Annotated in this window: 113 protein-coding genes, 1 tRNA gene and 1 other annotated feature (2 of these 115 cut by a window edge); of the genes, 34 read left to right on the top strand and 80 right to left on the bottom strand. The window is 40.3% G+C overall.

Annotated features, from left to right (window positions below):
* Both AUO94_RS13810 and AUO94_RS13805 read left to right on the top strand, forming a co-directional pair.
* Positions 1-610, top strand: partial view of a thermonuclease family protein gene (locus AUO94_RS13810; RefSeq protein WP_058384766.1) — the 3' portion only. It extends 119 nt beyond the left edge of the window; only the last 610 of its 729 coding nucleotides appear in the window; its start codon lies off the left edge, out of view; its stop codon occupies positions 608-610.
* 132 nt (positions 611-742) lie between these two features.
* Positions 743-815: transfer RNA gene (locus AUO94_RS13805), tRNA-Val, on the top strand.
* 460 nt (positions 816-1,275) lie between these two features.
* Here AUO94_RS13805 and AUO94_RS17115 read toward each other — a convergent pair.
* The 7 genes from AUO94_RS17115 to AUO94_RS13770 form a co-directional block, all read right to left on the bottom strand.
* On the bottom strand, positions 1,276-2,331 hold the full coding sequence (locus tag AUO94_RS17115) for an S-layer homology domain-containing protein (RefSeq protein ID WP_082707551.1): 1,056 nt from the start codon (positions 2,329-2,331) through the stop codon (positions 1,276-1,278).
* A 150-nt stretch (positions 2,332-2,481) separates the two neighbouring features.
* Positions 2,482-2,844: a YolD-like family protein gene (locus tag AUO94_RS13795; protein ID WP_058384765.1), complete on the bottom strand. Its 363-nt coding sequence runs from the start codon at positions 2,842-2,844 to the stop codon at positions 2,482-2,484.
* 13 nt (positions 2,845-2,857) lie between these two features.
* Complete coding sequence (locus AUO94_RS13790; protein ID WP_082707550.1) at positions 2,858-4,117, bottom strand: Y-family DNA polymerase; 1,260 nt, start codon at positions 4,115-4,117, stop codon at positions 2,858-2,860.
* Between the two features lie 456 nt (positions 4,118-4,573).
* On the bottom strand, positions 4,574-6,607 hold the full coding sequence (locus tag AUO94_RS13785) for a TRAP transporter permease (RefSeq protein ID WP_058384764.1): 2,034 nt from the start codon (positions 6,605-6,607) through the stop codon (positions 4,574-4,576).
* Positions 6,597-7,121 (bottom strand): DUF1850 domain-containing protein, encoded by a 525-nt coding sequence (locus AUO94_RS13780; protein WP_058384763.1) that lies wholly within the window; start codon positions 7,119-7,121, stop codon positions 6,597-6,599. The genes AUO94_RS13785 and AUO94_RS13780 overlap by 11 nt, the downstream gene beginning before the upstream one ends.
* Before the next feature lie 74 nt (positions 7,122-7,195).
* Positions 7,196-8,176: a TAXI family TRAP transporter solute-binding subunit gene (locus AUO94_RS13775; RefSeq protein ID WP_058384762.1), complete on the bottom strand. Its 981-nt coding sequence runs from the start codon at positions 8,174-8,176 to the stop codon at positions 7,196-7,198.
* Positions 8,177-8,301: 125 nt separating this feature from the next.
* The gene (locus AUO94_RS13770; protein WP_058384761.1) at positions 8,302-8,886 is read right to left on the bottom strand and encodes a phosphatidylglycerophosphatase A family protein; all 585 of its coding nucleotides are present in this window, start codon (positions 8,884-8,886) and stop codon (positions 8,302-8,304) included.
* A 104-nt stretch (positions 8,887-8,990) separates the two neighbouring features.
* Here AUO94_RS13770 and AUO94_RS13765 point away from each other — a divergent pair, with 104 nt between their 5' ends.
* From AUO94_RS13765 to AUO94_RS13755, 3 genes are all read left to right on the top strand, one after another.
* Entirely contained in the window at positions 8,991-9,713 is a 723-nt protein-coding gene (locus AUO94_RS13765; RefSeq protein WP_058384760.1) for an alpha/beta hydrolase, read from the top strand.
* A gap of 74 nt (positions 9,714-9,787) precedes the next feature.
* A complete protein-coding gene (locus tag AUO94_RS13760) occupies positions 9,788-10,306 on the top strand; it encodes a YjcG family protein (RefSeq protein ID WP_058384759.1) in 519 nt (172 codons plus the stop codon).
* Positions 10,307-10,738 (top strand): GNAT family N-acetyltransferase, encoded by a 432-nt coding sequence (locus AUO94_RS13755; RefSeq protein ID WP_058384758.1) that lies wholly within the window; start codon positions 10,307-10,309, stop codon positions 10,736-10,738.
* Positions 10,739-10,790: 52 nt separating this feature from the next.
* Here the strand turns inward: AUO94_RS13755 and fabI are convergent, their stop codons facing one another.
* A complete protein-coding gene (gene fabI / locus AUO94_RS13750; protein WP_058384757.1) occupies positions 10,791-11,561 on the bottom strand; it encodes an enoyl-ACP reductase FabI in 771 nt (256 codons plus the stop codon).
* A 79-nt stretch (positions 11,562-11,640) separates the two neighbouring features.
* Positions 11,641-13,011: a magnesium transporter gene (mgtE, locus tag AUO94_RS13745; RefSeq protein WP_058384756.1), complete on the bottom strand. Its 1,371-nt coding sequence runs from the start codon at positions 13,009-13,011 to the stop codon at positions 11,641-11,643.
* Between the two features lie 99 nt (positions 13,012-13,110).
* Here mgtE and prpE point away from each other — a divergent pair, with 99 nt between their 5' ends.
* Complete coding sequence (gene prpE / locus AUO94_RS13740) at positions 13,111-13,848, top strand: bis(5'-nucleosyl)-tetraphosphatase PrpE (protein ID WP_058384755.1); 738 nt, start codon at positions 13,111-13,113, stop codon at positions 13,846-13,848.
* On the opposite strand, the gene AUO94_RS13735 is transcribed toward prpE, so the two are convergent.
* The 4 genes from AUO94_RS13735 to AUO94_RS13720 are packed head-to-tail and all read right to left on the bottom strand — an operon-like array spanning position 13,845 to position 16,617.
* On the bottom strand, positions 13,845-14,720 hold the full coding sequence (locus AUO94_RS13735) for an RluA family pseudouridine synthase (protein ID WP_058386866.1): 876 nt from the start codon (positions 14,718-14,720) through the stop codon (positions 13,845-13,847). The two genes, prpE and AUO94_RS13735, sit on opposite strands and share 4 nt — an antisense overlap.
* A gap of 5 nt (positions 14,721-14,725) precedes the next feature.
* Positions 14,726-15,532: an NAD kinase gene (locus AUO94_RS13730; RefSeq protein ID WP_058384754.1), complete on the bottom strand. Its 807-nt coding sequence runs from the start codon at positions 15,530-15,532 to the stop codon at positions 14,726-14,728.
* On the bottom strand, positions 15,529-16,206 hold the full coding sequence (gene yjbM / locus AUO94_RS13725) for a GTP diphosphokinase (RefSeq protein WP_058384753.1): 678 nt from the start codon (positions 16,204-16,206) through the stop codon (positions 15,529-15,531). Before yjbM ends, AUO94_RS13730 begins: the two co-directional genes overlap by 4 nt.
* Positions 16,207-16,227: 21 nt before the next feature.
* Positions 16,228-16,617, bottom strand: a complete 390-nt coding sequence (locus AUO94_RS13720; protein ID WP_058384752.1) for a UPF0738 family protein — start codon at positions 16,615-16,617, stop codon at positions 16,228-16,230.
* A gap of 111 nt (positions 16,618-16,728) precedes the next feature.
* On the opposite strand from AUO94_RS13720, the gene AUO94_RS13715 reads away from it, so the two are divergent.
* The 4 genes from AUO94_RS13715 (at position 16,729) to AUO94_RS13700 (ending at position 20,053) form a co-directional block, all read left to right on the top strand.
* Positions 16,729-17,319 (top strand): CYTH domain-containing protein, encoded by a 591-nt coding sequence (locus AUO94_RS13715; protein WP_058384751.1) that lies wholly within the window; start codon positions 16,729-16,731, stop codon positions 17,317-17,319.
* A 101-nt stretch (positions 17,320-17,420) separates the two neighbouring features.
* The gene (locus AUO94_RS13710) at positions 17,421-17,819 is read left to right on the top strand and encodes a globin domain-containing protein (protein ID WP_058384750.1); all 399 of its coding nucleotides are present in this window, start codon (positions 17,421-17,423) and stop codon (positions 17,817-17,819) included.
* Positions 17,816-18,613 carry a ClpXP adapter SpxH family protein gene (locus tag AUO94_RS13705; protein WP_058384749.1) on the top strand — a complete coding sequence of 266 codons (798 nt, stop codon included), beginning with the start codon at positions 17,816-17,818 and terminating at the stop codon, positions 18,611-18,613. Before AUO94_RS13710 ends, AUO94_RS13705 begins: the two co-directional genes overlap by 4 nt.
* Positions 18,614-18,886: 273 nt before the next feature.
* Entirely contained in the window at positions 18,887-20,053 is a 1,167-nt protein-coding gene (locus AUO94_RS13700; protein WP_058384748.1) for an IS256 family transposase, read from the top strand.
* Between the two features lie 341 nt (positions 20,054-20,394).
* On the opposite strand, the gene pepF is transcribed toward AUO94_RS13700, so the two are convergent.
* The 10 genes from pepF to AUO94_RS13650 form a co-directional block, all read right to left on the bottom strand.
* The gene (pepF, locus tag AUO94_RS13695) at positions 20,395-22,203 is read right to left on the bottom strand and encodes an oligoendopeptidase F (RefSeq protein WP_058384747.1); all 1,809 of its coding nucleotides are present in this window, start codon (positions 22,201-22,203) and stop codon (positions 20,395-20,397) included.
* Positions 22,204-22,248: 45 nt separating this feature from the next.
* Positions 22,249-23,265 carry a competence protein CoiA gene (locus tag AUO94_RS13690; protein WP_470382006.1) on the bottom strand — a complete coding sequence of 339 codons (1,017 nt, stop codon included), beginning with the start codon at positions 23,263-23,265 and terminating at the stop codon, positions 22,249-22,251.
* A 161-nt stretch (positions 23,266-23,426) separates the two neighbouring features.
* A complete protein-coding gene (gene mecA / locus AUO94_RS13685; protein WP_058384745.1) occupies positions 23,427-24,083 on the bottom strand; it encodes an adaptor protein MecA in 657 nt (218 codons plus the stop codon).
* Positions 24,084-24,327: 244 nt separating this feature from the next.
* Positions 24,328-24,723, bottom strand: a complete 396-nt coding sequence (gene spxA / locus AUO94_RS13680; protein WP_008429739.1) for a transcriptional regulator SpxA — start codon at positions 24,721-24,723, stop codon at positions 24,328-24,330.
* Positions 24,724-25,092: 369 nt separating this feature from the next.
* A complete protein-coding gene (locus AUO94_RS13675) occupies positions 25,093-26,301 on the bottom strand; it encodes a putative glycoside hydrolase (RefSeq protein ID WP_082707549.1) in 1,209 nt (402 codons plus the stop codon).
* Positions 26,302-26,520: 219 nt separating this feature from the next.
* Positions 26,521-27,456 carry an ABC transporter ATP-binding protein gene (locus tag AUO94_RS13670; protein WP_058384744.1) on the bottom strand — a complete coding sequence of 312 codons (936 nt, stop codon included), beginning with the start codon at positions 27,454-27,456 and terminating at the stop codon, positions 26,521-26,523.
* Complete coding sequence (locus AUO94_RS13665; protein WP_058384743.1) at positions 27,456-28,511, bottom strand: ABC transporter ATP-binding protein; 1,056 nt, start codon at positions 28,509-28,511, stop codon at positions 27,456-27,458. Before AUO94_RS13665 ends, AUO94_RS13670 begins: the two co-directional genes overlap by 1 nt.
* Before the next feature lie 15 nt (positions 28,512-28,526).
* Positions 28,527-29,555, bottom strand: coding sequence for an oligopeptide ABC transporter permease (opp3C, locus tag AUO94_RS13660; protein WP_058384742.1), 1,029 nt, complete (start codon positions 29,553-29,555; stop codon positions 28,527-28,529).
* Positions 29,555-30,490, bottom strand: a complete 936-nt coding sequence (gene opp3b, locus AUO94_RS13655; protein WP_058384741.1) for an oligopeptide ABC transporter permease — start codon at positions 30,488-30,490, stop codon at positions 29,555-29,557. Before opp3b ends, opp3C begins: the two co-directional genes overlap by 1 nt.
* Before the next feature lie 186 nt (positions 30,491-30,676).
* Positions 30,677-32,368, bottom strand: coding sequence for a peptide ABC transporter substrate-binding protein (locus AUO94_RS13650; RefSeq protein ID WP_058384740.1), 1,692 nt, complete (start codon positions 32,366-32,368; stop codon positions 30,677-30,679).
* Positions 32,369-32,610: 242 nt separating this feature from the next.
* Here AUO94_RS13650 and AUO94_RS13645 point away from each other — a divergent pair, with 242 nt between their 5' ends.
* A complete protein-coding gene (locus AUO94_RS13645) occupies positions 32,611-32,952 on the top strand; it encodes a DUF3899 domain-containing protein (protein WP_058384739.1) in 342 nt (113 codons plus the stop codon).
* Positions 32,953-32,995: 43 nt separating this feature from the next.
* Positions 32,996-33,206: a binding site (T-box leader), on the top strand.
* 44 nt (positions 33,207-33,250) lie between these two features.
* On the top strand, positions 33,251-34,246 hold the full coding sequence (gene trpS / locus AUO94_RS13640) for a tryptophan--tRNA ligase (protein WP_058384738.1): 996 nt from the start codon (positions 33,251-33,253) through the stop codon (positions 34,244-34,246).
* Between the two features lie 40 nt (positions 34,247-34,286).
* Here trpS and opp4A read toward each other — a convergent pair whose 3' ends face one another.
* From opp4A to AUO94_RS13605, 7 genes are all read right to left on the bottom strand, one after another.
* Complete coding sequence (gene opp4A / locus AUO94_RS13635; protein ID WP_058384737.1) at positions 34,287-36,101, bottom strand: oligopeptide ABC transporter substrate-binding protein; 1,815 nt, start codon at positions 36,099-36,101, stop codon at positions 34,287-34,289.
* Between the two features lie 95 nt (positions 36,102-36,196).
* Complete coding sequence (locus AUO94_RS13630; RefSeq protein WP_058384736.1) at positions 36,197-37,108, bottom strand: ABC transporter permease; 912 nt, start codon at positions 37,106-37,108, stop codon at positions 36,197-36,199.
* A gap of 25 nt (positions 37,109-37,133) precedes the next feature.
* Positions 37,134-38,096 carry an oligopeptide ABC transporter permease gene (gene opp4B, locus AUO94_RS13625; protein WP_058384735.1) on the bottom strand — a complete coding sequence of 321 codons (963 nt, stop codon included), beginning with the start codon at positions 38,094-38,096 and terminating at the stop codon, positions 37,134-37,136.
* A gap of 5 nt (positions 38,097-38,101) precedes the next feature.
* The gene (locus AUO94_RS13620) at positions 38,102-39,037 is read right to left on the bottom strand and encodes an ABC transporter ATP-binding protein (protein WP_058384734.1); all 936 of its coding nucleotides are present in this window, start codon (positions 39,035-39,037) and stop codon (positions 38,102-38,104) included.
* Entirely contained in the window at positions 39,024-40,040 is a 1,017-nt protein-coding gene (locus AUO94_RS13615) for an ABC transporter ATP-binding protein (protein ID WP_058384733.1), read from the bottom strand. The genes AUO94_RS13620 and AUO94_RS13615 overlap by 14 nt, the downstream gene beginning before the upstream one ends.
* 304 nt (positions 40,041-40,344) lie before the next feature.
* Entirely contained in the window at positions 40,345-41,580 is a 1,236-nt protein-coding gene (gene fabF, locus AUO94_RS13610) for a beta-ketoacyl-ACP synthase II (RefSeq protein ID WP_058384732.1), read from the bottom strand.
* Between the two features lie 27 nt (positions 41,581-41,607).
* Positions 41,608-42,540 carry a beta-ketoacyl-ACP synthase III gene (locus AUO94_RS13605; protein ID WP_058384731.1) on the bottom strand — a complete coding sequence of 311 codons (933 nt, stop codon included), beginning with the start codon at positions 42,538-42,540 and terminating at the stop codon, positions 41,608-41,610.
* A gap of 187 nt (positions 42,541-42,727) precedes the next feature.
* Between AUO94_RS13605 and AUO94_RS13600 the strand changes: the two genes are divergently transcribed.
* Complete coding sequence (locus tag AUO94_RS13600) at positions 42,728-42,913, top strand: YjzD family protein (RefSeq protein WP_058384730.1); 186 nt, start codon at positions 42,728-42,730, stop codon at positions 42,911-42,913.
* Positions 42,914-42,944: 31 nt separating this feature from the next.
* Here the strand turns inward: AUO94_RS13600 and AUO94_RS13595 are convergent, their stop codons facing one another.
* From AUO94_RS13595 to AUO94_RS13585, 3 genes are all read right to left on the bottom strand, one after another.
* The gene (locus AUO94_RS13595) at positions 42,945-45,086 is read right to left on the bottom strand and encodes an ATP-dependent Clp protease ATP-binding subunit (RefSeq protein WP_078080599.1); all 2,142 of its coding nucleotides are present in this window, start codon (positions 45,084-45,086) and stop codon (positions 42,945-42,947) included.
* Between the two features lie 154 nt (positions 45,087-45,240).
* Complete coding sequence (locus AUO94_RS13590) at positions 45,241-45,549, bottom strand: metal-sulfur cluster assembly factor (RefSeq protein ID WP_058384729.1); 309 nt, start codon at positions 45,547-45,549, stop codon at positions 45,241-45,243.
* Positions 45,550-45,614: 65 nt separating this feature from the next.
* Positions 45,615-46,382 (bottom strand): prolyl oligopeptidase family serine peptidase, encoded by a 768-nt coding sequence (locus AUO94_RS13585; RefSeq protein ID WP_058384728.1) that lies wholly within the window; start codon positions 46,380-46,382, stop codon positions 45,615-45,617.
* Positions 46,383-46,541: 159 nt separating this feature from the next.
* On the opposite strand from AUO94_RS13585, the gene AUO94_RS13580 reads away from it, so the two are divergent.
* From AUO94_RS13580 to AUO94_RS13570, 3 genes are read left to right on the top strand one after another with little or no spacing between them, the layout of a single operon-like run.
* Positions 46,542-47,348: a Cof-type HAD-IIB family hydrolase gene (locus tag AUO94_RS13580; RefSeq protein ID WP_058384727.1), complete on the top strand. Its 807-nt coding sequence runs from the start codon at positions 46,542-46,544 to the stop codon at positions 47,346-47,348.
* Positions 47,349-47,368: 20 nt separating this feature from the next.
* Positions 47,369-48,220 (top strand): DegV family protein, encoded by an 852-nt coding sequence (locus AUO94_RS13575; protein ID WP_058384726.1) that lies wholly within the window; start codon positions 47,369-47,371, stop codon positions 48,218-48,220.
* A 13-nt stretch (positions 48,221-48,233) separates the two neighbouring features.
* Positions 48,234-49,568 carry a CoA-disulfide reductase gene (locus AUO94_RS13570; protein ID WP_058384725.1) on the top strand — a complete coding sequence of 445 codons (1,335 nt, stop codon included), beginning with the start codon at positions 48,234-48,236 and terminating at the stop codon, positions 49,566-49,568.
* Positions 49,569-49,631: 63 nt separating this feature from the next.
* Here AUO94_RS13570 and AUO94_RS13565 read toward each other — a convergent pair whose 3' ends face one another.
* From AUO94_RS13565 to AUO94_RS13535, 7 genes are all read right to left on the bottom strand, one after another.
* A complete protein-coding gene (locus tag AUO94_RS13565) occupies positions 49,632-51,098 on the bottom strand; it encodes an alpha-amylase family glycosyl hydrolase (RefSeq protein WP_058384724.1) in 1,467 nt (488 codons plus the stop codon).
* Positions 51,099-51,274: 176 nt separating this feature from the next.
* Complete coding sequence (locus AUO94_RS13560) at positions 51,275-51,646, bottom strand: YisL family protein (RefSeq protein WP_058384723.1); 372 nt, start codon at positions 51,644-51,646, stop codon at positions 51,275-51,277.
* Between the two features lie 68 nt (positions 51,647-51,714).
* Entirely contained in the window at positions 51,715-52,614 is a 900-nt protein-coding gene (locus AUO94_RS13555; protein WP_058384722.1) for a fumarylacetoacetate hydrolase family protein, read from the bottom strand.
* Positions 52,615-52,693: 79 nt separating this feature from the next.
* The gene (locus AUO94_RS13550) at positions 52,694-53,836 is read right to left on the bottom strand and encodes a DUF418 domain-containing protein (protein WP_058384721.1); all 1,143 of its coding nucleotides are present in this window, start codon (positions 53,834-53,836) and stop codon (positions 52,694-52,696) included.
* A gap of 10 nt (positions 53,837-53,846) precedes the next feature.
* Positions 53,847-57,455 carry a helicase-exonuclease AddAB subunit AddA gene (addA, locus tag AUO94_RS13545; RefSeq protein WP_058384720.1) on the bottom strand — a complete coding sequence of 1,203 codons (3,609 nt, stop codon included), beginning with the start codon at positions 57,453-57,455 and terminating at the stop codon, positions 53,847-53,849.
* Positions 57,433-60,909 (bottom strand): helicase-exonuclease AddAB subunit AddB, encoded by a 3,477-nt coding sequence (gene addB, locus AUO94_RS13540; RefSeq protein ID WP_058384719.1) that lies wholly within the window; start codon positions 60,907-60,909, stop codon positions 57,433-57,435. The genes addA and addB overlap by 23 nt, the downstream gene beginning before the upstream one ends.
* A 73-nt stretch (positions 60,910-60,982) precedes the next feature.
* Positions 60,983-61,594 (bottom strand): TVP38/TMEM64 family protein, encoded by a 612-nt coding sequence (locus tag AUO94_RS13535; RefSeq protein WP_078080841.1) that lies wholly within the window; start codon positions 61,592-61,594, stop codon positions 60,983-60,985.
* 157 nt (positions 61,595-61,751) lie between these two features.
* On the opposite strand from AUO94_RS13535, the gene AUO94_RS13530 reads away from it, so the two are divergent.
* Together AUO94_RS13530 and AUO94_RS13525 are read left to right on the top strand one after the other, a co-directional pair.
* Entirely contained in the window at positions 61,752-62,447 is a 696-nt protein-coding gene (locus AUO94_RS13530) for an AzlC family ABC transporter permease (RefSeq protein ID WP_058384717.1), read from the top strand.
* Positions 62,444-62,749 (top strand): AzlD domain-containing protein, encoded by a 306-nt coding sequence (locus tag AUO94_RS13525; RefSeq protein WP_058384716.1) that lies wholly within the window; start codon positions 62,444-62,446, stop codon positions 62,747-62,749. Before AUO94_RS13530 ends, AUO94_RS13525 begins: the two co-directional genes overlap by 4 nt.
* Before the next feature lie 59 nt (positions 62,750-62,808).
* Here the strand turns inward: AUO94_RS13525 and AUO94_RS13520 are convergent, their stop codons facing one another.
* The 11 genes from AUO94_RS13520 to hpf form a co-directional block, all read right to left on the bottom strand.
* Positions 62,809-63,066, bottom strand: coding sequence for a CsbA family protein (locus AUO94_RS13520; protein WP_058384715.1), 258 nt, complete (start codon positions 63,064-63,066; stop codon positions 62,809-62,811).
* Between the two features lie 12 nt (positions 63,067-63,078).
* Positions 63,079-64,230, bottom strand: a complete 1,152-nt coding sequence (locus AUO94_RS13515) for a PDZ domain-containing protein (protein ID WP_058384714.1) — start codon at positions 64,228-64,230, stop codon at positions 63,079-63,081.
* A 91-nt stretch (positions 64,231-64,321) separates the two neighbouring features.
* Positions 64,322-65,428 (bottom strand): trans-sulfuration enzyme family protein, encoded by a 1,107-nt coding sequence (locus AUO94_RS13510; RefSeq protein WP_058384713.1) that lies wholly within the window; start codon positions 65,426-65,428, stop codon positions 64,322-64,324.
* A gap of 11 nt (positions 65,429-65,439) precedes the next feature.
* A complete protein-coding gene (locus AUO94_RS13505; RefSeq protein WP_058384712.1) occupies positions 65,440-66,018 on the bottom strand; it encodes a TlpA family protein disulfide reductase in 579 nt (192 codons plus the stop codon).
* Positions 66,019-66,162: 144 nt separating this feature from the next.
* A complete protein-coding gene (ftsX, locus tag AUO94_RS13500; protein WP_058384711.1) occupies positions 66,163-67,047 on the bottom strand; it encodes a permease-like cell division protein FtsX in 885 nt (294 codons plus the stop codon).
* Positions 67,037-67,723, bottom strand: coding sequence for a cell division ATP-binding protein FtsE (gene ftsE, locus AUO94_RS13495; protein ID WP_058384710.1), 687 nt, complete (start codon positions 67,721-67,723; stop codon positions 67,037-67,039). Before ftsE ends, ftsX begins: the two co-directional genes overlap by 11 nt.
* Before the next feature lie 267 nt (positions 67,724-67,990).
* Complete coding sequence (gene cccB, locus AUO94_RS13490) at positions 67,991-68,329, bottom strand: cytochrome c551 (RefSeq protein ID WP_058384709.1); 339 nt, start codon at positions 68,327-68,329, stop codon at positions 67,991-67,993.
* A gap of 51 nt (positions 68,330-68,380) precedes the next feature.
* Positions 68,381-69,211, bottom strand: coding sequence for a YitT family protein (locus tag AUO94_RS13485; RefSeq protein WP_410477393.1), 831 nt, complete (start codon positions 69,209-69,211; stop codon positions 68,381-68,383).
* A gap of 220 nt (positions 69,212-69,431) precedes the next feature.
* A protein-coding gene (gene prfB / locus AUO94_RS13480; RefSeq protein ID WP_143039566.1) for a peptide chain release factor 2 occupies positions 69,432-70,533 on the bottom strand; the annotation gives its coding sequence in 2 pieces (ribosomal slippage) (positions 69,432-70,460 and positions 70,462-70,533; 1,101 coding nt in all).
* Between the two features lie 62 nt (positions 70,534-70,595).
* Positions 70,596-73,112 carry a preprotein translocase subunit SecA gene (gene secA, locus AUO94_RS13475; RefSeq protein WP_058384707.1) on the bottom strand — a complete coding sequence of 839 codons (2,517 nt, stop codon included), beginning with the start codon at positions 73,110-73,112 and terminating at the stop codon, positions 70,596-70,598.
* A 305-nt stretch (positions 73,113-73,417) separates the two neighbouring features.
* Positions 73,418-73,987: a ribosome hibernation-promoting factor, HPF/YfiA family gene (gene hpf, locus AUO94_RS13470; protein WP_058384706.1), complete on the bottom strand. Its 570-nt coding sequence runs from the start codon at positions 73,985-73,987 to the stop codon at positions 73,418-73,420.
* 125 nt (positions 73,988-74,112) lie between these two features.
* Here hpf and AUO94_RS13465 point away from each other — a divergent pair, with 125 nt between their 5' ends.
* Positions 74,113-74,820, top strand: coding sequence for an SDR family NAD(P)-dependent oxidoreductase (locus AUO94_RS13465; RefSeq protein WP_058384705.1), 708 nt, complete (start codon positions 74,113-74,115; stop codon positions 74,818-74,820).
* 136 nt (positions 74,821-74,956) lie between these two features.
* Here AUO94_RS13465 and AUO94_RS13460 read toward each other — a convergent pair whose 3' ends face one another.
* The 5 genes from AUO94_RS13460 to AUO94_RS13440 form a co-directional block, all read right to left on the bottom strand.
* Positions 74,957-75,316, bottom strand: a complete 360-nt coding sequence (locus AUO94_RS13460) for a PilZ domain-containing protein (RefSeq protein WP_058384704.1) — start codon at positions 75,314-75,316, stop codon at positions 74,957-74,959.
* Positions 75,317-75,352: 36 nt separating this feature from the next.
* Complete coding sequence (locus AUO94_RS17645; protein WP_237150127.1) at positions 75,353-76,009, bottom strand: ComF family protein; 657 nt, start codon at positions 76,007-76,009, stop codon at positions 75,353-75,355.
* Positions 76,009-77,331, bottom strand: coding sequence for an ATP-dependent helicase ComFA (locus tag AUO94_RS13450; RefSeq protein ID WP_058384703.1), 1,323 nt, complete (start codon positions 77,329-77,331; stop codon positions 76,009-76,011). The genes AUO94_RS17645 and AUO94_RS13450 overlap by 1 nt, the downstream gene beginning before the upstream one ends.
* A gap of 39 nt (positions 77,332-77,370) precedes the next feature.
* Positions 77,371-78,204 (bottom strand): DegV family protein, encoded by an 834-nt coding sequence (locus AUO94_RS13445; protein WP_058384702.1) that lies wholly within the window; start codon positions 78,202-78,204, stop codon positions 77,371-77,373.
* A 90-nt stretch (positions 78,205-78,294) separates the two neighbouring features.
* Positions 78,295-78,864: a DUF4440 domain-containing protein gene (locus tag AUO94_RS13440; protein WP_058384701.1), complete on the bottom strand. Its 570-nt coding sequence runs from the start codon at positions 78,862-78,864 to the stop codon at positions 78,295-78,297.
* A gap of 133 nt (positions 78,865-78,997) precedes the next feature.
* Between AUO94_RS13440 and AUO94_RS13435 the strand changes: the two genes are divergently transcribed.
* Complete coding sequence (locus tag AUO94_RS13435) at positions 78,998-79,606, top strand: 3'-5' exonuclease (RefSeq protein WP_058384700.1); 609 nt, start codon at positions 78,998-79,000, stop codon at positions 79,604-79,606.
* 94 nt (positions 79,607-79,700) lie between these two features.
* Here the strand turns inward: AUO94_RS13435 and AUO94_RS13430 are convergent, their stop codons facing one another.
* Together AUO94_RS13430 and AUO94_RS13425 are read right to left on the bottom strand one after the other, a co-directional pair.
* Complete coding sequence (locus tag AUO94_RS13430; RefSeq protein ID WP_058384699.1) at positions 79,701-80,375, bottom strand: response regulator transcription factor; 675 nt, start codon at positions 80,373-80,375, stop codon at positions 79,701-79,703.
* 27 nt (positions 80,376-80,402) lie between these two features.
* The gene (locus AUO94_RS13425) at positions 80,403-81,548 is read right to left on the bottom strand and encodes a sensor histidine kinase (protein WP_058384698.1); all 1,146 of its coding nucleotides are present in this window, start codon (positions 81,546-81,548) and stop codon (positions 80,403-80,405) included.
* Between the two features lie 155 nt (positions 81,549-81,703).
* Here AUO94_RS13425 and AUO94_RS13420 point away from each other — a divergent pair, with 155 nt between their 5' ends.
* Both AUO94_RS13420 and AUO94_RS13415 read left to right on the top strand, forming a co-directional pair.
* Positions 81,704-82,339, top strand: a complete 636-nt coding sequence (locus tag AUO94_RS13420) for a YigZ family protein (protein WP_058384697.1) — start codon at positions 81,704-81,706, stop codon at positions 82,337-82,339.
* 158 nt (positions 82,340-82,497) lie between these two features.
* Positions 82,498-83,535, top strand: a complete 1,038-nt coding sequence (locus AUO94_RS13415; protein ID WP_058384696.1) for an LCP family protein — start codon at positions 82,498-82,500, stop codon at positions 83,533-83,535.
* A 103-nt stretch (positions 83,536-83,638) separates the two neighbouring features.
* On the opposite strand, the gene AUO94_RS13410 is transcribed toward AUO94_RS13415, so the two are convergent.
* Both AUO94_RS13410 and AUO94_RS17715 read right to left on the bottom strand, forming a co-directional pair.
* Positions 83,639-84,715, bottom strand: a complete 1,077-nt coding sequence (locus tag AUO94_RS13410) for a glycosyltransferase family 4 protein (RefSeq protein WP_058384695.1) — start codon at positions 84,713-84,715, stop codon at positions 83,639-83,641.
* 373 nt (positions 84,716-85,088) lie between these two features.
* Positions 85,089-85,217: an NAD-dependent epimerase/dehydratase family protein gene (locus tag AUO94_RS17715; RefSeq protein ID WP_257721243.1), complete on the bottom strand. Its 129-nt coding sequence runs from the start codon at positions 85,215-85,217 to the stop codon at positions 85,089-85,091.
* 106 nt (positions 85,218-85,323) lie between these two features.
* On the opposite strand from AUO94_RS17715, the gene AUO94_RS13405 reads away from it, so the two are divergent.
* The 3 genes from AUO94_RS13405 (at position 85,324) to brnQ (ending at position 87,320) form a co-directional block, all read left to right on the top strand.
* On the top strand, positions 85,324-85,626 hold the full coding sequence (locus tag AUO94_RS13405; RefSeq protein ID WP_058384694.1) for a hypothetical protein: 303 nt from the start codon (positions 85,324-85,326) through the stop codon (positions 85,624-85,626).
* Between the two features lie 65 nt (positions 85,627-85,691).
* Positions 85,692-85,877 carry a CsbD family protein gene (locus AUO94_RS13400; RefSeq protein ID WP_058384693.1) on the top strand — a complete coding sequence of 62 codons (186 nt, stop codon included), beginning with the start codon at positions 85,692-85,694 and terminating at the stop codon, positions 85,875-85,877.
* A gap of 117 nt (positions 85,878-85,994) precedes the next feature.
* Positions 85,995-87,320, top strand: coding sequence for a branched-chain amino acid transport system II carrier protein (gene brnQ / locus AUO94_RS13395; RefSeq protein ID WP_058384692.1), 1,326 nt, complete (start codon positions 85,995-85,997; stop codon positions 87,318-87,320).
* 40 nt (positions 87,321-87,360) lie between these two features.
* Here brnQ and AUO94_RS13390 read toward each other — a convergent pair whose 3' ends face one another.
* A complete protein-coding gene (locus tag AUO94_RS13390) occupies positions 87,361-88,230 on the bottom strand; it encodes a general stress protein (protein ID WP_058384691.1) in 870 nt (289 codons plus the stop codon).
* Positions 88,231-88,342: 112 nt separating this feature from the next.
* Positions 88,343-88,936, bottom strand: a complete 594-nt coding sequence (locus tag AUO94_RS13385) for a general stress protein (protein ID WP_058384690.1) — start codon at positions 88,934-88,936, stop codon at positions 88,343-88,345.
* A gap of 506 nt (positions 88,937-89,442) precedes the next feature.
* Between AUO94_RS13385 and AUO94_RS13380 the strand changes: the two genes are divergently transcribed.
* Both AUO94_RS13380 and AUO94_RS13375 read left to right on the top strand, forming a co-directional pair.
* Positions 89,443-90,738, top strand: a complete 1,296-nt coding sequence (locus AUO94_RS13380) for a helix-turn-helix domain-containing protein (protein ID WP_058384689.1) — start codon at positions 89,443-89,445, stop codon at positions 90,736-90,738.
* A 5-nt stretch (positions 90,739-90,743) separates the two neighbouring features.
* Complete coding sequence (locus AUO94_RS13375) at positions 90,744-91,511, top strand: hypothetical protein (RefSeq protein ID WP_058384688.1); 768 nt, start codon at positions 90,744-90,746, stop codon at positions 91,509-91,511.
* 173 nt (positions 91,512-91,684) lie between these two features.
* On the opposite strand, the gene AUO94_RS13370 is transcribed toward AUO94_RS13375, so the two are convergent.
* The 10 genes from AUO94_RS13370 to AUO94_RS13325 all read right to left on the bottom strand — a co-directional run bounded on the left by AUO94_RS13370 (position 91,685) and on the right by AUO94_RS13325 (position 100,341).
* Positions 91,685-92,422 (bottom strand): gamma-glutamyl-gamma-aminobutyrate hydrolase family protein, encoded by a 738-nt coding sequence (locus AUO94_RS13370; RefSeq protein WP_237150126.1) that lies wholly within the window; start codon positions 92,420-92,422, stop codon positions 91,685-91,687.
* Between the two features lie 149 nt (positions 92,423-92,571).
* Complete coding sequence (locus AUO94_RS13365; RefSeq protein WP_058386862.1) at positions 92,572-92,919, bottom strand: MGMT family protein; 348 nt, start codon at positions 92,917-92,919, stop codon at positions 92,572-92,574.
* Between the two features lie 26 nt (positions 92,920-92,945).
* Positions 92,946-93,494, bottom strand: a complete 549-nt coding sequence (locus tag AUO94_RS13360; protein WP_237150125.1) for a hypothetical protein — start codon at positions 93,492-93,494, stop codon at positions 92,946-92,948.
* On the bottom strand, positions 93,481-94,494 hold the full coding sequence (locus tag AUO94_RS13355; protein ID WP_058384686.1) for a GNAT family N-acetyltransferase: 1,014 nt from the start codon (positions 94,492-94,494) through the stop codon (positions 93,481-93,483). The genes AUO94_RS13360 and AUO94_RS13355 overlap by 14 nt, the downstream gene beginning before the upstream one ends.
* Before the next feature lie 28 nt (positions 94,495-94,522).
* Complete coding sequence (locus AUO94_RS13350; protein WP_058384685.1) at positions 94,523-95,191, bottom strand: YveK family protein; 669 nt, start codon at positions 95,189-95,191, stop codon at positions 94,523-94,525.
* Positions 95,192-95,688: 497 nt separating this feature from the next.
* Positions 95,689-95,868 (bottom strand): hypothetical protein, encoded by a 180-nt coding sequence (locus AUO94_RS17465; RefSeq protein WP_169793182.1) that lies wholly within the window; start codon positions 95,866-95,868, stop codon positions 95,689-95,691.
* Positions 95,869-96,034: 166 nt separating this feature from the next.
* Positions 96,035-96,334, bottom strand: a complete 300-nt coding sequence (locus AUO94_RS13340) for a replication/maintenance protein RepL (RefSeq protein WP_058384683.1) — start codon at positions 96,332-96,334, stop codon at positions 96,035-96,037.
* A gap of 229 nt (positions 96,335-96,563) precedes the next feature.
* The gene (locus AUO94_RS13335) at positions 96,564-97,865 is read right to left on the bottom strand and encodes a Zn-dependent hydrolase (RefSeq protein WP_058384682.1); all 1,302 of its coding nucleotides are present in this window, start codon (positions 97,863-97,865) and stop codon (positions 96,564-96,566) included.
* 36 nt (positions 97,866-97,901) lie between these two features.
* Entirely contained in the window at positions 97,902-99,077 is a 1,176-nt protein-coding gene (locus AUO94_RS13330; RefSeq protein WP_058384681.1) for an amidohydrolase, read from the bottom strand.
* Between the two features lie 67 nt (positions 99,078-99,144).
* Positions 99,145-100,341 carry a hypothetical protein gene (locus tag AUO94_RS13325; RefSeq protein WP_058384680.1) on the bottom strand — a complete coding sequence of 399 codons (1,197 nt, stop codon included), beginning with the start codon at positions 100,339-100,341 and terminating at the stop codon, positions 99,145-99,147.
* A gap of 327 nt (positions 100,342-100,668) precedes the next feature.
* Here AUO94_RS13325 and AUO94_RS13320 point away from each other — a divergent pair, with 327 nt between their 5' ends.
* The gene (locus tag AUO94_RS13320; protein WP_058384679.1) at positions 100,669-102,093 is read left to right on the top strand and encodes an NAD-dependent succinate-semialdehyde dehydrogenase; all 1,425 of its coding nucleotides are present in this window, start codon (positions 100,669-100,671) and stop codon (positions 102,091-102,093) included.
* 56 nt (positions 102,094-102,149) lie between these two features.
* On the opposite strand, the gene thrB is transcribed toward AUO94_RS13320, so the two are convergent.
* From thrB to AUO94_RS13305, 3 genes are read right to left on the bottom strand one after another with little or no spacing between them, the layout of a single operon-like run.
* Entirely contained in the window at positions 102,150-103,055 is a 906-nt protein-coding gene (thrB, locus tag AUO94_RS13315; protein ID WP_058384678.1) for a homoserine kinase, read from the bottom strand.
* Positions 103,052-104,113: a threonine synthase gene (thrC, locus tag AUO94_RS13310; RefSeq protein ID WP_058384677.1), complete on the bottom strand. Its 1,062-nt coding sequence runs from the start codon at positions 104,111-104,113 to the stop codon at positions 103,052-103,054. The genes thrB and thrC overlap by 4 nt, the downstream gene beginning before the upstream one ends.
* The gene (locus AUO94_RS13305) at positions 104,110-105,402 is read right to left on the bottom strand and encodes a homoserine dehydrogenase (protein ID WP_058384676.1); all 1,293 of its coding nucleotides are present in this window, start codon (positions 105,400-105,402) and stop codon (positions 104,110-104,112) included. Before AUO94_RS13305 ends, thrC begins: the two co-directional genes overlap by 4 nt.
* A 127-nt stretch (positions 105,403-105,529) precedes the next feature.
* Here AUO94_RS13305 and AUO94_RS13300 point away from each other — a divergent pair, with 127 nt between their 5' ends.
* Positions 105,530-106,894 (top strand): aspartate kinase, encoded by a 1,365-nt coding sequence (locus tag AUO94_RS13300; protein WP_058384675.1) that lies wholly within the window; start codon positions 105,530-105,532, stop codon positions 106,892-106,894.
* A 116-nt stretch (positions 106,895-107,010) separates the two neighbouring features.
* Positions 107,011-107,859, top strand: coding sequence for an AhlS family quorum-quenching N-acyl homoserine lactonase (gene ahlS / locus AUO94_RS13295; protein WP_058384674.1), 849 nt, complete (start codon positions 107,011-107,013; stop codon positions 107,857-107,859).
* Between the two features lie 154 nt (positions 107,860-108,013).
* Here the strand turns inward: ahlS and AUO94_RS13290 are convergent, their stop codons facing one another.
* Positions 108,014-109,171 (bottom strand): aminotransferase class I/II-fold pyridoxal phosphate-dependent enzyme, encoded by a 1,158-nt coding sequence (locus AUO94_RS13290; RefSeq protein ID WP_058384673.1) that lies wholly within the window; start codon positions 109,169-109,171, stop codon positions 108,014-108,016.
* Between the two features lie 96 nt (positions 109,172-109,267).
* Positions 109,268-109,918, bottom strand: coding sequence for a LytTR family DNA-binding domain-containing protein (locus tag AUO94_RS13285; RefSeq protein WP_058384672.1), 651 nt, complete (start codon positions 109,916-109,918; stop codon positions 109,268-109,270).
* Positions 109,919-110,091: 173 nt separating this feature from the next.
* On the opposite strand from AUO94_RS13285, the gene aceB reads away from it, so the two are divergent.
* Both aceB and AUO94_RS17550 read left to right on the top strand, forming a co-directional pair.
* Positions 110,092-111,684 carry a malate synthase A gene (gene aceB, locus AUO94_RS13280; protein ID WP_058384671.1) on the top strand — a complete coding sequence of 531 codons (1,593 nt, stop codon included), beginning with the start codon at positions 110,092-110,094 and terminating at the stop codon, positions 111,682-111,684.
* A 19-nt stretch (positions 111,685-111,703) separates the two neighbouring features.
* A complete protein-coding gene (locus AUO94_RS17550; RefSeq protein ID WP_211272186.1) occupies positions 111,704-111,832 on the top strand; it encodes a YhfH family protein in 129 nt (42 codons plus the stop codon).
* Between the two features lie 46 nt (positions 111,833-111,878).
* Here the strand turns inward: AUO94_RS17550 and AUO94_RS13275 are convergent, their stop codons facing one another.
* On the bottom strand, positions 111,879-112,484 hold the full coding sequence (locus tag AUO94_RS13275; protein ID WP_058384670.1) for a hypothetical protein: 606 nt from the start codon (positions 112,482-112,484) through the stop codon (positions 111,879-111,881).
* A 225-nt stretch (positions 112,485-112,709) separates the two neighbouring features.
* On the bottom strand, positions 112,710-113,003 hold the full coding sequence (locus AUO94_RS13270; protein WP_058384669.1) for a hypothetical protein: 294 nt from the start codon (positions 113,001-113,003) through the stop codon (positions 112,710-112,712).
* A 108-nt stretch (positions 113,004-113,111) separates the two neighbouring features.
* Here AUO94_RS13270 and AUO94_RS13265 point away from each other — a divergent pair, with 108 nt between their 5' ends.
* On the top strand, positions 113,112-113,816 hold the full coding sequence (locus tag AUO94_RS13265) for an HAD-IB family hydrolase (protein ID WP_082707548.1): 705 nt from the start codon (positions 113,112-113,114) through the stop codon (positions 113,814-113,816).
* A 36-nt stretch (positions 113,817-113,852) separates the two neighbouring features.
* Here the strand turns inward: AUO94_RS13265 and pcp are convergent, their stop codons facing one another.
* A complete protein-coding gene (gene pcp / locus AUO94_RS13260; protein ID WP_058384668.1) occupies positions 113,853-114,461 on the bottom strand; it encodes a pyroglutamyl-peptidase I in 609 nt (202 codons plus the stop codon).
* Positions 114,462-114,781: 320 nt separating this feature from the next.
* On the opposite strand from pcp, the gene AUO94_RS13255 reads away from it, so the two are divergent.
* A protein-coding gene (locus AUO94_RS13255; RefSeq protein WP_058384667.1) for an ABC transporter substrate-binding protein crosses the window boundary here: on the top strand, positions 114,782-115,343 show its 5' portion. Its footprint extends 224 nt past the window's final position; the window shows 562 of its 786 coding nt (coding positions 1-562); its start codon is at positions 114,782-114,784; the stop codon falls past the right edge of the window.

The following is a 115,343-nucleotide window of genomic DNA, read 5'->3' as shown; positions in this document are numbered from 1 at the left end:
TGGCGATACTATAAAAATTATATACGAAGGCGAAGAAGTGACGGTTCGCTACCTATTAATAGACACACCCGAAACCAATCATCCACGCCTCGGCAAACAACCGCTTGGTAGTGAGGCCACTGAAGAAAACAAACGTTTGATCGAATCTGGTGATGTATCGATTGAATTTGATGTCGGTGACCGCTTTGATGATTATGACCGTTTACTTGCTTACATTTATGTCGATGGTGAGAGCGTTCAAGAACAAATGCTAGCATCTGGACTGGCCAGAGTTGCTTACGTCTTTCCCCCAAACACACGTTACCTCGACGATTTTGAACAAGTAGAGCAAGTCGCCAAAGACAGCCAAATAGGCATTTGGCAATATGAAAATTATTCAACAGACCGCGGCTTTGACTCGGAAGCTTACGGACAAGAACCAACTAGCACTCCGAGCACGCCCCCTAAAGAAGCAACTACCGACTGCGATATTAAAGGCAACATAAACCGCAGTGGCAATAAAATCTACCACCTGCCAAGCGACTCTTCTTACGAGCAAACCAATCCAGAAGAATGGTTCTGTTCCGAACAAGAAGCAAAAAATGCCGGCTTTAAAGGTGTTGGACAGTAGGTTAATCGACTTGTAGCAATACAAATCGCCACATGCTACTAACCGAATGACCTAAACAGGCTTCTTTTCTTCTTTGTAAACTATTGACTTTTTCTGCTGACGAGCTATACTTATATTTGTCCTGGAAATTGAGATTCCTTAGCTCAGCTGGGAGAGCGCTACCTTGACAGGGTAGAGGTCGCTGGTTCGAGCCCAGTAGGAATCATACATGTTAATCTATCAATGGTTTGAGGCACTTTTCAAACTTCAATGGTGTAGTGGTTGGATACCGAATAAGAATCCACTACCAAAGACCGCTTCCTTATCTGATTGAAATCAGAGAGGAAGTGGTTTTTTTTATTCAAGTTTACTATGCAAGACTATAGAGATGACAAGAAGCTTCTAAACCTTTCTCTTAAATTCCTAGAAATCTATATACTAACGTTAAAAGAGCTTCATATGTTCTGTGTAGTTTAGTATTTTCTAAAATCCTATCGGATATATTAAGCATTACTTATTGTCAATCTTCCAACAAATAAATTTGATGAAATCAAAAACGACTTCTACTTAGAAGTCGTAAAATGAATATATTATAGCTTACATTTTCATCATTAATTAAAAATATGTGTAACCAAAATCTTTACTCATATTCACCGTTGATTCTTTCGATTATCTACATACTTCTACTAGAGTCCTACGGCATTCACAGCATACGTCGCATCTGCATTACTGAACCCTTCAAACTCTAATTGAGCGATCAAACCGCTCCTTGAAAAGGATGTGTATTCGAGATAATTTTTAGCCATTTTTACGGCTTGCTCTCTCCAATTCACATTAATTTTGTCCACAGCATACGTCGCATCTGCATTACTGAACCCTTCATATTCTAATTGAGCGATCAAACCGCTTCTTGAAAAGGATGTGTATTCGAGGTAATTTTCGGCCATTTTTACGGCTTGCCCTCTCCAATTCACATTAATTTTGTCCACAGCATACTTCGCATCTGCATTACTGAACCCTTCATATTCTAATTGAGCGATCAAACCGCTTCTTGAAAATGATGTGTATTCTAGATAACTTTTAGCCTTTTTTATCGCTTGTTGTTGTGACACCGTTTCGGTCTTGTCAGGTGACTTGATAAAATCAGCATTAAATGCTCTTGCCAGAAAAGCAGAAAACTGTTCTCTGTTCAAACTATTATTGGGCTTGAACGTTCCATCTTCATAGCCGCTTACGATTCCCATCGCAGCTAAATTCATAATAGAATAATATGAGCTCATCTTCTTGCCCACATCGCTAAAAGAGACGGTAGGCGTAATCGTCTTATTGAAAAAAGCTCGATTTAATATTATTGCCATTTCTGCTCTTGTTACTACTTTGTCGGGCTTGAACGTTCCATCAGGATACCCCGATATTAAAGAGTTTTCAGTAGCTTCAGCAATATAGCCACTTGCAACTTTTGAAGAGCTTACATCTGAAAAGCTTGTATTTCTTTGTTTTCCATCATAACCCATAGCTCTCCCTATCATGATTGCCGCTTGTGCTCTTGTGACATTACTTTTCGGACGAAAAGTACCGTCTGGAAAACCTGAAATTACCTCTTCGTTTATAAGGTATTGAATCTCATTATAAAAGCGATTACTTTTCTCTACATCCTTTAAATTAGTAGCTGCTAAGGATTGATTAGTAAAAATACCACTAAGCATAAGTAATAGTACAACGAACACTATAATTTTCTTCACTCATATTACCTCCTTTTTTCTTTTACTTTATCATATCCAATAGCCTATAAATATGTAAATTGTCAATTCAAGTCGAACGCGGCAAAAAATTCATGAATGCCTCAAAGGGTTTGTTGTAATTCAGTACCTTTCGTGGCACTCGATTGAACGTCAATCCACCATGACAATCGCAACCACTTCATCGATCGGTAACCTATACTTTTTCTCTGACTCCACACAAATTAGCACTCTACTTCTTACATCAATGCCTTCAATTGTTCCACGGTACTCATGGATGACACCTTCTTTCCAACTTTGAATTACCACTTCACATTGTCGCTTTAACGCAATGTCCATTTCTTCTTGAAGCAGCTGCAAATCGTCTTCCGTTAACTGTGGCTTCGGTACTTGTTCATCTTTGGCATACCATTCCCGAATCATTTCAATATGCTCGGGTAACATTAACGCAGTCCACTTGATGCGTCCGCGGTCTTTGATGTCTCCGACAACTTTTAAATACTTATTGCGTTTCATTCGGTTCGCCCCCTTATTCTTTATTGTGCCCACCGATTAATTTCGTTCGTGCGATCGCAGTACCCGCTTGTGTAGCTGATACACCGCGGTATATAGCTGAATAACCATATCTTTTACGAATCCGATCCATCGCTTCTCCAAGCTGTCTGTTTTCAAACTTTTTTTCGTCAAAGAGACTTAACTGCATCGATGACTCTTCTTCTAAATTGCTGATAGCTAATGATATTTGCCGAACTGGCTTGTGTTGAAAATACTCTCTGAAAATGCCTTGGCAAACCTTATAAATTTTTAATGTATCATTTGTCGCTTCGTCAATGGACCGTGAGCGGGAAAATCCACCACCGAAAGCTGTCTTGCTGTAAACGATGCTTAAGTGAATGGTCCGTCCTGCACGTCTCGCTTGGCGTGTTCTCATCGCGACGTCTTCGCACATTTCCAGGATGATGGTCATGATGTCTTGTTCTTCTATGTAATCCCGGTATAAAATTTGTCCTTTGCCGTAACTAATTTGTCCTTCGACTAAAGGTGTCCCCATATCTGACAGATCGATGCCGTTGGCGTGCTGATGCAACTGATTTCCTAAAATACCAAACTGTTTTTCTAAAACTGAAACATCAGCACAAGCCAAATCACCAACAGAGAAAATCCCCATATTGTTTAAGGTCTTCTCGGTTCGAGACCCAATGCCCCACATGCGGCTCAACGGTTTAACGGGCCACAACTTCATGGCCACATCGGCGTAAGTCCAAAAGGCAAATCCAGTCTCTTTCGCTTCTAAATCCAGTGCTAGTTTTGCTAGTAGCATGTTCGGTCCTCCGCCGACTGAAGAAGGCAGTTTAAAGTGCTCTAGTATTTCTTGTTGAATGCGGCGCATCGTCATTGTGGGTGCTCCCCATAACTTTTCAGTTCCTGTAAGTTCAACAAAACTTTCGTCCACGCTGTAGATGTGAATCGATTCTTTCGGCACGTAGCTTGCTAATAACTCTGAAATGGCCATGGATTTCTGTAAATACAATTTCATTTTTGGCTCGATCAACAAAATATCTCGGTGATTTGGAATTTCAAACAGCCTTGTACCTGTTCTCACACCAAAACGTTTTTTCATCATGGGTGATGCAGCCAATACAACACTGCCTTTTCGCTGTTGATTCCCGACAACTGCAAGACAAACTTCTAAAGGGTCAAATCCAAGCTCGACCGCTGAAACACTGGCGTAAAAGCCGCACATGTCGATACAAAAAATATAAGGTTCCGGTAATTCAGGCATCTTCATAATTACCACCTCCGAATAGAACGTTTGTTCTTATTCTATACCACAGCCATACTAACGGCAATCCTTTTAAGGAAAATAAAAACAGCCGTTTGGTAATTTAGCAAATGAACATCAGACTAGTACCTGTTTTTTAGTAACTGTTCATAGTTTTGTACGTAGGCAATCAATTTGTACTCTATATGAGTTAGTGATTTTTTGAAACACCAAACTTTCTAACAACTTTACATTTCTCTTTTAACCGTATATGATGAATAAAGTAAGCAGTTCGACATCCAACATTTTTATTGTTTTTGAAATCAGTAAAAATCATTGGGTGCCAAACCCACTGCAAGCTTTAGGAACAAAGTTTGCTTTGAAAAAGTCATCACCTTCGGGTGGTGGCTTTTTTCGTATTTTCATAAACCAAAACAATGAAAAAAAACCGTTCGGGCATTGGCCCAAACGGTTTTGTCTTTTTTACGCTGCTACTGTTTTAGCAGGTTTCTTTTCACGTGCCATCCATTGAATTCCGAACAAAATTACGAATAGTATTGCGCCAATTGTATCAGACAAGCCTTCTGGATAAATCAACGCCAGTCCAGTCGCAAATGTAATAATGCGCTCGAACCAGTTTAGTTTTCGGTACCAGAAACCAATGAGTCCTGCTCCGATGGCAACCATACCTGAAAGAGCTGTAATTAATACCCAAATCAATTCTGGCCAGCTTGTATCAATCATTAACAGCGCTGGAGATAACACGAACATATATGGAATGATGAACGCTGCTGCTGCTAATTTAGCAGCAATAAAGCCGGTTTTAATCGGCTCTCCACCTGAGATACCTGACGCTGCAAATGCAGCAAGTGCAACCGGTGGTGTAATATCAGCAATGATACCAAAGTAGAAAACGAATAAATGAGCAGATAAAGCGACCACTAGTGGAACTGCTGCTCCAACTGGCTCATCTAACATTAATAGCGTAATAATAGCAGGTGCTGCAATTGTAGACGTAATAACATAGTTGGCAGTTGTTGGAGAGCCCATGCCCAAAACAATTGCTGCTAGCATTGTGAAGAACAGCGTTAACAGGATGTTTCCTCCTGAAGCTGAAACCAGTCCATTTGCCAAGCTCAATCCGAGCCCCGTCTTTACAACTACTCCAACGATAATACCTGCTGCTGCTGTAGCTGCTGCAACTGCTAACGCTGTTCTTGCACCATCGACTAAAGCTAAAATCATATCTTTAAAGCTAAGTCGTGTTTCTTTGTTGAAAGCACTAACAAAAATCGTTAACAAGATTCCGTAAAGTGCTGCTTGCATTGTTGGCACACCAATCAATAAAAATACGATAATGGCAACAATTGGCGTAAGTAAGTAAATCTTTTTTAATACTTCTTTACGATTTGGCATTTCTTCTGGAGAAAGACCTTTCAGGCCAATTCGTTTGGCTTCGAAATGAGTCATGATCCAAACACCTGTGAAATACAAAAGAGCCGGTATAGCAGCGGCTTTCGCTATTTCCCAGTAGGTTACTCCTCCGATAAATTCAACCATTAGAAAAGCTGCAGCACCCATAATTGGCGGCATTAATTGACCGCCTGTTGAAGCCGCTGCTTCTACTCCACCAGCAAACTCTTTCTTGTAACCCAATTTTTTCATCATCGGAATCGTATAAGAACCTGATGTGACAACGTTGGCCACTGAACTTCCAGAAATGGTTCCTTGCAAAGCACTTGAGAAGATTGCTACCTTCGCGGGGCCACCAACTAAATTACCTGCGAGTGATACAGCCAAGTCATTAAAATACTGCCCGACCCCCGTTTTCACTAGGAACGAACCAAATAACAAGAAGGTAAAAATGAAGGTAGCTGAGACACTGATGGGTGTTCCTAAGATTCCATCGGTAGTATAGAACATCAGTTGGATAACCGAATCTAAATCCTGTCCCCTGTGGCGTAAAAATCCTGGGAAATAAGGTCCGAAAAAGGAATATGCCAAGAACAAACTGGCAATGACCGTAATTGGCATACCGACTGCTCGCCGTGTTGCTTCAAGTGTCAGCAAGATTGCTAATATCCCGACAATTAAATCCAATTCGGTAACCCGTCCAAGACGGAAGACTAAATCATCATACATAATTGGCCAATAGGCAGCTACGCCTACTGATAATAGCGCCAGTATGTAATCATACCAGGCAACTTTGTGACGAGCCCCTTTGCGTTTTCTAGCAGGAAATAATAGAAAGATTAAGGACAGTGCAAACCCTAAGTGAACCGATCGCTGAATGTAAGCAGTATACTGCCCAAAGATAGCGGTATACAATTGGAATAAGGAAAAGGCTAGTAAACCGAAAAAGACCACATGTTTAATTATTCCACTTAAATCTCTCGTATTGGATTCAGGATCGTATTTTTGTAGAATTTCCTTTTGTTTTTCCTCCGAGACGTATGATTCATCTTCTGGTGGAAGCTTTTTCTGTTGAAGTTCTTCTGGAGATAACTTATCGCTCATCAATTCTCACTCCTTTTCTTAGTTGAAACAGGGATAAGTGCTCTACACGAAACGTATAGGACTGTCCTCTTTCAAGTGTTCTTTTTAAATCCATCTGATGTCCTTTGGTTTTGAATGACAAGTTGGCATCCACATCTCCCACAAATAACCGAAACTCCGGAATTTCCTTTGTCATATTCTTGATAAAGTATTTACCGTCTTTTTCGACAAAGGTCTCTCCTTCTCCTGCATTTGAAGGCATGCCAATGTTAAAGTCTTCGTATTCAAGTTCTGTCATCATTATTCTATTATCGCTTACTACTTTGTAGCTTTCAATAACTTCTGATAAGTGAATTGAATGCGTGTAGATTAGTTGGAAGTACGGGCTGACAACTGGTACATAAGCCGCTACTTCTTCAGTCTCATTGTCGATAAACACATAATACTTCTGGGAAGGGATAAATGCGATTAAGGAGCTGATGATGAGGAGGATGGTTACGAAAAGAAGGATTTTTTGTATCCGGTTACACCGCATAATCTGTTCTCCCCTATGTAAACAAATAACTGACGGCAAGCTTGCGCTTTACCGTCAGTTAATCGCTCATTCAATTAATTTACTTCGTCGAAATATTTTTGTGCACCTGGATGGATATCGATTCCAATTCCGTCAAGGCCTGTTTCAGCTTTGATCAATTCAGCTTTTGCATGCTGGATTTTATCTGTGTTTTCGTAAATTGCTTTTGTGATATTGTAAACAAGATCTTCTGAAAGGTCATTCTGCACGACTAACATCGCTAAAACAGAAACCGTTGGAACCTCTTCAGTCAATCCGTAAATACCAGATGGTACAACGTCGTGCGCATAGTAAGGATATTTCTCGATCAATTCATCGGCTTTATCCTTTTCTACAGGAATGATTACTACGTCAGAAGTTGCGCCTAAGCTTTCAACTGCGCCTGTTGGTGTCCCAGCAGTGATGAATGCTGCGTCAATTTGACCTGACTGCAAGCTTTCTTGTGATTCGCCAAAGTCAAGATTCTGTGCATCAATATCGTCCATTGTCATGCCATGGATTTCTAATAATTGTTCAGCGTTAATATAAGTCCCAGAGCCAGGTGCACCAACTGAAATTTTCTTCCCAGCTAAATCGTCAAATGAAGCGATACCTGAACTTGAAGTTGTAACTAATTGAATTGTTTCTGGGTAAAGTGCCCCAATAGCAGAAACCGTATCAATCACTTCGCCTTCGAACATATTCGATCCTTCAGCAGCGTAAAATGCCGTATCTGTTTGAACAAATGCGATTTGTGCATCTCCATCAGCCAATGCCGTCATGTTTGCAGCAGATGCCTGTGAAACTTCGGCAGTTGTATCTAAACCTGTCTCTGTTTCAATAATGGATGCCATTGCGCCACCAAGTGGATAATACGTACCTGTTGTTCCACCTGTCAGAATACTAAGGAATTCTGGATCTTTAGAAGCTTCTTCTCCGCCTCCACCTTCAGTAGCCTTGTCATCTCCACAACCTGCTAAAAACACAGATCCTGCAAGAGTAACTACAGCGAATAAACCAAATTTCTTTTTCAACATAAAGTGACCTCCCTTTTCTAAACTAATTTTTGACGTTCTTATTCATAATAGCATGTCTTTCTTACTAGATTCAATGCATTTCGAAAAATACAACCGCTTACATAAAGAACATTTAGAATACTCGTTTACGTCTCTGCACCTTCTACATACGTTTCAGGGGCTGTGTCTTCCGGAGCCAAATCTTCAAAAGTCTTACCTTGTTCTTCCAAATCACGCGTGCGGTGAGCGATACGCGCTGATGCGCATGCAGCAACACTAGCGACTAAATCATCCAAAAAAGTATGAACCTGTCCACCGTATTTAGTATCCAACTCATGGATAATGCCTGTTTTATTTTTGTCCAAATGACCGAATGTCGTTACTGCGATACTGCCATACGTTAACACTGCACCGAGTCCAATCATTTCATCAACGCCAAAAAGACCTTCATCCGAACCTACAATTTGTTGAAGTGGGCGGGATAGTTTACCTTGTTCAGCAAGTTCATCTAACTCAATTCCCACAAGTAAGGCATGCTGCATTTCACGTTTACGTAAAACACTTTCAACGGACTCCATACAATGTTCGATTTTAAGTCCTTCGTTAAAAGGCAATTGCATATCCAGAACTATTTTGGCTATATCTTCATTTGTAACGCCTCTACGTTCTAATGCTTCATGAGTAGCTTTTGTCACATCATCTGAGTGAACCCGGAATCTTCTGCCATCCATATCCAAAACCCCTCTCATCTTAACTTATTCATGTTCCTTTCCATTATACCTTGTCTATGCAATGTGGTACAATTTTCTTACAAAACCCTAAAGGAGGCATAGACATGACTACTGGAAAGGTAGAAGATTTATCGATCTACAGCAAAGAGCTTCAAGAAGATATGCAACTGCTTGTCTATCTCCCTTCCAATTTTTCACCTTTGTATAAATACACACTCGTTATTGCTTCTGACGGCAAAGATTATTTTCAGCTGGGGAGAATTCCGCGAGTTGTGGATGAATTATTGGAAAATCGAGAAATAGAAAATATTATTGTGGTCGGTGTTCCGTATAAAAGCGTAGCTGATCGCAATAAAAAATACGAGCCGACTGGCGAGCAACATGGCGCTTACCTGCGCTTTTTAGCACACGAACTGGTACCGTTTTTAGATGCTAAGTACCCAACTTACCAAGTGGGTATGGGACGCGCTTTGATTGGTGACTCGTTAGCCGCGACTGTGTCCCTAATGGCAGCTTTAAAATACCCAAATATTTTTGGGCGCGTAATTCTTCAGTCACCGAAAGTTGGCGAAAACCTCTTAACGGCCGTGGAAGCTTTTAAATCAGCAAACTCGTTTACCGTTTATCATGTAATTGGAAAAGAAGAAACAGCCGTAAAATTAGGATCAGGAGAAACTGCTGATTTTCTCGAACCAAATCGAAAATTAAATAATTTAATGAAAAATAAAGGGTTTTCGGTCTTTTATGAAGAATTTGAAGGAGACCACACTTGGAAGCATTGGCAGCCCGATTTAAGACGTGCACTTATTCAGAACTTCGGCATGTAGAGGCTGATGATGCTCCAAAGTAGCATGAGCAACATACTTATAAGATGGTTATTACAGACAAGGAGGTCATTAGGATGAAATATGGAGTCGCAGCTTTTCCTTCAAAAAAATTACAGGATATTGCCAATTCGTACCGGAAAAGATATGATCCGCATTATGAGTTAATCACTCCTCACATGACATTAAAAGATCCATTTGAGGTGGATGCATCACAGATTAAGGAAATGGCAGCAGAAATGCGGAATATTGCAAGTCGCCATAAACCATTTAAATTGCATGCTACGCGTGTTAGCACATTTTCTCCGGTTAACACTACTTTGTATTTCAAAGTAGAACCGACTGCTGAAATCAAAGGGCTACATGAGGATTTAAATTCTGATTTCTTTGGTGGCACGTCCAAACACTCTTTCATACCGCATATCACAATCGGGCAAAAATTGTCTGATACAGAACATGCCGATGTCTACGGTCAGTTAAAAATGGCCGGCATTGATCACGAAGAAATCATTGACCGGGTGCATCTGCTTTATCAATTAGAAGATGGATCGTGGACGGTTTATGAGACATTCCGTTTAACTGGAGATGATCAATAAGTGTTGAAAGTTAAAATGGCTGAAAACCAAATGGAAAAAGAACAAGCTTTTGATATTCGCAGAAAAGTTTTTGTAGAAGAACAAAAGGTGCCCCTTCATATCGAAATGGATGAACATGACGATGGCGCCATTCACTTTATCGCGTATCAACTTGAACAGCCAATTGCTGCTGGGCGTATCCGTGAAGTTGAAACCGGTCTTGGCAAAGTTGAACGCGTATGCGTACTTTCCGAGTATCGCGGTCAGCACATTGGCGTCATGATGATGAACGAAATGGAAGATTATGCTCAGACAAATGGCATTTTCAGACTTAAATTGAATGCACAAACTCATGCGCTTGCCTTTTATGAAAAGCTTGGCTATGAAATTACATCAGACGAATTTATGGACGCAGATATTCCCCATAAAACGATGGAAAAATCATTAAACTAAGAATAATAAAAACAGATCCACCGGTAAATCGGCTGATCTGTTTTTTTGCTGCTTATAAAATATGGAACCCGCTGTCTACATGAATAGTTTCTCCTGTAATTCCGCGTGACATATCACTGAAAAGGAATGCCGCTGTATCGCCCACTTCTTCAGGTGTCGTATTACGACGTAATGGCGCTTTTTCTTCAATTTCGTGCAAAATCGAGTTGAAATCACTGACTCCTTTTGAAGAAAGCGTACGAATTGGACCTGAAGAAATCGCATTCACACGAATATTGTGTTTGCCAAGGTCTGCTGCTAAATAACGCACGGACATTTCAAGAGAAGCTTTCGCGACACCCATGACGTTATAGTTAGGCATTACACGTTCGCCACCGATATAAGTTAGTGCAACGATACTACCGCCTTCAGCCATCAATGGTTTTGCATTTTTCGCGATATTTGTTAACGAGTACGCGCTAATATTATGTGCTAACAAGAAGCCATCTCGCGACGTATCTGAAAAATCGCCTGCTAATTCTTCGCCTTTTGCAAAAGCGATACAATGCGCTAATCCGTGAATTGTGCCAACTTGTTCTTTAATTGTCGTGAAACAAGTCGCAACAGCTTCATCATTGGTCACATCGCATGGCAAAATCAATTCATGGTTCCCATCCAACGTTGCGACTAAATCCCGTACTGATTTTTCAAAACGTTCACCTGCATAAGTAAAAATTAGATTGGCTCCAGATTGATCTAACGAACGTGCAATCCCCCAAGCAATGCTCCGCTTGTTGGCTACTCCCATAATGACAAAAGTCTTTCCTTGTAATGATATTGACATGTCCATTCCTCCTGCGTCGATTATTATTACCTGGTACTAATAATACATCACAAAAAAGAAAAGTGCAATTTGCACTTTTCTAGAGGCGGCTCAAAAAAGTTGTAGCTAAGCCTAAATAAATTAAAATCGAAATAATATCGTTTAACGTTGTGATAAAAGGACCTGATGCTACAGCTGGATCAATCTTCATCCGATGAATTAATAACGGGATAAAGGAACCGGCTAACGTGGCGACAAAAATAGAACTCATAACAGCAGTTCCGACGAGCATGCCGATTAACAATTCACCTTTCCAGAAGTAAACCAAGCCAACAACGACGACTCCGCACACAATGCCCGTAATGAGTCCCGTACCTGCTTCGCGAAATAACAGTTTCATTTTACTTTCTTCTTCAATGTCTCCTGTCGCAATTCCTCGAACTGCTACAGCTAGTGCTTGTGTGCCACTGTTACCAGCCATACCCGCAATAAGTGGGATAAAAACAGCTAATAACGCCACTTGGTCCAGCGTTGCTTCAAACATACCCATCAAATTGGCCGTCAGCATACCTAAAAATGTTAACAAAATCAGCCAAGGCAACCGTTTTTTAGCGGCAGTCAACGAACTTTTGTCAAACGTGTCCATATCTGATACAGCTGCGAGTTTCGAATAATCGTCTGAAGCTTCCTCTTCTAATACATCAATAATATCGTCGACGGTAATAATGCCTAGCAAATGCTGTTGAAAATCGACTACCGGCAATGCCAGGAAGTCATAATCCTTAATCATTCGCGCTACTTCTTCTTGGTCTTCGCTAACCGAAACACTGACCACTCGTTCGTTCATAATAGCACTAATCAGGGTATCTTCTTCTGCAAGAATCAAATCCCTTAACGTGACAATGCCTGACAGCTTCTTGTCATCATCAACGACAAATACATAATAGATGGTTTCAGCATTAGGTGCTGCATTACGAAGAATATTCATCGCAGAACGTACTGTCGAATTTTTCGGTACAGCCACAAATTCTGTCGTCATAATGGAACCTGCCGTATACTCTTCGTAATGCAGTAGATCTTTAATTTGCTGCGCCGATTCTTTATCCATGATTGTTAAATAAGTGGCGACCTGCTCTTTATTTAATTCATTTAAGATATCTACCGCGTCATCTGTGTACATATAGGACAACAAATCAGAAGCATAACGAGCATCCATCTCGAGAAATAGATCTTCGTAATCATCATCATCTAATTCAATCGCTTCAAACAAATCCGCCATCTCTTTAGGAGAGAGATACTGATACAGCAATTGCCTTGTCCCCGAATCCGCCTTCTCGTAAAAACTTGCTTGGTCGTATGGATGGTGGGATAAAAACTCATCACGGAATTCTTTAACATCTCCGCGTATAAGTAATTCAGTGAACAATGCTTCGTTTAATTCTTCATCGCGTACTACTTTTTCTTCCATCATGTATACTCCCTCCTTTCGAAGATCTTCTATGCTTGCTATAGTAGTCTATACGCTGTACCACTCATATGTATAGTAAATTTTTAAAAAGAGGTGTGTTCGATGAAATTTGATGTAATTGGTGACATTCATGGCTGCTACCAGGAGCTACTAAAGCTCATTGATCGATTAGGGTACGAAAAACAGCGAGATGTCTTTATTCATCCTGAAAACAGGCAACTCGCTTTTGTTGGAGATGCCACGGACCGCGGTCCTGAATCACTTGAAGTTCTACGTTTATTATTCGCCTTACAGGACGAGGGTATTCTTTACTATTCCCCTGGCAATCATTGCAATAAACTTTTCCGCTTTTTCAAAGGACATGATGTCCAGCTTGCTCACGGCTTAGAAATGACCGTGGCCGAATGGAAAATGCTGCCTCCACAAGAACAACAGCAATTTCGCAAACGCTATCTTGAGTTTTATGAACAGTTGCCTCATTACCAACAACTTGATCATGATTTAATCGTTGCTCACGCCGGACTAAAGGCTGAAATGGTTGGAAAGCCGCTGAGTAGAGGCATCGCGGTCTTTGTACTATACGGCGATATTACGGGAAAGTTTCACGCTGATGGTCGCCCTGTTCGCCGCGACTGGGCCAAATCCTATAAAGGTCCTAAATGGGTCGTTTATGGTCATACGCCGACGAGAGAACCTTATTTTATCAACAACACCGTCAATATTGATACCGGCTGTGTTTTTGGGGGTTCGTTAACAGCCTTCCGTTTTCCTGAAAAAGAAATCGTATCCGTCTCTTCCGAACAGCCTTATCAACCAGACCGCTTTTATCGTTACACTTAAATCAACGACTGCATGTCCCCATTTAATGACGAATGGAAGAACAGCCTTTCGTCTGTAACTGGATGGATCAATTCCAACTCTGTACAATGCAGTGCTTGGCGCTTTATGAGATTTCTCTTGCCACCATACAAATCATCTCCAACTAAGGGATGACCAATATGCGCTAAATGAACGCGTATTTGATGGGTTCTTCCCGTATTTAATTGCAAAGAAACATGCGAATAGCCTGCTAACTTTTGAAGCAAACAAACTTCAGTTTCCGCAAATTGACCGTCTTCCCGAACTTCTCGCTCGATAATGCTGGCGTTTTTTCGACCAATCGGAGCTGTTATCGTAAATTTTTCTTTTTCTAAAAGTCCATGAACTAGCGCCTCATATCGCCGCTTCATCTTTTTTTCCTGTTGTTGCAATGAAATCATATGATGAATATGGCGATTTTTTGCGATGCAAACAAGTCCGGAAGTGTCACGGTCGAGTCGAGTTGCGATATGCAAAGTAGACGGAATCCCATGGTCATTAAAATGCTTTGCAACAATATTGGCTAAACTGCCAAAAGGATGCTCACGGGACGGGATCGTATTTTGCATAGGCGGCTTTTCCACAATTAGCAGCGCTTCATCTTCGTAGACAATTTCCAGTGGTCCGTCTTCTGCGCTTAAGCCTTTGCCATGTTCTTCATTCGGAAAAATAACGGTCACAGCATCCCCTTTTTCTAAGGCATGCCTGACCGTTACTTCTGCACCATTCACCAGAATTTGACCACCTCCGTATTTAACAGAAGCTAGTGTCCGTTTGGAGATGCCCCATCCTCCTAGCGCGTCTCGGAGCAATCCTGGATTTTCAGCGGTATACGTCAATTGAAAAGGTTTCATGGCATTCAATCTGAAAGCTCACTGTCGATAAACGAGTCGTGGACACGTTGCCAAAATGGAAATGCACGGAATCTCGCAAAGCGTACTTTTTCCTTGGCCACTTTATACTCGATTGATTTAACGTCTTTGTGGAGCAGTTGTAAGTGATCGACGGTAACCATAAAATCAGGGGCCTTAACAGGGCGCAATGCACATTTATGATGCCCAGGCAGCACCAGTGGGGAACCGACTGTTCGGAAGACACGGTTATTGATCGATGCCATCTCCGTCAATTGCATTGCTTGCAGCGATGGATGGATGATGGCACCGCCTAATGCTTTGTTGTAAGCTGTACTGCCTGAAGGGGTCGACATGCACAACCCATCTCCTCTAAAACGTTCGAAATGACTTTCATTCAAAAAGACATCCATTACCAATGTCACATCAGGAGATTTTACCGTCGACTCGTTCAAAGCCAAATAAACAGCGGGGTCGTCTAAGTTCTGATAATGAATGCTGACTTCAAGTAAAGGATATTCGATTACTTCATATTCTTTTTTCGCGATAGACAAAACAAGCTTTTCAATTTCAATCGGTTTCCAATCGGCATAAAAGCCAAGATGACCGGTGTGTATTCCGACAAAAGCGACTTCTGACAACTTTTCGCTGTATTTGTGAAAAGCGTGAAGCAACGTCCCATCTCCGCCGATAGACAAAACAACGTCTGGCGATTCCTCGTTCCATTCCATGCCAAAATCCTCTAAATAGTCTTTTGCGGTCCTCATCAAGTCATTGGATAATTTGTCTGTTCTCGATATGATATGAAATTTCATCGTTCTGCTCGACCTCCTTCTCTATCACTCAAAAAATGTGTACCGGGAGATTCCTTAAACTCGGTGAAATAAGCTTGGGCTTCTTGAATTTCATCCCGAATCTGGGACATCTCCTCGTCTAGTTGGAACGCGGCTTCTGCTGCTCGTTGAAGCCGATTTTTTATTTCTTCTGGAAAAACGCCTTTGTACTTATAATTCAAGGAATGCTCGATTGAAGCCCAAAAATTCATAGCCAGCGTACGGATTTGGATCTCTGCTAAAATCAGTTCCTCGCCGTTAATCGTTTGAACAGGATATTCTACAATTACGTGGTACGATCGATAGCCGCTCTGCTTTTCGTTTGAGATATAGTCTTTTTCCTCTACAATTCGCAAGTCTTTACGTTGTTTTAGTAAAGCTACTACGGTTTCAATATCCCCTACAAACTGACACATCATTCGAATACCCGCGATATCCTGCAATTGATGCGCAAGCTTTTCAGAGGGTTCAAACGCAATCCCTTTTTCTAAAGTCTTATCGTAAATACTTGCTAACGGTTTGACACGTCCCGTTACAAATTCGATTGGCGAATTGGTGTTGTCATTTTCAAATTGGCTCCGCATTCCTTTAAATTTAATTTTTAATTCGTCTACTGCTTGTTTATATGGTGCTAAAAATCGATTCCATTGCCCCATCACCGGACCCCCTTACTTCTTTTAAGCTCGTGAAGCAAGTGCCTCATGAAATGCTTGCTCGACAGCGGTACGGAAATCTTCCCCGTAATTGTCGTTGCCTTCTATGTTTTCCACCAGCATCCACAGTTCTTCGTGAAAATTTGCTAATGGCATAATTTGCTTACCCCACGTCAGAAGCGGAACTTTTTTCAGTTGTAACGCTTGCGTTAACGCTGGCCATGTATGTAGTTTAAATTGGACATATATATAATCAGTACCTGTGTCCAACAAATAGACAAACGCTTGATGATCAGAATCTGTCAACATTTGACCGGATGCTTCAAGCGCTTCGGCCGGTTCCATTTCTTCGATAATAAACTCAATGTTTTTTTCAGTTATTTCGGTCCTGTTTACTGCCACTAATTTATGCAAATCGAACCTTCCTTTCTAGCTTGTTGATAATGATATTTTAACACAGCTCTGCCATTCGTTGCAGTTTGCATCCAACTATCCGATAATGAAGTTACTAGAGAGGTGTTTTTCATGACAAAAGAACTTGAAATCGAATTTAAAAACATGCTAACAAAAGAAGAATATACCCGTTTACTGAAAGATTATTCCGATTTTCATAGTGGCCCCATCACCCAACACAATCATTATTTTGATACCGCTGATTTCCAATTAAAACAGCAACTTAGCGCATTGCGCATACGCGATAAAAACAAGCACTTTGAATGTACCTTAAAAATTCCAGCCCCAGTTGGACATTACGAAATTACCGATCAATTGACTAATGAACAAGCACGTCGCATGCTTGAATTACAGTCTTTCGAAGCTACAGAAGTAGCCGAAGCACTGTTAAAACTTGAGGTGCTAACAGAAAAGTTAACATCAATCGGCACCTTAACGACCCATCGTGTGGAATTTGAATACTTGCAAGGCTTATTGGTACTTGACCATTCCGAATACAATGGACAAGAAGATTTCGAATTGGAATACGAAGTTTCCGATGCTGCAACTGGTCAGGAAAACTTTTTGAATTTCTTGCAGCAACAAGGCATTCAACAACGTCCAGCAGATAAGAAAATTGCGCGTTTCATGAAATCTGCTGCAGCACGTTCTACTGATTACTAGTTTCAATCCCCAAATCCTGGCAGCTCTGCAGTCGATTTGTTTGAGATATTCGGGATCCGTTGTTAGAATGAAATGACAGCTAAAGCAAAGGAGACACGATGATGACTGGAAAACCGATTATTCCGTATGAAGAGATTGGTGCGGAAACATTATCACAGCTAGTCGACGCATTTTATGCTCACGTAGCGGCACATCCAAAGCTGCAGCCTATTTTCCCAAATGACCTTTCAGAAACCGCCCGTAAACAAAAACAATTTTTAACCCAATATTTAGGTGGACCGAATCTTTATTCAGAAGAACATGGACATCCGAGACTAAGAGCAAGACATAACCCATTTGCCATCACCCCTACTCGAGCTCAAGCTTGGTTAGAGTGCATGAGCGAAGCGATGGATGAAGTGGGGCTAAATGGAATGTTCCGTGAAACCTTATACAACAGACTTGTTTTAACGGCACATCATATGGTCAATGAGTCTGATAGTGAGGAGGAGTTGGAGTGAGTAACTTAGATTTGGTCGAAGAAATTCATGAACCTGTGAGTTCTTTTAAACCAATGGAGCTGTATGTTTTTGTGGATCCGCTCAACCCAGAATGCTGGGAGATGCAAGGAGTCATTCGAAAATTACAAATTGAATATGGCCATTATTTTTCCATGCGTATTGTGCTAAGTACACAATTACTCAACTTAAATAAAACAATACTTTCAGCAAATATCGAGACCGACAACTTGACTCATCCCGTGTTACCTTCCGTTGCGATCAAAGCGGCAGAGCTTCAAGGAAAACGTTCAGGAAATAGATTTCTCCACAAATTGCAAGAACACCTCTTTCTTCAGTCAAAAGACGTTTCTTCTTACAGCGTTTTGTTAGAGATTGCAGAAGAAGCCGAGCTAGACCAAGAAGAATTTAAATTGGATTTTCATTCGGTGCATACCGCAAAAGCGTTTCAATGCGATTTAAAGATTACTCGAGAAATGGAAATTAACGAAGTGCCAAGCATCGTGTTTTTCAATGAATGCATTGAAGATGAAGGTGTAAAAGTATCTGGACTTTATTCATATGACGTTTATCAAACCATTTTACAAGAGATGATGGGAGAAGAAAGTTTAAATCGACAAACTCCACCTTCTTTAGATGATCTTTTCACTAAATATTCGACAATGGCAACTAGAGAAATTGCTTCTATATACAACATTTCTGAACAAACAGCAGAATGTGAGTTAAAAAAACAAGTACTTCAACAAAAACTAGAACGCATTTGCATGCCGAAAGAAACGTTATGGAAAGTTAAATAACCTGCCTCCCAACTTTGGGAGACAGGTTATTTTTTTAAGCGTTTATTATGCGTTTCGACAGTATTTATGTAAGTTGGACAGTATTCGAGCTGAATTGGACAGTATTTGGCCAATTTGGACAGTATTTCATTCAAATCGGACAGTATCACCAAATTTTAGGATAAAATAAAAAAATTCATGATTAAGTCCATATAATTGTGTAAAAGGAAAAAGGGCCCCATCAATCCCTGTGCTACAATGTTCACAACCACGATCACATTGGAGGAATTGATGATGACCCACCTTAATTTTAGCGTAGATATGGATTTATTGAAAGACTCTGTCTTGAACTCGAACATGGAAGCCGTCGTGAAATCGTCGGTAGTTCTGGTGTTGAATGCGTACATGGAAAATGAACGGGACGAATACCTGCAAGCTGAGCGCTATGAACGCTCATCTGAGCGTCTTGACCAACGTAATGGTTATTACGAAAGGGATTACACGATCGGAATCGGAAAAATCCGACTGAAAGTGCCGCGCACGCGCAGCGGTGAGTTCTCCACTTCTGCCTTTGAAAAATTCGCTCGCTGTGACCAAGCGCTCATGCTGTCGATGCTGGAAATGGTCGTTAACGGTGTCTCCACGCGCAAAGTCACACATGTTGTCGAGCAGCTGTGCGGGGAAAGCGTCTCCAAGTCGTTCGTCTCTTCGTTAACGACCAAACTGGATCCGGTCGTCAAGGAGTGGGCCGCACGGCCACTGAACGTCACCTATTATCCGTATGTCTTTGTGGATGCCATGTACATCAAAGTGCGTGAACACAACCGTGTCGTTTCCAAAGCGGTTTATATCGCCACGGCTATAACCGAAGATAACCGCCGGGAAATCCTGGGGCTGAAAGTGGATCACGCGGAGAGCTTCGAAAGCTGGCAAAGCTTCTTCCAGGAACTCAAATCCCGAGGGCTCCAGTCGCCCAAGCTCGTCATTTCAGACGCCCATAAGGGGTTGAAAAAAGCGATCCAGCGGGAATTCATCGGCACGAGTTGGCAACGCTGTAACGTCCACTTCAAACGCAACATCGTCGATAAATTACCGAAAAAAGATTCAGAAGAATTTCGTCTTCAGCTGAAACGCCTCTTTCAGGCAGTGACCATCGAGGATATGCGTAATTTCAAAGAGGACCTGTTCACCGCTTTCGCCGACCAGCCTAAGTATGCAAAAGCACTCGCTATCTTGGATGAAGGCTTTGATGACACGATCCAATACATGAACGAGCCCGTGAACCGCCACGTCCACATCCGCAGCACCAACTCCTTGGAACGCCTGAACCAGGAGGTTCGCCGCAGAGAACGTGTCATCCGAATCTTTCCGAATACGCAATCCGCTTTCCGCCTGATTGGGGCTGTCCTCATGCACCAGGAGAAGACGCTTTATAGCCAGAAAAAGAGCTTAACAAAATAAGGTTAGAAACAGTGTAGCTAATTTTACACAATCGTTCGGACTTGACTAAATTCATCCTTCTATTAAACGTAAAAGACGCCTTCCACGTCCGGAAGGCGTCTTTCTATATTACACAAAGGGGATGGGAGAAATGTTCACGCTCAAACAAAGGGGTGTATGTTTGTATGTGATTTATTTCACAAGATTATCTTATCATGGAATAATAGTTAAATCAATATTTCACAAGCGATTTCACAAACTTGTCATATTTGTAGTCACAATGAAATCTTCAAACCACTCGCTTGTTATTCTTAAATAATATTAAAAAGAAGCAACCTCATGAGGGCTGCTTCTTTTTAATATTATTTATTCAGCAATAATTTTTCGAGTTCGTTTAATTTTTCTTCAAATACCATGCAAGCTTCTTTAACAGCTTTTGATTGGGTCATGTCAACACCGGCTTTTTTTAGTACTTCTATTGGGTAATCTGAGCTTCCCGCCTTGAGAAATTCATTGATATAGCGGTCCACTGCAGGTTGCCCTTCTTCTAGAATGCCTTTGCTCAATGCTGTAGCTGCACTAAATCCAGTGGCGTATTGGAAGACATAATAATTATAGTAAAAGTGTGGAATGCGTGCCCACTCCAACCCAATTTCTTCATCAGCTGCGACGTCAGGTCCATAATATTTTTGATTTAGCTCGTAATAAACTTCTGTTAAGCGATCTGCAGTCAATGCTTCACCGTCTTGGTCCATTTTGTGGATCATATGTTCAAACTCGGCAAACATCGTTTGACGGAATACAGTGCCACGGAAGCCATCAAGCCAATTGTTCAATAAGTAAATACGTTCCTGGTCATCATCCGTTGCCTCGACCATGTATTCATTCAATAAAGCCTCGTTTGTTGTAGAAGCCACTTCTGCGACAAAAATCGAATAATCCCCGTAAACATAAGGCTGATTTTTGCGTGAATAATAACTATGGACACTGTGGCCAAATTCATGCGCCAGCGTAAACAAATTATTCACATTATCTTGCCAGTTCATCAAAATATACGGATTGGTTCCATATGCTCCTGATGAATAAGCTCCGCTGCGCTTGCCTTTGTTTTCTTTCACGTCTACCCAGCGGTTATCGATGCCTTCTTTGACAATTCCTACATACTCATCTCCTAGAGCTTCCAGCCCTTTTAGCATAACGCCTGTTGCTTTATCGTAAGGCATTTCCATCTTCACTTCTGGAACGAGTGGTGTATGCAGATCCCACATATGAACTTTGTCGAGTCCTAGTACTTCTTTACGCAAAGCAGAATAGCGATGCAATAAGTGAAGATTGTCATTGACCGTTTCAACCAAGTTATCGTAAACCGCTTCTGGAATATGGTCGTCAGCTAAAGCCGCTTGGCGAGCTGAATCGAATTTACGGATTCGCGCATTTACATTATCGCGTTTGATGTTACCTGATAAGGTAGATGCAAAGGTGTTCCGGAACTTGCCGTACGTCGCGTAAACCGCTTTAAAAGCATCTTCACGTACGCGGCGGTCGCTACTTTCTAAGAACCGAATATAATTGCCGTGTGTAATTTGAACTTGTTGGCCAGATTCATCTTCTATAACTGGGAATTCAAGGTCTGCATTGTTTAAGCTGCCAAATGTTTCGGAAGACGCTTGGGCGACTTCTGACATTTGAGCCATTAAAGATTCTTGTTCAGCCGGTAACACATGAGGACGCATCGAATTTAATTCTTTAAGTGCTTGCTTGTATAAACTCAATCCTTTATGGTTTGCGACATATTCATTTAAAGTCGATTCGTCTAGAGCTAAAATTTCAGGTGTTAAAAATGACAAACCTGCTGATACTTTTGCAAATAACGATTTGATTCGACTGTCTAGTGCTTGGTATTTTGAATTGGTCGTATCTTGATCGTAACGCATGTGCGAGTAAGTATAAAGACGTCTCAAGCGCTCCGTCAACTCATCTTTATAAACCAACACCTCATAAAGAGATTCTGCACTTTGTTGTAGCTTTCCTTGATACGATTCTGCTTTATCGCTAAGAGCAGTAACCTCTTCAAACTCTTTTTCCCAAAGCTCATCACTCGCAAATATATCTTCCAATCGCCATGTCAATTCTGTTGGAACTTCTTCTCTTGTCAGTACTTTTTCAACCATTCTATTTCCTCCTCTATTCCATTCTTTCGGGAATCGAACTACACCTTATTTTCTCAATTTTCTCAAGTTTTTGCAATAGATATCATAGACGATATCCAAAAGATTGGCATTCTCCAGTTTTTTGTCTTTAAAAGCTACATATAGAGACAAATAATCTTCCATGATTTGCACGGCTTGTTGTGTTAGTGCAGGATTGGTTAAAGTCAATTTCCCTGAAGCTACCAACGCCGCTATTGAAATGCCTTTATCGTAAGCCACTACAACTTGTAATTGCCACAGTATAGCAGGCTGCTTTATGCAGTCTGCACCCAGTAAAGGAATTCCAACTAATTTCGGAACATTCATCACATCTACTCGCAATTCATAGCACAGCCGACAAAATACATTTTTGATCCGATTTTCGGCATATAACTGATTGCGGATATATTTCTTTTTCACCTGGTAAAAAACTTCCATGACCACTTTGAATTCCTCTTTTGATAACGGCTTCGGCAATGCAAAAGGAAAAATCTGTTTAGTCGCTTGAAGTGACTTAGTTTTCCCTACCCACCGGTTTGGACTCACATAAAACAAATTAGACTGATAATAAAATTGGTTATTCGGCGGATAAAACAAAAGAATAAAAGAAACCTGACCTGCACTTTGTCGCATTGCAAGTTCATCTGATTTTATCCGAAGCAGTCCAATTTCTTCTTGGCAAGGCTCTTTTAAGCCTTTAATCCAGATAGGCTGAATACCGATTGTTAGGTAACCTTTAGAGCGTTGCACAAGCTGCGAGACAGGTATTGAACTACATTGGAATTCAATAGCATAATGGCTATCGACTAAAAGATCCGCACGCTGGCGAATCGGGGGTAAGTATTGTTCTAGTTCAACGTTGAATTTTAACTGTTGGAAGAAGTGATAAAGCAGAAGTTTACCATGAAGATGTAAAGAGGATTCAGGTTCGCTGGAATGGTCGCAGTCTGAAAGAGTTTTGTGTGCAAAATGAGGAATATTAATTTGTCCAATTTTCAACAGCAGCGAGGCTTGACAGGAGGGGCAATAAAACTGTTCTTGCAAACGAATTTCCTGCAATTCTTGTCGTGTATGCTTGCCGGTTAAATAAAATAATTCCTGGCGCTTGGTTTTGGCCACTAATATAGTAATCACTCTCCTTTTATTCAGTTTATGAAATTAACAGGAGTTTGGCAACAAAAAAAAGATCTCCTTCTCAGGAGATCTTAGCCGAAATAGTGAAGCACATTTGAAAGTGCATCCTCTGTAAAAATAGGTTTACCGTATTCTTCAAGACGGTGAATTGTGACAGGTGAAGTACGCAAATACTCTGCAATGATGCTGACATTATTTTTGATGTCTTCTTGTGAATGAAGAATTTCATCGAAATTTGTATAAAGATAATACTTGTTGTCGAAATGGTAGATAGCTGATGCAATCGGCACGTACATTAAGCGCCTTGCAATCGGTAGCAATTCTTCCACTTCTGAGAAGACAAATGTATATTCAAGTTTCTTAACATCAGGTTCTTCAAAAACTGGCTCGAATTCATCAAATTCTGGAGCAGCTGCATCTTCGCTTGCAAACATTTTTCGACGTTCCTCTATATCATCAGGCAAGTCGAGTTTTTGCCCATCTTTAGTTAATTGAGCGCGTGTCACAGTCACTTCAAGACCTTTGTCCATAGCCTGGACTTGGATCCACAGTGGACCTTCCATTACGAAATCGGCCTCTTCGTTGACTTCATCCATCATTTCCCAAAAAAGCTCTTCACTTTTATCTCTGTTAAACCAGATTTCGTCACGGCTAAACCCTCGCTCTTCAACGTCGAGATAGGAAATGTAAAATTTAACTGTGTTGTCGTTTATGCGTTCTATTTCCATTTTACACCTCTCCTTTACGGTTTGGACTAAGAGAACATTCCTCAGAGCCGTGCTGTATTACTTTAAATAAGTATAACTTCTATTGCAGATAAAGAAAAAGTTTATGCCTATCTCTACTGGCAGTTGCAAGTACATAGAGTTTAATCTACTTAACTGATTTATGCAACTAATTTAGGATAAAGAAAAGCTGCCCGAAGATCTCTTATGAAATACCATAAAGACCGGGCAGCTAATGCATTTATTATTAGTTCACCATACGCTGAGCTTCAAGCAACTGATAAGCTCTGACTTTACGTGGTAGGAATCGACGAATTTCATCTTCATTGTATCCTACTTGAAGGCGTTTTTCATCCATAATAATCGGACGACGCAACAAACCAGGATGCTCCTGAATTAACTCATACAAACGCTGAAGCGGTAAACTCTCAACATCTACATTTAATTTTTGGAATATTTTAGAACGAGTAGAGATGATTTCATCCGTACCGTCTTCAGTCATACGTAAGATTTCTTTAATTTCACTAATAGTTAGTGGCTCAGAGAAAATATTGCGTTCTGTATATGGAATGTCATGTTCCTCAAGCCATGCTTTTGCTTTTCTGCAAGATGTGCAGCTCGGAGAAGTAAATAGTGTAACCATCATAGTGGAGCACTTCCTTTCGGATTCATGAAAATTTTAGTGTATTTCTTTTTTCAATTTAGAATCATTATAGTTTAGAGGCTCTACATTCATTATACAACGATTGGAGCTATTTTAATAGTCTATCTCAATAAATAAATTAAAAAAGAAGCATTTCGTCACATTTTGACTATATTTTCTTTATACTTTGTAAGCTATATCTTAAATTTACCCTGTTTCTTTTTGTCGTAAACTCCCAAATCAAAATATTTTATTCTCATTTACCATTTCTTTTTGAAAATGTCTTTCATACTTATATATTACGTTTCAGTCTGAAAAAGGTTTCATTTTAAGCTAGATAATTTAATGAGTGATTTCTTGAATACATTTTTAAGGCGTATAATCTACCCCCTCGGAATACGAATTTCCAGCGTTCCACAACAGAAACTCTTCTATTCCTTGATCATTGAGTGCTTTGATCTGAGCCTCTACTTCTACTTTTCCGTATCGCTTATAATTACCAGCGCCTAAGTAACTCGCTGTAAAGTCTTGAAGCCAAGGTCTTGAAACAGGTGCATTGTCTAAGCTTGCTAGCACTTGGTTTTCTACTTTCGCGTATTCTGTCACTAGTTGATAAGGTTCTAAGTCCGGTTTTGCGATTCCAAAATAAGAGGTCCAGTGACTCGGGTAAATCATGGATGAAATCACGTCGACATTTTCAGAGATCTTCGAAAAATTCTGACCGATACCTGGCGCTTCTGGCAAAGTAGCCGCATAGCCGAAAATGTCGACTGATACTTCTACTCCATAAGGTTGTAATTGTTCTTTAGCGTAAGCCACAAATTCTGTCACGGCCTCGACTCTTCTTTGTATAGGGTCAGCAGCAGAATCTTCGTAATCACCGAGTGAATAAGTTAAGTCATTCGCCCGGTTCTCAAAACCTTCTGGGAAGCGGACATAGTCGAATTGGATTTCTTTGAATCCAAGCTTTGCTGCTTCGATGGCAATTTGAACATTATGATCCCATACTTCTTTTAGAAATGGATTCACAAACGATTCTCCGCGGTTATTTTTCCATACTTGATCTCCGTCCATAAATGTTAGCTCCGGCCTTTGTTCAGCTAAGACGGTATCTTTAAATACAACGACGCGGGCGATCGGATAGATCTCTTTTTTTTCTAATTTTTCTAGCATTGCTCGCGGATCTTTTATTAGGGCTTGTCCCATATCCAGTTTCGCCAAATCTGAACCTTCTTCAGGTATGTACGTTAAGTAGCCTAAGTCTTCTTTTATATCAATAACCATAGCGTTTAATTCTGTTTTATCCACAAGATTAATTAGCGAATCAAAGCGTTCTCCTCCAGCCGAATGGGCCGTTACAAAAATTCCTCGTACAGCATCTGGGTAAGTAAACTCCAGTCCAGAATCAAATTTGAATAGTTTGGATGATGCCAATACCTGAGAGTCAAGTTCAGCTGTTTCATAGGCACGCTGTGTAAAATCAGGCGTTTTATCTTCTTCATCTGCATATACATTTCCTATACTTACTAAACTAATGCTCACTGCACAAACGGTCATCCATTTCCACGTTTTCATCATTTGCTGCACTCCTTTTTCCATTATTGCATTAAGGCGACTAACGATGAGTACTAATAAAGAAAGGTCTGCTCGTTAAAGTTTTTCTTTATCCATCGTTCTTCCATTCTATCATTTATTTGACTTATAAAATAAGGAAATTACGAGAATAGTGAATAGAGTTGTTATATATGAAGAAAAGAGTAATTAAAAAAACGATGCCCATAAGGACATCGCTTTTCTTTACTTCACTGCAGCTGCTTTTATAGACTCAAGTTCGCGCTCTGAACATTGAACAAAGTGGCCAGGACTGATTTCTCTCATCCGAACATCATCAGCTTTTGTGTATTCGTGTACAGCAGGATCATATGATTTACGTACCCGGTTGCGTTCATAGTTTGGATCTGGCAACGGAATCGCTGATAACAAGGATTGCGTGTATGGATGCAATGGATTCTTGTATAACTCTTCAGCAGGAGCTAGCTCTACTAATTTACCAAAATACATAACACCGATACGATCTGAAATGTATTTAACCATTGATAAATCATGCGCGATGAATAAGAATGTTAATCCTTTTTCAATTTGAAGTTCTTTCAGTAGGTTTACAACCTGCGCTTGAATTGAAACGTCTAGTGCAGAAATAGGCTCATCGGCAATGATAAAATCAGGATCTACCGCTAAAGCACGGGCAATTCCAAGACGCTGACGCTGTCCACCTGAGAATTCATGCGGATATCGGTTCGCGTGTTCTTTGTTCAAACCTACTGTTTCCAGCAAGTCATAAACCATTTTTTTACGTTCTGTTGCATTTTTTGCTAAGCCATGAATATCGATGCCTTCAGCAATAATATCCATAACTTTCATGCGCTGGTTTAACGAAGCATAAGGATCTTGGAAAATCATTTGCATTTTGCGGTTAAATTTCTTTAAATCTTGCTTTGATTTTTTCCCATGAACATTTTCACCTTCGTAGAAAACATCACCATCTGTTGCATCATATAAACGGATGATCGAACGTCCAGTCGTGGATTTTCCACAGCCTGACTCTCCAACAAGTCCTAAAGTTTCGCCTTTGTAAATATCAAAGCTAATGTCATCTACTGCGCGGACTTCGTTTGCTTTACCGATATTGAAATACTGTTTTAGGTTTTTAATTTCGAGTAACTTTTCAGCCATTATACCGCGCCCCCTTCATAATATCTGCTTCCCGGGAATTTCTTCATGCGTTCAATAACGGTCAAAGGTGGTTCTACCTGAGGCGCATCTGGATGCAACAACCAAGTTGCAGCAGAGTGCGTATCACTGACTTTGAAGAATGGCGGATTTTGCTCCATATCGATTTTTAGTGCATATTCGCTTCGAAGAGCAAAAGCATCTCCTTTTGGTGGATCCAACAAATCAGGAGGCGTTCCTGGAATCGCATACAGCTTTGCATCTTCTGTATCGAGTGAAGGCATTGAACTCAACAAGCCCCATGTATATGGATGCTGCGGGTTATAGAAAATTTCATCCACTGTGCCGATTTCAACAATTTTCCCTCCGTACATAACGGCTACGCGATCGGCTACGTTGGCTACGACACCAAGATCGTGTGTAATGAAAATAATTGAAGTATCAATTTTCTTTTGTAAGTCTTTCATTAACTCTAATATTTGCGCTTGAATTGTCACATCCAGTGCAGTTGTGGGCTCATCCGCGATCAAAATTTTCGGGTTACAAGCTAATGAAATGGCGATCACGATCCGCTGGCGCTGTCCACCTGAGAATTGGTGAGGATATTGTTTCATCCGCAGTTCAGGTTTTGGCATGCCGACCAAACGCAACAAGTCGATCGCAACTTTTTTTGCTTCTGTCTTACTAATTTTCTGATGTTTTAACAAAGGCTCTGTTAACTGACGGCCAATTGGCATTGTCGGATTTAAAGAAGTCATTGGATCCTGGAAAATCATCGATATTTCTTTTCCACGGATTTTCTGCATCTCGCGATCACTCAATTTCGTTAAATCTTGACCTCCGAACAAAATTTCACCATTTTTAAATTCTGCTGATTGTTCTGGTAGCAAACGCATAATGGATTTTGTCGTAACAGATTTTCCTGAACCCGACTCTCCAACGATTGCTAAAGTTTCACCTTTATATAAATCAAAGTTGACCCCACGTATCGCTTTAACTTCCCCACCTTGGGTATTAAAGGAAAGTTCAAGGTCTTTTACTTGTAAAATTTTCTCCATTATAAACTTTCCTCCTTAATCTTTCATCTTCGGATCGAGGGCATCACGAAGTCCATCACCGATCAAGTTAAACGCAATCATAATCAAACTCAGCAAGATGGCCGGGAATGCTAAAATATGCGGCGCAAATTGGATTAACGCGTAACCATCATTGATTAATGTACCAAGCGAAGCATCTGGTGCTTGAAGACCTAGACCGATAAAGCTTAAGAAAGCTTCAAAGAAAATAGCACTTGGAATGGTGAACATTGTATTGATAATAATTACGCCCAAAACGTTTGGCATTAAATGCTTCCATATAATGCGACTATCGCTGGCACCTAAAGTACGGGCAGCCAAAACAAATTCCTGACTCTTATATTTAAGAACTTGCCCACGGACGACCCGGGACATTCCGGTCCATCCGGTTATGGTTAAGGCAATAATAATGGCCAGTATTCCGGGGTCCATAATTAAGATAAACAAGATAACAACAACTAAGTTCGGAATACCTGTCAGGATTTCGACAATCCGCTGCATGAAGTCATCCACACGCCCGCCGAAGTATCCTGAAACACCCCCGTAGATTACACCAATTAACATATCAATTGCTGCTGCTACAAAAGCAATGAACAAGGACACTTGAGTCCCTTTCCACACACGAGAAAACATATCGCGGCCAAGTCCATCTGTACCAAACCAATAATTGACTTCGACATTTTTCATTTCATACAGATCGACTTTTTGGCCACCCAAAGTTCCAACACCATTTAAAATCCCTAATTTTTCTATACCCGGAATTTTCGGCGGTAAGTTTGCATGAGTAATCGTTTGCGCATTAGGCTCATAAGGACTAATCACTGGTCCTAAAAAGGCCATGATTGCAATCAAACCAAAGAGAATTAGACTGAACAAAGCACCTTTGTTTTTCCGAATACGGTACCAAGCATCTTGCCAAAAACTAACGCTTGGTTTTGTAATGCGTTCAGCTTGCTTCGAATCTAATGTAATCCGCTCAAACGAACCTTGCGGCAGTTCTGGGATTTTATCAATTTTCTGAGTCATTAATTTTTACCTCCTGAAAGACGGATACGAGGGTCAATGACACCATACAAAATGTCTACCAATAGGATCACCACAATCAGGAATACTGAGAAGAAAATAGTAGTTCCCATAATGATGGAGAAATCGCTGACAATAATCGATTTAACAAATTGCTCCCCGATACCTGGAATTGCGAAAATTTGTTCAACAACAAGTGACCCCGTTAGAATAGCTACAGCCATCGGTCCTAAAACCGTAATCAATGGAATCAACGCATTACGAAACGCATGTTTAAATGCAATTTCTGATCCGCTTGCGCCTTTAGCTTTTGCTAATGTAATATAATCCGACCCAAGAACTTCAATCATTTCTGTCCGGATAAAACGTGCTGCTGTAGCAAGTGGGAACATCGCTAACGCGACAGAAGGCAGTACGCTGGACATAAAGCCATCTTTCCACAAAGCCACTGGGAACAGTCCCCATTTTAATCCGAACCAATATTGCAAGAGTGAAGCAAAAACAAAAGAAGGAATTGATATTCCGACAATCGCTATGAATGTGCTGGTGTAATCAACCCAAGTGTTTTGTCTTAAAGCGGCAACCATTCCCAAAAGTATTCCTAAAACGGTGCCAAGCAGCATGCCTTGGAAACCAATTTGAGCGGATGGACCCATTCGACTTAAAATGACATCTGTCACTTCTGCTCCTTTAAACTGGTTGATAGAAATTCCTAGATCTCCTTGTACGAGACCAAACATATAGTCAAAATACTGAACCGGGAGTGGTTTATCCAAACCATATCTAGCCTCTACAACTGCCCTTTGTTCTGGAGATAATTTATCTGCGGAAGCAACAGGGGAACCTGGTAAAATCTTAATTAAGAAAAAAGTGAATGTAGCAATTAATGCTAATGTGAGAAACATATAAATTAAACGCTTGCCAATATACTTCGCCATGGTGCACCTCCAAAAATAATTCTATTTGACAAATTCATCAAAAAACAATGAATTTGCAGCATTCATGATTTAGCAGAAAAGTGGTAATTTTCCGTCAATTACTTAGCATTAGAAAAGAGAGTATACCGATCCAAAATACGATATACTCTCTTTCTATTTTGTTTTCACAGTAGCGGGATTAAGTTATTATTTGCCCGAAATGTATGCCCATTTGTAAGAGAAATCTCCACCGAATGGGTGTTTAATAATGTCATTTACGTACGGTTGTTGTAGAGCCATTGCTCCGCGTTGGTAAAGTGGCGCGATAGCTGCATCATCTTCTAGAAGAATTTTTTCAGCTTTAGCCATTGCTTCCCAACGTGCAGCTGGGTCTGTTGCTAGTTCGCCTTTAGCTGATTCAACTAAAGCATCATACTCAGGGTTCGAGTAAGCCATTTTGTTTTGAGGAGATCCAGTAACGAACAAGTCGATGAATGTCATAGGATCCTGATAATCTGGTCCCCATCCAGCTGTTTGAATGTCATAGTCCTGAGCTTCATCAAGTTCTAAACGAACTCCAAAAGGTACTGCTTTAAGGTTGATTGTCAACCCTTCAAGATTTGTTTCAAGTTGGTTTTTCAAATAAGCGTCCATGTTTTTAGCAGTTTCAGTGTCGCCACCCAAGATTTCAAGTGTCACTTCTTCCACTCCTAATTCTTCAAGACCAGTAGCCCAAAGTTTTGCAGCTTCTTCAGCATCGAATTCAATTAGGTCGCCATTAACTTCACGGAAGTCCGCTTTGTTTTCATCAAAAGCAAACTCAGTTGGCACTAAGAATGTTGCTGGTAGTGAACCGTTAGCCAATACTACGTCAACTAGATCTTGCTTGTTAAAGCCTGACGCGATTGCTTTACGGATATTTACGTTTGCAAGAGCATTTTTCTCGCCCTTACGTTCTTGGTTCAGTTTGAAGTAGAAAACAGTTGGTTCCAAATCAGTTACTAAGTTTTCGTCATTTGCGTATTGCATTGCAAATTCACCGCTCAACGCAGCACGATCTTTTTCACCAGAGTTGTAAAGGTTAACTGAAGTAGCAGGTTCTTTTACTACGTCCCAGTTGATTGTTTCAAGTTTAACTGTTTCAGCATCCCAATATTCAGGGTTTTTCTGCATTTTCCAAGTTAAACCAGTTCCGTCCCAATCAGTCAATGTGAATGGTCCGTTGAAGATCAAGTTATCAGAGTTAGAAGCGTAAGCGTCACCTTTTTCAGTTACGAAAGCTTCGTTCTGTGGATAGAAAGTTGGGAAAGACATTAATGACATAAAGTAAGGTACTGGACGTTCAAGCTTTACTTCAAGCGTGTTGTCGTCTACAGCCGTAACTCCAAGTTCAGTTGGTTCCATTTTTCCTTCAGCAATATCAGTAGCATTTAAAATTGATCCGCCCATCATGTATGCTCCGTATGGAGATCCTGTAGCAGGGTCAATTGAACGTTGCCAAGAGTAGACAAAATCTTTAGCAGTAACAGGTGTTCCATCTGACCAGTTTGAGTCACGCAATTTAAATGTATAAGTTAGTCCATCTTCGCTGACTTCAGGCTCGCCATCCGCAAGTGCTGGTTCAGCTACGCTTTCTTGATTTAAACGGAATAGACCTTCGTTAACATTGTTGAAAATGTTAAACGCAACTGCATCTTCAGCTAATGAAAGATCCATTGTTGGAATTTCTGCGCTTTCCATTAAGTTCAATACTTGCTCTGAGTCTAATTCCCCAGCTGTCTCTTTGTCATCTGGTTTGTCAGTTCCAGTTTCTTTTTCATCGCCGCCACCACACGCTGCTAGAAAAGCACTTAGAACTAAAACTAGGCTTAGTAGCCAAAAAATCTTACTGTTTTTCACTAAATTGACCCCCTCGAATTTTCTGAAAACTTGGTACACTCTTAATTATACATACATATTTTTTCTTGTACAGAACTTTTTTGCTAATTTTTACACTCTTGTAACAATTGCGTTACATTGATATTACAAGAAACCTTGAGAATGTTGGATTTGTAAGCGTTTACGCAGTCTACGATAAACAAAAAATATTTTGATTTTTTTTAGAATTTCTTCTACAATTGGTAAGAATCGAGGTGCCAATTTTGAAAAAATTGTTTTTTTCTATCGTAATTATTCAAGTATTGATTTTAATTACTGCTTTTTTTAGGACTGATCATGTCACGTTGTTGTCGTATATTAATAATTCATTTGTTTACGGCGGCATTTTATTGTTTTTGGGTTCTTGGGTTTTTGTCGTTCGAACAGGTGTGTTTGATATATTCACTATAAGTATGAGAAAGGCTTTCAAGCTAAAATCGACTCTTGAAGATGATGAGATGCGGCCGCCTTCTGAAGTGATTGCTTTTTCCAGTTCGTATCTGCTCCTTACTGGCACGATCACCTTGCTGATCATGATGGTTTGCCTAGTAATTTATAGCCTTTAGTATTGCTTCCTAAATTGGTTATGTATTATAATAATAGGATATAAAATGAGCCATGAAAAAGAAGAGTAAATGCAGTTCCTTCTATAAGAGAGTCTGTGGTTGGTGAAAACAGATGGAGTGCTGCATCGAATGGACTTTTGAGCTGAATCGGTGAATAGGTAGTAGCTGATTCCGTGTTCTTCACGTTATGAAGAAGAGTGGCCGGTGACGGCAACTAGGGTGGTACCGCGGAAAACACATCATTCGTCCCTTTTTTAGGGGATGTGTGCTGTGTTTTTTACTTTGAGGAGGAATAATAATGACCAAGAAGAAAATTTTTTCAGGCGTTCAGCCTACTGGTACGGTAACACTCGGAAATTACATAGGTGCGTTTAAACAGTTTACTGAGCTGCAAGATGAATATGATTGTATTTTTTGTATTGTTGATCAACACGCCATTACAATGCCTCAAGATCGACTAGCGTTACGTAAAAATATTAAGGCGTTGGCGGCACTTTATCTAGCCGTTGGAATTGATCCCGAAAAAGTAACTTTGTTTATTCAATCGGAAGTTCCAGCGCATGCACAAGCCGGATGGATGTTACAATGTGTTTCAACCATCGGAGAACTAGAACGCATGACACAATATAAAGACAAATCGGCGAAAAATGCTTCTGTTTTGGCAGGATTGTTAACGTATCCGCCATTGATGGCAGCCGATATTCTTTTGTATCAAACTGATATTGTACCTGTTGGCGATGATCAAAAACAGCATATTGAATTGACGCGTGATTTAGCAGAGAGATTTAACCGGAAGTACAACGATGTCTTTACTATGCCTGATATACGTACTCCTAAAAATGGCGCACGTATTATGTCCTTGCAAGACCCTACAAAGAAAATGAGTAAATCTGATCCCAACAAAAAAGCAATGATCACTTTGCTTGATGACTTGAAAACAATTGAAAAGAAAATTAAGAGTGCTGTCACTGATTCAGAAGGAATTGTTCGCTACGACCCAATCAATAAGCCTGGTGTTGCCAACCTTTTAACAATCGAAGCTGCGTTAACTGGCGAAAGTATCGATGATTTGGTGACAAAGTACGAAGGGGCGGGGTATGGAGATTTTAAATCTTCCGTTGCACAAGCTGTTATCAAACATTTAGCTCCTATTCAGGAACGTTATGCCTTACTTCTTGATTCTGACGAATTAGATACCATTCTTGACGCAGGTGCCCAAAAAGCTAATTTCCTAGCCACTAAAACCTTAACGAAGATGGAAAATGCTATGGGTCTTGGACGTAAAAGAAAATAAAAAAAGAGCTGCAAAATCGCAGCTCTTTTTTATTTGGTTATTATTCTGCTGTAATTGCTTTTTCTTCACTCACAGCAAGATCAGACAAGTAAATGCCAGTTCCATCACCGATTGCATAATTCAATACGCGATTGTTAACCGGGCTAAGTAATGCGCGATATAGAGTCGGGAATACCGGCACTTCATCAACCATCAACTGCTGCCACTCTTTGTATACGTCTTGACGGTATGTTAAATCGAATGCTTCTGGTGAACGGCCTTCTTTTAAAAGACGCTCGTTGTCTTCGTTTTCCCAGCGAGCAAAATTGTATAGAGCTTCAGCTCCGTAAAGACCTGAAGGATCTACGTCAATTCCAACTCCCCAAGCTGCTTGGTAGACATCTACTTCTGGATCGTCTTCTCCGCCGTTACCAACACGGTCGTAGAATGTATTAAACTCAAGCATTTCCAAGTTTACCTTTAATCCAACTTTTTCCCATGATTGTACATAGTATTGAGCTAATGGCTCAGCAGTGTCTCCACCCGTCATCGAAATAAAGTTGATTTCAAGTGGTTTGCCTTCCGGATCTTCACGGAATCCATCATCATCCGTATCAACATATCCTGCATCATCCAAAAGCTTCATTGCGGCTTCAGGATCATACGCTCTGCCTTCGTTTTTATCGTCATGGAATTCAGGATGCGACGGTGGAATCAATGTTGTTGCATTCCAACGTAATCCATTATAGAAACGCTCGCCAACTGCCGTGTTGTCTACAGCATGCCACATTGCTTGACGAAGTTCGACATCGCCCATTTTCGCATCTGGGTTAGGCGCTACTACGTTTTTCTCTGCATCCCATGTTCCAAGTTTAAAGCCAATATACGTATAAGCACGATCAATCGTACCTAAGTATTCAACGTTAGACATTTCAGCATTGTCCGGGAATTGATCTACTGGGAAATCACTGATCAAGTCAACGCCACCCGTTTCCAATTCTTGAACAACTGTTGAACTGCTAATTACTTTGATTGTCACGCCATCAAGTTTTGGTGCTCCGCGCCAGTAGTCTTCGTTTTTAGTAAGCGTTACAGACTCACCAGGTACGATGCTGTCTACTTTAAACGGTCCAAAACCAATTGGGTTTTGACGAACTTCTGGTGAAGATGAAATATCTGCTACTGCCATGTCGCCAAAAATGTGCTTCGCTAGTGGATATGACCAAATGCTTCCTGTTAATAGAGAAGGTGTTGATTCGATGTACGTAATTTTCAATGTTTTCTCATCAACTACTTCAATGCCTGAAATCGTATCAGCTTTTCCGCTGTTATACTCTTCCATTCCTTCAATGTTCGTGAAATCAGAGTTGTAGCGAGGACCGTCGTAATCTTTGTTACCGATTACTTCGTGCGCAAACTGCCAGTCTTCAGCAGTTACAGGCTCGCCGTCGTGCCAGTTGACATTATCGCCGATTTTGAATGTAAATGTGCGTTCATCTTCTGAAATTTCATATGTCGCAGCTCCATCATTTGTATACACGTAGTTTTCATCCCACGTTAACAAGCCTTCATCAAACCAGTTTAAAATTTCTGCATCTGGTGCACCAGAGTAGAAGTTCCAGTTTAACGTTCCTTCAAATACCGTATCGGATACTAAACCAAATGTAATCGTTCCACCATCAATGGCTTCGCCTTCATTGGTTTTAACATTGCTAAAATCTTCTATTGAATACATGCCGTCTTTCTTTTTATCTCCGTCTTCAGCGCCTTTGTCGTCGCCGTCTTTCGCTTTATCGTCACCGTTACAAGCTGCCAAAATTAGGACAAAAGATATGATTAAAAAGAGTAAAAACTTAGACCTGTTATTCTTCCCCATTCTTTATTTCCCCCTCTAGTTTTAAATGAAATAATTGCTGTATACTGAATTGTTCTAGCCGCAGTTCAATTTCTCCCCCTTCTCCCCCTATTTTGTTACCCTCTTCGCTGCCGGGCATCGGTAGCGCGTTTTAACGCTTGCCCAACATTATTTATACTAAGCATCAATACTAAAATTAGAATTGATGCAGGTAACCAAATCCACCATCTCAGCTCCAGCGTTTGAGGATTTCGTGCGTAACTAATCAACGTCCCCAGACTTGGAGTTGACTCTGGAAAACCGAATCCTAAAAAGGACAATCCAGATTCAATTCCGATATTTGCCGCTAAGTTTAACGTCATCGTCACGATGATGATCGAACTTAGGTTTGGTAACACTTGGAAAAACATAATTTTAAAATCGGACGTCCCTAATGTTTTAGAGGCTTTTACGTAATCCAACTCTTTTTCCTGTAATGCTTTAGACCGAATTAGACGGGCGATTCCCATCCATAAGAAAGCCGTCATGATTAATGAAAACGATACAATGCTATAACCAGGGACAGCCGTAACAAAAGCGATGACAATCATGAGCGTTGGCAAGACCATGAAAAAGTCGACAAAACGCATGAAAACATTATCAACAGTGCCTCCGTAGTACCCGGAGATCAGTCCGACCAATATGCCGATAATTCCTGTCAATAGCGTAACGATGATTCCAATAGCCAGAGAGTTACGCGTCCCAATAATCAATTGACCAAAAATATCTCGTCCGCCGTAATCGGTGCCGAGCCAATACATCTCAGATGGCGCTTCATAAAGAGCAAACAAGTCCACTTTAATGATTTCAGCTTGATCCAAAATAATGGATGTCCCGAATACGCCAGCAACAATTAGAAATAAAAACAATAAAGAAACAAAAGCTACTTTATCTCGTATTAATTCTCTTAGCAATATACTAAATCCAGATGGGCTTTTACCGAGATCCAAATCTGGAATTTGTGTTCCAACGTCTTTATCAAGTCTCATAGTTACACCTCAAAATTATCATTTATTATTTAATCCGGATACGTGGATCTACTAAACTTAAGATGATATCTGATAATAACGCACCAATAATTGCGGCAAGTCCGAATAACAGAACAAGGGCTGTCATGACGCTATAATCACGCAAACTAATAGAAGATAGGAATAACTCACCCATTCCTGGATAGCCAAAAATGTTTTCGATGAATATGGTTCCCCCAATCAATCCTGTGATTTCGTATCCAAAGAATGCTGCAATTGGAAGCAACGAGTTACGAAGTACATGGCGGTTATAAACCCGTGATTCAGATGCCCCTTTAGCGCGAGCTGTTACGATAAAATCTTTTTGTTTCGTATCAATAATCTCACTTCGTAAGTACTGAACGGTAGATACGGTAGTAATTAAAGCCATCGATAATGCCGGTAATAATAAATGATTTACTTTACTGATGAAATAGGCAAAGGTTCCTGGTTCTGTACCAGGTGCGACACTGCCGCTTGTCGGGAACCAACCAAGTTGGAAACCAAAAATGAACAACATCACTAATGCGAAAATGAATAAGGGTGCTGCAAAGCCAATGTACGTATAACCTGTAATCGCACGGTCCAACCACGTGTCATTAAAACGGCCACTAATGATTCCAAGAGGAATAGCGATCAAATACGTTAAAATCAATGTTGCTAAAGACAACCACAACGTATTAATCATTCGCCCGCCAATTAATTCAGATACTGGCATTTTAAAGCGGAATGATTGACCAAAATCACCTTGTAAGACTCCTTTAATCCAGTCGATGTACTGCACATACCAAGGATTGTTTAACCCGAGACGTTCACGCATTGCCTCGATAGTAGCGGGATCAATACTTGGGTCGATCAATCCTGTTAATGCATCTCCTGGCATGGCTTGAGCTAAAATAAAGACCAATAAACTTAATACAATTATTTGCGGGATAGTGATCAGTGTTCTGCGAACAATTAATTTCCACATACCATTCAACCTCTCTCAGCTAACGCTACTTGGTGGGTAGCTGAAATTGATTTTAACGAGTAAGGCAAACCTTCTTCATCAAAAAAGTCTTTTTCCAGCCGGTCATATTCAGCTTTTACCAACTTACGATTTTCATAGTGCATATCTCGATTGCGTGGATTACTATCTGGAATAGCTGCTATTAAACGCTTCGTATAAATATGCTGTGGATTGGTAAAAATTTCTTCTGCTGTGCCATTCTCAACATATCTCCCTTTATACATAATGCCAATATGGTCACACATATGGCGAATGATTCCTAAATCATGACTAATAAATAAATACGTTAAATTTAGTTCTTTTTGGATTTCACGCATAAAGTTTAATACTTGAGCTTGGACCGATACATCTAATGCAGAAACAGGTTCATCAGCAATAATCAATTTGGGATTTAAGGCAATTGCCCGGGCAATACCGATTCGTTGACGCTGCCCTCCAGAAAATTCGTGAGGATACTTGTAAATAGCCTCTGGACTAAGTCCTACTAATTCCATCAGTTCTTGCACACGCATCCGTTCTTCTTTTGCAGATAATTTTTCATAGTTGCGGAGTGGTTCAGCTACTATATCTGCGACTCTTTTTTTTGGATTGAGCGATGAGAAAGGATCCTGAAAAATCATTTGAATATCTTTTCGCACATCAATGTACTCTTTTTTGCTAACTGTCGCCAAGTCTCTACCTTCAAACAGAACTTTTCCTGAAGTAATGTCATTTAATCCGATAATGGCACGACCGGTCGTTGTCTTTCCAGACCCCGATTCTCCAACAAGTCCATAAGTTTGACCTTGTTCAATCGAGAACGATACGCCATCTACTGCACGGACATGATCTTGTACCGTTTGAAAGACACCGCCACGAACAGGAAAGTGAACTTTTAAATTTTCAACTTCAATTAGCGACATAATTGTGTTCCTCCTCGACTTTTTCTGGAAAGTAGAAATCCTTGTAGCACGTACAGCGCACAAAGTGGCCTGTGCTTATCTCATGGAGTTCAGGTGAAGCCTCATGAGAAGAATCATCAATCCATGGGATACGAGAAGCAAAGCGACAGCCAGTTCTCGGTAACTTTTGTAAGGAAGGAACCACACCTTGAATAACATGAAGATCTGATTTCACTTCTGATAATGTTGGAATCGAATTTAATAATGACCGTGTGTACGGATGCTTCGGGTTTTCCATTAAGGTATAGATATCAGCGATTTCTACGATTTGTCCGGCATACATAACAGCGACTCTGTCGGCCATTTCAGCGACTACACCTAAATCATGCGTGATCAGAATAATGCCAGCATGAATGGTCTCTTTTAGTTCTTTAATCAAATCCAAAATTTGAGATTGAATGGTTACGTCCAGCGCAGTTGTCGGTTCATCGGCAATCAGCAACTCAGGCTGATTGGAGATGGCCATGGCGATCACAATGCGTTGACGCATACCACCTGACAATTCGTGTGGATACTGATGATATGTTTTTTCTGGTCGCGGAATGCCGACTTGGTTTAATAGATTGATCACTTGTTTTTTCCTCAAACTCTTTGAGCTTTTCGGATTGTGAAGGAATATCGCTTCATCAATCTGAGCGCCCACTACCATAAGTGGATTTAGCGCCGACAGAGCATCTTGAAAAATCATCCCCATTTCGCTGCCTCGCAACTTTTTCATTTGAGCCGGATTTGCCGTTACTAAGTTATTTCCTTTATAATTGATTTGGCCTTCTATTTGGGCTCTTGTATGAAGACCCATAATGGAGAACGCAAATGCACTTTTTCCGGAGCCAGATTCCCCCACAATTGCCAGCACTTCATTTTTTTTAACATTCAAGGAAACATCATCAACTGCAGCATAATAATTATCTTTAATTCTAAAGGACGTTTTTAGATTTTTGATTTCAAGCAAAACTTCATTCACATTTATCCTCCTCAAAATAAAGCGTTCTACCATTTCTTTTAACGTCTCACATTCTTCATACCTTAGTAGTTTAAATATTCAGACTTAAACAGATAAAAAATGCCTTCAAATCGACGTTTGTCTTTCTGTTAATAATTGAGTTTACATCTTTTTTTCATTATATTTAGAATAGCACAATAACTTAAGGTGTCGAGAGGTTTTTTCATTTTTTATAAAATTATGGGTTTTTTTCTTTTCTTTTACTTTTATTAAGCATAAAAATGGCAATCTGCAGGATCTCCTGTAGATTGCCATTTTCGTCTTGTTATACTTTCTTGAATACTAACGAAGCGTTATGTCCACCAAATCCAAGTGAATTGCTCATCGCGTATTCAAACTCTGCTTTACGTGCAGTGTTTGGAACATAGTCTAAATCGCATTGTTCGTCAGGTGTTTCGTAATTTGTCGTTGGAGGCATAATGCCTTCTTGTAATGCCAGTGCTGTGAAAATCGCTTCGACTCCACCGGCAGCTCCAAGCAAATGACCTGTCATGGATTTAGTTGAGCTCATTCCTAATTTATAAGCATGTTCGCCAAAGACTGTTTTGACAGCCATTGTTTCATACAGATCGTTATAAGCCGTACTGGTACCATGTGCATTAATGTATCCAATATCCGTAGTTTCAACGCCTGCATCTGCCAAAGCTTGTGCCATTGCACGAGCTGCACCTTCGCCACCTTCAGCAGGAGCAGTGATGTGATAAGCATCTCCTGTAGAACCATAGCCAACGACTTCCGCATAAATTGTAGCACCTCGTGCTATCGCATGTTCGTATTCTTCAAGAATAACGATACCTGCGCCTTCTCCAATGACAAATCCATCGCGGTTTTTATCAAATGGACGAGATGCTGTAGCGGCATCTGTGTTTGTTGTCAAAGCTGTATTTGCTGTAAATCCAGCTACAGATAATTGCGTGATAGGCGCTTCTGCTCCACCTGAAATCATCACATCTGCATCGTTACGTTGAATAACTTTAAACGCATCACCAATCGAATTAGTGCCTGAAGCACAAGCTGTTACTGAACAAGAGTTGATTGCTTTAGCACCAAAGTAAATTGATACTTGGCCAGAAGCCATATCCGGAATAATCATCGGAATTAAGAACGGACTAATGCGACGAACGCCTCGCGTATTTAGTACATTCATTTGACTTTCGATTGTCTCCATACCGCCAATACCCGAACCAATCCACACACCTGTCCGCAAAGCTGTTTTGTCATCTAATTCAAGCTTGGCATCTTTCATTGCCATGATCGAAGCAGCTAGCGCGTAATGCGTAAAACGGTCCATTTTCCGAGCATCTTTCTTTTCAATATAATCTTCTATCGAAAAGTCATTTACTTCTGCAGCCACTTTCGCTGAATACAAATCTGCATCTAATCGTGTTAAGGGACCGACTCCAGATTTACCACTTTTAACAGCTTCCCAAGTAGTTTCAATATTGTTACCTAACGGTGTTACAGCACCAATTCCCGTAATAACTACACGGCGATTTTCCATTCTATCTTCTTCCTTTCGCATACCTAATTATTTGCCCCACTTCATAGCAATAGCGCCCCAAGTCAAGCCTCCACCGAATCCAACCATTACGATAACATCATCGTCTTTAACACGGCCTTCTTCTAAGTCTTCGACAAGAGAAATTGGGATTGAAGCTGCTGAAGTGTTACCATATTTTTGAATTGTTTTTGACATTTTTTCAACTGGCAAGCCTAATCGTTCTCTAGACGCTTCCATAATACGAATGTTCGCCTGATGGGGAATCAAAAAATCGACATCTTCTTTTTCCAAACCCGCTTTTTTGATGACATTTATTGCAGATTCGCCCATTTGGCGCACAGCAAATTTAAAGACTTCGCGGCCATTCATTACTAAATACTCGTCCTGATAGAGGTGTTTGCCTCCAGAACCATCAGCACCGAGTTCAAAAGATAAAATACCTCGCCCTTCAGAAACTTTCCCAATAACTGCAGCTCCGGCTCCATCTCCGAAAAGAACAGCCGTGTTGCGATCTTCCCAGTTAGTAATTTTCGATAGTTTTTCAACACCTACAACCAACACATATTTATAAACATCCGAATCGATGAATTGTTTCGCAGTAATAACTCCATACATAAATCCTGCGCATGCAGCTGAAATATCCATAGCCGCAGCATTAACAGCTCCTATTTCTTGCTGAATCACACAGGCCATCGATGGGAAAGGTTGATCAGGTGTAACCGTCGCCACTAAGATTAAACCGATTTCAGCTGGATCAATACCAGCATCTTCAATCGCTTTTTTTGCCGCTTCACGCGCCATGTCAGAAGTATCCTGATCGTCTTTTGCAATCCGACGTTCTTCTATGCCTGTCATAGTGCGGATCCACTCGTCGTTCGTATCCATGCGCTGCTCTAATTGAAAATTCGTCAATCTTTCTTCTGGCAGGCATCTGCCCATACCGACTATTCCAGCATTCATCTTATGTCCCTCATTTCGATTATCATCATATATTAGTACCTGGTGTTAATAATACGCCATACTATACTCAATTTCAACTAACTGACATATTTCCGACAAAAAATATTCATTCTCTACAATCTTTCTTTCTGTCTTGAAGAGCTTATGCTATGATTAAACTAGATATTCTATGTAGAGGTGAAACTAGATGCAATATATTGGAACATTTTTTTGGTCATTCTTATTGATTTCATTAGTCAACTACGTGGTAAGTGCAGTACAAAACGTACCTTTCGACTTTATGGTCGGCGTTTACATTTCGATCGTATTTTCAATTTTAATCTTCGTTATGGTAGCTGTTATTCCTAGCGAACCAGCTCCTGAAAAACACTAATAAGAAAAGAAGCGTAATCCGGAATTCCGGATTACGCTTCTTTTTTGTTGATAACAATTTGCTTATTATCGTCCATGGTTAATTCCAATTCGGTATGGGCAACAATTCCGCCTCCAATTAATTCCCGGGCAATATTTGTTTCAATCGTACGCTGGATAAAGCGTTTTAATGGTCGCGCACCAAACACCGGATCGGTTCCTGCTTCAACGATATAGTCAATAACTGAATCATCTACGGTTAGTTTGATTTGTTGTTTACTCATACGAACGGCTAGTTCAGCAATCATTTTCTTCGCTATGCCATAAAAATGTGCGTTGTTAAGTGCGTGGAAAATAACAATATCATCGATACGGTTCAATAACTCAGGTTTAAAATGTCTGCGCAATTCTCCCATCACAATGTCTTCAATATCGTGTTCATTGCTCGCATCGTTAATATAGGCAGAACCAATATTAGAAGTCATAATGACTACCGTGTTGGAGAAGTTAACTAATCGTCCTTGGCTGTCAGTGATACGGCCGTCGTCTAATATCTGCAGTAAAATATTGGCAACATCCGGGTGTGCTTTTTCAATTTCATCGAGCAATACAACGGAGTACGGATTCCGGCGAACGGCTTCTGTTAGTTGGCCACCTTCTTCGTAACCGATGTATCCAGGAGGTGCCCCGACCAAACGTGACACACTGTGTTTTTCCATATACTCTGACATATCGATTCGAATAAAATGATCTTCCGAATCAAATAGATTTGCGGCCAGCGATTTTGCTAACTCTGTTTTTCCTACGCCTGTAGGTCCAAGGAAAATAAAAGAGCCAATCGGTTTTCTTTCGTCTTTAATACCCGCACGCGCTCTCCATACAGCTTCTGTAACCAGTTCGACTGCTTTGTCTTGACCAATTACTCGCTCTTTTAACGTCTCACCTAAACGCAATAACTTTTCACGTTCACCTTCTACTAATTTTGTTACCGGAATTCCAGTCCACCTTGCGACAATTCCTGCAATTTCTTCTTCCGTTACTTCTTCGCGCAGTAAGCGCTCAGTACCCTCTTGTTCTAAAGCGGCTTCTAGTGCGACTAATTCTTTTTCGAGTTCGGGAATTTTGCCATGCTGTAAGACAGCCGCCGCATTTAAATCATAACGATTTTCAGCATCTTCTAATTGTCTGCGGAATTGGTCTAATTGCTCACGTTTTTGTTGAATTTTTTTCAATGATTCTTTTTCTTCCGTCCATTGACTTCTCATGCCAGATGAAGAGTCGCGCAGTTCAATAATTTCTTTACGCAAGGTGTCGAGTCGCGCTTTGCTTGCTACGTCTTTTTCTTTCATTAAGGCTTGCTCTTCAATTTCTAGCTGCATCAGACGACGCGTCACTTCATCAAGTTCTTGAGGCATTGAATCGATTTCTGTACGAATCATCGCACAAGCTTCATCAATCAAATCAATGGCTTTATCAGGCAAAAAGCGTTCTGTAATGTAGCGGTCCGACATAGCAGCCGCTGCGACAATCGCACGGTCATGAATTCGAACAGCATGATGTAGTTCAAAACGTTCTTTTAAGCCACGCAAAATCGATACCGTATCTTCAACAGATGGTTCGCGCACCAGTACTTGTTGAAAACGTCGTTCTAAAGCCGGATCTTTTTCGATATGCATGCGATACTCATCTAGCGTAGTCGCACCAATGCAATACAGTTCTCCTCTTGCAAGCATGGGCTTCAGCATATTCCCTGCATCCATTGCTCCTTCGGTTTTCCCTGCTCCAACAATCGTATGAATTTCGTCGATAAACAAAATAATCTGACCTTCGCTATCTTTTACTTGCTTTAAAACGGCTTTTAATCGTTCTTCAAATTCTCCACGGTATTTAGCACCAGCAATTAACGCACTCATGTCGAGTTCGTAAATGGTTCGGTTTTTTAATCCTTCTGGTACGTCGTTACGAACAATGCGTTGAGCTAATCCCTCAACAATTGCTGTTTTACCAACACCTGGTTCACCAATCAACACGGGGTTATTTTTTGTTTTACGCGATAAAATTCGAATCACATTACGGATTTCCTGATCTCTACCGATAACAGGATCCATTTTTCCTGATTGCGCTTGTTCAACCATATTCCGGCCAAACTGCTCCAATGGAGATTTTTGTTCTTCGTTATTTTGGGATTGAACCATTTTATCCACTCCTTTAAAAGTTTGACTATCTTTGACTAATTAAATTATAGCTAATTATTCACTGTTAAGCAATTATTTCGACCTTTTTTTAGTACTCGTATCAAACAAAAAAACCTCACTGGAATAAATCCAATGAGGGTTTTTTACGTACTATTTATCGAACGCCAAGTGCCATTTTTGCATAGCGTGACATATGTTCTTTGCCCCATACTGGCTGCCAGACGATTTTTACATCGACTTCTTCTACTTCAGGTAGTTCATACAAAGCAGTTTTAACCATTTGCACGATCTGTGGTCCCATTGGACAACCCATAGACGTTAACGTCATCGTCACTACGGCAAAACCATCTTCTGTCAACATTACATCATAGATAAGCCCAAGATTAACAATATCGACTCCTAGTTCAGGATCGATTACTGTTTCTAACGCACCCATCATACTATCTTTCATATCTTGATCCATCTAAATCCCTCCCTTACTATTAAAACTATCTTAACAAACTTCATATGAAAATGGAATCGACATGCTTAGTTAGATAAATACTTCGCGAGCCATTCTGTCGCTTCAAGCATCCCTTTTCGACTTACTGCATGTCCCGCTTCTCTTTCCCGAGTAAAGGTTATTTTTTCTGGTACCGCTTCGTAATGCTTCTTAAGTTCTTTATACAAGCGATAAGTTGGTTCAAAAGGTACCGTCATATCTTGTTCGCCGTGCCAAAAATAAATGGGACGGCCATTAAATTTCGCTTGATGTTGAACGCTGTCAAAAATCGCTAAAGTCGAAAGCATCCGTTCACGTTCTTCTTCACTAACTGGCAGCTTGAATCCTCTTGATTCATATTGGGCCATTTGTGCTTGCGCTAATTCTACATAATTCCCTGCACCCATCATTACTGCAGCTACTGAAATCCACGGATAAACTGTCATTGCTCCTAGAGTGGTAATCCCACCCATAGAAGTGCCACCTACTCCTGGTTCTCCAACTACTAAATCTTGCTTGTGCAGTTCTTTTTGTAAAAAGGCTAATTCTTCTATAGACGTCAGAACAATTTCCCAAAATCGCAGGCTGATCTGAACATTATCCAATCCTTCACTTCGTTCACCGTGAAGATGCGCATCCGGCAAAATTACACGAAGTCCTTTTTCAGCCAATTGGTAAGCGTAATGCAAGTTATGTTCTTTTGCACTCGTATGGCCATGAAAAAAGACAACTGTTGGCAATGCGACTTTTTCGCATTGATCTGGTGTTATATGAAGCAACGGTATGTGCCCCCAAATTTGTCGTTGAACTCTCAACTAAAATCACTTCCTTCACCTCTAATCGTACCAATCTTCTCGATTCCCAGCAAACGCCAATTCTCTCTAGCGAAAAGTCTTTTCCTCCTCTGAAATTTTTGACGAATCGCTTGTACTATCGCTACACTAGGAATAGATAGAAAGGAGACGGCTATTTTTATGAAACAACATTTAATTGTTCTTGATTTAGACGGCACATTATTGACCGACCAGAAAGTTATTTCCCCGAAAACAAAACGAACGTTAAATAAAGCAATGGAAGCAGGACATGAGGTAATGATTGCTACGGGTCGACCTTATCGTTCAAGCGAAACTTTCTATAAAGAGCTAGGACTAACAACCCCCATCGTCAATTTTAACGGTGCATTTGTCCACCATCCTACAAACAATCATTGGGGAACACACCATACACCAATCGGATTGAACGTTGTCCATGAAGTGGTAGAGTCTATGCATAACTTTGATTTCCATAATATCGTGGCAGAGGTCTTGGACGATGTGTATGTCCACCATCATGACGAAAAACTTATGGATATTTTCCGCTTCGGTGATCCTACAATCACAACTGGAGATTTACGCAATTACTTAAAAACAGATCCGACGTCTATTTTGATTCATGCTCCATATGAACGCGTACAGGAAATCCATGACCATTTATCTTCTGTACATGCAGAAGTAATCGATCATCGCCGGTGGGGAGCTCCGTGGCACGTGATTGAAATTGTGAAAAGTGGGATGAGTAAAGCCGTTGGACTAGATCGTGTTTCCAAATCAATGGGCATTGCACGAGAAAACATTATTGCTTTTGGTGACGAAGACAATGATCTTGAAATGATCGATTTTGCAGGAGTCGGTGTTGCCATGGGCAATGCCATTGAACCGTTAAAAACGATTGCCAATGAAATCACGTTAACTAATAACGATGATGGCATTGCTGAGTTGTTACTAGAGCGGTTGAAGCTGTAACTACAAAAGGGGGATTGACTATGAGACTATTTGCTGACAGCGCATCTGATCTGCCAAAAGACTTTTTCGAAAATGAAAATGTTGTTTTATTGCCGCTTCGTGTTCATATTGGAGATCAGGATTTCGAAGACATTCGAGGCATTCAATCCATTAAAGTGTTCGATGCAATTCGTGGTGGTGATCAACCTAAAACATCCCAAGTTTCACCTGAAGAAATGTGGTCAGCTTTTGAACAGCTGGCAAAAGACAAAGACGAGGGCTATTATATTGCCTTTTCTTCTGAGCTATCAGGTACTTATAATACAGCCGTAATGGTGGCGGATCAGGTACGTGAAGAATACCCGGATTTGAAGCTAACAATACTAGATTCAAAAGCCGCTTCGCTCGGCTACGGACTGTTAGTAAAAGAAGCCGCAAAATTGCGCTCCGCTGGACAGCCTCTCGAAACTATTATTAAGAAAACTCGTTTGATGATTGATCATTTAGAAAGTCTGTTTACTGTAGAAGACTTAGATTATATGGCTAAAGGCGGCCGCATTTCCAAAGGTAGCGCTTTTGTTGGCGGGTTATTAAATATTAAGCCATTGCTTCACGTAGAAGATGGCAAACTTGTACCGATTGAAAAACTTCGAGGACGTAAAAAAGTGATCAAACGGATGATTGACCTAATGAGAGAACGCGGAACTCAATTAGATCAACAGACAATTGCCATTAGCCACGGTGACGACGCAGAGTTTGCGGCTTTACTAAAACAGGAGATTGAAAGCAACTTCCACCCGCAATCCGTTGAAGTCCATATGATTGGTTCGGTCATTGCTGCACATACGGGTCCTGGTACACTGGCAGTATTTTTCTTCAATACAATTGACTAGGAGCTGATTGACGATGAACAAAATAGTTATTGTAGGCGCAGTTGGCGGAGGCGCTACTGCCGCAGGTCAACTGCGCTTCTATGATCCAGACGTGCAGATTATTGTTTTTGATCGTGATTCGACGATGTCTTATGCAGCATGTGGAACGCCGTATGTTATAGGCGGTGTCATCGAAGATGAAGAGTCAATCATTATGACCGATCCCAAACGATTTAAGAAAAAACGAGATATCGATGTTCACATGAGACACGAAGTAATCGCAATCGATCGAGCAGCCAAAAAAGTGCTTGTGCACAACCTGGAAACTGGCGAACAATTTGAAGAGTCGTACGATGCCTTAATCTTAGCTCCAGGTGGTTCTGCGATTGTTCCTAAAATCGAAGGTCTAGATACATCGAAAGTCTTTACCTTACGCAATTTTGAAGACATGCAAAAAATTGACCAGTTCATCAAAACTGCACAACCCAAAAATTGCGTCGTTTCAGGTGGTGGCTTTATCGGGCTAGAAATGGCAGAAAACCTTAAAAACATTGGCTTGGACGTTTCTTTAGTGCATAGATCCCCAACCATTATGTCTATTTTGGATACCGATATTTCATTAATGATTGAGAAAGAACTGGCACTTCAAGATGTTAAATTAATTACTGGAACAGAGATCAAAAAAACGGAAGGCAAAACCATCCACCTGTCAAATGGCATTGACATACAAGCAGATTTCATTATTATGAGTGTTGGTTTGAGACCGAATACTAGACTGGCTATGAAAGCGGGCTTAACAATTGGTGAAACTGACGGTATTCAAACAAATGAATTTATGCAAACAAATGATCCATCGATTTACGCCATTGGAGATGCTTCAGAGAATTTTGATATGGTAACGGGAGATCCCAAAAGAGTTCCACTTGCTTCTCCTGCGCATCGTCAAGCATTTATCGCAGCGAGTCACCTTACGGGCAACAAGGTAGCGAAAAAAGGTTTGCTCGGAACTTCCGTCTTGAAAATTTTCTCATTAACTGCTGCAATGACAGGGTTAAACGAAAAAGCGATTCAAGATAAAAATTTAGCTTTTGCTACAGTGACGCATACCGGCAATTCGAATGCGGGTTATTATCCTGATCATTCCGAAATCACGTTAAAAGTCCATTACGATCCACAAACCCGTAAGATTTTAGGGGCACAATGTATTGGTGGCAAAGGCGTTGACAAGCGAATCGATGTCATTGTGACAGCAATCTACGGGGGGTTGACGATTGACGATTTGCAGGCACTCGAACTTTGCTATGCACCTCCCTATTCATCGCCGAAAGACCCAATTAATATGGTAGGTTATAAAGCATTAAGTAAATAATGCCAATATCAAAAACAGGCAGAAAAAGCGGATTGCTTTTTCTGCCTGTTTTATTTTTTCGGATTATTTCGGATTTTTCTCAACTGTCGACTGTTTCGCTGCATCTGCTTTACGTTGTTTGCCTTTACGCCAAACAAACCACAAGAACATCATGAACACAACATACATAACAACTAGCGTTGCAATGTACGCAGAGTTGAGTTTACTTTCTTCTGTTACGTGGAACACTTCCGCGATTTCTCGATCTTGTGTTATTCGGTAATCCCCATTATCTCCTTGGCGAATAATATCACTTTCAAATAATCCACGTAATTCCTGTCCTTGTCCAATGACATCAGCTGATAAGTTAATGCTCTTTGTTGAAGACGCGTTGTTAATAGCAACAATCCATGATTCTTCGTCATTCGAACGTTTATAAACGAGCCATCCATCTTCATCGTGTAGCACTTCCAATTCCCCTGTTCGTAATGCTTCAGACGAATTACGCAATGACGTCAAGTTAGTGATGTGATCAACAAGTTCCTTATCTACGGCCATATCTAAAATTTGATGAGATTCATCCAACTCTGTCCCATTCATAGCAGATTCTGAACCATATTGAACGACTGGAATTCCAGGCATCGTCAACAACTGAGTCAACAATAGCGTCCAGCGTGTCGGCGGAAATCCATTTTCCGCTACAATGTCTGCTGTAAATCGAGATCCAGTCAATGAATCTACTTGAATCAAATTGTTTTTGCTTTGCTCCATGATCGTCGTTACGTCGGTCATATCCTGATCAAAATTCTTATAAGCCGCACGTAATGTCTTTTCCACACCAGGCATCACTACCGCATCGAATGAACCACTGTCTGCCATTTCTTGATCACTTAAAATGTAACTATCTCGCACCTCTTTTATCGCTTTAGAAAAATCGCTAACAAAAGCTGCATCTAATTTGTCTGCGTCTTGTAGTCGGAACCCGTCAACTTGATAGGCTTCACTAAATTCTACAAATGTAGCAATTAGCGCTTCTTGGACCTCTGTGTTTGCTGTATCTAGTGCCAAGCTGCCGTCTTCGTTTTCTGTAAACCATTCTGGGTTTTCAACTGCCCACACATGATCTGCACTTACTTGTTGCGTCGGAATATCCACAATCACTTTCATTTCTTGATTATGGATTTCATCTACCAAGGTTTGAAATTCTTCTTCTGTACCAAAATGACGCTCGAATTTAGTATAGTCTCTTACTGTTTTGCCATCATATGTAGCTGTTGAAAATACAGGTCCTATTGAAAGAGCTGTGAAACCCATTTCTTTCGCAAATAATAGTTCACTGGCCATTCCATCAAAATCGCCACCATTAAAAGCTGCGGGATCTAATGCATTTACTTCATAATCATTATTGATCTTTTTATTGAAATAACGGTCAACTAACACATCATAGATAAGTTCGTCTTTAAGTTCCCGCTCTTCTGCAGCAAACACTGGATTGACTAGTGCCAGCAGCAGTACAGTTGTTATCATGCTCAAAATCCATTTTGCCTTCAATTCTAAGTCCTCCTTCAATGAGGTTGTTGGTACATTCCACCCGATTCATTTTATCAAACTCCAGCTATCGCCGCCATGTAAAGTTAGTGTTTCAGCACTGACTTGCTGGAGTTTCGTCTAAACTGTGAAAAGTTGCATAGAAAAAGACAGGTGCTAGATGCACCTGCCTACTTTCCTTAAAAGAAATCCAATCCGATTGGCAACATGAAACCGATGAACATTGTTGCAAGTAAGAACAAGACAAACAATGCCCAGAACATCGTAACTGGTTTTTGTTTTTTCGAACGGACCAACACCATCTCCATCATTCCAATTGTCAAAACACCCAATAAGAACTTAATGCCGTATAACATTGCATCATAGGAAGAATGGGCGATAAACAATGTTAACCCTGTAATGATGATCAAAACATAGAACAATCTCAAGACCATGTGCAAAATTTTACGGCCTTTACTGTCGCGCTGCATAAATGCGGCGATCAGAAACAAAATGACTGCAACAACCCATGTCGTGATGTGTAAATGTGTAGTGTCTGTAAAAATGCTCAAAAGCTCACCTCTTCTAATAAAGTCCTTTCCAGTTTATCACAAGTTGGACGATGGGAAGAGCCTATATCTTATGACAAATGTGTGACGAGAGTCCCAATGGATTCAATCGACACTTTAATCGTGTCTCCCGCTTTTAGGAATTTTGGCGGATTGAAACCTTTGCCCACTCCAGCCGGTGTCCCAGTAAGAAGAACATCCCCTGGTTCCAGCGCAATATATTTCGATACTTCCGCTACAAGGTCATCAACACGACGGATCATGTTTTCCGTGTTGCCGTTTTGGCGTACCTCATCGTTAACTTTTGTGACGATTGATAGATTTTGTGCTTGTGGGATTTCATCTTTTGTGACGATGTATGGACCTAATGGACATGAGCCCGACAAGCTTTTCCCAAGAAAATACTGTTGGTGTTTTTGTTGCAAGTCCCGTGCAGTCAAATCATTTGCAATGGTATAGCCAAAAACATAGTCATAAGCCATTTGCTTTGGTATTTTGTGTCCAGCTTTACCAATAATGACAGCCAATTCGCCTTCGTAATCATAGGAATCCGTTACATCACTGTGAACCGAGACGGTTTCGCCGTCAGCTGAAATACAAGTAGCCGACTTTGTGAAAACTACTAAGTCTACAGGAGCTTCTCCACCCATCTCTTTTGCATGATCCGCGTAATTCTTTCCAACGCAGATGATATTTTTCGGCGTTCTCGAAATTGGAGCTAACCATTCAATTTCTGAAAAAGAGTGTTTGAATTCTTCAGAGCGGTCAGATTGGACAGCGGCTTCCGTTAATTTACGGATTTGTTCAACAAATTCCATTCCTTGCGGGATTCCTTCAATCAATTGTGTAGGAAACGCAGGTAGAACTTCTAATTGCTGTTGAATCGCAACTAAATCCCATACAGCTTCTTCCTTTTTAACTTTTGGTCCAAATCCTTCTTTTCCTTCATAGCGAAATGATAACAGCTTCATTCGTCAAACACTCCTTTTCTGTGGTTGAATTCATTATACACATTCACGGTTTTGAATTGTTAGTTTTTTCGAAATTATTTCAATAAGTCCATTTTCTCCAGACACTTTCAAGCGGTCCACGCGAAAACTTCTCAAACCACAGTTCCGCAAAAATAAGCTGAATCACGAAAATACCTATGGCAATCAATGTCCCCGTCAACAAATCCACTTGGCCATATAATCCCAATCCATATGAATAGAAAATCAGTGTTGCAAAAATAGATTGCGTAATATAAGTCGTTAACGACATGCGTCCTACTTTAGCAACTGGAGAAAGTAGTTTCTGCATCGCGTTGTTCTGAGCTAGTAAAGCAATAATCGCCGCGTAGCCAATTGCTACAAGCGGTCCTCCGAAAATATCTTGCAAATAAACAAAAGCATAATTCGGTTCTAATAGAAACGGCAAAGATTTTAGCGCCAAACCGATTAACAGCGGGACAATCGCTAAAAACAGCCACAATTTCCGCTTTTCCTGTGTTCGTTCAATTAATCGCCATTTTGCAGCAGCCGCTCCAACCATTAGAAATGGCAGAATGGTAGCTATTAAGATAACAAAGCCAACTAAATTATTGCTATAGGACCAGTCAGCCAATCGCTGGCTAAAAATTTCCGCAAAACTCCCTGATTGATACGCTTGTATCGAACTTTCGATTTCCATATACCCAACATAAATATTCGGATCAGCGGCTACTGCTAAAAATAAAATACCCAGTAACAATACATGCGGTACTGTATAAATGATCGCACCAAATCCTACTAACCAACTGGATGGCAAACGAATCATGCCAATAAGTAAAAAGCCCATAATGGCGTAAGTGATTAAAATATCCCCATACCAAATCAAAAAGGCATGAATCATGCCGAATAACAGTAAAACCACAAGTCGTTTACTAGCCAAAGGCATAAAGGGACGTCCATTCGCTTCTGCACGCATATATTGCATGGCTAGTCCATAGCCAAACAACATTGCAAAGAGCGGGTAAAAACTGCCTTGGATGAATATATCGATAACAAAATAGATTCCTTCATTCATCGCTCCATTAAACCACTTATATGGATCGATATAGAAAAAAGGCGAATGGAAAGCTAGCATGTTAACGATCAAAATGCCAAACAGTGAGAATCCCCTCATTAAATCAATCGCTGTTACTCGTTCTTGAATAGAAACTGGCTGTAAGTTCAAAATAATCCTCCTAAATAATCACTTCTTGACTCGCTGCAAACAAATAGAGCCACCGTTCTTTTATTGGAATTCTCAGGATTGACTCGACTGCTTCTTGGTAGACAGTCAGCTGGACGCTATAGCGTTCGGTCATTTCATCTGTCACATTGCCCATATTCGCAACGCGATCGGTTTTATAATCCAGCAAAACCCAGCCATCTTGTTCTTCAAATAGACAATCGACGATTCCTTGGATAATTTGATGGTCTCCATCAGCGTCTTTTTTGGCATAGGTGAAAGGTACTTCTCGTTTAATATTTTTCGCTAAGCGTAGACGTCCAGCTGTTTCGCTTTTATAAAAGCGTTCAATTTCTTTAACACTCACTACTTTTCCTTCAGCAGGCGACAAAATTTCCATCCCAACTAAACTGTCGATGAATTCTTTTATTTCACTAGCAGTCATCGTACGATCCAATGGGATATGTTGCATGACCGCGTGGACAGCCGTTCCAACATCAGCTGCTGACAACTGTTTGTCCATCATGAAATCTGGCCGGTGCAGCAGTTTTGCCGTTTTAGGTTTTGCTGTTTGAACGAAGGATTCGGGTTCATCCAGACGCTGCAACATCTGCAGTCTTTTCATTTCCGTCACCGACTGTTTAGAGCGTTTGTCGACTGCCCGCTGGTGTGGATACTGATAATTGAAACGCTCATTGACGAGTTGCTGATAATCTTCAGCTGTACTCTTGTCTTCTAGCAATTCATCCAAACCCACTATAGCTGGAAGCAAGGTTTGAGATTCGATAATTTCAACATCAAAATGAGAACAATGGTTAAGCAAATTGCCGTTACTGTTTAATGACTCTTTGGCATCAGGATGTCTAGCTACAGCTGGACCAATCCAGTCTAAATACCCTTTTGCACGTGAACGCATAAAATCTGGCAGCAGCACATCATGTGTGCTGACTTTCCACTTTTCAACTAGCTTATCAATCTCTTTAACAGAAGCGGTCAAAAATAATTGCTCTTTTGCTCGTGTCATCGCTACATACAAAACCCGCATTTCTTCCGCTTTCATCTGTAGCTGTTTCATTTCTCTGACCGCCAGAAACGGCAACGACGTATATTCGATTCTTGTATCCGGATTGACTGCTTTTACTGCTAGTCCATAATCTTGATCAAACAAATACGATTTTCTGAAATCCATTTCATTAAATGAACGACCGGTACCCGCAAAAAAGACGACGGGAAACTCAAGTCCTTTTGACTTATGAACCGTCATAAGCCGAACGACATTTTCTTTTTCACTAAGTGATTTTGCAGTTCCTAGATCATCTCCACGCTCACGCATCCGGTCAATAAAGCGTAGGAACCGGAACAGTCCACGAAACGATGTTTTTTCATATTCTAATGCCCGGTCATGTAAAGCACGTAAATTAGCTGTCCGTTGTTTGCCATTTGTCATCGCACCGGCCATCTCATAATAATTGGTGTCTAAATACACCTGCCATATTAACTCTGCCAGAGAACCACGACGCGCAAGGTTTCGCCACTGATCTAGTTGAAGAACGAAACGTTGCAACTTCTCAGCGGCAGCGGGATCAATTCCAGTACCCGCACGCATAAAGGTTTTTACTGCTTCATAAAATGAAGCTTGAGGTGCCGCTAAGCGGATTTCAGCTAATTCATTTTCCTTTAATCCAACAAATGGTGCACGTAAAACAGAAGCCAGTGGAATGTCTTGGTAAGGATTATCAATGACACGCAATGTGTTGAGCATAATCATCACTTCAAGCGCCTCAAAATAGCCTCCTCTTAATTCTGCATACAGCGGAATTCCAGCCATCTTAAATTCGTCTACAAAGTCTCCTGACCAAGTCATAGAACGCATCAGGACTACAATATCGCGATATTCCAGTTTTCGTTGTTGCCGGGTCCATGGATCGTTAACCATTGTTTGGCCGTCCATCAGTTTCTTGATTTTTTTGGCGATAAAACGGGCTTCCCATTGCGATTTCACCAAGTCTTCGTCTACTAATTCCTCTTCCGTTTCAGGTTCGTGAATCAAAGCCAATTTAATCGGAATTGGCTGTTCCGGATAAGGAGCTTTTGCTTTTAGCGCCGCTGCTTCATCATAGTCAATTTCTCCCACTCGTCGTCCCATAATTTGAGAAAAAATATAATTGGTACCGTCTAGTATTTCTTTACGGCTTCTGAAGTTTGCATTTAAATCAATTCGCAATCCGGTATCTTTTGCATCGTAGCGAAAACGAGCATATTTCCCTAAAAAGAGCATTGGTTCGGCGAGACGGAAACGGTAGATGGATTGTTTAACGTCTCCTACCATAAAGAGATTGCCGTCTTGTTCTCCGCCGGATTTTACGAGGTTCAAAATTGTTTCTTGAAGCAAATTCGTATCTTGATATTCATCCACTAACACTTCTTTAAAGCGACTTTGGTATTCTTCCGCAATTACAGAAGGCTTGCCCTCATCCATTAAAATTTCTAATGCATAATGCTCAAGATCAGAAAAATCTACTAACGCTTTATCAATTTTCAACGCCTTGTATTGCTCTGCAAACTGTTGTGTGAGCTCAACTAAGGTTTTCATCATAGGTGCCATTTCGCGCATTTCTTCAAGTAAGCGTTTGGGCGAGCGAGTAAAATAGGCGTCAAACAATCCACTGACAATTTTCTTTACTTCATTGCGTCTAGCTTTTGCTTCTTCTGCAATGTCTGGGTCACACGAATCTTTGCGAATACTTGCTGCCTTTTCCCATTTAAACGTTTTCGAAAAATCGGAAAGGCTGTCCCAAGAATCCTCCAAAGAAACAATGGCTGCCTGGATGACCTCCGCGTCTGTTTTAAAGGTTACTTCTAGTACGCTTGGACCATTTGGCTGTATCGCCAACTCAAGTCCTTCTCGAGTTAACTGCAACGCTTCTTCCAAAGCATGACGTATCGTCAATTTTAAATCGTCAATAAACGGCAGTTCATCAACTGTGGAAGATGCCGGTACATTGTATAACGCGGGCACTTGTACTAGCCAAGCTTCAGGATCAGGATGCACACGTGAGTAATCGTAAAGCTTGCTGAGAAGAACTTCCATTGCTTGGTCGCTGCGATCAGAAGTAAAACTGTCTGCTAAGCGGTACACCGCCTCTGCGCCTTGTCCTTCGTAAGCTGTTTCAAGAACGGCTTCAAGTACATCATCCCGCAACAATGCAGCTTCAGTTTCTCCAGCAATCCGGAAACCTGGATCAATTTCCAGTAAATACGCGTATTGTTTTACGACTTGCAAACAAAAAGAATGCAACGTGGAAATTTGTGCTTTATTAATTAGGCGCAATTGTTTTCTTAAATGAGTCGATTCAGGATTTTCTGCAACTGCTCGTTCCAAAGCATTTGCCATTCGGTGACGCATTTCAGCAGCTGACGCATTGGTAAACGTAACGACTAAAAGTTCGTCTACGGATATAGGATCTTCTTCGGCCAATACTTTTTCAATCATACGATTAATCAAAACAGCTGTTTTTCCTGAACCAGCTGCGGCTGACACGAGCATATCTTGTCCTTTTGCCCAAATTGCTTGCCATTGTTCATCGGTCCATGTGGCATCAATCGGTTTTTTCGGTATCATCTGCAGCGGTCTCCTTTCTAATCAATTCAACTGCCTGTTGGGGTGATAAAGCTGAAAGTTTTCGGTAGTTTTGCTGTGGATCTGCCGGATCAAATTGACAAACCGAGCGATAAGAACAAAATTGACAAGGTGTATCTTCTTTTACTTTATAAGGAGTAATGCTCGTATTGCCTTCTAGTATGCCATTCCCGGCATTTTGGTGCTTGCCACGGACAAACCGCCGAATGGCTTGCATGTCTTCTTTCATGACTGTTTTTGATTGGCTAGCTGATACTGCACCACTTTTGTTGAGTCTCACAGGTATAACGTTGGAATAGCCATCTATGCCGTCATCCATCGCTTGAATTACTTCTGGATCTTCCACGACCAAGCCATTCATTTTAAAGGATTTTGCCAGTTCTTCTTCTAACTCTTCAGCCGTCATCAACTTTGTGAGCTTTAGCATAGGATTGTGCATATGGAAGTACAGTACGCCAGCAGGTTCGGCTTCTTTTCCAAGCCAGCGATCAGCATGTGTCAATGCTACATCTAAATACGTAAAAGTCTGTAGCGACAGACCGTGATAGACATTACTAAGGTCAAGACCTTGTTTAGATGATTTGTAATCGACGACACGTAAATACGGTTTGCCGTGGATTTCAGTCGAATCAATTCGATCAATGCGTCCGCGGACATTCATTTTGCGACCATCTTTTAAAGAGATTTCAAGTGGTGGAATGGTTTCTTTCGGTCCAAACCCTACCTCAAGTGCAACTGGGACAAAGCCAGAAACTTTGGCGTGCTTGCTTAACATGAAGGCTGTCTGACGAATAATCCCTTCTAGTTTATGTTGAATATAACGATAGCGGTGTGAACTAATTAAGATATGATTGACGAAATAAGGCGATAATTGTTCAATTGCCTGTTTCGCTAAGTTTTGACACTGTGTTTTTGTCAGTGATGACCAGGATACGCCAAGTCGCAACACTTCATCTGATATCCATTTAATCGCTGCATGAAAAAGATCACCCATAGCAGGAGCTGCTAATTTATATTGACTTCTTTCTTCAAGGCGTAAACCATATGCCACATAATGCGCAAACGGACAGCCATAATACGTTTCAACTCGTGAAACGCTAGAGGAAATTGGCGTACCATATAAAGGATCTGCAATGTTTTTGCGCAGTGAATCCGCTGTATTGGGCTTAAGTGGCGCTAAAATGCGGTGAATGACAGAAGACCAAAATGGATCTTCTTGATAGTAATGTAAAACGGCATGCCATTCTGCTGACAAATCCCCACCGCGAATTTGCGACGTTAAATAAGCTAAACTCGCTCGTGGATGCGAAATATATGCCAATGGAGAAGCGTTTAGTAGCTCTTCCGGATCGATAACAGCAGGAATCGTTTCAATCGCTAACATATCTTTCAGCTTTTGAATATAAAGAGAAGGCAACAGTGCTTTGCCTTCCTCATCTGCAATCGGAAACGACACCGTCAACAAATCCGATGCAGAGGTAAATGCACGGTAAACCATATAAGTCTCATCCATTAAACGCATTTTCGAAGTTGGCGCTAGTTCAAACCCGATCTGCGCAAACCATTCACGGTCTGTATCCGTCAAAATCCCATCTTGCTCGATTCGCTTCGGCAATACTCCATCATTAGCTCCGACGACGAATACCGATTTGATATCCATCAAACGCGCTAAATCAATTTTGGATACCATGACTTGATCTAATGAAGGCGGAATTCGTGAAAATTCTAGCGTCTCAAAACCCTCGTCTAAGATTTTCACCGCTGTTGGTAAATCGATTTCTTTATCTCCAAACATCAACACAAACTGATCCAGTACACCGATCCACTGGTTCCAGGCCTGTTCGTGTTCGGTAGCCGCTAATAGACGATGTTCCTGTTCTTCGCGTTCTCTCAAATCTTGAATTTTGGCGTAAACGTTCATTTTTTCTATGAAAAGAAACAGTGATTCCGCTATATCTCTTCCTGTTTTACTAAGTTTTAATTGTTCTTTTAACTGTGCCATCGGTTCTCTGATTAAATCACGAACTGCGTGAAGCTCTAGTTGAGCTGCCAATTCTTCATCTGTTTGAATTGACGTATGAAATTCCAGTCCACGGTATTTTTTGTAAAACCAGCGCTTTTCCTCAAACCAACGCTCTCCGTATATCCCATTTGCTATGACAAAGTTCTCCAGCACATCACTGCGTTCTCTCCATTTGGAGACAGGTCCTTGAGGAAAAAACAAATCCGTCTTAACTGCCCGAAAAATTGATTCATAGGAATAATTATTGACAACTGCTTCAAGAATAGAGCGGCTGAATTCGATCAATGGATGATGGAGCATCGATTTTTTTTGACTAATAAAATAAGGAATTTCGTATTGCGGAAAAATAGTATTAATCAGTTCATCATAAATTTCAGGCTGTCTGTAGAGGATGGCAATTTCATTATAACGAAACCCACTTCTTACTTGGTCTCTTATCGCGCGTGCCACCGCATGCATCTCAGCTCTTCTGTTTGAGGCCTCGACTAGCGTAACATGACCTGATCCTTGAATTGTTGGAGTTGGAAACACGTCAAAATGCTGTTCAATATGTTGAAGTTCTGAATTAGTAAATCGGCGTGACAAATCCAAATGCACCGAATGGTCAATCTCGATGCCTTCTTTCGCAGCTTGTTCAGTTAATCGTCTGGCCGTATTAGCAGACTGATAAAATAAAGCCTGTTCGTCGTTTGGATCTGTTTGTTCATCCATCGGTAAGGCAATCGTCACCGATTTAGCATGTTTCATTAATTCAAAAAGAATTTCGTATTCTCTCGCTGTAAATGTTACAAATCCATCAATGTAGATCGTCGCTGATTTCACTAGATCCGAATATGGAATTTTTTCACTCAGTAAAGCCAAGTGACCTTCAGAATCAACAAAAACTTTTCCTAAACGATTTTCAATCTCGGTAAGGATTAGTTCGAGGTCTTGTGCTTTATCGAGCAGCGTTCTCGGCGCCCCAGCTTCAGTTAATGAAGAACGGATTGATCCCAATTCTAGACAATCCACACAGTAGCGAGCGAACTCTTTCACTAGTTGTTCAATTTGGTCGGTAAAACCTCTTTTGCCGGCTGCCCGACGAAATAATTGAAAATCATCTCGGTGATCTTCCAATAAGCTGCGGATGAGCATGCGGTATCCGAAAGTATCCACTTCTTTCCTGCTTATGCCTCCAACTTCTTGTAGCACACGCCAAGCCAGTCGTTTAAAAGTAACGGCCTGTGCTCGAATCATCCCGTTCATGCCGTAATCTGCCGCAAGCTGATATTCGGTGGAAAACGACATCTGATCCGGAACGATGAGGAAAATCGGTTCTCCGTCTGCTTGTCGTTTCAATTCATCTACTATTTCTTCTTGAACAAAACGAGTTTTTCCCGCTCCCGCTCTGCCGTATACAATGCGCAAAGACATATAACCACTCCCCAAAAGAACATTTGTTCTCATTATACGTTTATTAAAATTTGATTGCCACCTTTGGAATGACTTACTGTTGTTGTTTTTTGCGTTCTTCTTTTGCTAAGCGAAAATCCGCTTCCACTTTTTTATGTAATCGCTTTTCAAGAATTTTACCGATTACATACAATAAAATAATGACTGCGATCACAATTGCCGTTCTAATTGGTTGTGTAAAAAGCGCACGCAGATCGTAACCCACATAAGAAATTGTAAAGACCATAACAAGTTTTCCCGCCATCACCGTCAATAAATAATAATGCTTGCGGATATTGGATAAGCCAGCCACAAGATTAACAAGCGCAGATGGTGTAAAAGGTAAGCAAAGCAATAGAAATAACGGACCAAAACCATTGCGTTCTACCCAGTGAATCAATTTTTGTACTTTGTCATGACGCGTCATAAAATTCATGAAGCGGGCTCGCCCGTATTTGCGGACCAGTAAAAACACAGCATAAGCGCCAATTACTGAGCCACCCCAAGATAGCAAGAACCCAAACCATAATCCATAAGCCGTGGCATTAGCAAAAACAAAAACAAATAATGGTAAAAACGGCAAGAAGGCTTCGATAAACGGCAACAAGAAGCCGATTAATGGACCAAATGCTCGGTAGGACTGGGTCAATTCAACAATATTCTCCATAGAAAAAAACTCTGTCATAAGCTCAGTCCTTTAATCTGTTTAATTTTTCAAAATACTAGCCCAAACTAAAAAGCTTTTGTGCTATGCTATTATAATTACTTTACACTCTTTCAAAGAGTTTGGAAAAGGAAATACTTATACATAGGGAGCGAAAAAAATGAACGGACGTGAGTTTTCTGCTGGATTAAAGGCTGGAACTAGCATTGCGATTGGTTATTTTCCAATTGCATTGACCTTTGGTTTATTAGCAAAGACTACTGGGCTTTCTTTACTACAAGCCACGGCGATGAGTATTTTTGTTTTTGCTGGTGCAGCACAGTATATTTCACTTTCTCTCATTACAGCTGGAGTCGCTCCAGTCTTGATTGTGTTAAATACCTTTATCGTCAACATCCGTCATTTCCTTATGACGGCGGCACTCAACGAAAAGATGCAGCCTGACGATCGCTGGAAAAAAGCGCTTTACGCGTTTGGAATTACGGACGAAACTTTTTCTGTATTAGCTACACAAAAGGGCACTAAATTATCTACTGCGTTTGCTGTTGGTGTTATCGTCATCGCTTATGGAAGTTGGGTCATATTTACAGCAATCGGTCATTTAATCGGTGCCAACTTGCCGCAATTCCTACAAGCTTCTATGACAATAGCACTTTATGCAATGTTCGTTGGATTGTTAGTACCTTCAATGCGCGGCAATCGAAAAGTCGTCAGTCTAGCTATTTTGGCAGGTCTGGCCAATTCCCTGTTTTACTTTACGGAATGGCTTTCAACGGGGTGGGCCATTATGGTTTCAACTTTAGTATCCGCAATCTTCATTGAATGGATTTCTCGGAAAGGTGTGAAGGCAACATGAATTCTTGGTATTGGTGGATGATCCTTGGCATGGCTGTCGTAACGTATATTCCTCGTGCCATTCCGCTAACTTTTCTAGAAGGCCGCGAGTTGCCTGCAGCCGTACAAAATGTGCTGCGCAATATTCCATATGCTGTTTTAGGCGCACTGATTTTTCCGGCAATATTTTTCATTCAAGAAAACGTTTGGTTTGGCATTATTGGTGCTATTGCAGCATTTGGCTTTGCCATTGCAGGTGCTAACGTTATGCTTGTCGTTCTTGGTTCTATTGCTGTGTTAGCAGTTTACAGTCTGTTTATCTGAAATAATGCATCGCAAATCGTGCTGATGCGTAAACAATCTTTTCAAACAAAAAAAAGCCGTTACTCATTTTCATGAGCTTCGGCTTTTTTTCTACGTTTAAACATATTTGTGGCATACCAGAATCCGGCAGTAAGAGAAGCCGCATTGGCGATAAACAATAACCACGTATGAGTGTATCCTGCATAAACAGCTGCTGCCATAAGCGCCACTGTTAAAATTAATGCCACAATGTGATTAAATGTCACTCTCGTAAACAGGATGACGAGTAATCCTGGCACGAGCAGAGACAGAAAGAATTTCGTTACCATTGATTCCATTTAGTTATCTCCTTAATTGACCACTAATAATCCCAGTCGGTGGTGATCGTGACGGAAAATAACATGCTGGCGTAAACGCACTTCCAAGTTATGATCCAGTACTTCCAGACGGCAATGAGCAGCATTAACTTGAATCGCTTCATACAGCTCCGATTCGTTTGCAATGGCAATACCATTTACTTTACGAATAACTTCTCCGCGCAATAGGCCCATTTTGTCAGCTGGAGACCCCGGCAACACATCAACAATCATGACTCCTTGAGATTGCGGTGTCACGGCAAAATTGCCACCGCGCTCTCTTAACACAAAGTGAATGGAGATCGCGATACGTCCAATCACTCCTACAACTAATGCGACTACGGCTAGAGGCTGCCACAATAATGCGACCAAACCAATCACCACAATGCTAATTCCTAAAGTAGAAACCGCTTTGCCGACCAGTGGGTATAGGTAAACTGGCAATGTCCGTTGTGAGCGACCAAAAAATCCAAAAACAAACGGGAATAGAATGAATGAAAAACTTGTTTCACCAATTGGCAATTGCGGCCAATATGGTGCATACGTATCAATTACCGTACCCGGCACGACTAATAGAATTGGCAATAGCCACAACCTTTTTGAAACATAAGCTGCCGCTTTAAGTCCGCGACCAGATTTATGCAACCTCGGCGATGCTGCTTCAGCAGCAGCTTTATCAATCATTTTCCCTTCAGCAAATACCAATGCCCCCGTAATGAGTGCGACAGGAATTAACCACTGGTAGTCAAAAGCAATTCCTTCGAATGTAAATAAGCCAAAATTCAACGTCCAGCTATTAGCCTGAAACAACCAGCTGAGTGCTACAGCAGCTGTAGCTAGATAAACAAATGAGCCTGCTTGATAAAAGCTTGTTGCCATTAACAAAATAGAAATGATCGCTAAAGCAATTAGCCAATCCAGTGGCACGACGAGCCCAATTCCTGCAAATAGGACTGAAAAAATGACTGCATATAACCAACCGTCTTTCAATAATCGTTTAAATTCAGTTAATCCGTAGACAATTCGAATTCGAAAAATCCTTCTTTCTTTCTTTACACGATAATATCCCAACAACACTGCAGCGAGCAATGCTATGTATAAAACCGGATTTATAAAAAATCCACCAATCGCTAACATTAAATCCATTATCACTATACTTACACCATCCCTATCACCGACAATAAACGCTATCTCTCATTGTACCAAAAATTGCCGGCTTTCTACACTTCTTTTTCAGTTAACCAAATGCGGCATCTAATTGTTCCAAAATATCTTTAATGCCTTCAATTCCAGCAGACAATCGAATTACTTGGCGTGTCACGCCGACTTTCTCTTTTTCTTCAGCTGAAAGTGCTCTATGCGACGTTCCATAAGGATACGATACAGTCGTTTCCACGCCAGCTAACGTAGGTACTATTTTGATCCAGCCAAGTAATGAAAAAAACTTCGACACATCCATTGTTTCCGGCAATTCAAAAGAAACGATTGCTCCAACTCCTGGATACCAGACGCGTGCTTTATCTGTTAAAAAATTAGCAATTGCCCCAGCGTTTGCTGTTTGTGTTTTCATTCGGAGCGCCAAGGTTTTAATCCCGCGAATCGTCAGCCATGCTTCAAATGGACTTAAATTCAATCCTAAATTGACCACACGTTTTTCAGCAATGCCAATCAAGTCTGCATCTCCAACTAAAACGCCAGATGTAACGTCGCTATGACCCCCTAGATACTTTGTCGCACTATGTGCTACTAGATCTGCCCCAAGTAAATACGGAGTCATTGTGTAAGGTGTAGCAAACGTATTATCAATCATAACACGTACTCCGTAATGATCTTTTAATTGGCATAAATTCTCCATGTTTTCTAAGCGCAAAAATGGATTAGTAATCGATTCACTAAATAGCAATTTGACTTCAGGGAAATCAATTAAAATCCCTTCGATTTCACTACGATCCGAAAAGTCCGCAAAATGAACTTGGATTCCCATCAGTACTAACTCTTCCTTTAACAAATGAAACGTTCCGCCGTAAACATCCTGAGCAGCTAAAACATGATCGCCCGATTTTACTACAGATAGGATTCCAGCTAGAATCGCTGAAGTTCCAGAAGATGCCGAAACTCCTTTAGGTGCTTGTTCTAAATCAGCTACAGTCTGACCAAGTGCATCAGTGTTGGGATTGGCTGTTCTTGAATACAAATACGTACCATTGCCCTCGTAATAACCTTCAAGCTCTTCCAAAGATGAAAAAGAAAACGCTGAAGTTTGATAAAGTGGCATAACTTTCGATTGAATCGTACGTTCCTTCATTGTAGCGGTATGCACTGATTTTGTTTCGATTGATGTCATTTTTCCATCTCCTATTCCATTGCTTCCACTAATTTCTCCATCATTGGTAAATCCATTGGACCTACAACTTTGTTCTGAATACGTCCTTTAGTATCAATCATATACGATGTCGGGATAGACACCGCTTGATAAGTGGCACCAACATCGCCTTTTTCGTCCATCGGAATGGCGAACTCTAGCCCAAATTCTTCGACAAACTCTTCGATTTCCTCCAAGCCTTTGTCTTCTGTCGTTAAATTGACAGACAAAATGACTACATTTTCCTCTTCAGCATGCTCTTCAAAATAACTTTGCATATGCGGCATTTCAGCTCTGCACGGAGGGCACCAAGTAGCCCAAAAATTCAATAACACTTTCTGTCCTTGATAATCCGATAACGTCACCTCTTGACCATCTAATGTAGTCAATTGAAAATCTGGAGCTTTTTCTCCTTTAGCCAAGCCCTCATCTGTTGGCAAAAAATCCACGTTACTGCCGATTGCCATGTTATCAAGCGCTTCGGACTCCGCCATGTTGTTCTTAACAGCCCCGATTATAACGAGTACTACCATAGTGGCCAGTACCAATAAGCCGATTATTTTTTTAGGCATCTGTTATTCACTCCATTCAACTTTCATCATACGATAAATGAGACCGATTATTCCACTAAGTTTCTTTAAAAATGTGACAGAATAACTGGAATCTAAAAAACAGCCGACATCCATATGCCGGCTGTTCCACATGCTAAGCTACTCTTACACGCGCAAAAATTTTCTGATTGACATAAAGCTTCCCCATACCCCAATAAATACGCCCATCAATAAAATCAAGGCACTTACTTGGTAGATGAAGGGAGAGAAGTCCAATAGCTGGAATAATTCTCCACTCAAACGAGGTTGTGCAAATTCGGTAATTTTTTTATAAAGTAACGCTACGAGACCAATCGGAATAAGAGAACCTAATATCCCAAGCCACATGCCTTCCAAAATAAAAGGAATGCGAACGAACCAGTTTGTAGCACCCACTAATTTCATGATTTCAATTTCACGACGTCTCGCGACAATCGTAATACGAATTGTATTAGAAATTAGGAACATTGCGGTAAATAACAAAGCCAAAATTAAAATCAAGCCCACGTTTCTTCCGGCATTTAGGAAATCAAAAAGTTTCTCTATTTTGCCTTCTCCGTATTTCACATCTTCAATGTTCTCAAGCTTTGCAATACTTTTCGCAACGGTTTCGGTTTGTTGCGGATCGGTCGCTTTTACATAAAACACATCAAAAAGTGGATTACTTTGTTCAAATAAACTCAACTCATCTCCAAAATCAAGAACCAAGTCTGTTAACTCTTCTTCTTTCGTTGAAAAATTGGTCGAGTCTACTCCTGGAATTTCACTAATTTGAGACTCTAATTTTTCGATTGTTTTGTCTTCAGCTTCTAAAGAGACGAAAACTTTGATTTCGACATCTTTTTCAAGATCATCAGCCACTTTGTTTAAGTTCATCATGATGAGAACAAATACGCCTACCAATAATAGTGTGACTGTAACGGCACTTACTGAAGCAAACGTCATCCAGCTATTTCGACCAATGCTTTTAAAACTTTCTTTGAAATGACGCACCATTGTTCTAGCCTTCATAGCCGTAGTCACCTCCAGCTACATCACGGACAATTAATCCGCCTTCAATTGCAATAACGCGATGTCTTAATGTATTCACGATATGTTGATTATGCGTTGCCATAATAACGGTTGTGCCCGCTTTGTTGATTCGTTCAAACAAATCCATGATATCCCAGGCTGTTTCAGGATCCAAGTTTCCTGTTGGTTCGTCAGCTATCATCACTTTCGGCATGTTCACAATTGAACGCGCAATTGATACACGCTGCTGTTCGCCACCGGATAATTCAGTCGGGAACATTTTGGCTTTATGTTTTAACCCAACTAAATCCAATACTTCCATGACACGTCTTTTAATATCTGCCGGTTTTTCTTCAATTACTTCCAATGCAAATGCTACATTTTCATAGACATTTAATTTTGTGAGCAATTTGAAGTCTTGAAACACAACGCCAATTTGACGACGCAACATGGGAACTTTCCGATTCTTCAATGTAGCGATATCAATGTCATCCACAAACATCTGACCAGAAGATGGTCGTTCCTCACGATACATCATTTTGATGAACGTCGATTTCCCTGCACCACTTGGTCCTACTATATATACAAATTCACCTTGTTCAATTTCAACATTGAGACCGTTCAAGGCAACAATTCCGTTCGGGTATTTCTTGTAAACATTCTTCATTTGAATCATTTTTATTACCACCTACTAGTAATTGGCTTGCGCCAAAATTTTTTCCTTAGAATTTCACAGCAAACCCATTATAACACCTTAAACCTACTTTTTTATTACATTTTTGTATCATTTAAAATTCAATCTGAATAAACAGAACGATATGGAAATTGAATGAAAAAAGATATTTTAGATTAAAAATATTACATATTCATCCACTAAAAGAAGAGAAAAGTGTTAAAAACAACTAAAATCGAACAAAAAAAATAAACCTGCTAGTCAGCAGGTTTATTTCATTTCAGCTAAATACTTCGCAACTGCATCAGCTTCTTCGCCTTCAATAAGCCCAGCTGGCATTGCACCTTGTCCATTTTCGATGACAGAACGAATCTCTTCTTCTGATAAACGAGATCCAACATCATTTAAAGCTGGAAAATTACCCGCGCCTTCCAAGTTCTCACCATGACAAGAAATACAGTTTTGTTGAACCACTTGTTCCGCATCGACGGCTGCAGTTTCTTCTCCGCCGCTGTCAGCTGGTGCATCAGGTTCTGATGTATCTTCTCCACCACAAGCTCCAAGAACAAGCGCTGCGCCAAATAGCATGACCATTAATTGCTTTTTCATTTAGTGACCTCCTCATATAGTTTATCTAGTTCTTCTTACAGTATACCAAAGTTATGGTCGTTTAAAACCTTCTCCTAAAACTTCGGAAGCATCGGACACGATAACAAAGGCGGATGGATCGATATATTTAACTAATTGTTTTAGTCTAGTAAATTCTGTTTGAGGAATAACCACCATTAATAAGGGTTTTTCAGTTCCCGAATATCCTCCTGTAGCAGCGAGTTCCGTTACACCTCGATCAACTTCATCGTAGATCGCGTCCCGAATTTCTTTCTGTTTCGTCGTAATGATATAAACCAATTTTGATTGACCGAAGCCAACTTGAACAAGATCAATTGTTTTCGTTGTTACATACAAACCAATCAATGCGTAAAGCCCTTTTTCAATGTCAAATACTAATGCCGCGGCCAGCACGATAAAGCCGTCAATCATTGCAACACTTGTCCCTAAACTGACCCCTGTGAACTTTGTAATAATCTGTGCAGCTAAATCAGTTCCTCCTGTAGAAGCTTTGCCTCTGAAGACAATGCCGAGCCCAAGACCCACCATTATCCCGCCAAACAAAGCACCGAGCAAGGGGTCGAGTGTCCACGGTTCCCACGACTCTGTCAAGAAGACAACGAGTGGTAAAAATACAGTGCCTACAGCCGTTTTAATCCCGAAATTTTTTCCTAACAAAATCAATCCTGCAATAAACAATGGGATGTTAAAAGCCCATTGAACAAATGCTGGTCTCCAGTCAAGTACACTTTTCAATATTGTACTAATGCCGCTCACGCCTCCAGAGGCTACTTCATTTGGCAACAACAATACATTAAAGGCAATGGCCACAATCGCTGACCCTATAATTACGCTCGTATAGTCTATGAAAAACGTCAGCATTGGATGTGGATCTTTGCGGATACGACGATTTTTTTTAGTCATTTAGTTTTTTCCTCTTTTCTACTCTTCGATTAAACCCTGTCAGAGTATACCAAAAGCTTCTCGCTTTGTGAACTTCATTTGAGTAAAGCAGGATCACCAAAAAAGGCCTGAAAGCTGGCAGGCTTTCAGGCCTTTTTGCAAAGCTAAAAAAGAATAGCTTTCAGTTGCTTTGCTATTCTTATTCCATTTTAGAACGCAATAAGGAATTGATAAATCCATCAATATCGCCGTCCATAACTGCTCCTAAATTGCCTGTTTCGTAGTTGGTACGATGATCTTTAACCATCGAATATGGATGGAATACGTAAGAACGGATTTGACTTCCCCAACCGATTTCTTTTTGTTCCCCGCGAATCTCAAGAAGACGAGCTTCTTCTTCTTCAATCTTCAAAGCATATAATTTTGCTTTTAACATTTGCATTGCTTTTTCACGGTTTTTAATTTGCGAACGTTCCTGCTGGCACGTCACGACAGCTCCCGTAGGAAGGTGTGTGATTCGAACAGCGGAGTCTGTTGTATTAATGTGCTGTCCACCAGCTCCACTTGCCCGGTACGTATCAATCTTCAGATCCTCAGTGCGGATATCAATTTCGATTTCACCAGTGAATTCTGGCATGACTTCACAAGACACAAACGAGGTATGACGACGACCAGACGAATCAAAAGGCGAAATACGAACTAGACGGTGAACACCTTTTTCAGCTTTTAAGTACCCATACGCATTGTGTCCTCGAATACCAAGAGTAACGGATTTGACCCCCGCTTCGTCGCCTGCCAGGTAATCCAATGTTTCAACTTTGAAGCCACGTTTTTCTGCCCATCGCGTATACATGCGTAGTAGCATCGAACACCAGTCCTGAGACTCCGTGCCCCCTGCGCCCGGATGCAATTCCAAAATGGCATTATTTTTATCGTATGGCTCGCTAAGCAACATCGTCAATTCATAGTCAGCTAACTTAGAAATGAATTCTTTCATTTCTTTGTCGACATCTTCGTGCAAGTCTTCATCGTCTTCTTCTCTTAATAACTCTAAAGACATTTCCATATTTTCTTGCGTTTCCATGAAACCGTAATACGTATGAACAATTTCCTTTAATCCATTCAATTCTGAAATAACGGTTTGTGCTGATTCTTGGTTGTTCCAAAAATCAGGATCAAGCATCATTTCATCTAATTCCTGTATGCGGGATTCTTTGTTCTCTAAGTCAAAGTGACCCCCTAAAGTCGGCCAATTTACTGGCTGATTTGTCGAGCTCGTTGCGGATGTCTGCTAATTCCATCATCTGTTCCTCCTCAAAATAACACCGAAGAGCAAATGCTCTTCGGTCCTTTCACACATTTCTTATAAAGCTGTACCGTGGCAATTTTTGTACTTTTTGCCGCTGCCACATGGACAAAGGTCATTGCGGCCAACTTCCATTTGTTTACGGACAGGCGCCTTTTTCTTTGTCGGAGCTGGTCCATCTTCTTTCGGGTTAACGGCTTGACCTTTTGCAACTTCCTCACGCTGGAGGTTATTGCGAATTTCAGCTTTCATCGAATACTTCGCAACGTCTTCTTCAATGGCTTCAACCATTGCCTCAAACATTGCAAATCCTTCGCTTTGGTATTCACGAAGTGGATCATTTTGTCCATACGCACGCAAGTGAATTCCTTGACGCAATTGATCCATTGCATCAATGTGGTCAATCCATTTTGTATCGATTGAACGAAGCAAAACGACTTTCTCAAATTCACGCATCCGCTCAGGCGTCATTTCCACTTCTTTTTCATCGTAACGAACAGCTACCGCTTCTTTAATGAATGCAATGAGCTCTTCTTGAGACTTGCCTTGAAGATCAGCTTCTGTCACCGTGTTTTCCGGAAGAAGGTTTGCTGCAATCAGTTCAGTCAATGATTTCAAGTGCCAGTCTTCTTGTTTCTCTTCTGCTGTATGCGTGTAGACCATACGCTCAATTGAACTATTGATCATGTTTTCAACTAGGGCGCGCATATTTTCAGTTTCTAGCACTTCCATACGCTCTTTGTAGATAATTTCTCGTTGTTGACGAAGAACATCATCGTATTGAAGCAAACGTTTTCGAGCGTCAAAGTTATTACCTTCCACTCGTTTTTGCGCGGATTCAACAGAACGTGTTACCATTTTCGATTGCAATGGTTGGGAATCGTCCATTCCTAATTTGCCCATCATCGCACGCATTGCGTCTGAACCGAAACGGCGCATCAAATCATCTTCAAGAGACAGATAAAATTGAGTAACACCCGGGTCACCTTGACGTCCTGAACGTCCACGCAACTGATTATCAATGCGTCGTGATTCGTGGCGTTCTGTACCGATAACTGCAAGTCCACCTGCTTCAATAACACCTTCTCCGAGCTTAATATCTGTTCCTCGACCTGCCATGTTAGTGGCAATTGTTACAGAACCTTTTTGACCAGCATTTAAAATTATTTCTGCTTCATGTGCATGATTTTTTGCATTCAACACAGAGTGCTTGATGCCTTTTTTCGTCAAATATTCCGAGATGATTTCTGAGGTTTCAATGGCCACTGTTCCGACTAGAACTGGCTGACCTTTGGCATTACGTTCAGCAATATCATCCCCTACTGCTTTGTATTTACCGGCAGTCGTAGAATAAATCAAATCTACGTGATCTTCACGAATAATTGGCTTATTGGTCGGAATGACAATAACGTACATATTGTAGATATTGCGGAATTCCTCTTCCTCAGTCTTCGCTGTACCTGTCATCCCAGACAATTTATCATACATACGGAAATAGTTCTGGAAGGTAATTGTGGCCATCGTCATCGATTCATTTTGAATCTCTAAACCTTCTTTGGCTTCTATCGCTTGGTGTAAGCCGTCAGAATAACGACGACCTTTCATTAAACGACCCGTAAATTGATCAACAATAACAACTTCTTCTTCTTGAACAATATAATCTACGTCTTTGTGCATGGTTACATACGCCTTTAAAGATTGGTTAATCGTGTGATTTAAACGAACATGGCTAATGTCAAAAAGATTATCGATGCCGAATGCTTTTTCAACTTTTTCGATACCTTCTTCTGTTAACACAACGCCTTTTGTTGTTTCATCGTAGGTATAGTCTGTGTCTTTCGTTAACAAACGAGCAAAAGCGTTTGACTGCAAATACAATTGAGCCGCTTTGGCTGCCTGTCCTGAAATAATCAGCGGTGTACGTGCTTCATCGATTAAAATAGAATCGACTTCATCGATGACTGCATAATTTAGTGGACGTTGCACCATATCTTCTTTGTAAAGAACCATATTATCGCGCAAATAATCAAAACCCAATTCATTGTTTGTACTATATGTTACATCGGCCTGATACGCTGCTCGTTTTTCGTCTTTCGTCAAACTATTTAAGTTTAATCCAACAGACAATCCAAGCCATTCATATAATTCGCCCATCTCCAAAGCATCACGGCTAGCCAAATATTCGTTGACCGTTACGACGTGGACGCCTTTTTTACTAATAGCATTCAAGTAAACAGATAAGGTTGAAGTTAAGGTTTTACCTTCACCGGTTTTCATTTCTGATATATTACCTTCATGTAACGAAACCGCACCCATAATCTGTACACGGAATGGATACAATCCGAGGACACGCTTGGATGCTTCACGAATTGTCGAAAATGCTTCTGGCAATAGGTCATTTAATGACTCACCTTTAGCGTGACGCGCTATGAATTCTTCTGTTTTTGCTTTTAATGCTTCGTCAGTCAAAGCTGCAAAGTCTGAAGCTAGTGCTTCTACGCGATCTGCTACTTTTTCTAATCGTTTTAAATCCCGTTTATTCGGATCAAATACCTTATTTAATACTCCCAACATATCTATACCGCTCCTTGCGTAAGTGTCCGCCGATACTCAACATACCGGATGACTGCTTTAGCTTTTATCGTGCCCTAGTAAGCAATAATACACTTATCAAAATTATCATCAGTCTATTCAAAAAAAATCTCACTATTTATTTTAACACTGCGCAGAAAAGCGTGCAAATAATGGCGTTGTGTTCAAAGAACCAATTTGTGGAAATGCGGCAGATTACCAAGGAGTTGCTCCAAATAAACGTAAAACAAAAGCCTCTCGGTTTGAGAGGCTTTTGTGAGGTTATCAAATGGATAAAGCACCGTTTTTTATTGTGCAGAAGTTTCGATCAAGCCGTAACTTCCATCTTTTCGCTTGTAAACAATATTCGTGTCATTAGATTCTGCGTCCGTGAAGACGAAGAAGTTATGTCCTAGCATATTCATCTGTAAAACCGCTTCTTCTTCATCCATCGGTTTCAACTCAAATTGCTTCGTGCGAACGATTGTGAAATCCTCGTCCTCTTCTTCCGTTTCGTTTTGGTGGCGTGTATCATTTTCAGCAACTGCAAATGACACACCCATACCATCTCGGTCACGGAACTTGCGGTTTACTTTAGTTTTGTATTTACGGATTTGACGCTCTAATTTGCTAACAATCAAATCTATTGCTGCATACATATCGTCATGCCGCTCTTCAGCACGTAATGTTAAATTTTTCATAGGTATTGTAACTTCCACTTTTGTTTGGTTATGATTATACGATTTCAAGTTGACCATTGCGGTAGCATTTGCACCGTCTGTGAAATAACGTTCAATTTTTTCTACTTTCTTTTCAATGTGATCGCGTATTGCGGGAGTTACCTCGATATTTTCGCCTCTAATGTTGAATTGCAACATATTAACTCCTCCTTCTATTGTGCTATCTATACAATTCTACACATTCCCTTGTCTTCCCTTCTTAAAACCAAAAAAGTTTTAAAAATTTTATTTCAGGTAAACTACAATACAAGGAGATGAAGCTCATGTTTAAGGAGAAGACTGTCATAGTCACAGGCGCAGCTGAAGGAATAGGCAATCATATTGCAGCGCATTTTGCCGCTGAAGGCGCACGCGTCATTGGATTGGATATCAATCCAGTCGAATTAAAGGACGTCGAATACCGAAAATGCGACGTCGGAAATTTTGGTGAAGTTATATCTGTATTTAAAGAACTCCATGCAGACTACGGCGCCATCCACGCACTAATTAACAATGCTGGGCTGTCGACCTTTAAATCGATTTGGGAAGTAGACGAACAGGAGTGGGATCGAGTGATCGATACCAACTTAAAGAGTGTTTTCATTTGCAGTCGAGAAGCAGCTCGTTACATGACAGAAGACATTCGTTCAATTATCAATATGACTTCAACACGCGCTTTTATGTCCGAACCTCATACCGAAACTTATTCGGCATCTAAAGGTGGCATTTTCGCGTTGACCCATTCGCTGGCCGCTACGTTCAGTGAAAAAGGAATTCGCGTCAACTCGATAGCTCCAGGCTGGATTCACACTGGAGACCATACCGACCTAAGAGATAGTGATCATCAGCAACATTGGAGCGGAAGAGTTGGAGAACCTGCAGACATTGCTCGTGCCTGTCTGTTTCTAAGTAACCCACAAAATTCATTCATTACGGGTGAATGCCTAAATATCGACGGCGGCATGACAAGAAAAATGATCTACGAGCACTAAAGAAAAGCGGAAGCGCCTGGTCAGAGCTAGGCTGGAGTCTGGACATCATGAAAAGCGGAAGCAGCCATCTAGATTCGACGGGCATCAATTATATTGAAAATTTTTCTGAATTAAAAAACCGGCAGCTGCCGGTTTTTTAATTCATCTCTATTTCTTTCAACTCTCTAATTTCGTTTAAAATAAGCATTTCCTTTACTGTATTGCGCTCAAAATCCGCACCATATAACCAGCCTTCTTCATATTTTTGTTTCCAGACAATCGTTGCATCCACTGTTATTGTTTCGTGATTTAAGATAAATTTCATACGCGCCGTTTTTTGTCTCGCCGCCAATTCTTCCTCAGTAAATAGTTTTGCTCCCTTAGGAGAAATATCAAGCAGTAGACAATAAACCTTCTGAGATAAGGCGTCCTTGTTGTTTGAGTCCAGCAATTGTAAATAGATTTCTGGCGGTGCCCCAAATGTGTAGCGAAAGCTTTCTAAGCGTTTATAAAACATCGTGGTCACTCCCAAGTTTTTTGTTTTGAACGATGGTTATGCTCGAATTAGCGTCATCATCTTAATTTCCTTAGCACCTTTATCTTTTAAAACTTTAGCTGCTAAACGCATCGTACTTCCTGTTGTATACAAATCGTCAAATAGCAATATTTTTTCAGGGACAGGTTTTCCATTCCACCAAAAGACATCTTGTAAAGCCATTCTCTCAAGCTTTGGTTTATCCCCTATACCTACTTCACTTTTCCCTAGAAGATGTGTATATGGAATAGACGCCGCATCCAGCAATCGATCAACTTGAGAAAAAGTTCGGACTCTCAGTTTTGCTTCATTCATCGGTATCGGAACGATGACCGACGAATGACCACGCAGTTGTTCTTTCAAGAGAGCCGCAAAAACTTCGGATAATGCCACGTCTTGCAAAAATTTATATTGGTGCAAATATTCTTTCATAGCTGAATTATAATGGTATAAGCTTTTTCCTGAGTCGATGATCCCCTTATATTCGGTCGTTTCCCATTCACAGCAATCCAAACATTTTCCTTCCACGCGGGCGCTGCATAGCGGACAACCTGCTACTGTTCGCTCAAAACTGTTTCGGCAGCGCTTGCAAATAACCTCTTCTAGTTCATTGAAAAAGATACTTCGCCAAGTTACTTGGAGTGGCATATGGCTGTCACATAAATAACAATTCATTATCGTCCTCCATTGTAAGAAATAATGGTTTTTTTAGCTTGATCCATTTGTCGCACAATGCCGTTATGGAAAAATACGATTTCTCCATTTGGATAATCACTAGCTCTTCCAACTCTTCCTGCAATTTGGATCAATGCAGCGGCATCGAAAACTGATTGATCTGCACCTACCACTGCAACTTGGACATTTGGAATTGTTATTCCGCGTTCTAGAATCGTTGAAGTCAAGACACCAGGGATTTGTCTTTGACGCAGTTTCAAAACTTTTTCTTTTCTATCTACATCTTTTGAATGAACAGCCTCGATTGTTGGATGTATTTTTTGAAACAAAACAACCGCTTGTTCAATCAAGTCAATTGTTGGGAAAAACAAGAGAAAAGGTTGTTTCTTTTCTATCTTTTCATCTACCCATGCATTTAACTTTTTAGGGATTTTTCCTTTCGCAAAATCTTTCTCGTATCCCCACAAAGACCGGAATTCCGGAACCGGTAGCGGATAACCATGAAAACGCCGAAATAGTTGCGATTTATTATTAACGTGCTTAACTAACTGATCCGAAGGAGTTGCTGATACATAGACAATGGGTGCTTCTTTTTTCTTCGCTTTTAAAACAGCTCGTTTCAACGCAGGATCATAAGAATAGGGAAACGCATCCGCTTCATCGACAATCAAGACGTCAAAAGCATTTTCGAATCGATACAGCTGATGCGTTGTTGCAATGACAAGCTGCGCAAATCCCGGTTCAACTGGAGAACCTCCATATAAACTATGAATAGTGGTTGTCGAGAATGCAGCGCGCAAGCGTGGGGTTAGCTCTAATACTACGTCTGTTCTTGGAGCCGCAATACAAACTCGCAGTCCCTTCTTTAAAGCATCGAAGATTGGTGCAAAAAGCAGTTCGGTTTTCCCAGCTCCACAGACAGCATAAATAAGATGATCATTTTTTTGTAAGAGACTTTGTTGTACTTCTTGTGAGGCTATTTCTTGTAGAGGAGTAAGTTTGCCCGTCCAATTTAATGAATGGTGCTGAGGAAGTTTTTGGGAAGGGAGTGCCCACGTAATCAACTCGGTACAAGAACTGATACGCCCCATCTTTAGACAGTTTCGGCAGTAATAGCAGATTTTCTGACACGCCTCACAACAATATGGAATAATTTTGTGTATAGATTTTTCAAGGCATCTGATGCATTGTTTTTCTGCAGTAATACCCAAACGGACATTGACAAAACCACTTACTATCGCTTTATCCACTTGCTCTTTAGAGAAAGGACCAAAATCCCTAAGCCATATTCTACCAGTCAAAAATTCTTCTAATTGATCCATTTTCAACCACCTTTCGATAGAGAAAAAGTCTCAGTAGGATTATTTTTCTACCCAACCAAGACCCATTGCTCCTTCTCCTAAATGCGTGCCAATAACCGGTCCAAAACAGGAAATTTCAAAGTCCACTTGTGGACATTCAGTTTCTAGGTATTCTTGCCACCGTTGTGCATCTTCTAAACGATTTGCGTGAATAACAGTTGCTTGTAGTTTTTGCCCATCTTTACTTGCTTCTTTTAACAAGTCGACCATTCGATTCATCGCCTTTTTACGTGTCCGAATTTTTTCGAAAGGAACAATCACTTTGTTCTGGAAATGCAAAATAGGCTTGATTTGTAACATACCACCAACTAAAGCTTGTGCACTGGACAATCTTCCACCACGCTGAAGGTGCTTCAGGTCTTCTGCCATGAAGTAAGCTCTCAACGTTTTCTTCATTTCATGTAATTCCACCAATATCGTTTGAGCATCTGCGCCGTCTCTAGCCATCTCTGCCGCTTTCACAGCATAAAATCCTTGAAGAGCACATGTAAGTTCCGAATCAAAAGAATAAACTTTTACGCCATCAACCATTTCTGCCGCTTGTTGCGAACCTGCGTAAGTTCCACTAATGCCACTTGATAAGTGAATGGAAATAATTTCTTCATGATGGGATGATAGTTTGCTATATAGTTCAACAAATTCCCCTAAAGGTGGCTGCGACGTTTTTGGAAATTCGTCTCTGGCTTTCCGATAAAATTCTTCCTCCGTCATTTCTGCTTCTTTAAATGATTCGTTTCCAAATGTTACTTCTAGCGAAACCATGTGAATGTTGAGCTTTTCAAGTTTTTCTTTAGGTAAATAAGACGTACTATCTGTAACAACTGCCGTTTTCATTAATGAATCAGCCCCCCTCTGTTAGTTTATCAAAAAAGACATTAATAGATTAGACAAAATAAAAAAATTCCCGCAAAAAGCGGAAACTTTTTATTGATTGCCGACAAGGTGAACGCCGTTTACTTTCCACTCGCCGTCTTCTTTTTTAAATATGACAACTTGACGTGCCGATTGTTCAACCGCATCGTCCGAGTTAGCATCCTTCATGTGAACATTAAGTGATGCAAAAACTTCGGCTCGATTCTCTTCATATTTTACGATTGTTTCATCACTTGTTTCATATTGACTATCGTAAGCTTTAAAAGCTTGAACCAATGCAGCTTTGTCTTCCTCGCGATTAAATCCGTCCGGTTTCTCTGCAATAGTTTCCATATAACGATCGATATCTTCCGCATTAAAAGCCGCGATATACTCATCATAAGCTGCTAAAAGTTCGCGTGCCGGTTCTTCTGGCACTTCAGCCGCTAGGATATTTCCTTCATCATCCACCGTAAAGCCCACTTGTTCTTCTTTTTCCTCATCAATACCATGCTCGACTGCATTGTTCTCACTTGCTGCATTACCATCTTCAACTGTATTTTCATTGACAGAGGGTTCTTCAGAATCTGAACAGGCAGCGAGTGTCAAAATGAGACCAACTGCAATAATCATTTTTTTCATCATGCATTCCTCCTGCGCTTCATTTTGCCATAGGCAGATGGCGAATACAATGAAGAAACTGTGTCATCTGTCAAAACAGAATTTTTTTTAGTTTTACGATACACTAGTATGTACAAATAAAGGAGGAAACCATTTGGAAAAAAGAGATGCCAGACAAATTCTAGAACAAAAAATGAAAGAAACGCGCCCTCAATGGAGCCGTAAACAACCTGCTCGTCCTAAAAGATATAAATCAAGTATGCAAAAAGTCGAAAATTATATCGTCTTAGATTTTGAAACGACAGGCTTGCGTGCAGGAAGTGATAAAATCATTCAAATCGGTGCGGTCAGATACCTCAACCATGAGCGCAAAGACACGATGTACCTGATGATCAATCCCCAATGCTCCATCTCAAGCACAATTACTCGAATTACGGGCATTACAAACAAAGATGTACAAGATGCACCCGTAATTGAAGAAGTCGCTCATGAACTCATAGCATTTATCGACGGGCTGCCCATTATAGCTCATAATGCTCCTTTTGATATGGGCTTTCTTTACGCCTTGGAAGAAATCACGCCGATTCCAGAATATACGGTAATCGATACAGTCAAATTAGCCAGAAGAGCCATTACTCAGACACCTAACCATAAACTAACGACATTAACAGCTTTTTTAAAACTCGAACACGATGCCCACGATGCCCTAGGCGACTGCTTAGCGACCGCAGCCATCTACCAGTACTGCTATGACCGAATCTGAAGAAAAACACCAGTAGACAACAAAAAGTCCTTTAATTCATCCACAAAGTAAAAGACGGTGCATCTGCATTTAAGCAGATGCACCGTCTTTTCTATTATCTTACTTCAACCCAACCATTTTTAATGGCGGTCACAACTGCTTGTGTCCGGTCATTTACCTGCATTTTTTGTAAAATACTTGATACGTGATTTTTAACTGTTTTTTCAGAGATAAACAAAGTTTCTCCGATGACACGATTGCTTTGACCATCAGTCAACAATTGAAGAACTTCACTTTCGCGTTTTGTCAAAAGATGATATGGACGGCGAATTTCCGTTTGATGGAAAGAGCCTTTGTTTTCACGTTCGCTTAAGCGACGGAATTCCATTACTAAATTGCGTGTAACTTTAGGGTGTAAATAAGACCCGCCTTTTGCTACCACTTTGATCGCTTGAATAATTGCATCTGCATCCATTTCTTTAAGCATGTATCCCAAAGCACCGGTTTTTAATGCGTGCGTCACATAGGATTCATCATCGTGGATAGACAGCATAATAACTTTTGCATCAGGAAATTGCTCAATCAATTCACCTGTAGCTTCTACACCATTTTTTTGCGGCATATTGATATCCATCAATACAACGTCCGGTCTATTTTCTTCATACAATTTGACAACTTCGGTGCCGTCCCCGCCTTCAGCAACAACTTCGAACGAACTTTCAAAATCCAGAATTCTTTTTACACCTTCACGGAATAATTGATGATCATCAATAATAATAATTTTTGTCATTACGTCGTCCTCCTCGAATACCCTATCTTACTTACCCTTTTTAAAAGGGATATGAAACATTAAGACCGTACCGTTCCCAGGTGAGGAATTGATAAAGAAGTCTCCTTCGACTAATTCTATCCTTTCTCTCATGCCTGCTAACCCAAATGACTGGTTCTTTACAATTCCTTGATCAAAACCAGTGCCGTTATCTGTTACCATAATTTTTACTTGATCACTTAACCATTCCATCTCTACGGTGATTACATTCGATTTCCCATGACGGATTGCGTTTGAAATCCCTTCTTGAACAAGACGGAAAATAGCAGTTTCGTAGTTGTTAGGCAATCGTTCTTCTTTGCCCTTAGACAAAAACTTCAATTTAATGCCCTTATTATACTCTTCAATAGTATCAATGTACTTTTTTAAAGTCGGTACTAGACCGAGATCATCAAGCGTCATCGGACGCAAATCATAAATGATCCTTCTTACTTCAGTAAGTGCCTGTCTGACCATTTCCTTTAATGAAGTAATTTCCTGAAAAGCCGGTTCAGGACCTTTTTCACGATAGGTTCTTTCAATTAAGTCTGAGCGAAGCAGCACATTCGCCATCATTTGAGCAGGCCCGTCATGAATTTCTCTTGATAAACGCTTTCGTTCTTCCTCTTGTGCTTCAATGATTCGAAAGCTATAATCTTGACTTGACTTACTCTTATCGATGGCTTCATCGACATCTTTAAAGTCTGACACTAAATAACTGCTAGCAATATTTATTTGATTGACTAGGCTTTCAGTTCGCTCAATTGTTTGAAGCAAAGTTTGAAGCCGTCGCTGTAACTTATCTCGCTTTTGCCGACACTTTTTCTCTTCGCTGCGATTAGAGGATAATTGCACTTGAAGCTCGTTTGCTTGTTCATACACTTGACGAACCTGACTTTCAGTGAAAGAATCAAAAAACTGAGATACTTCCGCTAAACGCCTCCGGGCAGTACGTGTTTTTTCTTCTAAAAGATCTCCGGTTTCAATGACCGTTGTAATATCCATCCGGACCTCTTCCAGCTCGTCTTTCATCACTTCATAACTTTGGCGACTTTCTTCACTAATGGCGAAAATATCCTGCTTCGCCTGTTCCATTCCATCTAACATTGTATTAAAAATAGAATCAGGTGCTTTTCCACCGATTTTCTTTGCCATTTTAAAACCGCCTTAGCTATACTGACTGTATCTAGGTATTGTTCTTGCTTCTTTATACCTTGTCGGTTGTAATAAGTATATCACTATATACGTAAGACTATGTTAAATATACGTTACAAATTATCTGATTTCATTTTACAACAGGAGGAATCAAATTGCGAGAAAATTACACAACTGTAGGCGATACTGCCAACGCAGAAATACTTATCCAAAAATCTAGGTTTATCGGGCATGCTGCACGCGCAGAAAATGAACAGCAAGCCATTAAATTTATCGAATCGATTAAATCGCTTCATCGAACTGCCACTCATAACTGTTCTGCCTATCTTATTGGGGAACATGACTCTATCCAAAAAGCAAACGATGACGGTGAACCAAGCGGTACTGCTGGATTTCCGATGCTCGAAGTGTTAAAAAAACAAGGTTTACAAGACACTGTAGTTGTTGTCACCCGTTATTATGGTGGCATTAAGCTAGGTAGTGGCGGATTGATACGCGCTTACGGAAAATCCACATCGGCTGCACTCTCAGCTGCTGGTATCGTAGAAAGAAAGCTTCATTACTTAATGAAAACTTCCATTGATTATACATGGCTTGGCAAACTAGAAAACGAAATTCGCCAATCTCCATTTCCGCTAAATCATATAGAATATATGGAATCTGTTGATCTTTATATTCATGTCCCCATTGAAAAAGAAAAAGAGTTTATGGACTGGATAAATGAACTGACAAATGGACAAGCTCATATTAGTATTACAGACAGCCAATTTCTTGAATTCCCAGCACCTTAAATTCTTTTCATTTACGCATCTCAAAAATCACTGTATACTGTCAAAAGCATAGAAAAATGAAACAGACTTTTAAAAAAATTAATATGTTTTCATTAAAAGATTGGATTGATCCGTATCAACTACTCGGTTAGCCCATAATTCATAGAGGAGCAATAGAGATGAACCGAAAAATTTATCGGAAAACGAAAGTAGACAAAAAAAGGACGATTATCAAAATAATCGTTACTTTAGCTGTCTCGCTACTTATCTGTGTCTCTGCTTACGGCATTTACTTAATTAAGGAAGCTGAATCTGCAGTGGATACCGCTTATGAACCTGTCGGAAATATAAATGAAGATGTTGAACCGCTTACAGATAACATTTCCATCTTATTTATCGGAGTCGACGACAGTGAACAACGCAATCAAAGTGATGGTAATATCCGCTCAGATGCACTCGTACTGGCTACGTTAAACAATGCAGACAAATCCATCAAGTTGGTTAGTATTCCTCGAGACACTTACACATTTATACCGGATGCAGGAAAAGAAGATAAAATCACACATGCCTATGCTTTAAACGGACCAAGTTCTACTATTGAAAGCGTAGAAGAATTATTAGACGTACCGGTCGATTATTATCTCCGTATGAATTTTGACGCTTTTATCGAAGTAGTTGATGCACTCGGCGGCATCAAAGTGGAAGTTCCCTATGATATTACGGAACAAGATGAAAATGATTCAAAGAATGCGATTGAACTAAAAGAGGGAATTCAATTTCTCGACGGCAGCGAAGCACTTGCTCTTGCTAGAACTCGTCATTACGACAATGATATTGAGCGTGGAAAACGCCAACAAATGATTTTAGAATCCATTATGGACCGCGCTTTATCAGCCGGATCTATTACTAAATATGGAGATGTCTTTGAGGCAGTTGGAGATAATATGAAAACAGATTTAAGTTTCCAAAACATGCGTGCATTGTTCGAATATGCCAAAGATGGCAAACCGGATGTCGAAACGATGACACTTGATGGCTATGATGACATGTCAACCGGCATTTATTATTGGCAGTTAGAACAAGAGTCCTTATTAGAAATTCAAGACGTATTGCAAAGCCATTTGGGATTGAAACCGGATACGTCTAATTTAACTGATATGGGCACTCATCGAGAAATTGCTGATTACCCAACTGAAGAAAACGAAACACCACAGTGAAAACTGCGGTGTTTTTTTATTGAATCGAACTAGTTAATAACTGAGAAAACCTTTTTCCACAAAAAAATTGAACCAAAAGCGATAAGCTTCGAGTTCAATCTCTTTATTTCCCAATCAGACGCACTAAATTTAATAATGGACGGTAATTTTTCCCTGCCAAACCAACTACCTCTACAAAAAGCTCTATAGCGAGCAGCATAATACTAATTAGCAAAATGCCTCCCCACAATGTAGCTTGCGAAAACAAGAGTGCTGCAAGACCAAACAAAGCGGCAATTCCATAGATAATTAAAACAGTTTGACTATGCGAAAATCCGATATTTAACAGGCAATGGTGAAGGTGAGATTTATCCGCTTCTGATATTGATTTTTTCTCACGAACTCGACGAACGATAGCGAAAAACGTATCTGAAATTGGAACACCCAACATAATAATAGGAATGATCAATGCGACAACTGTGACGTTTTTAAAGCCCATCAATGCTAGCACTGAAATCATAAATCCTAGAAATAATGCACCCGTGTCCCCCATAAATATTTTGGCAGGATGAAAATTATAAACCAAAAATCCTGAAGTGCTGGCGGCTAGCAAAGCAGCCATTGACATCACATAAACGTCGCCCATAATAAACGCCATAGCTGCTAAAGTTAATAAGGCAACCGTTGATACCCCAGCAGCCAATCCATCAAGCCCATCAATTAAATTGATTGCATTGGTAATTCCAACAATCCATAGAACAGTCAGTGGAATACTAAAGTAGCCAAAATCCAATACTCCACCAAATGGCAGGTTAATAAAAGAAATTTCGAGCCCCCCACCAATTACGACGATTCCAGCGGCAACCAATTGCCCAACTAATTTTGCTTTGGCACTGATTTCGTACATATCATCCAGTACCCCTGTAATGATAATCAATAAAGCACCTATAATAATCGCTGTTTCAATGGGAATAAATGAAGCTTCAATAGCATTTGAAATTGGATCTTGAGGCTTAAATATAAAATACGCAATTAAAAACGAACCAAAAATGGCTAATCCGCCTAATCGCGGCATAATTCTCGCATGAACTTTTCGATAATTCGGTTTGTCAACTGCCCCTACACGAAAGGCAATGCGTTTGACAATTGGAGTTAGCACAATCGAAGCGATAAATGCCAAGGCCATCATGAGGTATAGCATATCTTTCCTCCTTAAAGTATCTTCTATACATATCCAATTGGTATTATAACATGCCCCAGCAATAAATGAATAAAAACATACTTGTCTTTAAGCTTTTCAAGCTTCTTTCTTCCTTACAAGTGGGACGTATTTTTCCTCAGAAAGTTTCCACACTCTTGTTCAACTGATAATTTCGTTAATCAGGCGTTCTTATTTCGTCACCTAGTAATAACTCTCTCTTTTTCTTTGCTTATGCCTACTTTCAAAATTGAAACTTCTTTTTTGCCACTCCATTCAAGTAGGTCGGTTGGAGAGTATGAAATACAAGTCCTGCTCTTTTCGCCTTGTCATTATCCACACGTATGAAACCCTCTGAAAATTCACTCGAACCATCTTAATTTCGGAAAAATCGAGGATTACTTTTTTCTCGATTAAACAAAACTACTTCATGCTCTTTGCCCAATAGTTTCTCTACCATATGTCTCCCTACAAAAGAAGTGCCTTCAAGGACTAATGCCATCATTTTCTCACTCCTTTATAAGTAATTTTACTTACTTTTTTCTTAATAGTATGATATATTGAATGGAATATAAAGAATTTTCTATTATTTTATTAGGGGTGTAAACCAGATGGATGACACGCTTCAAATCTACTCACTGAAAAAGGTGTGGACACATTCAGATGAAGCTGCTGTATTGAAAATGGATTACCAGCGCCGCGCAGATCTCGCAAAAGTTATCAACTGTGAAGGACTACTTGTTGACTTGTCTATGGATCAACACCCAGAAGTGAGATTCAGTGTTGCTATAAACGCCAATACCCCTCTTCAAACGTTGAAAAGGCTGAGTAAAGAAGATTTATGCATTACTGTTAAAGATACCGCTAAACAAACTTTGTTAAACCTTAAACTTCCAACAGATTGTCCGCTTTGATGTTTAACTTATTCAATAGAAGGTTATTAGTAGTAGTAAGTTAAAATTTAAAGGAGGAATCATTGATGAGTGATAACAAAGGATTTTCCGACAAATTAAAAGGTGCAGTAAACAAAGGCAAAGGCGAAATTAAAGACCAAATCGGTAATGCTACTAATGATTCGAGTACGCAGGCTGAAGGCAAAATGGATAAAGCTAAAGGCAATATTCAAGATAAGATTGGCGATTTCAAAAATAATGATAAGAAATAAGAAAAATCCGGTTTTATAACCGGGTTTTTCTTTTTGGTTTTTAAAAGTTTTCAAAAATTAAAGCATTCTGTTATAATAAATAACCGTGTATAAATGTTATTTATTAAGGAGCTTATAATGATAAAGAAGGCGCTTACAAAAATGGATATTCTGACCCTTGGACTTATGCTTTTTGCTTTGTTTCTGGGAGCAGGGAATATCATCTTTCCCCCTTATTTGGGTCAACTCGCCGGTGATCAATTATTTGTTGCTATTACCGGTTTTTTATTAACAGGGGTCGGTCTTCCATTATTAGGTATTCTCGCTATTGCAAAAGCGGGCGGAGATCTTCAATCCATTGCCGGACGCGTCCATCCATTATTCGGTATCGTATTCACGTTAATTGTTTATTTAGCTATCGGTCCCTTTTTCGGAATCCCGCGTACAGCTACTGTTGCTTTTGAAATTGGTGCTTCTCCTTTTCTACCAGCCAGTTTCGCTGATTCTTTTTGGTCTTTACTAATTTTCACCTTTGTCTTTTTCGCTATTACTGTTTTGTTCGCGATGAACCCGACAAAATTAGTTGATAGAATTGGTAAAATTTTAACACCTTTATTAATAGTAGTTATTGGGCTGTTAGCTATAAAAAGCTTTCTAACACCCATGGGCCCCATAAAGTCACCTATCGGAAATTACGATACGGAAGCTTTTTTTGAAAGCTTCTTACAAGGGTACCTTACGATGGATGCTATTGCCGCATTGGTTTTTGGAATTGTTATTATTCAATCTATTCGGAGTAAGGGAATTACCGATACTAGAATCATCTTAAGGACTACTGCTTATGCAGGGTTTATTGCCGCTATTGGTTTATCTGCTGTCTACTTGTCGTTAAGTTATATTGGTGCAACCAGCGTGGAAGCTATCGGCCTTCAAGATAACGGCGGCATGATTATCGCCATGGCGTCACGTGTCTTATATGGAGAAATCGGAGGAATTATCCTGTCTGCAGCAATCACCTTTGCTTGTCTGACGACTTCCATCGGTTTAGTATCTGCTACCGCTCAATTTTTCTTTAAGATTTTACCTAAGTTTTCTTATATCACTTATGTATTTTTGTTCGCATCGTTTTCCGCTACCATTGCAAATGTCGGCTTAACACAGTTGATTGCTATTTCTCTACCGGTGCTACTGGCTATTTACCCTGTAGCCATCGTTCTTGTAGTATTGTCATTTTTTGACCATCTATTTTACAGAAAACCTTTCGTTTATGTAATTGCTCTTTCTGCAACTGCAGTTGTCAGTATTTTCGATGCCTTACGTTCAACTGGGATTGCTTTCGAACAAATAGATTCAATTTTCCAGTATTTACTGTTTTTTGAACAAGGGATTGGCTGGATTCTCCCAGCTGTCATCGGAACTTCGATAGGAATTATAATTGCGCGTTCTACACATAGTAAAAACTAAAAGAGCTTTCCCGATTACTATCGGGAAAGCTCTTTTGAATTTAAAATAGTCTTTGTGTTGGTGGGTTTTTATCGTCTTTATTTTTTTGACTCTCAATATCGCGATGTTCGTGGGGATTTGCGCCTTCTTTAAAATCACCTTGTCGGTTGTTCATCAGTTCCTCTTCTTCAGAGTTTCTCCCGAACGGAGCTGGGCCTAAATTTGGATCTGCGCCTGGTGAAGGTTCATCTTGCCGATTATTTATACCCTCTTCGTGTAATAGATTTTCCGCACCTTCTTTTGTTTGAAGAGCTGGTTCATGATCTAATTCTTTCTCTAGAGTAGAACCTTCATCCTTTTTCAACCCACTGGTCGGGTGAATTTCATCACCCTTTAAGCGAGAATCCTGCAGACGATCATTGTCACTAGAACGTACATGTTGGTCTTCTCTAGAAACTTCTCGTGCGTAAATTTCATCAGATCCAGGATTGCTTGCTTGGTGGCGAGTGACTGTTCCGGAACTAGGCGTACCAGCAGTTCCTTCTTCTAGATTTATTGAGCTATTTGAATCATCGAAAGACGAAAAATTTTCCTCTTCACCTGATCTTCCTTCTCCGTCCGTATAAAGAAGAACGGCACCTTTTTCAATTTTACGTTCATAATCATCTGTTCTATCTTTACTCATATTAAAACGGTCTAATTCTTTTCTTACAACGTCTTTTCCACTTAGCAGCGTTTTAAAGCGATTGGAAAAAGAGTTTGCCTGATTCGCATGAACCCCTTTGCTACCTGCAGAGTCAATTACTTCTCTATCATTGGCCATCACATGAATATCTTCTTCACGATAACCCTTTGTTTTTAATGACTCAATTACTGTTTCCATTTCTGACTTGCTGTAAACGATCTCAAATTCACGATTTCCTGATTTCATTTTATTAAACCTCCTGTGTACTGTTATTGTCTTTACTTACCTCGTCATCGCAATCTTCGAAACCTGCAAAACTGCTTAATTCTTACCCGAGAGCTGAAGATACAGTAAAGTTTTATTTATATTTCTTATCGCTCTGGCTATGTTTTTCAGCTTCACTAGAACCGCCTCTAGCTTTTTCAACTTCAGGATTTTCCTGAGTAGTAAATGAATTGTGTCTTTCGTCTTGAATTAATGTAGGGTCTTGTTGGAATGTTTCTCCTCGTTCAAAGCGGTCTTCTTGTTCATCAAAATTATTATCGACAGAATTAATGAATTGCTGTCTTTGCGAATCATTTGTTTTTTCTTTTTCTGCACTTACTTCGTTAACAGAAATCGTATCGAGTATCGTTTCTTCATCTTCATCTTGGTAGAGAAGAATTCCGCCTTTTGCAAGATCTGCAGTATACCGTGCGGTTTCCGTTTCTGAGAGCTTTAACGATTTTACTCCCTCACGAACACCACTGTCTCCAGAAATGAATCCTTTAAATTTATCAGTAAACGTATCAACTTCTTGTTTATCAAATGAATACTCTTCAAAATGCGATGTGTCTTTAGCCATGATATGAAGATTCTGCTCCTTGTAGCCTTGGCTTTTTAATTCCCCAATTTTTTTCTGCAAATCACTTTCTGAGAAAACTACTGCCAGCACTTTAGTGTGTGAACTCATTTGAAAACCTCCGTCAATTTAATAGACTATTATAAGTAATGTTTACCCCTTATTGGGCATCCAATAAACTATTTTGTCATTAGAGTAAGAAAAATCTCTTCTTCACTAGTTACGATTTGTCAAATCGTGTATTTGTTCTTATTACTAGTAATCGTGGAAAAGAAGATTAGACAGAAACATTAATTTCCTTCTAGGTAATAGTTCAATAGATCTATTTAAAAAGCTATTTTCTTTTTTTTGCATTCAACATTTACCGAAGTAGGCATATTTTACCTTTTTTTCATTTTCTCATAATTCTAATATAAAAAAGCAGTTTATTTCGAAAATTGATGATATCATAGCTTAAAGACATAAATCAAAGTGAAAAACAGGATGTGGAGGCGGCAATCATTGTACTTGGTGATCTATTTTCTTCTTACTTTTCAGATGGACCGAGGAAGGTCGAAAACATCTCTCCTACATGGCTAACGGAAGTACTGCCCTTGCAACAAGAAAGGAGAGCAGTAATGGACACGGGAATGCGTTTAAAATACCATCGTTTAAAACAGAAAATTAGCTTAGAAGAATTCTCCTCTGGCATACTATCTCCCAGAGAGCTGAAAAAAATTGAAAGTGGCGTTAAAGACCCAGCGTTAAAAGAACTGGAAGCTTTGTGCAAAAAATTGACTATTCCGCTGGCACCAAAAGATAACCCAATTGGAAAAGTTCTTGTAAAAAACTTTAAAAACTCTTTATTACATCCGCATAACAAAGCCGAAATTATGGAACAGTACAACGACATCCAAGGCCATCCTTTACTGAGCGCTGATGAAGATGTGGAACTTGAGTACTGCATTCAACAAATTCGGTATTTTATTATTACCGGCGACCTAGATAGTGCCGAAGAAAAAATTAAAGAAATGGACCGTTTCAGAGAATTTATGAGTCAGGAACAGTTTTATTTATTTCATAAATACATCGGAAACTACAATTATATTCTCAACGATTTTGAAAAGGCCTTAAAAACCTATTTCGTTGCAGAAAAAATTGCACCGAATACGATTTCTGCTTCAGAACTTGGTGATCTTTATTATTCAATCGGCATCTCCAGTACGAAGTGTAGAGAAACAGAAATGGCTTTTAAGTATTCCGAAATGGCTCTGAAAATTTATCAGCAAGAATTCATTCCTAAACGCATTGTGGAATGCCATTTGAATATCGCAATTACTCATCAGCATTTCGGCAATTTCCGAATGTCGATGGAGCATTATAAAAACGCATTAACTATCGGCAATAAGTTGGAAATTGATATTTTACGCTTTACGACAGAATTTAATTTAGGATATTCATATTTCTTGTTTCAAAACTATGAGCTTTCAATTATTCATATGGAAAATTCATTGAAATACATTCATCCAGAATATAGTGCTGACCTTTTATTAAGTTATTGCATTTTAATTAAATGCCAATATGAGGTAGAGAACTTTGGTGCTGCAAAGGAATGGATCCGCAAAGGCTCAGAACTTGTCGAAAACAAAAAATTAAATATCGATTCACCTACTAATCATATTTTTAAAGAAGCCTATATTGAATTTATATGTTTGGTACATCTTTTAAACGAGGACTACGAAAAATTTGGAGAATTTGTCCTAAGCCAGTTGATCCCCAGTCTTGAAGCAACAAACAATTACTTCGAAAGTGGCTATTATTTCGGTCACTTGGGCAGAATCCACTATGAGCAAGGACGTTACAAAGAATCAGCTGAAATTATGAACAAAGCAAGAGAATCATATAAGAATATTAATACTTTATCTAGGGAGTGAAAGTGATGAAAAAAGGCATGACGATTTTGTTCTTCTCTATTCTTGCAATTAGTAGTTTATCAGTTGGTAGTAATTTCAATTTAAATGATGAAGTTGCTGTTCAAGCTCGTGTTCCTGAGCCTTGGTCTACCGGTACTGAAGTTGCCGTTCAAGCTCGTGTTCCTGAGCCTTGGTCTACTGGTACCGAAGTTGCCGTTCAAGCTCGTGTTCCTGAGCCTTGGTCTACCGGTACTGAAGTTGCCGTTCAAGCTCGCGTCCCTGAGCCTTGGTCTACCGGTACTGAAGTTGCTGTTCAAGCTCGCGTTCCTGAGCCTTGGTCTACCGGTACTGAAGTTGCCGTTCAAGCTCGTGTTCCTGAGCCTTGGTCTACCGGTACTGAAGTTGCTGTCCAAGCTCGTGTTCCTGAGCCTTGGTCTACCGGTACTGAAGTTGCTGTTCAAGCTCGTGTTCCTGAGCCTTGGTCTACCGGTACTGAAGTTGCCGTTCAAGCTCGTGTTCCTGAGCCTTGGTCTACTGGTACTGAAGTTGCCGTTCAAGCTCGCGTTCCTGAGCCTTGGTCTACCGGTACCGAAGTTGCCGTTCAAGCTCGCGTTCCTGAGCCTTGGTCTACCGGTACTGAAGTTGCCGTTCAAGCTCGCGTCCCTGAGCCTTGGTCTACCGGTACTGAAGTTGCCGTTCAAGCTCGCGTTCCTGAGCCTTGGTCTATTGGTACTGAAGTTGCCGTTCAAGCTCGTGTTCCTGAGCCTTGGTCTATTAAAACTCAGCAAGTATAATTTTTTTGCTATCTTATCAAGCTGCCGCTTTTTTATTGCGGCAGCTTTTTTATTGCGGCAGCTTTTTTATTGCGGCAGCTTTTTTATTCTACTCAAAACTTAGCGTCGTTAGAACAAGAAAACATCCAAGGATGAGTTAATCCTTGGATGTTTTCTTGTTTGCCGTTCTTTTTTTATTGATTTTGTTTTTTGTCTATTAGACATTCATCAACAAAACGCTTAAAAATATTCATGGAAGCTTCGTCTCCTTGAAGAGCAAATTCTTCTGGATGCCATTGAATACCCATAGCAAACTGATGATTTTTGCTTTCCAGCGCTTCTACAAGACCATCAGCAGCATGAGCTGCTACTGTCAATTGATCTGAAACATCTTTCACTCCTTGATGATGGAAAGAATTCACGTTGAATTTTTTCTCCTTCATGATGTCGTATAATAGACTTTCATCTTCTAAAGTTACGGAATGTGTACGATGAGTTCGCATGGCATTCTGCTTATGCTGATGTAAATTTCCTTCGAATTGAGATTCTAAATCTTGATAATTAGTCCCACCTAGTGAGATGTTAAACATTTGCAGTCCACGACACATGCCGATAAAAGGCTTATCTAACTCTAGAAATTTTAAAATTAATTCTTTTTCATATTCGTCACTGCCGGGATAAACAGCGCCGAGACGTAAATGAGGCTCTTCTCCATATAGCGTCGGATTAATATCCCCTCCGCCAGTAACAATCAGTCCATCTAATCGCTCACATAGCAACGGAATATCTTCCCTGTCTACGATAGGAACAATCAACGGCAACCCTCCTGCTCGAAGAATGGCTCTACCATACACTGGGTCTAGCGAATAAGTCTGATCTTCTTCTACACGTGCCGTTATACCAATTACCGGTTTATCTTTTGCTACCATCATTTTTTCCTCTTCTCTATTTGTTCATATCCTCCTATATACCCTATCCAGTAAAATCAATAAACATTTAAAGGATTCAGCGCAATGCTGAATCCTTTAAATGTTTATTTTTATTGGTTTTTCAGGAAAACTCTTTAAACGAAAAACCCTTCTCATAATGGGTTTTTAAAACAGTCTATCTTTTCTTCCTCTGCAATAGGATGGAATCGAAACTTGAGTAAGTCAATTCGGTCGTCCTTGTCTATTTCCACGCCTTCTTCTTGCAGCGTTTTTCTTTGAAAAAATCGAGCCTCTTCATTCCGTAGAACAATTTGACCTTTAGCGTTAACAATTCGATGCCATGGCAAACTATGCTTGGCACTCATACTGTGCAATATTCTCGTTACTTGTCTGGCTCCACGCGGGCTTCCAGCAGCCGCTGCGACTTGGCCATAAGTCATAATTTTACCCGGCGGAATTTGTTTGATAATTCTTAAAGCTCTTTCAGTAAAAGTCTGCATCCGTTTCATCCGTCCCACCAAAATCTTTATAAGGCTTTTTTCTTTTGTTGTTCGACTTTTGCCAATAAACTTCCCGTTTTATATTCCTCCAGAAGTTGCTGCGCACATTCATATAATGGCAGATTCCCTGTTTCTACTGCAAGTCCATTACTTTCAGCGTGTACATACTTATAATACTCTATCATTCTTTCGAGCAATTCCTCAAAACCTTCAAGTGATTGTTCATCTTCATACTCTAATGGACGCGTTAAATCGATTCCGGTCGCTTCGTTGAGATAGAGAAACTTCATCTGATCCATATTAGCAACTGTGTGATCAAATAGTTGCTGGTTCATATCCAAGCGATAAAAATTTCTCCAAAAAACAAAAATCTCTTTTGCCACTCCCAACTTCTTCGCTCCAAGAGACGCATTAAGTCCCTCTATTACACAAATTTCATACATAATCTTTCTTAGAGATTTTTTATATTCTCTTTCCACTACACCTTTATATTGCATATACTTCATCATTATACCTCCCCCAAATAATTTAGCTCTTATGTCTGCCGAATTAACATGATCATCAAATGTTTCCATATCTCCGAATAACGTCTTCTTCTTCTAATGACACCAAATTATCATAGGTTTGTTGATCATGTATTTGTTGCCCAATATAAAACACGGCAGGTCCGCAATTAGCAATTTCTTTTTTTATCTCTTGTTTCTCATTTTCTTCTACTTGAAAGTCTCCACCTAAATGAAAGAAGACATAGTAGTTTTCTTCTCCCCATTCAGCTATTTTTAACAATAAGGTCCGCATAGTCATTTCATTGTCCACTTCAGATAAACTGCCCCCAAGATGATAATAAATCGTATCGCCCATTGTCAGAACATAGCATGCTGACACTAGCTTGTTTTCGTGAAAGGCACCAAATAAGTGTAGGTTAGATCCCATTGAACCAATCAATGTTTCAAAATAATCATTGGTAAAAAAATAATAGCTATCCGCTTCTTCTCTTCTTCTAGCCGCCGCGTAATACAACACTAGAAATTCAAACAGATGACGCACAGTTCCAAGCTTTTTTACTATTAATTCTGAAGCATTATCAACATCTTCTTTATTTGGCAGAAGTAATTTTTGAGAAGGGGTAAAATGAGCTTTTAAGTTGATTGTGTACGTTTCAAATAATGAAGAAATTTTCAAATGAGTCCCGAAAAATTGAGCATTTTCTTTCAGCGGATGAAAACGTACATATTCGGCAATGATTTTCTCATTCTGGCAATACGTCATAAAAGATTTTCTGAAATTAGCCGTCAAGTTAGCACCATTTTTCTCCACGTTCAATATAGGTCCTCCATAACCAAATGGCGTTGTAACATCAAAATAAGTGATATCTCCGTCATTTACTACCCTTTTGATAAAAGGGTAAGCGACCTCCCCATCATCATCTTTATAGTAAAAAAGCAAAGCTTCTCCAGGATCTAATTTTAGAGCTCCCAAAAAATATTGACTTGTATAATAAATGTCTGTTATTTGTAATTTATCAAGAATTTTTTGCCAGCGACTACGATCTTGTATCGTGATCAGTTCATACATTCATTCCACCCCTGCTCTACCTAGAAAATTACTTAAATACTGTCTGTAATTGGCGATTTTTTTTCCACATGTTTCTATCTCTAGCATTTGTCGTTTTTTTCACTGAATGGGTACTAGCTATTAAAAGGATGCTACTAATAAAACCAAAAGTACCAGCTATCGCTATCTTCATTAGTAACTCTTTCTGACTAGGCTCTTTACTCCCATTTTCAGGAACTGCTTGTGAAATGATAGTGACTGGATTTGTTTGAAAAGAATCACTTACTTTAGTTTGAAAAACAGCTGCTACTGCATTAGCAATGCTAACTGACTCCTGACTACTAGCAGAAGAAACAGTAACCGTTAACACTGGAGAGTTACTGGCATAGCTTACAAGAATTTGTTCGCGAAGAGCAGAAACAGACGTTTTTAACGGCAGATCTTTACTAACTTGATCCAGTACTTCCGAGCTTTCAATAAAAGCTGCATATGCTTCTATCATTCGGGAATCTATCTGCTTATTTTCCTTTAGCTGGTTTGATAATACCGATTGTGATTTTTCCACGAGCAATTGGCTAGACGCCTGATACTCTGAATCAATGATAAAAACAAAAATCAAGGAGGCTGTCAGCATTAGAAAAAAAGTAAAGCTGAGCGAAAAGTAGATTTGTTTTTTATAACTTGCCAACAAATGCGCAATGATCTTTCTGCTTTTCACTAGATTTACCTCCTTGTGCTCAATAACAGCATGAATCTTATTTTTATTTCTAAAAATTCAGATTATTATAGTTCATTTATATCATATTTAGGTGGTTCAATCTACACTTTTAAGGATATTTTTAAAATTATTATTAATAAAAATAAGTATTTAGTCCAAAGACACGAATTTTATTTTATATTTTTATTCTAAATTAGGTAATTAGAATTAAATAAATTAACCGCTACTGAAGACTTATCTGTTAAGTTTAACCCCACCAAGTTCGTGTCTCATTCTTATTAACTTGTGGCAATTGTCTTGATTCCTATAGATGTTTACCTAGCTAGCGTCAACTTGTTCGTGATTAACCGATCAACACAGATAGAACTATGGTTTGTCTCTTCACCGTTAAGAATTTTTCTTCAGCTATATAAGTCCAGACGTACCAAAAAAGCAGGGGTCCCGGAAGCCTCAAAAATAAAACAGACGCAGAAAAAGAACTTTTTTCTGCGTCTGTTTTATTGAATAGCTGGCTCAGAATCCTGAACTGGGCGTGTATTTTTTGGATTTCCTGAAAGTAACGTCGCTTCTTTAAACTTTTTTCTTTTTGTAGAAAGAACTTTTTTAGAGTTAAAATGGCTATGGCTGTGCTCACTGAAAGTACCTTTGGCGACGGGCATTAAACTGTCTTTTAGCATGCAAAAGGGACTGCACCCTAACAGTCATTTTATGACCTTTTAGGCAGTCCCTTTCGTCTATAAACAAATTTAATTAACTTAAACCTTTGAATTTTTTATTGCGAAAATGGATTTGTTGTTCTGTTCACAGTAAGGTTTATTTTCGAAAAAGTTAAAAATTCATCCTTTACTCTTTCCACAAGCCAATGATGCCATTTCTACGATAAATAATTTCTTTTGACTCCAAAGTCTTTAACACTTTTGTCAAAGTTTGATGTGAAATGTTAATATCTGCTGTAATTTCCTTGATCGTTTTGAAAAGTACACCTTCTGACGAACTATTCCTCAGAAAATAGTTTATGAACTTCTCTCCCGTTTCTGCCGTCTTTTCAGTTTCTGATGAAAAATACTCCCGGCATTCACTTAAGATTTTCTCTTCCGAAAAATTTTCTGTTCTACTGTGCATAAGATTTTCCACTATTTTCATCTAACCACCTCCAAAAATTGCAGCCCATCGAAGCGTGCTTACTATCTCTATACCCTTCCACTCTAAAGATATACATACTATTTCATATAATACTGATAATTCCAAAATCATATAAAAATACCCATTAAAAGGTTTTCTAAATAAAAAAAACAAACAACAGAAATATATTCTGTTGTTTGTTTTGCAATTTCGTAAATTTCATTTTTTTAAGTTAAACGACTTAGTATTTTCATTTTTTCATTGCGTCTTGAATAAAATCTTTTAATACATGTATTCCCATCACACAATCATTTAGACTAGACCACTCTTTTGGATTGTGGCTAATACCATCTTTGCTTCTGACAAAAAGCATAGCTACTGGAATAAAGCGCCCCAGATTCATGGCATCGTGACCAGCTCCACTCGGAATATAAGTTGGCGAAATTCCAAACTTATTTAAAGAAATGGCCAAGCGTTTCTGCAAATCTTTAGCAATCGGCACTGGCTGAATTCGCGTATTCAATTTAACTGTTACGTGAATGTCATTTTTGGCAGCAACTTTTTCAGCTTGTTCTATGAGTTGATCAATGAGTTGATCTCTTGGTGCTTCGTTTATATCTCGAATATCGACAAGTAATTTTACTTTTTCAGGAATTACATTTGCACCGTTTGGAAAAACATCCATTTTTCCAACGGTCGCTACTGCGGTGTCACTAACTGTTTTGGGAAACTGAGGAATCGATTGAATAAATTCCGCTGCCGCTATTAGGCAGTCTTTTCTGCCAATCATTGGCGTATTTCCAGCATGTCCGGCTTCCCCAGCAAATTCCACAGCAAGCCAAGCAGGTCCGGCAATGCCACTGACAATTCCGACTGGTTGATTTACTATTTCTAGTTTTTTTCCTTGTTCGATATGTACTTCTACAAACAATTCCAATTCAGCCAAATCTCTACCTGCAGCTTTAAATGCTCCCAGTGTACTGCCGTAATGCGTTAACACTTGTTCTAGCGTGTCCCCGTTATAATCTCTTAGTTGTGCCATTTCTTCTTCAGAAATAGCACCCGTCATCGCTTGACTTCCTGTTAATCCACTGTTAAATCGTGATCCTTCCTCGTCAGAAAAAATAATGACTTCATACGGTTTTTGAGGAATGTATCCCTCTTCTTTCCATGATTCTGCAACTTCTAATGCCGATAAAACGCCCAACGGACCATCAAAATTACCTCCATTTGGCACACTGTCGACATGGGAACCCGACGCAATGGCTGGATGATTGTTCTTTCCTTCCAATCGAGCCGTGACATTTCCTGCCCCGTCTTCGGAAACCGTTAATCCCGCTTCAGCCATCCACTTTTTAACGAGAACTTTTGCGTCTTTTTCTTCATTTGAGAAACCAGGTCGTTTGACTCCGCCAACTTGAACAAATCCTATTTTAGACAATTCAACTAATCGTTTCGCAATACGTTTGCCGTTAATGCCTGAATGATCAAGTTTTGTATCGTAATCTTTTAATAACTCTTCATATAAAGGATTATCATTAGTAGTACTCATAACTTCCTCCTTAGTTTTTAACTAGTAGCCTGTGTATTATTTAGTTAAAAAAGACCACGCATATTGTGCATAAAGTTCTGCACCTGTTGTCAATGCATCTTCATCCACATTAAACTTCCCGTGATGATGCGCCCACTGCGTATCTTTTTCTGCGTTGCCGCTTCCGACTAACGCAAAGCTTCCGGGAACTTCATCTAAGTAAAATGAAAAATCTTCTCCACCCATTGTAGGTTCTTCGTTATAAATCGCATCTTTTCCAAATGCTTCGATTGCTACTCTTTGGACCAATTGGGCACTTTCAGTTCCATTTATAACAGCTTGTGTACCTCTAATATAGTCAACTTCTGCAGTACCTCCGTAAATTGCAGCTGTATGATCCGCATAAACTTGTAGCTGCTTTTCGATATGGTCACGGATTGAGGGATCGAAACACCTGACCGTTCCTTCAATTTCAGCATTTTCAGCAATAATGTTAAAACGAGTTCCTACGACCATTTTTCCAATTGTTACTACTGCTGACTGCATAGGATCAACTGTACGAGAGACCACTGATTGTACATTCATTACGAATGAAGAAGCAATAATTGCCGCGTCAATGCAAGCTTGCGGCATCGCTCCGTGTCCACCCTGTCCTTTAAACCGCACGTTAAAAATGTCTGCTGAGGCAAATGCAGGTCCTGGATTACAGGCCACTTTGCTGGTAGCTCCTTGAGACCAAATATGAATACCAAAAACGTCATCGACTCCTTCAACTGCTCCTTGTTCAACCATTGCTTTAGCACCGGTCGCCACTTCTTCAGCAGGCTGAAAGATAAAACGAACATTGCCTGAAATTTCTTCTTTAACACTGACCAGTGCTTTAGCTGCTGATAAGAGCATGGCCGTATGAGCATCGTGTCCACATGCATGCATTTTGCCAAGATTTTTGGATTTGTACGGCAAGTCTGTATTTAGTTCTTCAACAGACAAAGCGTCCATATCCGCACGTAACGCGACAGTCTGTCCTTGTTTCCCACCTTTTAGCTCTCCAATAACACCAGTTGGCTCTGTCAGGCGTGCATCGATGCCAAGTTCAGTTAAGTAATCATAAACAAATTGAGAAGTTTCAAATTCCTGCCATGATAATTCGGGCTCACTATGAAGCTTTTGACGTATTTGAATCATTTCGGCATTATTTTCTATAATGGCGTTTTTTATTGTTTGATTGATCATCTTCAATTCACTCCACTTTCTATTTTACTGCACTTAATAGGTTGAAGAATCAACACGGTGTTGCCGTTTATAGAAACCCGACAAATATTCCAGCTAATATAACAGAAACAATTGTGACCGTAATAAAGCCTGCCACTAGCATTGGCGGCAACATATGACTTGTTAGAACTTCGCGTTCTTTTTCGTCTTTAGTCAAGGAATTGATGACTTCTACCGTAATAATATAATCTGCTGGGAATCCGTAAAGAGCAGTCAAAGAAACTGCAAACGCCATTTCTTTACTAACTTTCAGAAGCTTACCGACGATTAATGAAAAAATGTACATTCCTGCAACACCAATAACAATACAGCCAATAAGCGGATACATTATTTCTACCATCATGCTTGGGGTAGCATTTTTTAAGCCATCAAAAATAAATAGCAATAAGCCCATAATCGCGAATCCAAAACCATTCGCTTTTTGTAGTGGATGGCGTTCTAAGAAACCAATGCTACGCGCGATAACACCAAACAATAGACATAAAACGAAAGGACTGATTTCTACTACCGGAGCTATTAGAACAGAAGTTAAATAAGCAAGATAACCAACAAAAGCTAAGCGGAAAAACTTAAAGAAGTCGGTATTGTATTTATCCGGCATCTTCGCAAACATCCGTGGTTCTTTAACTGGTTTCCCTGTAGTTTCTTGTTGTTCGCCAGGCATTTGCTTAGCTGTCAGTTCGTTATTTCTGTACTTCTTCAAAAGGTTTTTGCCTTCTCTTTTCAACATAATCGAGGTCAATGGATATCCTGCAAATCCTTGTACGACATAAATGATGATTGCAAAGACGGCTAACGTTGGAAGTCCTGCAGCAGCAGCTCCTTCTGACATGATTAAAGCAGATACCAATCCTCCGACTAGAGGTGGAATAGCAACTACCACTGTTTCAAAATCGAATAACAAAGTACCGATGCCAAATAACGCGGCAATGATTCCTAAAATACCTGATATCGCAATTAAGATTGTTTTCCACTGACTTTTTAATTCTTGCAAAGACAATAAAGTGCCCATATTTGTGATTAGTAAATAAATAAGCATGACGGCAACAGCCGGTGGAACTCCTGCAAGTGTAACAATTTCAGGAGGAAAGAATGTCCAAAATCCGAGTAAGAACAAAACCCCACTGACAAAAATCGAAGGAATCCATGCTTTTGTGCGAATTGAAACTGCTTCGCCTATAAATAATACTAAAATCAAAATTGCTAATGCCAGCATCTGAGACATACTTGTTTCCTCCTTTTTCTTTTTCAGCGAACAACCCTTTAGTGTTCCGCTGAATTTTTCTTAATATCAAAATAGTAGCACAATATAACTCAATAATGAATGGAATAAAAAGACTATTCCAAAATAATATTCTTTTTAGTTTAACTGTCTTTTTTAGAAAGCGCTCCCAATTGCTATATATTGCATATTGAATTAGTTCATGCACTTCCTTTAAAATGTGTACATTTCGTGAACATTGTATATTAAGCTTTTGCTTGAACGTTTACGCAATAACAATAAGAGGTATTTATTGAGGATAAGTGTAAATCAAAAGGAGGATTCAGAAGAATGAAAGGTAGACATTACATTAATGGTGACTGGACTGATACAGGAGATGGCAAGATTGAAGTGATAAATCCCGCAACTGGTGAAGTTGTCGGATCAGTGCCTAACGGAGGCGAACAAGAAGCCACCGCTGCAATCGAGGCTGCGGCTTTAGCTTTTCCAGAATGGTCGAAAACAACTGCCTACCATCGTGCTGAACTTTTAATGAAATGGCATGATTTATTGCTCGAACACAAAAAAGAAATTGGTGAAATTCTGACGAAAGAGATGGGCAAACCTCTTTCCGAAGCCATCGGAGAGGTAGAATATTCCGCTTCATTCGTCTCTTGGTTTGCTGAAGAAGGCAAGCGCATGTATGGTCGCACAATACCGGCGAGTAAAGAAGGCAAACGAATTCAAATTAACAAACAACCAGTTGGCGTGGTAGTATCTATTACACCTTGGAATTTTCCAGCAGCAATGATGGCAAGAAAAATGGCTCCTGCACTTGCTGCAGGGTGTACATTTGTAGCCAAACCGGCGAAAATGACACCATTGACGGCAGTCAAAATGTACGAACTTGCTATTGAAGCTGGATTTCCTAAAGGCGTCATCAACCTGGTGACTGGCAGTGCCAGCAAAATCGGTAAAGTGTTCACCAGTCATCCAGACGTCCGTAAGTTAACGTTTACCGGTTCGACTGAAATTGGTAAAGAATTAATGAAACAAGCATCAGAAACGATGTTGAACTTGTCTTTAGAACTAGGAGGTCACGCACCCATTATCGTTTTAGAAGATGCGGACATGGACTTAGCAATTGAAGGGGTTATGGCATCGAAGTTCCGAAATGCCGGACAAACTTGTGTATGTGGCAACCGCATTTATGTGCAGCAAAGCATTGTCGAAGAGTTTTCACAGAAACTTAAACAAGCTGCTGGCAACTTAAAAGTAGGCAACGGACTAGAAGAAGGCGTGCAGATAGGTCCTTTAGTCGACAAAGATGGTTATGATAAAGTTCAAAAACACGTTGACGACGCTATTGAAAAAGGCGCTAAAGTGCTTGTTGGCGGAAATGGGCGTTCAGAGAACAATGCTTATTTCTATAACCCAACAGTATTGGTTGATGCAACTTCAAATATGTTAGTCATGAATGAGGAAACTTTTGGTCCTGTTGCTCCCATTATGTCTTTTGAAACAGATGAAGAAGCCGTCAAATTAGCAAATGATACACGCTTTGGCTTGGCTGCTTACTTCTTTACCGAAAGCATGTCTCGTGGTACTTATCTATCTGAAAATCTAGATTACGGCATTGTCGGCTGGAACGATGGAGCTCCTTCTACTGCTCAGGCTCCATTTGGCGGAATGAAAGAAAGTGGTGTCGGTCGAGAAGGTGGCCAAGAAGGTTTAGATGCATTTTTGGAAACAAAGTACGTTTCAATCAAAATTTAAATTCTGCCGATAAAAAAGAAGCTATCCGGAAATTCCCGGGTAGCTTCTTTATCCTTTTATACAACTGTTTCACATATGTTGATTCCTGTAGAAGATGGTTTTGTAACTAAACATTCGTATAGCGGAAATTCTTTTGCCAAGTGTTCCGCTACTGCCGTTTCTCTTCCTTTTTCCACTGCGATAAACAAAGAAGGTCCTGCTCCACTAATAGCTGAACCAAACACCTCAAGTTCAAGGCAACTTTGCTGTATCGCATCAAATTTAGGGAATTTGTCTTTACGATAAGGTTCATGAAAAACATCTTTTTGCATTATGCGTCCCGCTGTCTGCCAGTCTCCCTTTGCTAAAGCCGCAGACACAACATTGCCTGCAGCACTCCCTTGCACAGCCGTTTTATGAGACAAGGTTTTTGGCAGGAGTTCACGCGATTCTGAAGTCAGAAATTCCGTAGGAGGAATTAATATAACAACCCCAATTTCTACTTCTGGGACGTGAACAATTTCTAACTCTTGTTCATCAAAATAAGAAATCGTTAGCCCACCAAGAAGTGAAGCTGAGATATTGTCCGGATGTCCTTCTAATTCTGTTCCGATTTTCAATTTCTCTTTCATTGACAGTTTTAAACCCATCAAACGATCGGCAATTTCGATGCCAGCAGCGATCGCTGTTGCACTGCTGCCAAGACCTCTGCTTAAAGGAATTTCTGTATCCACTGCCAATTTCGCAGCCGGCAGTGATTGATCATACTTTTCCGCAACAAACTGTGCCGTTGCGACAATCAGATTGTCAGTACCGGTCTCAATCTGCTGATAGCCTTGATTGTTGTATTCGACAAGCCACGTGATCGCGGGAGACACATGGACGACCATATGAAGATCTAATGCTAGACCAATCGAATCAAATCCGGGACCTAGGTTTGCGGTCGATGCAGGCACAGTCACTGAGAATTCTTTCCAGTTCATACGCTCACTCCTTTTTTCAAATCCTCCCAGAAACGTTCCATATCTTCTGGAACGAGAAGTGCTTTGTGCTGATTAACTGAAATTGCTGTTTCAGGATCTTTCAGTCCATTTCCTGTCAAAACAGCAACCACTTTTACCCCTTTTTTCAACATGCCATTTTCTACTTGCTTTTTGATCCCTGCAATAGAAGCACACGAAGCCGGTTCAGCAAATATCCCCTCAGTTCGAGCCAAGAGCTGATAAGCTTCAAGGATTTCTTCATCAGTAGCTGCTAAAATCGTTCCATTTGATTGATTTAAAGCATCCAGCGCTAATTGCCAACTTGCTGGATTCCCAATGCGAATAGCAGTTGCTACCGTCTCTGGATTTTCCACAACTTTATTATGGACGATGGGTGCTGCACCTGCTGCTTGGATGCCGAGAAGCACCGGACGTTTTTCACCAGTGCGCTCCGCATATTCTGTAAAGCCTTTCCAAGAAGCTGAAATGTTGCCTGCGTTACCAACTGGCAATGCGAAGATATCTGGTACTTGCCCTAATTGATCAATCACTTCAAATGCGATTGTTTTCTGTCCTTCTAAGCGGTAAGGATTGACCGAATTGACCAAAGCAATGCCTGCTTCTTGGCCAACTTCACGAACCATTTGCAGTGCTTCATCAAAATTCCCTTTGATTTCAAGAATCTCCGCTCCATACATTTTTGCCTGTGCCAGTTTCCCGAGCGCAATGCGGCCTTCTGGAATGACAACAATCGTCCGCATACCGGCTCTTGCACCATATGCTGCAGCCGAGGCCGACGTGTTGCCTGTTGACGCACAGATCAATACAGTTTTGCCTTCTTCTTTTGCTTTGGCGACAGCCATCACCATGCCGCGATCTTTAAAAGAACCTGTCGGATTGGCACCTTCTAGTTTTGCGTAAAGCTCAATTCCCCACTCTTTTGATAGTTTTTCCAAACGAACCAGCGGTGTATTGCCTTCTTGCAAAGTCAGTGAAGGAGTATTTTCTGTAACTGGAAGCCACTCTTTATGTTCCTCGATTAACCCTTGCCATCTCATGCTGTTTCCTCCCCTTCTATGCGGTAATGGCTGATAACGCTCGCCGTTCCTTCTAAGTCACTCAATACATCTAAATGTTGTTGTCGGGAAATCTGGTGAGTCAGCAAGACTAATTCTGCTTTGCCAACTTCTTCAGCGGGCGACTGCATAACTGATTGAATGCTCGCCTCGTGCTTACTGTAAATTGAAGTCATTTTGGATAAAACGCCAACTTCATCATTTACTAGCAAGCGATGGCAATATTTCGCAAAACGTTTTGCTTCTGGTTTAATAACACGTTCGTGTTGCGCTGAATGCGCACGTTTTCCGTTGACACCAAGCTGTAAGTTGCGACAAGCTGCGATGATATCAGAAACAACTGAAGTTGCAGTCGGCAAAGATCCTGCTCCGGGACCATAAAGCATCGTTTCACCTACAGCATCTCCATATATGTATACGGCATTGAATTCATTGTTAACGGACGCCAATGGATGCGAGTTTGCGAGAAAAATAGGTTCCACTGAAACTTCGATGCCGTCTTCGTCTTTTGTTGAAGAACCAACCATTTTCATCGTGTAACCAAATTTAGTCGCCAGCTCCAAATCGCCATCACGGATTTCTTTCATGCCTCTGACGAGTACGTCATCTAAATGCACTTCTGTAGAGAATGCCAGTGAAGATAGGATAACCATCTTCCGTGCTGCGTCGATCCCATCAACATCCGCTGATGGGTCAGCTTCGGCATATCCTAATTCAGTTGCTTCGGCTAATGCATCATCGTAGCTCATGTTTTCTTTTTTCATTTTTGTTAAGATAAAGTTTGTTGTGCCATTGACAATTCCCATCAAACTAGAGATTCGATCAGAAGCAAGACCATCTTCTAAAGTGCGGATAATCGGTACACCCCCGGCAACACTGGCTTCATAGAAAAGATCGCATTTTTCAGCGTCTGCTAATTTCAATAAATCGTGACCGTATTCTGCCATGACGTCTTTATTCGCTGTCACAACTTGCTTACCTGCTCTAAGCGCTTTTTCAATCGCTAGTTTTGCACCATCTATGCCACCCATCACTTCTACAATGATGTCGAGAGAAGAATCATTCAATATCTCTTCTATGTCCGTCGTGAATACACTCGGATCTAAACTAGAAAGTCGGTCCTTATTTGTATCTCTGACCAGTACTTTTCCGATTAGAACTTGGGCACCTAATTTATGATGCAAATCCTGCTGATGCTGCTGGATGATTTTAGCAACCCCGCTGCCCACTGTTCCAAGGCCTAATAATCCGATTGAAATTTCGTTTTTCATTGACGATTCCTCCCATGGTGTGTACACTGTGAAAAAACAATTGTTTTTGTCATAGGGACATTATAGTATTATATCTTAGTTAAAACAACCTTTTTACAGACTATTAAAAAAGATGGGACTTGATTAGATGAAAGTAAGCAAATTTGGCGGGACATCAGTAGCTAGTGCACAACAGATAAAAAAAGTGGCTGCAATTGTTAAAGCAGAGCCTTCTCGCAAAATCGTCGTTGTCTCTGCTCCAGGCAAGAGATTTGATGGAGACGTAAAAATGACAGATTTGCTCATTCATCTATCAGCAGCGGCATTACGTGACGAACCAACAGCAACTCCTCTTGCCAACGTTATGGAAAGGTATGCTGAAATCGCTGATGGATTAGGACTAGACGAAGACATCAAGAAAATCATTGAAACCGATTTGTTGAACCGTCTTCAAGCAGACAAAAGTTCACCTCCTCTTTTTGCAGACTCAATTAAAGCGAGCGGTGAAGATAACTCTGCGAAACTAGTAGCTGCTTACTTAACATCTATCGGGTTAGCTGCAGAATACGTCAACCCATTTGATGCAGGGTTGTTTGTAAACGACTTACCCGAGCGTGCACAAGCTCTTCCAGAAGCTTACGACAATTTGTCTGACTTGCGCAACAAAAAAACGATAACTGTTTTCCCAGGCTTTTTCGGGTATACAAAAAGAGGCCAATTACGAACTTTCGAACGCGGTGGCTCAGATATTACCGGCTCTATTTTAGCAGCTGCAGTTCAGGCAGAGTTATATGAAAACTTTACCGACGTGGACTGCGTCTTTGCAGCTAATCCCCGTGTTGTTGAAAACCCTGTTGAAATCGAACAAATGACTTACCGTGAAATGCGTGAGCTTTCCTATGCTGGATTTGCGGTTCTTCACGACGAAGCCCTTATGCCTGTCTTTAAAGCGTCTGTTCCTTTATGTATCCGTAATACCAACAATCCATCAGCACCCGGAACGATGATTGTTGCAGAGCGAGATCATTCCTTACGTCCTGTTACAGGCATATCAGCTGATAGTGGCTTCTCAACTTTATACGTCAGTAAATACTTGATGAACCGCGAAGTTGGTTTTGGCCGGAGACTGCTGCAAATATTAGAAGACGAAGATATCTCATATGAACACATCCCGTCTGGCATTGATAACCTTTCCGTTATTTTGCGCAGTCACCAATTGACTGTTGATAAAGAGCAGCGCATTGTAGAACGCGTTAAATCAGAACTGCAAGCTGATGACGTTCACATCCGAAGTGATTTTTCTATGATTGTTCTTGTTGGAGAAGGCATGAACAATCAAAAAGGACTGACAGCTCGTGCCGCGAACGCTTTTGCTAGAACTGGTGTCAATATTGAAATGATCAACCAAGGCTCTTCTGAAGTGAGTTTGGTGTTTGGCATCTTGAAAGAAGATGAACAAAAAATATTGAACGAATTGTACAAAGAATTCTTTGAACCTGCTTTGGTTCATTAATCAACACTCCCCCATCTTTTAACTCTTGAGCTCGCTACTCAAGAGTTTTTTATTTGTCTCGGTACATTAACTGAAAATTGTGATAGTATGGAATTATTCTGAGAGGGGGAACATTGATGACTGGTATTATTAAGCCACACCCAAAGCTATACGTAATGGACAACGGTACCTTGAGCATGGACAAGAATTTTTTAATTTCCATGCACAATCCGGCGAGTTTGGAAAACCCGAATCCGCCAAGTGAAATGGCTACATTTCCCGTTTATACAGTATTGATTGATCACCCGGAAGGCAAAATTTTATTTGATACAGCATGTAACCCAAATTCCATGGGTGCTGAAGGACGCTGGGGCAAAGTAACACAATCTCTTTTTCCGATTGACATGCCGGAAGAATGCTATTTGCATAACCGGTTAGATGAGCTTGGCGTTCGTCCAGAAGATATTAAATACGTTGTTGCTTCTCATCTCCATTTGGATCATGCAGGCTGTCTTGAATTATTCACCAATGCGACCATTATCGTTCACGAAGATGAACTAAATGGAGCCCTTCAAACCTATGCGAGGAACACGAAAGAAGGTGCTTATATTTGGGGCGATATTGATGCTTGGATTAAAAGCAATCTACAATGGAAAACTGTCAAACGAACTGAGGATGGACTTCAACTAGCCGAAGGAATCAAATTGCTGAATTTTGGCAGTGGGCATGCTTGGGGAATGCTCGGTCTGCAAATTCAACTTCCCGAAACGGGTGGCATTATTCTTGCATCTGATGCTATTTATACGGCCGAAAGCTTTGGTCCTCCCGTTAAGCCACCTGGCATTTTATATGATTCTGTCGGCTATACGTCAGCTGTTGAAAAAATCCGCAGACTGTCGCAAGAAACCAATTCTGATGTGTGGTTTGGTCATGACGCTGCACAGTTTAAGACTTTCCGTAAATCGACTGAAGGCTATTATGAGTAACGAATTTAGGATAAGCCAAAGTTAATTCACTAAAACTCAAAAGCCCTTCGCCAAGTACTGGCAAAGGGCTTTTATCTGGTTACATCCATATTTCAATAACTAAACCTCTATCATCGTTTACGCCAATGTCCGTAAGAAATAACGGTTTCACCAATCACGTTAAGCTTTGAATGAATTTTTCTAATCGATTCATGCCTTCTTCAAGGTCCTTCATGCTGCAAGCATAAGAAATCCGGATAAATCCTTCTCCGTAACGTGTAAATGCAGAACCAGGAACTGCTGCGACTCCTGCTTCTCTTAATAACCGTGTTGCAAACTCGAAAGAAGTCATGCCGAATTTTTCAATTGATGGAAAAATGTAAAAGGCACCTTTTGGCAAAATCACATCAATGCCCATCACTGTCAGGCGACTGTAAACAAAATCTCTTCGTTTGACATATTCTTTATTCATTTCAGCAGGAACATGACGCTGATTTTTCACCGCTTCAAGCGCTGCATACTGGCTTGGTACGGATGCACAAATGGCGTTGTATTGATGAACCTTTAACACGTGTTTCATATACATTTCTGGGCCCAGTACAAAACCAATTCTCCAACCTGTCATGGAATGCGATTTTGACAGACCGTGAACTAAGAATGTACGGTTGCGCATCTTTTCAAAATGCGCAACCGTAACATGCTTGTCACCGTATGCGTTTTCGCTGTAAATTTCGTCGGTTACGACAAAGACCTCGTGTTTTTCTAATACAGCTGCAACTTTTTCAAGCTGCGTAGAATCCATTGTGACGCCTGTTGGATTAGATGGAAAATTCATCAATACCGCTTTCGTGCGGTCTGTGATTAAGCTTTCTAAACGCGTTGGATCTGGTTGGAATCCCGTATCTGACATGTCCAAATAAACCACTTTGCCTCCACACAACTTAATAATTGGCTCGTATCCAGGGTAGGCCGGGGCAGGTAAAATAACTTCGTCCCCTTTTTCTAAAATCGCTCGAAATAGAGAATCCAAGCCTTCGCTTGCACCATTGGTAACGATGATTTCTGTTTTCGGCTCAAAGTTCAACTCATAAGTATCCTGAAAAAAAGAAGCGATTTCTGTCCGCAATTCGAGCATTCCTGCATTATGTGTATAGTTCGTATGATTGTGCCGGATCGCCTCGATTCCAGCTTGCTTAATTGGTTCAGGCGTTGGAAAATCTGGCTGACCGATTGTCAGGTTAATCGCATCTGGAAAATCGACCAATTGGTTTGAAAATTGACGTATACCCGAAATTTGAATAGCTTCGATCTGGCTGTTGATTGAAATAGGCATGAGTGACAACCTTTCTTTTAACTAAGTTCTATTATAATTAAGTTCACAGATAACTATAGCACACAATACTGTTCCTCCTGCTGTCGTATTGGAGCTTCAGAACCCGAGTCGCGCTCTAACACTTGCTGTATAATTTTGGCTAACCGGTAAAATTGAGCCGTCTTTCAGTGTCAATTGATAGTTTGAGGCGATGTCTCGAGATATCTCTTCTATATAGTCAATATTCACAATATATGACCGATGAACTGGCAAGAAGCTATCCGGCAATTGATGCTTTAAGTTTTTCAACGTATGAATTGCACAATAGGTTTCATCATCTGTATAAAACCATGTTTTCTTTTGGCTGCTTTCAATATGGGATACCTTGTTTACTGGAATGGGACGCCACGTGTCTTGAAATTTCCCTGTTAGGAATTGAATTGGTTTGTTTTTACGAACCAAGTAATCGGGAGGCAGAATAATAACAAGAACGCCTTCTTTTTCCACTAACTTGATCGGATAACCAATACCGTAATACGCTGTTCCGAGAATAGACTCTTCCACAAACATTTCGATTCGTTGTTTTTCTTTTTTAGCACGCGCAGCGATACTGCCGGGTAAAACCAGTTGCCCTTCTCGAATCTGCAAATCATGAACTCCCGCTTTATAGTAGATATAGCTCTCTTCATCTGCAATCGCAATCGATGCTTCTTTCGGAATCCAATCTCCAATGATAAATCCGATTTGTTCCAACATACTAGTAGTCATCCCCAGCTCCCCTTCCAAATGTGCTTATCGCCTAATAATCGCTTTTGTCGCCGAATGTTCCTTTCCATCCTGTTTACAAGACAGTTAGAATTTTCTGTTATATATTAATATACATCAAAATAAACTGTATTAATACAGTTACTAAAAATTATTTTTAGAGAGGAATGATTTAGTTGTTAACAAAATCGAATGTTACGATAACAGGTCAAGATGTACCAGGAATAGAGACGATTTTAACACCCGAAGCGCTAGATTTTATTGAAAAGCTACATCATAACTTTGATCAACGTCGTGTCAAACTGTTAAAAAAACGTCAAACACGCCAACAAGAAATTGATGCTGGTAAGAAAATTGACTTTCTTCCAGAAACAAAGCACATTCGACATAACAAATGGACGATTGCTCCCCTGCCGGAAGATATGAAGGATCGCCGCGTTGAAATCACGGGACCCACAAACCGCAAAATGCTCATTAATGCATTAAACTCTGGTGCCAAGATGTTTATGGCTGATTTAGAAGATGCTACTGCACCAAATTGGTTTAACGTTATTGACGGTCAAATCAACTTACGTGATGCGGTTCGAAGACAAATTGATTTTGAAATTCCTGAAACCGGAAAAAAATACGCATTAAATAAAGAAACTGCGGTGTTAATGGTTCGACCTCGTGGTTGGCATTTGATGGAGAAGAATATTCATATTAATGGCCAGCCAATTTCCGGCAGTCTTGTCGATTTCGGATTATACTTTTTCCATAATGCACAACAACTGATTGATCGGGGAACTGGCCCTTATTTTTACCTCCCCAAATTAGAAAGTCATTTGGAAGCTCGTTTATGGAATGATGTATTCGTCTTCGCACAAAATGAGCTAGAGATTCCACAAGGCATGATTCGCGCAACTGTGTTGATTGAAACGATTCTGGCTGCTTTTGAAATGGATGAAATTTTATACGAATTGCGTGACCACTCTGCTGGTCTGAACTGTGGACGTTGGGATTATATCTTTAGCGTGATTAAACGACTGCGTAATTTACCCGAATATATTTTCCCAGATCGCTCTCAAGTGACAATGACTGTACCGTTTATGCGCGCGTATACGCAACTTTGTATTCAAACTTGCCACAAGCGTAATGCACCGGCTCTTGGCGGCATGGCTGCCCAAATTCCAGTCAAAGGAAATGATGATGCCAACACAGTTGCCTTCCAGAAAGTCGCAGAAGACAAACGACGCGAAGCGATGGACGGACACGATGGTACGTGGGTTGCACATCCTGGAATGGTTGCAATCGCGATGGAACAGTTTAATGAGCATATGCCAACACCGAACCAAATTGATAATAAGCGCGAAGACGTCCAAGTAACAGCTGAACAATTAGTTGAAGTGCCAACAGGTACCATTACTGAAGACGGACTACGCTCGAATATTTCAGTCGGCATTCAATACATCGCTTCTTGGTTATCTGGAAACGGCGCAGCGCCAATTAATAACTTGATGGAAGATGCTGCAACAGCTGAAATTTCTCGTTCGCAAGTATGGCAATGGATTCGCCATCCAAAAGGACGATTCGACGACGGCCGAAAAATTGATCTTCCTTTATTTCATGAAGTGTTGGAAGAAGAAGTTAGTAAAATTCAACAAGCAGTTGGCGAAGACAACTATTCATCTGGAAATTACGTAGAAGCTCGTGCATTGTTTATAAACCTTACCGTACAAAATGAATTCGCTGAATTTTTGACACTGCCAGGTTATGAAATCCTAAACTAAACGATTGGAGGAGATCGACATGACAAACACTCAAACATACGAAATCCGGACGAAAAAAGAATGCCGGGAATGTGGTTGTGAGATAAACGAACAACGTGAATCGATCATTTATGAATGCGAACGCTGCATCGGGAAGCAAGAAGAATAACAGTGAAAAGAGGAAAACCACTTTACTGGTTTTCCTCTTTTCATTGTTATTCTTCGATTTTTTGTAGCAATTTCTCTTGATTGTTAAATTGAATTTTACCGATTTTTCCTGCTACTGGCACGATGGCTTGTCCTTCAAAATCAACTATCTCAGTTTCTCCTGATTCGTTTTCATACATGACTTGGAATGTGAAAGGATAAAGGGTCCTCTCCTTTTCGCTTTGAGTGATTTCAATCGCAGAAGTTGTGAGTTTGTATTCTCGATCTGAGTAACTATAGAGAAATGCATCTGTGTTCCTAAAGGTTTCATAGGCATTTTCAGTAAAATAAGAAGCGTACGTACTGTTCATATAATCGATTAATGCGTTGTATTCTGGCGTCTTGAGCCAAGCGTCATACTGTTCCTCGTTCATATTGGCTGTTTGAATTTCCGTTGCTGCGTCCCATAATTGTCGGTACCTGTTGTCTGGTCCATTAAATTGTTTTTCAATGACGGCTTGAATTGCCGCTTTGTCTTTTTCAAGCGACTCGGTTGGTTTTTCAGCTTCTGCTGTTTTTGCTTTTTCGTTACTAGAACAACCCACGATGAGTAAACAAGAAACAACTACGAGTAGGAATCCTAAAAGCCATCTATTCCTTGTGAAAATGTTCATCTTTAATTCCCCCTTTGAATGATTACAACCTATTTCAAAAAAATCATTTACTATTATACGAATCAGCCTCTTAAAAGTTCCAATTTTCTTACAACAAAAAAACACCCTCAACAATCATCGTTCAAGTGACTCGAACGTCGAGAATTGGGATGTTGATATTTTCATGAAATTTTTGTTGTTGGATCGTACGATGTTTTTTAATCAAGCACTTGTTAGACAGTTGTCTTATTGTTGGTTGGATGATTTGAAACGGTATCGTCGATCTTCTTCAAGCTTGTTAAAAACTTCGATATAACGAATGCCGCCTTGTTCTCGTCCGTTGGGCGCTTCGTCTCCATCTAAAATTTCAGCAAGTGGACGTGCTTCTGGTTCGATGATGGCTGAATCATAATCATCCATCAAGCCTTGGAGCTCTTTGTAAGTTTTAATGCCGTTATCTTTTTTAACTTCTTCAAATAATCGTTCAGCTTCATCTGGTGATAATTCGACGTATCCGACGGTAATGTGTTGCTTTTCCATGTTAAAACCTCCTGTAGCTTAATCTATCGTTTCTTCTTCTATACCCGTCAATTGAAAATGCATAAACCTTCATTTGCCATTCACTGGAAGATGCTCTCGATTTCCGCTATGATGGAAAGAGCAGAAAAAATTGAGAAACCGGAGTTGATCGCTTTGCGCGTAGCTATATTTGATTTTGATGGAACTTTGTATTCGAAGGAAACGTTTCAGTTGATGATGAACCATTTAAAGAACCATCCTGAACATAGCAGCCGCTATCGTCAATTTTATCGTACCATTATGCCTCCTTATATCGGTCATAAGCTGAAAATTTATCCTGAGCAGAAAATGCGTGAACGTTCTGTCCAGGCATATTTAGCCGCATTGGACACTTTTACACAAACTGAACTTGAGCAGTATTTTGGGGAGATTGCTGAACAAATGCACGGCGATCTGAATCTGACTGTCGTGGAGCGACTGAAAAACCATGTGGCGAATAACGATTACGTCATGCTCGTATCTGGCGCTTTTACGCCACTTCTTCACGCAGTGACTAAACAATTGCCGATTAGGACCATTATTGGTACAGAAATTCTCTATAAAAATAACGTCGTCGATCATCGTACTCCCTTGTCACATGTTCAAGGACCGTTAAAAACAATAAAAATCAAAGAAGCACTTGCAGGACAAGATATTGATTGGGCTAATAGCTACGCATATGGGGATAGTCACTCAGATTTACCTGTACTTGAACTCGTTGGACATCCAGTAGCGGTTCAACCCAAGTCTAAGCTGCGTACAGTGGCTGAGCAACGGCATTGGGAAATCATTTAATCATAAAAAAAGCGGACTGCAATTGCAGTCCGTTTTTTATGTCTCATTTAATGTTTCAATGCAAATTCGAATGCCTTTTAGTAGATCCTCGTGAGACCAGCTTGGAATCCCACCGTGCTCGATCGCTAATTCATGCGACGCCGGAATGTGAATAAAGCCAGTAAGAAGTTTGGGGTTATGGACCTTGGCGTAATGCAATCCTTCATACATGACGTTGTTGCATAGATATGCACCTGCTGTATTCGAAATGGTTGCGGGAAGCCCCTTCGCAAGCAGACTGTCCACCATTTTCCGAATCGGCAGCGTAGACATATACGCGTCTTCTCCTTGTTCTCTAATCAGCTCATCGACAGGTTTGTTGCCTTCGTTGTCAGCATCTCCGTCTTTGATGTTAATAGCAATTCGCTCTGGTGTAATTTTATAGCGTCCTGCTGCAAGTCCGAGAGAAACGACTGCATCTGGAACTTCCTCGTCGATAAATTTGAGCAAAGCCTTTCCTGAAGAATTAAAATCCACTGGCATTATTTTACCGATAACCTGGTAGTTACCAATGATCGTCCCATCTAGTGCTTCAACAATTTTCATCGTTGGATTGACTGTATAAGCTAAAAATGGCTCAAAGCCGGTCAATAATAACTTTTTCATTGCTATCTCCTCCTGTTTCAACTTGATATTCCACTTACCTATATTACAGACTTTTCTTGTCACAGTTCTTAAGAGTAAAGTGCACGATCTGTAGCGCAGACAAATTCTACTAAACTGGCTTTCCACTACTAGGAACGATTATTTATTCGATTTACCTAGTCGTTATTATACGCAATTTTGTCATTCTTTCCTACTAAGGACAGCCGGGTTAGATCAACACATTTTTTTCTATTCTCTATTAAAAAACTCTTCTCAATTACCAACTCTTGTGTTAAAATTCATTATACCGAATAATTATACATTAAACAGGAGGAATATACATGATTAAGAAAAAACCATTTATCGCTTTGTTGGCATCGTCTGCATTATTATTAGGGGCTTGTGGAAATGACAGCACAAGTGAAAGTGATTCAGGAACTTCAGGAGAAAAAAAGGTTTTGGAAATGGCAACATCCGCTGAATTCGCTCCATTTGAATCACGCAATCCTGAAGGTGATATTGTCGGATTCGACATTGACCTTGCCAACCATATAGCAGATGAACTTGGCTACGAACTTGAAATTACTGATATGAAATTTGATGGCTTGATCGGAGCGTTGCAAAACGACCGGGTTGATATGGTCATTGCGGGTATGTCCGCTACCGAATCACGTAAAGAAAACGTTGATTTTTCAACAGAGTACAATCATTCTGGCGAAATGTTTGTCACTGTCAAAGATTCAGAACTGACTAGCCTTGAGTCATTAGAGGGGAAAAGTGTTGGGGTCCAACTTGGAACGATTCAAGAAGAAGGAGCAAAAAGCATTATCGCTGATGAAGGCATCAATTTCGAGTTAAAAGCGTTAGATGATTCTGGTGCGTTAATACAAGAAATTTTATCTG

The organism is Planococcus kocurii, assembly GCF_001465835.2.
In the GTDB taxonomy this organism is placed as follows: domain Bacteria; phylum Bacillota; class Bacilli; order Bacillales_A; family Planococcaceae; genus Planococcus; species Planococcus kocurii.
This window is presented reverse-complemented; position numbering and strand designations above follow the sequence as displayed.

What these genes read in the sequence shown, in the direction of transcription:
- AUO94_RS17715 (WP_257721243.1), bottom strand. Translation starts at nt 85,217, where the DNA reads ATGATGGCATTAGTCCTTGAAGGCACTTCTTTTGTAGGGAGACATATG.
- AUO94_RS13735 (WP_058386866.1), bottom strand. Translation starts at nt 14,720, where the DNA reads ATGAAACCTTTTCAATTGACGTATACCGCTGAAAATCCAGGATTGCTC.
- AUO94_RS13780 (WP_058384763.1), bottom strand. Translation starts at nt 7,121, where the DNA reads ATGCGGTGTAACCGGATACAAAAAATCCTTCTTTTCGTAACCATCCTC.
- AUO94_RS13535 (WP_078080841.1), bottom strand. Translation starts at nt 61,594, where the DNA reads ATGGAGAATATTGTTGAATTGACCCAGTCCTACCGAGCATTTGGTCCA.
- AUO94_RS13300 (WP_058384675.1), top strand. Translation starts at nt 105,530, where the DNA reads ATGAAAGTAAGCAAATTTGGCGGGACATCAGTAGCTAGTGCACAACAG.
- ftsX (WP_058384711.1), bottom strand. Translation starts at nt 67,047, where the DNA reads ATGAAGGCTAGAACAATGGTGCGTCATTTCAAAGAAAGTTTTAAAAGC.
- AUO94_RS13520 (WP_058384715.1), bottom strand. Translation starts at nt 63,066, where the DNA reads ATGGAATCAATGGTAACGAAATTCTTTCTGTCTCTGCTCGTGCCAGGA.
- ahlS (WP_058384674.1), top strand. Translation starts at nt 107,011, where the DNA reads ATGACTGGTATTATTAAGCCACACCCAAAGCTATACGTAATGGACAAC.
- pcp (WP_058384668.1), bottom strand. Translation starts at nt 114,461, where the DNA reads ATGAAAAAGTTATTATTGACCGGCTTTGAGCCATTTTTAGCTTATACA.
- AUO94_RS13275 (WP_058384670.1), bottom strand. Translation starts at nt 112,484, where the DNA reads ATGAACATTTTCACAAGGAATAGATGGCTTTTAGGATTCCTACTCGTA.
- AUO94_RS13760 (WP_058384759.1), top strand. Translation starts at nt 9,788, where the DNA reads ATGAAATATGGAGTCGCAGCTTTTCCTTCAAAAAAATTACAGGATATT.
- addB (WP_058384719.1), bottom strand. Translation starts at nt 60,909, where the DNA reads ATGTCTTTGCGCATTGTATACGGCAGAGCGGGAGCGGGAAAAACTCGT.
- AUO94_RS13460 (WP_058384704.1), bottom strand. Translation starts at nt 75,316, where the DNA reads ATGTTTTATAAACGCTTAGAAAGCTTTCGCTACACATTTGGGGCACCG.
- AUO94_RS13285 (WP_058384672.1), bottom strand. Translation starts at nt 109,918, where the DNA reads ATGACTACTAGTATGTTGGAACAAATCGGATTTATCATTGGAGATTGG.
- AUO94_RS13380 (WP_058384689.1), top strand. Translation starts at nt 89,443, where the DNA reads ATGGACACGGGAATGCGTTTAAAATACCATCGTTTAAAACAGAAAATT.
- AUO94_RS13595 (WP_078080599.1), bottom strand. Translation starts at nt 45,086, where the DNA reads ATGGTTCAATCCCAAAATAACGAAGAACAAAAATCTCCATTGGAGCAG.
- brnQ (WP_058384692.1), top strand. Translation starts at nt 85,995, where the DNA reads ATGATAAAGAAGGCGCTTACAAAAATGGATATTCTGACCCTTGGACTT.
- fabI (WP_058384757.1), bottom strand. Translation starts at nt 11,561, where the DNA reads ATGTCAATATCATTACAAGGAAAGACTTTTGTCATTATGGGAGTAGCC.
- AUO94_RS13770 (WP_058384761.1), bottom strand. Translation starts at nt 8,886, where the DNA reads ATGGATGGCAGAAGATTCCGGGTTCACTCAGATGATGTGACAAAAGCT.
- AUO94_RS13675 (WP_082707549.1), bottom strand. Translation starts at nt 26,301, where the DNA reads ATGATGAAAACGTGGAAATGGATGACCGTTTGTGCAGTGAGCATTAGT.
- AUO94_RS13325 (WP_058384680.1), bottom strand. Translation starts at nt 100,341, where the DNA reads ATGTCTCAGATGCTGGCATTAGCAATTTTGATTTTAGTATTATTTATA.
- AUO94_RS13580 (WP_058384727.1), top strand. Translation starts at nt 46,542, where the DNA reads ATGAAACAACATTTAATTGTTCTTGATTTAGACGGCACATTATTGACC.
- AUO94_RS13370 (WP_237150126.1), bottom strand. Translation starts at nt 92,422, where the DNA reads ATGATGGTAGCAAAAGATAAACCGGTAATTGGTATAACGGCACGTGTA.
- AUO94_RS13390 (WP_058384691.1), bottom strand. Translation starts at nt 88,230, where the DNA reads ATGAAATCAGGAAATCGTGAATTTGAGATCGTTTACAGCAAGTCAGAA.
- AUO94_RS13700 (WP_058384748.1), top strand. Translation starts at nt 18,887, where the DNA reads ATGACCCACCTTAATTTTAGCGTAGATATGGATTTATTGAAAGACTCT.
- AUO94_RS13465 (WP_058384705.1), top strand. Translation starts at nt 74,113, where the DNA reads ATGTTTAAGGAGAAGACTGTCATAGTCACAGGCGCAGCTGAAGGAATA.
- AUO94_RS13515 (WP_058384714.1), bottom strand. Translation starts at nt 64,230, where the DNA reads ATGGATTTAATGTTAGCGATTGGTGGATTTTTTATAAATCCGGTTTTA.
- AUO94_RS13355 (WP_058384686.1), bottom strand. Translation starts at nt 94,494, where the DNA reads ATGTATGAACTGATCACGATACAAGATCGTAGTCGCTGGCAAAAAATT.
- opp4B (WP_058384735.1), bottom strand. Translation starts at nt 38,096, where the DNA reads ATGTGGAAATTAATTGTTCGCAGAACACTGATCACTATCCCGCAAATA.
- AUO94_RS13605 (WP_058384731.1), bottom strand. Translation starts at nt 42,540, where the DNA reads ATGAATGCTGGAATAGTCGGTATGGGCAGATGCCTGCCAGAAGAAAGA.
- AUO94_RS13270 (WP_058384669.1), bottom strand. Translation starts at nt 113,003, where the DNA reads ATGGAAAAGCAACACATTACCGTCGGATACGTCGAATTATCACCAGAT.
- AUO94_RS13485 (WP_410477393.1), bottom strand. Translation starts at nt 69,211, where the DNA reads ATGCTGACGTTTTTCATAGACTATACGAGCGTAATTATAGGGTCAGCG.
- AUO94_RS13400 (WP_058384693.1), top strand. Translation starts at nt 85,692, where the DNA reads ATGAGTGATAACAAAGGATTTTCCGACAAATTAAAAGGTGCAGTAAAC.
- AUO94_RS13425 (WP_058384698.1), bottom strand. Translation starts at nt 81,548, where the DNA reads ATGGCAAAGAAAATCGGTGGAAAAGCACCTGATTCTATTTTTAATACA.
- opp4A (WP_058384737.1), bottom strand. Translation starts at nt 36,101, where the DNA reads ATGGGGAAGAATAACAGGTCTAAGTTTTTACTCTTTTTAATCATATCT.
- AUO94_RS13730 (WP_058384754.1), bottom strand. Translation starts at nt 15,532, where the DNA reads ATGAAATTTCATATCATATCGAGAACAGACAAATTATCCAATGACTTG.
- AUO94_RS13620 (WP_058384734.1), bottom strand. Translation starts at nt 39,037, where the DNA reads ATGTCGCTAATTGAAGTTGAAAATTTAAAAGTTCACTTTCCTGTTCGT.
- AUO94_RS13790 (WP_082707550.1), bottom strand. Translation starts at nt 4,117, where the DNA reads ATGAAGATGCCTGAATTACCGGAACCTTATATTTTTTGTATCGACATG.
- AUO94_RS13785 (WP_058384764.1), bottom strand. Translation starts at nt 6,607, where the DNA reads ATGAGCGATAAGTTATCTCCAGAAGAACTTCAACAGAAAAAGCTTCCA.
- opp3C (WP_058384742.1), bottom strand. Translation starts at nt 29,555, where the DNA reads ATGACTCAGAAAATTGATAAAATCCCAGAACTGCCGCAAGGTTCGTTT.
- AUO94_RS13335 (WP_058384682.1), bottom strand. Translation starts at nt 97,865, where the DNA reads ATGAGTACTACTAATGATAATCCTTTATATGAAGAGTTATTAAAAGAT.
- thrC (WP_058384677.1), bottom strand. Translation starts at nt 104,113, where the DNA reads ATGAGATGGCAAGGGTTAATCGAGGAACATAAAGAGTGGCTTCCAGTT.
- AUO94_RS13430 (WP_058384699.1), bottom strand. Translation starts at nt 80,375, where the DNA reads ATGACAAAAATTATTATTATTGATGATCATCAATTATTCCGTGAAGGT.
- AUO94_RS13340 (WP_058384683.1), bottom strand. Translation starts at nt 96,334, where the DNA reads ATGAAAATAGTGGAAAATCTTATGCACAGTAGAACAGAAAATTTTTCG.
- mecA (WP_058384745.1), bottom strand. Translation starts at nt 24,083, where the DNA reads ATGGAAATAGAACGCATAAACGACAACACAGTTAAATTTTACATTTCC.
- trpS (WP_058384738.1), top strand. Translation starts at nt 33,251, where the DNA reads ATGACCAAGAAGAAAATTTTTTCAGGCGTTCAGCCTACTGGTACGGTA.
- pepF (WP_058384747.1), bottom strand. Translation starts at nt 22,203, where the DNA reads ATGGTTGAAAAAGTACTGACAAGAGAAGAAGTTCCAACAGAATTGACA.
- AUO94_RS13775 (WP_058384762.1), bottom strand. Translation starts at nt 8,176, where the DNA reads ATGTTGAAAAAGAAATTTGGTTTATTCGCTGTAGTTACTCTTGCAGGA.
- mgtE (WP_058384756.1), bottom strand. Translation starts at nt 13,011, where the DNA reads ATGATGGAAGAAAAAGTAGTACGCGATGAAGAATTAAACGAAGCATTG.
- AUO94_RS13555 (WP_058384722.1), bottom strand. Translation starts at nt 52,614, where the DNA reads ATGAAGCTGTTATCATTTCGCTATGAAGGAAAAGAAGGATTTGGACCA.
- AUO94_RS13305 (WP_058384676.1), bottom strand. Translation starts at nt 105,402, where the DNA reads ATGAAAAACGAAATTTCAATCGGATTATTAGGCCTTGGAACAGTGGGC.
- AUO94_RS13765 (WP_058384760.1), top strand. Translation starts at nt 8,991, where the DNA reads ATGACTACTGGAAAGGTAGAAGATTTATCGATCTACAGCAAAGAGCTT.
- AUO94_RS13415 (WP_058384696.1), top strand. Translation starts at nt 82,498, where the DNA reads ATGAACCGAAAAATTTATCGGAAAACGAAAGTAGACAAAAAAAGGACG.
- AUO94_RS13445 (WP_058384702.1), bottom strand. Translation starts at nt 78,204, where the DNA reads ATGAAAACGGCAGTTGTTACAGATAGTACGTCTTATTTACCTAAAGAA.
- AUO94_RS17550 (WP_211272186.1), top strand. Translation starts at nt 111,704, where the DNA reads ATGACAAACACTCAAACATACGAAATCCGGACGAAAAAAGAATGCCGG.
- hpf (WP_058384706.1), bottom strand. Translation starts at nt 73,987, where the DNA reads ATGTTGCAATTCAACATTAGAGGCGAAAATATCGAGGTAACTCCCGCA.
- AUO94_RS13715 (WP_058384751.1), top strand. Translation starts at nt 16,729, where the DNA reads ATGACAAAAGAACTTGAAATCGAATTTAAAAACATGCTAACAAAAGAA.
- ftsE (WP_058384710.1), bottom strand. Translation starts at nt 67,723, where the DNA reads ATGATTCAAATGAAGAATGTTTACAAGAAATACCCGAACGGAATTGTT.
- spxA (WP_008429739.1), bottom strand. Translation starts at nt 24,723, where the DNA reads ATGGTTACACTATTTACTTCTCCGAGCTGCACATCTTGCAGAAAAGCA.
- AUO94_RS13575 (WP_058384726.1), top strand. Translation starts at nt 47,369, where the DNA reads ATGAGACTATTTGCTGACAGCGCATCTGATCTGCCAAAAGACTTTTTC.
- AUO94_RS13330 (WP_058384681.1), bottom strand. Translation starts at nt 99,077, where the DNA reads ATGATCAATCAAACAATAAAAAACGCCATTATAGAAAATAATGCCGAA.
- AUO94_RS13570 (WP_058384725.1), top strand. Translation starts at nt 48,234, where the DNA reads ATGAACAAAATAGTTATTGTAGGCGCAGTTGGCGGAGGCGCTACTGCC.
- AUO94_RS13590 (WP_058384729.1), bottom strand. Translation starts at nt 45,549, where the DNA reads ATGGATCAAGATATGAAAGATAGTATGATGGGTGCGTTAGAAACAGTA.
- AUO94_RS13665 (WP_058384743.1), bottom strand. Translation starts at nt 28,511, where the DNA reads ATGGAGAAAATTTTACAAGTAAAAGACCTTGAACTTTCCTTTAATACC.
- AUO94_RS13670 (WP_058384744.1), bottom strand. Translation starts at nt 27,456, where the DNA reads ATGGCTGAAAAGTTACTCGAAATTAAAAACCTAAAACAGTATTTCAAT.
- cccB (WP_058384709.1), bottom strand. Translation starts at nt 68,329, where the DNA reads ATGAAAAAGCAATTAATGGTCATGCTATTTGGCGCAGCGCTTGTTCTT.
- yjbM (WP_058384753.1), bottom strand. Translation starts at nt 16,206, where the DNA reads ATGGGGCAATGGAATCGATTTTTAGCACCATATAAACAAGCAGTAGAC.
- AUO94_RS13450 (WP_058384703.1), bottom strand. Translation starts at nt 77,331, where the DNA reads ATGGATCAATTAGAAGAATTTTTGACTGGTAGAATATGGCTTAGGGAT.
- AUO94_RS13795 (WP_058384765.1), bottom strand. Translation starts at nt 2,844, where the DNA reads ATGAAACGCAATAAGTATTTAAAAGTTGTCGGAGACATCAAAGACCGC.
- opp3b (WP_058384741.1), bottom strand. Translation starts at nt 30,490, where the DNA reads ATGGCGAAGTATATTGGCAAGCGTTTAATTTATATGTTTCTCACATTA.
- AUO94_RS13385 (WP_058384690.1), bottom strand. Translation starts at nt 88,936, where the DNA reads ATGAGTTCACACACTAAAGTGCTGGCAGTAGTTTTCTCAGAAAGTGAT.
- thrB (WP_058384678.1), bottom strand. Translation starts at nt 103,055, where the DNA reads ATGAACTGGAAAGAATTCTCAGTGACTGTGCCTGCATCGACCGCAAAC.
- AUO94_RS13525 (WP_058384716.1), top strand. Translation starts at nt 62,444, where the DNA reads ATGAATTCTTGGTATTGGTGGATGATCCTTGGCATGGCTGTCGTAACG.
- fabF (WP_058384732.1), bottom strand. Translation starts at nt 41,580, where the DNA reads ATGGAAAATCGCCGTGTAGTTATTACGGGAATTGGTGCTGTAACACCG.
- AUO94_RS13630 (WP_058384736.1), bottom strand. Translation starts at nt 37,108, where the DNA reads ATGAGACTTGATAAAGACGTTGGAACACAAATTCCAGATTTGGATCTC.
- AUO94_RS13530 (WP_058384717.1), top strand. Translation starts at nt 61,752, where the DNA reads ATGAACGGACGTGAGTTTTCTGCTGGATTAAAGGCTGGAACTAGCATT.
- AUO94_RS13505 (WP_058384712.1), bottom strand. Translation starts at nt 66,018, where the DNA reads ATGCCTAAAAAAATAATCGGCTTATTGGTACTGGCCACTATGGTAGTA.
- AUO94_RS17465 (WP_169793182.1), bottom strand. Translation starts at nt 95,868, where the DNA reads ATGCTAAAAGACAGTTTAATGCCCGTCGCCAAAGGTACTTTCAGTGAG.
- AUO94_RS13265 (WP_082707548.1), top strand. Translation starts at nt 113,112, where the DNA reads ATGATGGAAAGAGCAGAAAAAATTGAGAAACCGGAGTTGATCGCTTTG.
- AUO94_RS13710 (WP_058384750.1), top strand. Translation starts at nt 17,421, where the DNA reads ATGACTGGAAAACCGATTATTCCGTATGAAGAGATTGGTGCGGAAACA.
- AUO94_RS13405 (WP_058384694.1), top strand. Translation starts at nt 85,324, where the DNA reads ATGGATGACACGCTTCAAATCTACTCACTGAAAAAGGTGTGGACACAT.
- AUO94_RS13360 (WP_237150125.1), bottom strand. Translation starts at nt 93,494, where the DNA reads ATGGAAACATTTGATGATCATGTTAATTCGGCAGACATAAGAGCTAAA.
- AUO94_RS13290 (WP_058384673.1), bottom strand. Translation starts at nt 109,171, where the DNA reads ATGCCTATTTCAATCAACAGCCAGATCGAAGCTATTCAAATTTCGGGT.
- AUO94_RS13600 (WP_058384730.1), top strand. Translation starts at nt 42,728, where the DNA reads ATGCAATATATTGGAACATTTTTTTGGTCATTCTTATTGATTTCATTA.
- AUO94_RS13375 (WP_058384688.1), top strand. Translation starts at nt 90,744, where the DNA reads ATGAAAAAAGGCATGACGATTTTGTTCTTCTCTATTCTTGCAATTAGT.
- AUO94_RS13365 (WP_058386862.1), bottom strand. Translation starts at nt 92,919, where the DNA reads ATGCAGACTTTTACTGAAAGAGCTTTAAGAATTATCAAACAAATTCCG.
- prpE (WP_058384755.1), top strand. Translation starts at nt 13,111, where the DNA reads ATGAAATTTGATGTAATTGGTGACATTCATGGCTGCTACCAGGAGCTA.
- secA (WP_058384707.1), bottom strand. Translation starts at nt 73,112, where the DNA reads ATGTTGGGAGTATTAAATAAGGTATTTGATCCGAATAAACGGGATTTA.
- addA (WP_058384720.1), bottom strand. Translation starts at nt 57,455, where the DNA reads ATGATACCGAAAAAACCGATTGATGCCACATGGACCGATGAACAATGG.
- AUO94_RS13510 (WP_058384713.1), bottom strand. Translation starts at nt 65,428, where the DNA reads ATGACATCAATCGAAACAAAATCAGTGCATACCGCTACAATGAAGGAA.
- AUO94_RS13410 (WP_058384695.1), bottom strand. Translation starts at nt 84,715, where the DNA reads ATGCTATACCTCATGATGGCCTTGGCATTTATCGCTTCGATTGTGCTA.
- AUO94_RS13320 (WP_058384679.1), top strand. Translation starts at nt 100,669, where the DNA reads ATGAAAGGTAGACATTACATTAATGGTGACTGGACTGATACAGGAGAT.
- AUO94_RS13440 (WP_058384701.1), bottom strand. Translation starts at nt 78,864, where the DNA reads ATGAAAAAAATGATTATTGCAGTTGGTCTCATTTTGACACTCGCTGCC.
- AUO94_RS17645 (WP_237150127.1), bottom strand. Translation starts at nt 76,009, where the DNA reads ATGAATTGTTATTTATGTGACAGCCATATGCCACTCCAAGTAACTTGG.